Raw genomic sequence first — 115,343 nt, 5'->3', positions numbered from 1 at the left:
ACTCGTCTCCGGTCACTTCCACCGACGGAAACGCGGAGCCGAGAACTTTGACGTGGTGCTGAGAGATGACCACGGTGATCTCGCCCAGCACATTCAATTCATCGTGGATAATTTTGCCTTCGTCATCGAAGCAGTAATCATCCAACTCGAAGTGCAGAGAGGTGGAGTCGCCGGGCCTAAAGACGACATCTTCCTGTTGCAGGCTCCGAGTCGCCTTCTCGGTAAAAAACCGAATACGGTCCATGACCATCTTGCGGCTTTGACGCTCCTGCTTCTGTTGGGGGTTTTCCTGAAGGCGCTGCCGAAAGGCGTTGGCAAGGGTTACACCCGGGTCAACAGCTTCAATTTTGCACATATTTTTCTCCTTTAAAAGTTGAGTATTGTTTAGCCATCCACAGTGGGCAAAAGGGAAATGGCGCGTTCCGCATCGCCAGGGAGGATGTGCCCGTAGCGATCCAACGTCATCTTTGTGGACGCATGGCCCATGAGACGGGAAACGGCATTGGGCGCAGCTCCTTTGGACAACATGGTGGTGCAGAATAGGTGGCGAAGATCGTAGCTGATCACTTCGTCCGGAATGCCTGCTCGCCTGCACGCCTTTCGAAAGCCGTTGTGAAAACTTTTGATGGGCTTCCCATTATACTCGACAAGGAAGTCCGTTTTGGCCTTGGCCTTCATCTGACGGAGCTGCTCGAGGAACGCCGGACGGACAGGAATACTGCGCCACGATTTGGTTTTGGTCGCAAAGACGCGGATATGACTGTTCTCGAAGTCCACGTTTTTCCACTTGAGCGAAAGAAGCTCCGACTGGCCCGTTCTGACGCCGAGATTCAGACAGATGTCGATGGCCCATTGGATATGCGGAGCCGCCGCCGCATGAATCTTTTGAACGTTCTCGTAAGTCAGTGTCAGCTCTTTGGGCAGTTCTTTCGCTTTCTGCCAATTGGCGAGCGGATTCTTCTCCAGGTAGCCGTGCTTGACGCCCCACTGGAACATGACCTTGAGGTACGAGAGGTAGCGGTTCCGTGTGGTGGAGGAGCGGTTCTTGTAGTTCTTGCTGAAGAACCCCACCAAGTACGGTTGGGTAAGCTTCTCCACTGGCACCTTGGTGATATGGGGCAGAATGTTACGGTTCAGGTTGCCTGCCAACTGCTTCAGCCACTCGCCGCAGCCCGCCGCTATCCGATCATGGTACCAGAGGTTGGCCAGCTCATCGGCATAGATGCCTTCACCGCTGGAATCCGCCCCCTGAGACAACTCTTCCCCGCGCAGCTTCATCGCCTTCATGTGGTGATCGAAAGCGAAAGCCTTGTCCCTTGCCTCGTTGCCTTTGCCAAAGGACTTGTTAACCTGGTTTCCGAACTCGTCACGATAACGGACGAACCAGGAGCCCGTTTCCTTTCTCTGGTGAACACTCATATTTCCACCTCGATGGGTTTGAATTGACGTCTCCTCGGCTTTGTCTGCTCAGGCAGGAAACGAGTTGGATCAGCCATGAACTGGTCAAGGATGCTTTCCGCATAGCGGTTCATCGCCGGGCCGCACTTTGGTACGTGGTACTTCCGAGCAAGTTGCTTGAAGTGATCCACAGAGTACCCGCAATAGGTTGCGGCGCTCTTGGCGTTATGATATGGCCCCTTGACTGTTGCAGACACAGTGAAGCCATAATAACACGCTGTAATAACTTGTAAATTATCACAGATTGCTTCTACTTCACCTTCTACACCTCATATATTCGCTTCATATTCGCTTATGCTTTCCCAAACACTTACCTCTGAGTGGCGCCAAACTTTCTTTGTTTTTCTTCCAGAAAAGAGAATGGCCCCCGAAGGGGCCCTTGGTTGGAACATATTAGATGCTGTGGTGTAGGATTTCGGCCACGCATTCTTCTGTGACCCCCATGTACGCCCTGGTGATACTGGGCGAGCTGTGATTGAGCCTCTTGCAGAGCACCTCCCAGGTCGTCCCGTACTTCATGCGCTGGAACCAGCAGAACGTCTTGCGCAAGGTATGGGCTCCCAGATTGTGCTTGATCCCAACAGCCTCTCCCCAGCCTTTGACCAACCGAGTGACGCGATAGGTCGTCAGTGGGTAGTTCGCGCCCTTACGGCTGCGGAAGAGGTAGAAGTGCTCTTCAGGCTCCAAGGCCTCGTAATATTCGTCAAAGGTCTTTTTGATCTCCTTGTTGACCACGAGGTAGTTGAGCTTGCCGGTCTTGGACTCCTTCACTGGAATACTGTCGCCGACTTTGGCATAGAGCAAATCCTTCACCCGCAGTTCGTTGAGCAGCGTTTGGACGCGGAGCCCACTGTTAATGCCCATGACGAACAAGAGCTTGTCACGAGGCGTGTCATTGAGCAGCCGCTTGATGGCCTTGACCTGTCGTTCCTCTCTGATGGGCTCGACTCGCATATTGCCTCCTTGAATGTCCGTTTGCTTGTCCCGGTAGGGTAAAATCGAATGTTCAAAACGGCACTGGGAAAAGGGTTACCCCGGCTTTGCCTGTAAACAGTTCAATTCCTTTGACAAAGCATGTCGTTGCCCCAAAATGTCCGATTCTCGAGGAAATCGGACATTCCCCGGTGTAAGATTAAATATCTCTGTAAACGCGGAGAAAATGAAAGCGGATGCAATGCAAGTCGGCCGTTTACCCAAGTACAAAAAGAGAAGAAGGCACCCATAAGAGTGCCTTCTTCCCCAAAATACTCTTACAGCTTTTCTTTGATGACAACGATGAGTACTGACTTGAGTATTTTCTTGGACAATTTTGATGTCATGATTCGTATGATGGCAGTCCCTACTCGGCCTGCCATTTTAGGGATCATATGACCTCCTTTCCCGAAAGGTTTTATCCATTGCCTATTAATATCTTTATCAATCCAAGATTAATGACATCGTTTGAAAAAGAGTGACCGCGCCTGCCCTGCATTTGAGGACAGGCACGGCCTGGGTTTACGCCTCCGACTGGTCGCCAGAGGTATCAATGGATTCATCAGAGTCCATGCCGGTGGTTTCCGGCAAGTTTGTGACCCTGGTGAGGACAATGCGCTCATTGTCGATGTCCATCTCGAACTGGTCGCCGTGGGCATAGGTCGAGTCCCGAAACTCCAGCATCTTCTTGGTGAGCCTGATTTCGCCCTTGAAATTGACTTGCGGTCTCTTCAGGTTGCGGACATACAGTCCCGGAATTTCGTAGAACTGGCGATCCTCGTTAATGAGCTTGAGGACATGCTGACGGAGTGATTGCTTCGACACGACTCCGAGCGCGTCCTGAATCTCGTCAGCATTCTTGCCGTCCTGGATCATCTGCCGGAGCAGCTTTGCATCGAACTTGGACTCGAAGTGCTTCTTGCCAGCTTCCTTCTTCGCCATGATAGAACCTCCTGGTTTTTATGAGGTAATATCTGTAGGAAACAGGCTAAAAGCACGGAAAAGCTGAATGGTAGTCCGAATTGCCCCGCTGGCCTTGAATTGCTATAAATGGTGGTCGGATATGATGGGGTCCTTATCTTATTCGAGGCCCGCGATTTCTCTACCTTGGACTAAGTATGGACAGCAATCGAGCACTCGAGCTAATACAAAACGCATCTGATATCAGCGACAAGATGCGCTTGGAGATTTTCGAATTTCTGGCGCAATACTACTCCTTGGTCCCTCTACGGGGCGGGTTTCCCGCTCCTGGTGAGCCAGCCAAGCCCTTCAAAGCGCCTCTTGAAACCGGCTGGCAACGCTGGTGTGCGGAAAAGCGTCCTTTCAACCGTGCTGACTTCAAGCCAGAGCGGGCTGGTATCACCTGCGGGCCCGCCAGTGGCGTACTCGTTCTCGACATTGACAGCCTCATGGGGTTCCAGAACTGGTGCGCGAATGAAGGGTTGCCGAATGAGTTCCCGAGAACTCTTGTCATCAGGACCGGCGGCAAAGGCGAACGATACCACCTCTATTTCAACTATCCCACGGATGGTGTGAGGTACGGCAACAGGGCCATGCAGGGTGTTTTCGATGTTCGGGGCGATGGCGGCTATGTCATTTGTCCCGGATCAATCCACCCGGAAACGAGACAGCCGTATACCATTCACGACAACTCACCAGTCGCAGACGCCCCTGAATGGCTTCTGGAGTTTGTCAGGACGCGCAGGACCCCATTCCAGGTGAAAGCTTCGACAGGGCCTCTGACGGGATTCCAGGGCCTTGAAACGGCACAGCAGGAAATGGCTATGAACCAGCAACAGCCCCCTCTGGACATCAGCTCACTGCCGGTGTCCGATGAAATCAAAAGTTTGATCCAGACCGCCACGCCAAAGGGGCAACGCTCCGAGGCTTCCATGAAGGTGCTCATCGGATTGCTCAGCGCGGCGGTGCCCCTCCAGACAGTCCAGCAGGTCTACCAGCAGTTTCCTATCGGGGAAAAGGCGCGAGAGAATCAGCCGGGATGGTTGGACAGAGAAATCCAGAAAGCCCAGGAATATATCGCCCAGGTAAAATCCCAGGGGGGTACGCCAGCTAATCCTTTCGGTGCATCACCCGTCGAGGCTCCCAAGGTCACCTATCGCGCCATGAGCGCCCTGGAGGTGGCGAATGCCCAGGTGAGCTTTTCGTTCCTGATTGAGAATTTCTGGCCCAAACTCGAACCGATGCTGATCACCGGCTACGGCGGCGCTGGCAAGTCGCTCCTGACCCTTCAGATTGCGATGGACCTGATCCACCCACAGCCTCCGCTCTTCCTGGATAGCTTCAAGGTGAACGGCCAGCACAAGGTTCTCTTTGTCCAATCCGAAAACAGCATCCTCGGCATCAAGCGACGCCTCCAGATTATCCGTTCCGGTCATACAATCCCGGATGACGTCCTGGCGAACCGCATGGTTTTTCTAGGGATTGGCAGCGACATCAGGGTCACCGGCGACATGATGCGTCCAAGCTTTCGAGACGTGATCAAAGAACACATCCAGCGGTATGAGACTGACATCCTCGTTCTTGATCCGCTCATCAGTTTCCACGCGCTGAATGAAAACTCCAATGACGAGATGCGCAGGCTCCTCGATTCCGTCTCGATGTTCTGTGAGGAGAATGGCGTCACGCCTCTTCTGATCCACCATCACGCCAAAGTGTTCAGTGAGGGGGGCCCTGGCGGCGGCAGAGGAGCATCCGCCATTGGCGACTGGTCTGCCAACACCTGGGAGTTGTCCGGCAACTCTTCCAAGGGCTTTAAACTGAAACACATGAAGGCGAGGAACTTCGCACAGCAAGATGAATTGCGACTGGAGCTGGACCATCTGCGATTCAGAATAGCAACTGCACACGCCAAGCAGTCAAACGCTCAATATGTAATACAAGCTCTTTCGAATCTAAATGGTATTGCAAATTCAAAATCTGATCTTGCTAAGGAAATTCAAAAGATTGCAAAGAATCCTCAAGGGAATCCTGTTTCAGAGGCAACCGCCAGGAACTACATTGACGAAGCCGTCAAGTCCGGTGCTGTGGATGAAACTCCCGTCCAAGGCGCCAGGAATAAACAATACTCACTGAAATAATTGCAAAAACCAGACCCCACCGGCAAAATTGGGTAACGGCAACAGCGGCAATTGCCGGCAAAAGTGATCTTGCCATTAAAATTATAATTTTAACAAATAGTTACTTTCGATTTCTCACCGGCAACGGCAAAACTCTGTTGCCTAGGGTAAATGGTTGATTTTATTTGAAAGGCAACGGCAATCTGCCCTTATATATTAGGGAGGGGTTGCCTTTGCAACCCCCTCCAATATCACAATATGTCGGGGAAGGTGCAGAAAGGTTGAAGGTGTATGAATTCTAATTAAAAGCCTCTACTAGTTATAAATGATTCAAATGTTAATATTGTTCACTTGTGCATTGACTTCATGCTGACCTCTGTTGGATTTGTAACTACCTGCACCCTCTGCAATATTCATTTTGATATAGATATAATGGATGATGAAACGTTTCGCTTCCTGAAGCCGTATATTGCGGACCAGGCCCTGGTGTGTGACCAGGGTGGTCCCCGGTGAGGGCCTTTTTTAAGAGAGCAAAAGAAAGACCAGAAGTTGCAGGGTGGCTCAACCTTGGAAATGAAGAAGGGAAGAGCCCCACAGCCCTTCCCTGAAGCATAGCACTATAGTGACCTTTGGGTACTCGGCCATTCCAACTACAGCCAGATAACGGCGCTGGTGTCACAGCAAAAATTCTTCTCCTCACCGTAGACCAGGATTTTGAGCTTCGAGAGGCATTCCAGGTCGCGGTCGGCCTGGGTTGCGTCATCGACAAGATCGTCCACGTACAGCTGGTGGATTTCCGTTTCGCGGATCGCATCCACGCGATAGAATTCTTCTTTGAAGCCTGCATCCTTCAGAGCCTCGGCGCATTTAACGATTCCATTGCCGCGAGGATTGACCGGTTCGAGCCAGATGTCCTCAGGGTCAAACTCCAGCATTGTCTCCATCAGATCTCGGATGTCGGCATGCGAGGAGGCCACGCCCGGCAGGAGCGGGCAGAGCATTCCATATACCCGAAGACCGAGCTTTTTGGCCTTTCGATAAACCTCGATACGTTCCGAGATGCTCGACGCCTGAGGCTCCAGGACTTTGGCGACGTTTTCCTTGCACACTGGAGCGGTAAGACTCAGCCCCAGCATGTCGCGGCCTTTAAATTGGGCGAAGTATTCAAGGTCGTCCGCCACCCCGAGTTTTTGGTCAGCACTCGAAGAGACGCCTGCGAGTTCTCCAGAACAGCGGCGGCGCATGTGCGTCCGAGACCGTGCGCCTGGGCTTCGGGAGCGTACGGGTCGGTCATGGTTGAGAGCATCACGACGTCCTCGGGCTTCAAGCGCTTTGCCTGCTTGGCCGCCCGGAGCGGTGTGGAAGGATCTACGATGGCGACTCCGGCCTGGAGCGCGTCAAACGAACTCATCATCAGCGTCACGGACAGGCCGATGTAAGGCTCGACCTCTTCCAGGCGGAGCTTGCCGTCGGCGTCGAAATCGTCATCGGTCAGCTTGGCCTTGTAGCTCAACTCAAAGGTGTCACCGGCACTGATGCCTTGCGCGAGCACCGCGTTTTGGATGCCTTCAGAGAGGGCGCGGAGAAAGGGGCGGTAACTGATACGCAGTTGCTCTTCACGGTTCATAAGATTCTCCTGTTTAGTGTTGATTGTACCCGGATGGCTCAGCAGGCGAGCCGACCAGGAAAGTCGATTTCACGAATGGTCTGGGCCATGAGGTCGTCACCAATCTTAAGGCTGCGTCCATCAACGAACCACTTGTGCCAGCGCCAGGTACGGTCAAAGGTATGGATGATGCTTTGACGCATGTGAGGGGTGAAAACCCCGGGGTATTTTAGGCTGATGTCGTCGAATATCCTGTTGACGCGTCCATTCAGGTTGGTGGGGCTGGTAGAACGATGCAGCTCCATGACGAACTCATACTTGTCGATGATCATCGTAAAGAAGCGATCCAACTCTAGGTTGCTGAAAACGTTGACAGGGCTGAACGCCCCCGCATTGTGCAAACGAAGACCATTACGGCGGCGCTCAATTTCTTCGAGCATTATCTGGGCATGCTCCGCATTTGATGTGACCTTGCTGAGAAGTGAAGCGGGTACATCAAGCAGTGTCGGATAAACCTCCAAGTGCTCTCCGGCCAAATGGAAGAGAGGCAAGCGCTTGTTCATACGCGCTGTGTGTACGGGATTGATCGAATCGTAGCTCATCAAGATGTCAGCGATACCGTTCAGGTAGTATCGGAACAGCGCCTCCAGAAAAGCAATGTGGAAACGGTCCGGCCGGGAGTATATGCCAAGGGCGTGGAGGCGGAACTTCTCGCCGACAAAGCAGCTATCCAGGTAGGCGTTGAGAGCGTAAAAGCTCATGCCGGTAAACGGACTGTATCGGATGCCGGTCGCCTTCTTGAGGCCGACCATGCCGCCTATGGCGTGATGGCGGACAAAGCGGCGCAACTCAAGCTTGGCGTAGAGATGCTTCCAGATGGCGAATTGTTCAGCCATCTTGAAATGCCAGACGAAGTAAAATTTCTCTTGCAACGCAGGATTGCCGTCGAGCAGGATTCTCGTAGCGATGAGCGACGATTTGTTCGCATTGAAGATGCTTTCAATATTGTTAAACTTTGGATATTTCAGGCTAAAAGGGATATCCAAGGAAAAGACAAAGTCGAACCTGTCGTATTCACTTTTCAAGTAGACAATATAGCAGTCGATGAGGACGGCCAGCATGGAAGGTGCAATGTCACCTCGGATGAAAGAGTACCCACCACTGTCCGTGACGATCTTGCCAGCTACTGGACGGATGAACCTGTCAGAGAACTCCCTGATATCACAGGTGACGTTCTCAAGTGTATGCAGGCCGAATTCCCTCTGCCTCAACCCGTGGATGAGGGAATACAGGGCATAGCGGGTCTGCATGGTGATGGCGTTTTCCATGGCGATATCCATCGATGTACCGCCAGCGACGTATACGTACTTCATTGATGCTCTCCTTTAGTGGAGGGGCGTGCGCAGCCCCTCCCTTGCTAGTAACTGCCCTCGTACAGCAGCTCGTACGTGACGAGAGCCCTCACCAAATTCGAACGAGAATGGGTCTTAAGCCAAGTGCCACGGGTGTCTCGCCACAAGCTGAGGGACAGCTCCAGCTTCCCGGCAAGAGCCAGGAACTGCTGCACCGTAAAAATCGCGTCCGGCTTGCGGCCCAAGAGGCTCGGCTGGGAAGCGGCGTGTAAGGTATAGAGACGCTTGGCTCGAGTTGCGATTTGCTCCAGCTGGCCGCTGAAGCAATACAGGGACACAAGACCCTTCTTGCCAACGAAGGATTTGAGAGCTTTCGGATCGAGTTCCCTGACCTCCTCGCCCAACGGGGTCGCGTCCTTCAGGATCGGGGCAGGCATGTGAGGAGCGGCCTGAGAGGATTTGTACAGAAGACCCTCGGTGTGACCATTCGAGAACAGGATGGCACCGTCACAGTCATGCACTTCGACGGGCCTTGCCCCCACGACGGCGGATAGTTCTCGAAGCTGGGCATCGCTCGTGATGAAGTTGCCGGAGAATCCGTTGACTTTGGCAGAATCGGAGTCCGGCTTGCCGTCGTCATTACCGAGGATGTTGCTCATATCCAGTTCGACGATGAAGTTGCCGTGGCCAATGGGTTGCGCCATGCGACTATTCTCAAAACGAATGGGGTGTGGACCATGCAGCTTTACCATCTCCCGCAGCAGACGGATGAAGGCTTTGAAGCGGGCGGGCTTCATGGTGCAAATAAGGGTAGACTGCTCGGCACTCAGGCTCGCGTTGATGTCTTCGAGGATGGCTTCCATGCTGTTATCCTTTCTTTTTATGATGGTGGAGGGAGGCTCCAGAAGAGAGCCGAAGCCTCCCTGGCCCTTTGGCGCCGGTTACTCGACGGAGCGGAGCACCAGGTCCGCCCAATACCGCGTGGAATTGTCGCGTACCTGGGCGAAGCCTTTGGAGCGCAGCAGGTCGCCAAAGCGATGCAGACCGACAGACTGGATGCCGGAGGCGCTGGTCCAATCCACGTAGCTTTTAAACGCCAGGCCCACGGGGGTTTTCTCACCAGAAACGTGGACGGTACGTTCCACGAGGAATTCGCCGATGTGATCATTTGTCGCGAAGTAGGCCTCGGTGGCGTCTCGGACGACCTTGGGCGGGTTCAGGCCTTCCTTGAGCCACTGCTGGAAGCCCTTCACCGCCCAAGCCAGGACGCCCTCGGACTCGGCGTCCAGTTCGGCATCGATCTCCTCCTTGCGGCGGGAGCCGTCAAACTCGGCCAGGAACGGAACCACCTGGAGACGACGGCGGATGCCGCGGTCATTGCCCACGAAACCCGGCAGATGGTTCACAGCCATGAGGATTTTCGCCTGCGGCGTGAACTGGATAGGGTTCTCGCGCATGGCCCGAGCGGAGATTTCATCGCCACCGGTGACGGATTTGATGACCGCTTCGTCCAGGGTGTGGCCCTTGTTGGCCTCAATGGCGAAGGCGACGCGTGCGCCCTCCAGCTGGCGAAGGTCGCAGCGGATGCCATGAAAGCGGCTGTTGAGGATGGAGCCGGTGCCAAGCGTCAGGGCATACTCGGAACCGAGGATGGCCCGCATGCGAGCGAGGAAGATAGACTTGCCATTGGCCCCAGAGCCGTACAGGATCGGCAAAACCTCCTCTTGGGTGCTCCCGGAGAGGCAGTAACCGAATAGGCGTTGCAGGTAGGCCGCAAGCTCGGGGTCGCCGCAGGTGACATCCTTGATGAAACGCTCCCACCGAGGACATTTGGTCTTAGGAACCCAGCGCACCGGAGCGAGCTTGGTCACGAGCTGGTCAGGGCTGTGGGGCGCGAGCGAGCCGTCCTTGAGGTTGAGAAGGCCGTTCTCGCAGTTCAGCACGTAAGGGTCGGCGTTAAAGTCAGCCAGCTTGCAGTGAATCTCACCGAAAAGGCGCAGCAACCACAAAGCCTTGCGGATCATGCCCTTGGTTCGGGCCTTTCTCTGAAAGCTCAGCAGGTCTTCCAGCTCAACGTCAGCGCCGTGGTCCGTGACGTGGATGTCGCCGTTGTGGTACTCATGGGCGATCTTTTCGATGATGTCCTTGGCGAGCCCTTCAGCGATGTGCGGGAGACGGGAGTAACGAAAGCCATCCCATGCCAATACAGCTTGGGCATCGGTCTGGTAGCGAAGGCGCTCTTGATAGGTCTCGAAGAGACGCTTGGAAACGCCGAACTCGTCCAGACTCTGAATGACACGCTTGGCCGGAGCCTCCTGCTGGCTCTCCAGATTATTCTCGGCCTGCTGGTTGTTGACATCGGAGCCCTTCTTTGCGGGCAGAGACTGTTCCTCATTGTGGGACATGAGTGTCCTCCTTGCTTTGAAAATGATTGGATAGTGCAAGGAGGAAACTTCATTCCGGGGTAAGAAGGAGCCCGTGCCCTCCCCCCCTACAGGGGGTTAGAGAGGGATAATCGAAATTAAAATCAGAAGAGGCCTCACGTCGCATGCCATCGCGAAGCGGGCGTAAAATGGTGGACATCTAGCGACGGATTGTCACCATTGTCACATCAGGGGAAAGCTATTTGACTCAGGATGTTGAGGGGAAGCTGTTAAGGCTGTCCGTGACAAATCGGCGGAGCAAATCCGAACGGGAGAGCGACTGAAAAGTCACAATTGTCACGCAAGGTAAAATTCTGTGATATCAGCGCGTTGGTTAACCATCGCAGTGGCGGGACGTGACAAATGGTTAGCTGCTCACGACTTAGGCGTTTCCCGCCTCTTCGATGTAGGCAGTCTAATTCGTTTTGAAATTTTATACTGAGTAACAAGGGGGCACCCCTCGTGCTTGTCGCACGGGCATGCATCGAGAATCTTTTTGGTGCCTGGGCCAAATACCAGAAGGGGTGGAGCGCAGTCCCTTAATATATTCCTGGCGTTTGCTTCCTCTAATTCTTCGAGAAGGTTTTTTGTCTTGAGCAGTAGTAGCATCTGGGTGTGCAGAAGCTGGCAGCCGTGGTCCCAAGCTTTCTTGGCCGCACCAGTGATGGCGCTGTATTTTTCCGTATACTGCCTAAGCTGTACACCCTTGGAGCCAATCTTCACCATCCTATCCAGAGATTTGGTGTCCGTCGTCTGCCAGCAAATCTCCATATTCTTGAGAGCAACACCGACGGCATAGACGACATAAGCTGTTACCGCCGGGTCCGGCATACCTCTCTCATCGCTCTCCTCCAACTTGTCCAGCAGGCTGACTACGTAGAGTCGCAGCAGAGCCAAATGCGCGATGATGGGTTGCGGTATCAAATCCTTATGTTCCTTCGCAGCCAACTTCAGGATTTCAAGAAACGCCTCATGGGAAGATTTCTTCAACGTCCAGATATCCTGACCAGCCTTGGGCGGTGCCAGAAACTCAAAGCGACGAAATTTCTCCACCCGTTGCGAGGTCTTTCCATACCTCCCCTCCAGATTGCTAAAGAAATGGCCATCCATTTTGGCATAGCCATTGAGGATAGTCAGAATTTTCATTGATCTCGCCGCCGTGCAAAAGGCATCAAGCCGGGTGTAGACGTCATCAATGAAACCCTGAAGGGAAGCGTCAACCGTGTCGCCGAGGAAATCCATATAGTCTCGGGCTCGAATGGCGGCATCACTTTGCTGCTGAACCAGAAGGTTGGCTCCGGCCAGACTGTCATCTAGATCGTTGAAGCTCGCCTTCTTGTCGTCTGCCATAAGCATTCTCCTCTGCGCTTGAAATAGGTTAGCACTCCCTTCAACCGAGGCGCAAGATTGCAGCCCTCTAGCGGCCATGGTCGCTGAACTGGGGTAATGATTTCGGACATTGGCCCATATTTGCGATTTCCTGGGTTGGAACCCTTGGGCAAGCCCAACCATCAGAATTTAAAATCAAATCCCAGGAAGGGGCTGTTTTGCGCGAAGGGGATAAGCAGGAGGGGAACCGGAGCTGGATTCTGGGCCTGGATTCGGGGCTGGAACAGGATCGGGACAGGGCCTCCTTTACGGCCAAGAGACGCGAGGAGAATGCGAACTGGGCTACCCACCCCCAATCAACTGAAGAGCCATTCTGGGCAGACTGTTCGCCTGGGCCAGCATCGCCACTGCTGACTGCGTAAGAATCTGCCGTCTCACGAACTCAGTCATTTCCGTCGCCACATCGACGTCAGATATCCTTGACTCCGCAGCCTGAAGGTTCTCGGCCTGAATGGCGATGTTCGTGATGGTGTTCTCAAGGCGGTTTTGCAGTGCCCCCAGGTGTGCACGGATTTTGTCCTTGTAGACAATCGCCTCGTTTATGGCCCCCAGACTCTCCTGGGCGCGCGCCTGCGTCGCAATGCTGATTACCGGCTGGTAGATGCTGGCCCCGATGCCATTGGACGAAGGGTCTAAACCGTCATTCGTGAAATAGGTTGCGAAGAAGCCTCCGCCGCGTAGCCCCACGACATCATCGAATACTTGGCTTCCCGATGTGGTCTGGTTGATGATGAAATTTTCATCCACTGCGCGGCCATCAGAGCTGTATAGTTGCCCAACCGTTGCCCATCCACTTCCGTCGATTCCTCCTGGATCACGGTAAGCGACGAGAAAGCCGCCGCCCTCCAGTCGGGTTACCTTGGGCCAAGTTTGTGGCGGAAAGTTTTGCTCGTTGACCTGGAACTCATCATCAAGGAACGTCGAATCCGAGTTGACAATTCTCGCTCGTGCGCTGTTTGTGCCATCGCCGTTGAAACTGTTCCATGCGACGACAAACCTATCTCCATCTATTGCCGCTATATCAATGAAATTCTGCGAATCGACTTCGTTCGTGTTCACCTGGGTTTCGCCTCCCACCAAATTGCCCTGCTGGTCAACAACCTGTGTGAAGACGCCCCAACCATCACTATCAGGCGAGAACCATGCAACTGCGACGTTTCCATTGTCCAGTTGTTCGGCCCTTGAGTACCGCTGGTCCAATGCCGCTGTGGTGTTCACTCGAAATTCATCAACCAGCGTGTTTCCATTGTTGTCGTAAAACTTCCCGTAGATTCCATCATCAGAACCATCTTGGCTGTTGGAGGTCCAGGTCACGAAGTATCCGGATGAAGTCGTCGTCACATCTGACTGGTACTGGTTGTTCGCCGAGGTCGTGTTGACCTGTGCTTCTGCGATACGGACGCTCCCGTCTGCGTTGTAAATTTTGGAATAGATGCCGGTGCCGGAGCCGTCCTGGCCGCTAGAGGTCCAGGTAACGACGAATCCCCCATCATTGAGTGCGGCCACTGAGGGCTCATCCTGGTCGTTGTTCGTTTCGGAATTGACCCGGAACTCGCTGCCTACCTTCTCGCCATTCTGGTTCATAATCTGGCCGTACACGCCCCACCCGGAACCATCCTGGTTCTCCGAATTCCAAACAGCCACTATATTGCCATCCACCAGCGAAGCGAGATTCGAATCTCGCTGGTTGCCAGCTGTGGTGGTGTTCACCAGCACGTCCCCGGCAGTTCGCTCCAGGAGCATATTGGCGTCCGGTTCGAAAGAGCCGACTGCCGTACCGTCTGGATCAAACATGCTCTCGATTTTCGTGCTGTCGATGTTCACATAGTAGTAGTCTTCAGCGCTGTCGTTGCCGGTACCGAAATGGATTTTGGCAGCGCCGGTGGATTCCAAGCCGCTTCCGTCATGGGTGCCGGAAAGGTTGCCGTTCAGAAGGTGTACGCCATTGAATTCCGTGGCCTGGGAAATGCGCTGAATCTCCCTGGCCATGGCCTGGTACTCTGAGTCTATGAGGAGACGCTGGTCCTGGTTGTATGTTCCAGTTGCGGCTTGCTCAGCCAGCTCCTTCATGCGGATCAACTTCTCGTCAATCACCTGCAAAGCTCCATCCGCAGTCTGGATCATGGACACCGCGTCATTGGCGTTTCGGATTCCCTGGTTCAGGGTGACTATGTCCGCCCGCATCAACTCCCGGATCGCAAGTCCAGCCGCATCGTCAGCGGCGGTCCCAACCCGCAACCCAGATGACAAACGCCGCACGGAGGTGCTCAGGCTTCCAAAATGGTCGCCCAGGTTCCGTGAGGCATTCATTGCCATCAGGTTGTGGTTGATCGTCAGGGACATCCTTCCTAGATCCCGTGTTATAGGAAAATACTTCCCGCCCCTCCAACGGGAAGGGCTCCCAGCTCCTTAAAAAGCAATGGAAATGGGCCTTTGCGAAACTTTCGTTGCTTTATATCGTGCAAAAACTAGACCATCGTTGCTTTTTGCAAGGCTGTATCTCCACTATCATTGTCATGGAGGTGGCAATGGTCAAAGTTCAGGACGCATTTGGAAAACGATTACGGGAGATACGTCGAAGACGGGATATGACCCAGGAGCGGCTTGCCGAGTTGTCCGGATTATCTATCCAGTACATCGGAGAGATAGAGCGCGGGAAACGCAACCCGTCGCTGACGAGCATCGAAACGCTGGCCTCCGCTCTGGACATGTCCGTTGCAGACCTATTCGACCTCGAGACCTTTCAAGTCACCAATGACGAGATGAAGACCAAGCTCATCGACCAAATCAATCGGGCTGATGATGAGCAGCTCCGAATCTTGTACGCTATCTCCCGCGCCATTCTTGGGTAGTCCCCTCCGACTGATTATTCATCCCCCGGCAGGCAGATTGTAAGCACCGGTTCGCCATGGTCTCCAGGACCGATGATGGCGACGCACTTCACTGATTGCAGGACCTTCCCCGGCATCAGGAACATGCAGACGAACTGCACCCGGTCCCCGTCCAGACGGTTCTTGATGGCCGCCTGAGTCATCCAGAAAAGATCGTGCAGTCGGCCTTCAACTGATTGGCCTTCGCCTTCGAGCCCGGCTGGAGGCTCGACATATCCGTGGAAGAGATGATCGGACACGGCCACCGGCACCTTGAAGCCGGATTCCCGCGCCTGCTCGCTTACGTCGATCAGAACGCCGTCTTCGATAGCTTGCTGGCGGGTGTAGCTGTAGATTAGATTGAAACCGTCCATGTTCATACTGGACCTCCTGCTGGTTGTTGAGTTCATTAATCTCAGGAGGTTATCAAATGCGGCGTGTTGTGGTCACGGACGATTATGGCTATCGCAAGGATACGCTATGGATGCGTAAGGCGCTTTCCATTTGACCCTGGACTTCGTGTCGTCTATTGACTTGTGGTGTCCTGACCAACCATGATCTTGTCTGATCAATTGGTTAGTTCGCCGGGAGATTCCATGGAAGACAGATACCTTTCAGTAGCTGAGATTGCCCAATACCTCGGCGTCAAAGAGGATACCGTTTACAAATGGATAACGGCGAAAAGGCTTCCTGCTCACAAGGTTGGCCGGCTGTGGAAATTCAAAAAAGCCGAAGTAGACGAATGGATTCGCAAGGGTAAAGTTTAACCCTACTGGAGATACGCGTGAACGGCGCAGCGCATACTACTATCGTAAACTTCATCTGGAATATCGCCGACGATGTGCTTCGTGATGTTTATGTCCGGGGCAAGTATCGAGATGTGATACTCCCCATGACCGTCATTCGTCGCTTGGACTGCCTGTTGGAGCCCACCAAGGAAGACATCCTCAAGCAGAAGAAGCTCCTCGATGACGCGGGGATCATGAACCAAGACGCCGCGCTGCGGCAGTCCTCGAAACAGGCATTTTACAATACCTCGAAGTTCACCCTCAAAAGCCTGCTGAACACCCCAAAGCAACTGGTAGCCAACTTCAAAGACTACCTGGACGGGTTTTCACCCAACGTTCAGGAGATCATCGAGAAGTTCGACTTCAGGAACCAGCTCAAGAAGCTGGATGACGCGGACGCCCTTGGACATCTCATCGACAAGTTCGTTTCGCCTAGCATCAACCTGAGTCCCCAGCCGGTGCTGAACGGCAAGGGGGAAATCGACAAGCCCGGTCTTTCCAACCACGACATGGGCTACGTTTTCGAGGAACTCATCAGGCGGTTCAGCGAAGAGAACAACGAAGAGGCCGGAGAGCACTTCACTCCCCGGGAAGTCGTCAGCCTCATGGCGACCCTCATCTTCCATCCGGTGGCCGAAGACATCAGTTCGGGAACCTACCTCGTATACGACTGCGCCTGTGGAACGGGCGGCATGCTCACGGTCTCCGATGAAGTGCTGACAGGGCTGGCCCAGGAGCAGAACAAGGAAGTCTCCATCCATTTGTACGGGCAGGAGATAAACGCGGAAACCTACGCGATTTGCAAGGCGGACCTCCTGCTCAAGGGCGAGGGCGATGAAGCCGACAACATCAAGTTCGGCTCCACACTTTCCAGCGATTCTTTCCCCAGCACCAAATTCGACTTCATGCTCGCCAACCCTCCCTATGGGAAAAGCTGGAAGACCGACCTTGATCGGTTGTGCGGGGGCAACAAGAAGGAAATGCTCGATCCCCGGTTCGTGGTTGAGCACGGCGAGGACCCAGAGTTCCCTCTGGTGACGAGATCCAGCGATGGGCAGCTCATGTTCCTGGTGAACATGCTCTCCAAGATGAAGCACGACTCTTCCATGGGGAGCCGGGTCGCCACGATCCACAACGGCTCCAGCCTGTTCACCGGAGACGCGGGCCAGGGCGAAAGCAACATTCGGCGCTGGATTATCGAAAACGACTGGCTCGAAGCCATCATCGCCTTGCCGCTGAACATGTTCTACAACACGGGCATCGCCACCTACATCTGGGTGCTGTCCAACCGCAAGCCGGATCACCGCAAAGGCAAGGTCCAGCTAATAGATGCCACCGAGTGGTTCCGCCCCCTGCGAAAGAACCTCGGGAAGAAGAACTGCGAACTCGCGCCGGAGCATATCAAGCTCATCCTCGACACCTTCATGGACTGCAAGGACACCGAGAAATCCAAGGTGTTCCCCAACGAGGCGTTCGGCTACTGGAAGATCACGGTGGAGCGCCCCTTGCGCCTTCGCGTTGACCTCACCGAAGAGCGCCTGGAGGAGTTCAAAGCCGCCTGCGCCAAGGATAAAGAAGCCAAGTTCTGCGAGATGATCGTTTCGGAGCTGGTGGACGCCATGGGCGAAGGACCGCACATGGATTTCAACGAGTTCATGGAGGCAGTGAAATCAATCGCCAAGGAATACGACCTCAAGCTCACCGCCAAGCGTAAGAAGCTTCTCGACGGGGTGCTTGCAGCCAAGAACGAAGACGCGGCGGAAGTGGTCAAGAAGCGGCACAAGGATGGGACCATTGAATATGAGCCTGACAGCGAACTCCGCGATATAGAGCAGGTTCCGTTTCTTGAGGAAGGAGGCATTCAGGCGTTCTTCGACCGCGAAGTCCTGCCCCACGCCCCTGACGCCTGGATAGACCACGGCAAGACATTGATCGGCTACGAAGTGTCCTTCACCAGATACTTCTACAAGCCGCAGCCCTTGCGGACCCTGGACGAGATCAAGGCGGACATCTTGGCGCTTGAGCAGGAGTCCGAGGGGCTGTTGGACAAAATCATTGGGGAATCGCAATGAAAGAAGGGCTAAAAGCTGCTCGCCTGCTTATGGTATTGAGCAGCATTTCTCCCCTTTTCATCTTCTGGGCGATAAAGGGAAGCGCGAAAGTTCCTGATGAGTATTTCATCGGAATATGTGCGCTGCTCATCTTCCTCCCTAACATCTGCTTCTGGTTTCGCATCAAAAAAGCCAGAAAGCATAAGCAGTACCATCTTTTGACTATCTCTAGCTCTGAAGATCACAGAGAGCACCTTCTTGTGTATTTGTTTGCCATGTTGCTTCCTTTTTATGCGGCAGATATGGATTCATGGAGAGGTATGGCTTCGGCTCTTACAGCGGTTCTGTTCATCATCTTTTTGTTCTATCATCTCAACCTGCATTATATGAATATTATCTTCGCAGCAAAAGGATATAGAATTTTTACCGTTTTCCCTGACTCTGGAGAAGCTCTTGCTGGATATGGTCACAGTACTATTCTGATAACAAAGAGAAATAATTTGCCTCCGGGCCTCAAATTAAAAACGCTTAGGGTCAGCGACACCGTATTTCTTGAGGAGTAGCCATGGCATTCGCGTTCAATTTTGATTCCATCGACATCACTGAGTTTGGTGTTGGCTCCGACAATGGGGATGGCCGCACATTCAGTCTTGTCGCAGTTGATGAAAAGGTCCAGAAAGCCCTCCAGGAAATGGTGGAAGCAACTCGCGAACAGCTAAACAAAGCTGGCGCGAATCCCGCACAGTATGAACCGTCAGATAAGTACGCAAGCCTAGAGCATCTTATTGTTCCGTTGGACGATGACTTGGCGGAATCTCTGAAAACGCTTCACCAAACCAACAACTATCCATTTGATTGCAGCACGCTGGATACGCCCGGTGGCGTTTTCTGCTATTTTGCACGTCTTCAGGATACTGATGGGAAGCGATTGACAGGAGTAAGGAGGGCTTCGCAGTTCAAGAGCACCTTATCCAAAAAACTCCTGTCTTGGTTTGATGACTCCCTTAAAGTTGTTGAAAGAAACATATTCAGGCTGGATATGGACTTCGATTTGCTCATTGACGAGAACAACATCCATATCCTCAGACCCAGCGGTTTTGAATTCGTTGGCCAGCTGAAGGAAGCAATCCTGGCCGCAGTTCCCACAAATATCGAAGAAATCAAAAGCCAAGTCGACTTCATCGAATTTGACAGCATCCAAGAATATGCAAGCACCCATCCACGCGCAGCACGCTATTTAGCATCCATTCGCACGTTTGGGGAGGCAAATAACATCAGCAAGAATAAGCTCAAAGACGCCTGTGCTCAGCTGGGTGTTGAGATCGGGGAAGAGGAAGGCAAAATCATGGTGGATAATAAAAACATCATGGGATTCCTCGAAATCCTTGATCGTCGCCGTTATGAGATCGAGCTTGTTGATGGAGAGCCGGAACAATTCCGCGCAGCATCGCGCAGCAAGCTCACATCCTGAGTGGACTGAATAGTGAATAGCGTTCAAGAGTTCTCAGAAGGGCAAATTGAGGCCCTTGCACGGTTCCTCGGCGAGTGCGGATCAGGGACGGACATAACCCGTGTTCTCCATAATCGGGGCTTGGAAGACAACTCAGGTGAATCCACTAAATGGCGGCGCCTGTACCGAATCTTTCTTGCCTACCAACGGCAGTACAGTAGCCCAGTCAAAACGCTCGATTTCATCAAATCTTTCCTGATCCCAGCCCGCTATGTGGGGAGAGCAGAAGAGTTCGAACAGCGGCGAGATGAACTCAATGTTATCCTGGCATTCTCGGGACTTGAGTATGGGGCGGATGGGCAGTTTCGGAAGAAGAAGGCGGCAGAGACGCTTGACGAAGCCGAGAGCAGATTGCGCACGATCAAGGCCAAGTTCCAGAGCCGCAGGCTGCACCATGAGGTTCTGAAATATTGCCGGGCGGAACTTATGCAGGACAATTACTTCCACGCGGTTTTCGAGGCCTCCAAGGGGCTTGCCCAGCGGATACGTGAGCTGTCGGGAGTTGAAAAAGATGGTGCGGCGCTCGTGGACAAAGTCTTTTCAGTCGAAAGTCCAATGCTCGCCATCAACTCCCTTCAGACGGATACCGAGAAGTCCGAGCACAAGGGGTTTGCGGCCTTGCTGAAAGGATGCTTCGCCGCCGTTCGCAACCCGCTTGCTCATGAGCCAAAGATTCTCTGGTCAGGCGAGGACGATGCCGCAGATTACCTGTCGCTGATTTCACTGCTTCACAGGAAGCTGGATGACTGCGTCCAAACCGGGCTCGGGAGATGATGACATGTCGCAAACGTTGAAGCCCTATTCCTTATACAAACCGTCAGGACGTCCCTGGCTTGGGAATATCCCGGAGCATTGGGATGTGAGGCGCAATGGACGCTTGTTTCGCCAGCGCAACGAGACTGGTTTTCCCGATTTGCCCATTCTGGAAGTCTCGCTCAAGACCGGCGTTCGGGTCCGCGATTTCGAGAACTCCAAACGCAAGCAGGTGATGGGAGATAAGGGCAAATACAAGCGGGCCGCAACCGGGGATATCGCCTACAACATGATGCGCATGTGGCAAGGGGCGGTGGGCGTGGCTCCCGTGGACGGTTTGATCAGCCCCGCATATGTCGTTGCTGAGCCCTTTCCCGAGACTGACACTCACTACTTCTCGTACCTGTTCAGGACTGACGCCTACAAGAACGAGGTCAACAAGTATTCCCATGGCATCGTCTCTGACAGGAACCGCCTGTATTGGGACGAGTTCAAGCAGATACCAACTCCCTTCCCGCCGACGGAAGAGCAAGAAGCCATTGTCGGGTTTCTCAACTTCAAAAGCAGCCAAATCGCCAGATTTATCCAGGCCAAGCGCAAGCTCATCGCCCTGCTGAACGAGCAGAAGCAGGCGATCATCAATCAGGCGGTGACGCGAGGGCTTGACCCCAATGTCCGGCTTAAGCCTTCCGGCGTGCATTACCTGGGGGATATTCCCGAGCATTGGGACGTCTTGAAACTCAAGCGAATTGTCGGCTTCAATCCCTCAAAGCAGGAATCGGCTCAATACCTCCAGCGCAATGATAGCGTTGTTTTCTTGCCAATGGAGAAGGTTTCGGCGGAAGGGGCGATAGACTGTTCTGAGGTCAGACCTGTCGCAGAGCTATGGTCAGGTTTCACGTATTTCAGGAAAAATGATGTCGTTATCGCAAAGATAACCCCATGCTTTGAAAATGGGAAAGGCGCATGCCTCGATAATCTGGAGACGCCAATAGGGTTTGGTACTACAGAGTTTATCGTCATGAGACCAGGAAACCGCATCCTTCCCAAGTATCTCTACTACATAACGCGCTTTTCAAGATTTCGAATCCTTGGCGAGGAGGCCATGACGGGAGCTGCCGGACAACAAAGAGTTCCGACGGATTTCATGAAAGACTTTCTATGCGGCCTGCCAGAAAAATCGGAGCAGGCTCAAATTGTGGAACGAATTGAGGATGAACTTTCCACAGTCGAGCACCTAATTGACCGTGCCAAGACGGAAATCGACCTCATCCGAGAATACCGCACCCGCCTGATATCCGACGTAGTGACGGGCAAGCTGGACGTGCGAGGGATAGAGGTGGAAGACGTGGACGCCAGCGAAGTCCTGGACGACCTCGATTATGCCGAAGACGACACGCTTCTGGAGGAGGCTGAGGAAAATTTGAATGAGAATGATTGATTGGTGCAAGGACGCGTGGTCATTCTCAGAAGACAATGCAGGATAAATGTGACACTGTATCCCCTAACTGATTTTCCTGCCGCAACAGAATGTTGATGGAGCTACCCATGAACTACTACGGGCTGAAATCGATTGTCACTTCGCAGAAGCAGCAAGTAGACCTTGGCGTGAAATCTGACTCTTTTTTCGCATGTGCCAAGCGCCAGGAAACTTATGTTGAACCGAAGTTCGCGAAAATAGAGTTCCCCATTGAACAACCGACGATCATTCTGGTTTCAGCGGTAGGAGCTTCTGGGAAAACGAGCACAGCGCATGCCCTTTCAGTAGACACAGGCTTCCCCATCCTCGATCTCGCCAAGCATGAACCAGTTGGCGGTAGTTCTCTTGCGGGTATTCTTATCGACCATTACCCCCACAATGTTGGAGAAGTTCTCGCCGGTCTGAAAGCCGGGACATGTGGAGTCATTATCGACGGTATAGACGAAGGGCGCTCAAAGGTAACAGAGGAAGGGTTCGAAGCCTTTCTGGACAACATCATCAAGTTGACCAAAGGCGCGGAGCGCACCTCAATAGTTGTGTTTGGCAGAGGCCAGACCCTCATGAACACTTGGTGCTATCTGGAGGATAATGGTGTTGCCACAGGATTGATCCAGATTGAACCGTTCGACCTTGATCAAGCCAAGAAGTATATCGATGTCCACGTTGGGAAGCCTCAATCAGGTCAGGAAGCGAATTATGTTCAGGCTCGAGATGAAATACTCGAATCCTTGGGCGCGGCCTTCAAGGCGGCGGACGGGGAGAAGGATGAATTCATCGCTTTCCTGGGATATCCGCCAGTCCTGGACGCCATCTCGACCCTGCTCCGGCAGGAAGTCAACTACCACAGAATTTGCCAAGACCTTTCGGGTGGATCGAGCAATGACCTCGAAGTAAATCTGCTCATTCGAATTGGTGATTATCTCCTGGATCGTGAGCAGAGGGAAAAGGCGCAAGTGAACTTCGTCAACGACATCGCAGATAAAATCGGAGGAGAGCTTGGCAAATCCCTTCAGGGGAGCCTTTACAGCAGAGAGGAACAGTGCGCCAGAGTACTTGCCAAGACGCTCGGCATTCACCTGAAGCATCAGTTCATACCCGATCCGTCAATCAACCAGGAGTATGAGGACGCACTTGAAACATGGTGTTCCGAGCACCCTTTCCTCCAAGAAAACACCCTTCGGAATCCCGTGTTTTCAGCTCTATCCTTGACCAGATGCCTGCTGAGTGACAGTCAGGAGTACAAAAACATCGCCGTTCAATACGCCGATAAGAACCCATCGAGCTATCTATTGCTGTACATCATAGGGGCGCAGCATAACGGAGGCCCGATCCCCCTGGCTGCATGCAACATGCTAATGCAGTCTTGCTCGGACTTTTTGGCCCTTGATGCTGATGTCGCCATTGATCTGGAAGGTGATTCCTGGGATGACGCTCAAGCATCGAGCGAGGCCGAGCTCACAATCGTTATCGACCTAAAAAACAAGAAGAACGAGAAAAAGTATTCGTTCAAAGCCGAAACTAGCCCTCAAGACACGTTTACTCTTGGCCCTGTCCTTGTGGGGGCGAGGGTACGTCTCCCCTGCGATATCAACATACTCGGCAATAAGCGGATCGACGTTTTCGGTGATTGCTTGGTTGCGGGAAGAGAAGTGCACTTCCAAGCGCCCGAACTCACCATTTCTCGAATCAGCGTTGTCGAAGTTGACGGTCTGCCTGTACCTACAGCTCTTATGGTCGAGTCGAAAAAGGTAACGGGACGCGTTGATATACTCTCTCCCAAGGACGCTTCATTGACCCTTTTCTGCGAAAAGCACGCTCTTGAATATCCACTCGCCAAGTTTGTCTCCCAATTAACTCCTTCTCAGATGACTAGTGATTTGCAGGAAAAGTACAATCGTTTAAGAAGGATATTTGTCGATTTCCGCTCGCACTCCAAAGGAGGGTTGGCAAAGTACCGAGACAAGGTTCAGCACAGGCGTGTCGTGAAGAACGATGTGGGAAGGGCCGTTCTGAAGGCTCTCATCGATGATGGCATCCTCACACACAACCACATATTTTATTTTGTCCAACCAGCTGAATTGTCAGAGCGAATAGGCATCAACTGGGAAGACTTGAAACAAAGGAAATCTACGCCACAGTTGGAAGCATACTTGGCTAGGATATAGAGCCTTTCGCGTTTCATTGGGTGGAGGTCAGCATGGTAAATACGGATACAAGCGAAAAGGGGCTTGAAACTCTCATCACTTCTTCGCTTGTCAACGACGCTGGATATGTCGAGGGCAAGCCCGAGGACTACGACCGGGACCATGCCGTTGACCTCGCCCAATTGTTCGCATTCCTCAAGGAAACGCAGCCCGATGTCATAGAAACCCTGGGCATCGGGGAGGAAGGGACATCCCGCCAGCAATTCCTCCACCGCCTTCAGGGAGAGATAGCCAAACGCGGCGTCATCGATGTGCTGCGCAAAGGCATCAAAACCGGCCCTGCGCATATCGACTTGTTCTACGGCACGCCGACACCCGGCAACAAGAAAGCGAAAGAGCTTTTCGCGGCCAACGTCTTCAGCGTCACCCGCCAGCTTCGCTACAGCAAGGATGAAACCAAGCTGGCCCTGGACATGGGGCTATTCATCAACGGCCTTCCCATCGCCACCTTCGAGCTGAAGAACAAGCTCACAAAACAGACAGTCGCCGACGCCATTGAGCAGTACAAACGGGACCGCGACCCCAAGGAGCTGCTCTTCCAGTTCGGGCGCTGCGTGGTCCACTTTGCCCTGGATGACCACGAAGTCTGGATGTGTACTCACCTGAAAGGCACGGGTAGCTGGTTCCTCCCCTTCAACAAGGGCCACAACGACGGGGCAGGGAACCCGCCGAATCCCGAGGGGCTCGCCACGGACTACCTTTGGAAGGCGGTGCTGACCAAACCGAGCCTGACCAACATTCTGGAGAGCTATGCCCAGGTGGTGGAGGAAAAAGACAAGCAGGGGCGCAAGAAGCGCAAGCAGATATTCCCCCGTTACCACCAGCTGGATGTGGTCAGGAATCTTTTGGCAAAAGCCCAGGCGGACGGCGCGGGCCAGCGGTATCTGATTCAGCACTCCGCAGGCTCCGGCAAGTCCAACTCCATTACCTGGCTCGCGCATCAGCTGGTGGAATTGAAGCGCGAGGACAAACCCATCTTCGATTCCGTCATCTTGGTCACGGACCGCAAGGTGCTGGACAAGCAGATACGGGACAACATCAAGCAGTTCGCCCAGGTCACGGCGATTGTCGGAGCAGTAACCCAAGGGTCGGGACAGCTCCGGGAGTTCATCCTCCAGGGCAAGAAGATCATTATCTCCACGGTCCAGAAGTTCCCCTTCATCCTGGAAGAGATAGGCAACCAGCACAGGGGCAGTTCCTTCGCCATCATCATCGACGAAGCGCACTCCAGCCAGGGTGGTCGCACGGCGGCTGCCATGAACATCGCCCTATCCGAGCAGGGCGAAGAAGAGGAGGAAAGCGTCGAGGATCGCATCAACCGGATCATGGAAGCACGGAAGATGCTGCCCAACGCCAGCTACTTCGCCTTCACCGCCACGCCCAAGAACAAAACGCTGGAGATTTTCGGCATCAAGCAGGCGAATGGGAATTTCCGCCCATTTCATGGGTATACCATGAAGCAGGCGATCCAGGAGGGGTTCATCCTGGACGTGCTGCGGAACTACACCACGGTGAGCAGCTATTACCGTCTGGTCAAGACCGTGGAGGACGATCCCGAGTTTGACGCCAAGAAGGCCAAGCGCAAGTTGCGGCGCTATGTCGAATCCCATGACCACGCGATCCGTCTGAAATCGGAAATCATGGTGGACCACTTCCACGAGCAGGTCCTCGCCAAAAAGAAGATCGGCGGCAATGCCCGAGCCATGGTTGTCACCAGCGGCATCAAGAGGGCCATACAGTATAAGCTGGCTTTCGACGCCTACCTCAAGGAGAGGAACAGCCCGTACAAGGCCCTTGTCGCCTTCTCTGGTGAACATGAGCACGGCGGGCAGGACGTGACCGAAGCCACCATGAACGGTTTCCCGAGCAACCAGATTCCCGAGGTGTTCCGGGAAGACCCGTACCGCTTCCTGATCGTGGCTGACAAATTCCAGACGGGTTATGACGAACCGCTGCTCCATACCATGTACGTGGACAAACAGCTCTCGGGCGTGAAGGCGGTCCAGACCCTCTCCAGGCTCAACCGCGCCCATCCGCAGAAGCATGACACCTTCGTCCTAGACTTCATGAACGACACGGAAGGCATTGAGCGGTCATTCGGGGATTACTACCGCACGACGATCCTGAGCCAAGAAACAGACCCGGACAAGCTGCATGACCTCAAAGCGGACCTGGACGGCTATCAAGTGTACTCCGAGGCCGATGTGGACGCCCTGGTGGAATTGTATCTCTCAGGCGCTGATCGGGACAAACTGGACCCGATCCTGGACGGTTCGGTTGCCACCTACAACGCCGACCTTGACGAAGACGGGCAGGTGGATTTCAAGAGCAAGGCCAAGGCGTTTGCCCGGACGTACAGCTTCCTCGCCTCGGTGCTCCCCTATACGAACCTGGACTGGGAAAAGCTCTCCATCTTCCTGAACTTCCTCATACCGAAGCTCCCCGCCCCCAAGGAAGAGGACCTCTCCAAGGGCATCCTGGAAACCATCGACATGGACAGCTACCGTGTCGAGGTGAAGGAGCAAATCCGTATTTCACTGGCGGATGAGGATGGCGAGTTGGAGCCGGTCCCGCTCGGTGGCGGCGGCGGAAAGCCAGAGCCGGAGCTTGATTATCTGAGCAACATCGTCAAAGCCTTCAATGACCAGTTCGGAAGTATCGAGTGGAAAGACGGGGACAAAATTCGCAAGGTCATTACCGAGGAGATTCCGGCGAAGGTGGCCGCAGACAAGGCGTACCAGAACGCCAAGCAGAACGACGACAAACAAAACGCCAGAATCGAGCACGACAGGGCGCTCGGCAGGGTCATGATGGAACTCCTCGCGGATCATACTGAGCTGTTCAAGCAGTTCAGTGACAATCCCGGCTTCAAGAAGTGGCTCTCGGACACCATCTTTACGATGACGTATGAAGATGGCCCGAGAGAGCGAGTTTAGCCAAGTAAGGTGCCAATATGACGCAAGCATCACCTTATAGGGACGCTATTAGGTTATTATATATTCTAGTGAAGGGCAGTTCTCCGCTTGATGACTCCAGCGATAGTGAGTCATTTGCGGTTTTTAAGGGAGAAGCCAGGCTCCATGCACTAGATTTCTGGATGAGGTACCCAGATTATTTGGCAGAAGAACTGCTGGATAGATACGAACAGCATAACAATGTTCAAGACCTGTGGTCTGTCAAACGGATTCTCTCTGAACAAGAGCCTGAGTTGAGAAAATTTCCAATGATACGCTACAGATTTGGTGCGTACGAAAAAATTGATAACACCGTTTCAATACTAAGATCCCGCAATCTCATCTCAGTTAAGAGAAAAGTCGAAAATGGCATTCTTAAAGAAACTGATTTTCATGTCCACAAAAGCGCATTCTCTCTCGCAGATGATATTGTTAAAGAATGGATTCCATTGTCTTGGTATGCAAACCGGGCTGAGCTTGTTGCAGATGTGGCTGGTGATCGTGGCGGAACTTCGTTGAAGAATCGCCAGTATCAGCAGATGGAGTACGCAGAGACCCAATTAGGTGGGGTTATACCCTCTATTTCAGGCAGAGTCCGGGAGCGCTACGACAATCTTGTTCAGCAGCAAGTGATAGGTAGATAAGAACTGCGAGGTTCCAAGTGAGTACGAGTTGGCTGTCAGATGTTGCACAAAAGCTAGAGATTGACATTGCAGATGTCACTGAAACCGTTGCAAGGTATCAGATAAAGCCGTCTCCAGTAGTGCCAAGGACAAAACGCATAACTCTAAAGCGTATATACTTCTCCGGGACCAAAGCACACGAAGAAAATGCTGATGCTTTTGCCTTTGATTGGGACGAATTGAAGCCTGGATTATGGGGCATTCTGAGCGAAAGAAATCAAAGAGGAAAAAGCTCAATATTTGGCGTTGTTCTTTGGCTTATGCGCGGAAGGCCCCCCTCGTTTCTTCAGGAAGATGTGTTTCAGTGGATTCAGAACGCAGCCTTACGGTTTACTGTTGGCGATGTTACCTATCAGGTCTCGGTAGTTAATAATACTGAAGCCGAAGGGGATTTGAGTCGAATTGATGAACATGGTGTGGTGCACGAACTTTTTCGGTTTTCGAATAACCTTGAGTTTGAAAGTGTAATGTCCAGCTTCATGATGGGACAGCTATTCCTTGACCCCGTAGTTGTCTGGAACGGGGATGCTCCGGCAGATGGCGGTAAGAAAGTTACTCATGAATGGCCGTTTTTGTCCGGCGCGATGTTCATAGGCACTGACTACAATTCATTGTTAGGGGATAAATTTATCCCAGGTCTATCTGTTCGCTTAATGCAAATGTATCTGGGGTTGCCTTGGGTCTCAACTTTGGCGGAAGCCAAAGCCTATGAAAATAGCCTCATCAAGGAAAAGGCCGCAGCCAAACGAAAGGCGGATGAACAAAGAGAAGGTCACGAAAGCCGGGTTGAAGAGATTAAATCCAACATAAACGAGATAACGACAGAATTGAATAATATCCCTACCAGTCAACACGTCCATGATGCTCACGCCAAAGTTAGTAAAAGGTTGAGAGCTGTTTTCGATTCAATTTGGGAGGCTGAGAAGCAAGTAGAAGAGGCTCTTCGATTTGAGCAAGAAACGCAGCGGATTCACCTCTCTGATACGAAAGAGCTTCAACAGTTTGTGGACGTGCATGCGGCAGGAGCAGTATTCCGCAGGCTGGCTCCTACAATATGCCCACGATGTGAGGCAAGTATTCCAGAATCAAGACTCGAGGAAGAGCAGAAGTCTGGTGAGTGTTGCGTCTGCAACGGGCACATTATTGAGGACGAAGGGGCTGATGAGAAACGGGCTGAACTTTCGGAGCGAGTGAATGCGTCCGAAGAAGCTTTTTCCCAGGGGAAAATCCAGCTGGAAAGAGCGCAAAGAGCACTCACAGAACTTGAGGAAGAGAGGGATTCACTTCAGAAAGAACGCGAGATACTTGAAGCTAAGTTCGACTCGTATAGCGACAGAAACGAGTTGGAATATAGACTGAAAAGGGCAGAAGGCCAGCTTGAGGAAGCCCAAAGAAGTTTTGTTGACGTGGATCAAGAAGATGCCATTGACTCAAAAATCATCACACAACTCGTCAAGAGCGTTGAGGGGCGAGTAAAATCTGTGCAAACAGGTATTTTGGAAAGTGTTAGCAATAAAATTCTGGAGTACGCAAAGCGATTTGGCCTTGAGAACTATTCACAAACTCACCTCAACGGAGCTGGGCAGTTAAAAATCATAAAGGGCGGTGAGTCAACCAGCTACAGTAAAGTAACCCAAGGGGAACAGTTGCGGCTCAAAGTCGCTACCATGCTGGCCATCATCAGCGTTTCGCACACGTCTGGAGTTGGCAGGCATCCTGGAATGCTGCTCATCGACTCTCCAGGTTCTCAAGAGATTGTTGGCACTGATCTGGAAGAATTGATGTCTGGCATGAAGGAGGTGATTTCCGAGCTTCCGTTCTTGCAAGTCTTTGTTGCTTCTGTCGTATCTGATCTCATGGCAAGGCAAATTGATGAAAAGCAATGCATTTCCGCTACAGGTGACGCGTATCTTTGGTAGACAGCATGTTGGCAATTGAAAAAGATATTTGTGCAATCCTGGAATCAGGAAAAGTACCGTCCCTGGAAGACCTTGGAGGGACTGATTTAATTATTTCGAACGCAGGTTCTCTTGTTACTTCTCGCTTCTCCCCTGAAATTTTTAGAGCCATTATGATCAAATACGAGATGCTCTCACGCCATGAACAAGAATCTCTCGAAGATTTTTTGGTGAATTGCGTCGCGGACGTTTCAAATGAATTTTGTGCACAAGAGCTTGTTGACATTATCGACTATTCGCCAATGCCCTGCCATCTCGAAGATCGTTTTTACAAAGCACTTCTTTGGGTAGCAAAAGAGACATCAAGGCCCGCTATGACGCGGGCCTTCGCTTTAGATGGCAGTCTGAGACTGACAAGCAAGAAGCCTTCGAGAAGGCATTCCTTGTTCGCGATGCTTTTAGAAATTGAGGATTCAGAACAACCTGTATTCATTAAGCACTCCGCAAAAATTGCTGGAGTCGCCAACTCTCATTGGCCCACAGAAGAGATTCTTCCTCTACTGCAAAGATTTATGGCTATTGATGAGGCAAAATCAGAATCCGCGTATGAACTTGGCATGGCACACTTACGCACCGGATTTGATGCTCAAGATAAACTGTCCGCAATAGACAGCTTTACAAACGCCCTCCTTTGGTTTCAAGAATCGACAAAACATGGTGAGCAGCGCCTTGATGCAGAGCTGTATGGTCTTTCTCTTTCGATTCTCACTGAGTACTCTCAGGAGCAATTGGACAAGTCCAAACTTCTAGATAGAGCTGCAAGCCTCCAAAGGACAGCCTTTCTATACGAGGCGTGGGTTGAAAATGAAGCACTCCCTTCTTGGCTCGGGGCGCGTCGAACTGAACTCGTCAACTGGATACTTCTTGCGAAGACCTTAGAGAGGCTGGCGGAGTCTCTGGGGCAACCAAGTTGGTTTGAACCGAGGTCAGTGATTGAAGATTATTTACTCAAATCATACACCGCCAGCCGAAGCTATCTTCAAAGAACGAAGTCAGGAGGAATAGAGAGGATCATAGCGCCACAGATTGAGGCTTCTCTTATTAAAAAGGAAGGCCAGCTCAACCATCTTCGTCAATGGCTTGAGCATGTTGATCAATCAGAATGGACGGCTGTTGCTGCTGAATTGTTGACCAAACTCGATGAGGAGCATGGGAGAATCCATGCAAACCCTGCCGAGGCGACTCCCTGTGACCACAGAGGGAGAAGTGGGTTCGGAAAACTGGACCAGTAGCTAAGGTGGACATATAAGAGCCGAAGGAGGCCCTTGATGTCCAAGAAGAGAAGAAAGTTTACCGCCGAGTTCAAGACCCGCGTCGCCCTGAACGCTTTGTCCGGCGAGCACACCCTTTCCGAGATCGCCAGCAAGTATGGCGTTCATCCCAATCAGGTTTCCCAGTGGAAAAAGCAGGCCAAAGAAGGCATTGCTGCTTCCTTTTCAGGCAAGGCCCAGAAAGTCCAGCAAAGCGATGAGGCCCGGATCAAGGAACTGCACGCCAAGATCGGCCAACTCACTGTGGAGAAGGATTTTTTACAACAAGCCTTCGCCAAAATCTGAGCCATGAGCGAAGGCGGGAGATCGTCGACAAGGGCCATCCTGCGCTCAGTGTTCGGCGGCAGTGCGAAGCCCTGAAGCTGCACCGCTCAACGTATTACTATCAGCCGATCGGCGAGTCCGAGTACAATCTGACGTTGATGCAGCGCATCGACGAGTTGTTCATGGAGTTGCCGTTCTTCGGCTCCCGGCAAATGCGCAACATCCTGCGAGATGAGGGACATTTCGTCGGGCGTAATCGTGTGCGTCGGCTCATGCGCAAGATGGGGCTGATGGCGGTCTACCAAAAGCCGCGAACCAGCCAGCCACACCCGCAGCACAAGACGTATCCGTATCTGTTGCGGGGCAAGGCGATCACGAAGCCGAATCAGGTGTGGTGCGCCGACATCACGTACATTCCGATGCGGCGTGGCTTCCTGTACCTCGTGGCGATCATGGATTGGCATAGTCGAGCCGTGCTGTCATGGCGCTTGTCGAACACGATGGACGCTGACTTCTGCGTGGCAGCCCTGGAAGAGGCCATGAACCGATACGGCGTGCCGGATATCTTCAACACCGACCAAGGCTCGCAATTCACGAGCTACGAGTTCACACGGACGCTCAGACAGGCAGGAGCCAAGATCTCAATGGATGGTCGAGGCCGCTGGATGGACAACGTTATGATCGAACGCCTCTGGCGTTCGTTGAAGTATGAATGCGTGTATTTGCGGGAAATTGAGACAGGAAGCGAGCTTCGTCGCACCCTGGCCTGGTGGTTTGAGTTCTACAACAATCGCCGTCCGCACAAGACCTTTGACGGCAGGAAGCCGATGGAGATATATCAACAGTTCAAGCCAGAGGGGGTACCCCCTCTGGCTTGCCCCAGAAAGGCGGCATAGCCAACGAAACTGTCCACCTTAGTTTTGCCGCTGACTGGTCCAAAGAAGTGAACCCACTTCTGGGGTCGCCTTCCTTCACAACCACAAAGCGCCGACGCCATTAATTGAAGCCTATCAATTTTCATACATCCATAATGTAGAATACAGCTCTCCCCACGTTGAAAAAATCATTGAAGACTGCGACAGCAAACTAAAATTGGCAAATCATGATTACAAGAATGAAAAAGTAAGAGGGGTTTTTCTGCCACTTTTATTAGGGACATTGCTATTCCTCGAAAGTCGCATGAACCTAACTAGAGGCAGCCATCGTGGAGTGAGCTATCTGTTCCAAGAATCTCCTCTCCCAAGTGAAAGAGACCTTCAAGAAGACTACTTCATCTTTATGCACAGCAACCTAAGAGGGATAACTGTCGAACGCTCTGACGTAGCAGGGGGGAGGGCAGACGTTTTATTTGAAAGCAAAGGAATAAGAACTGCTTCTGAACTAAAGAAGGAAGAGATTAGTTGCTCTTTTGAAGACATTGAAAACTGTTATGCAGCTCAGGGTGTTGAATATCAAAATACTAACATCAGACTTGGAATTCTCCTTGTGCTAGATTTAACTTTGAAAAATTCAGGAGTTGGGCATATTACGAGTCAAGTCTGTCAACGGCAGTTGAAAACTGACCCACTTTTCGTTTCGGTCGGCAACTGAATTTTGACCCACCTGCCTCAGTTGTTTTTTCCGAACACGCCGGATTTGATTTTGTCTTTCAGCCGGTAGCTGTCTCCCTTGATCTGGATGACATGGGAGTGGTGCAGCAGCCGGTCGAGCATGGCTGAGGTCAGGGCCGTATTTCCGGAAAAGACGGTCTCCCATTCGCCGAAGCTTAAGTTGGAAGTCAGTATGATTGAACCTGACTCGTACCGCTTGGCCACCACCTGAAAGAAGAGGTTTGCCTGGTCGCCTGTCATCGGGAGATAGCCGACCTCATCCACAATGAGTAGGCTCGGCCCGCTGACGGAGCGTTTCATGGTCTGTGCGTAGCGGCCTTGCCGGATCGCGGTCTCCAACTGGAGAATGAGGTCTGCCGCCGTCGTGAAGCGGACCTTGAGACCGGCCTCAGCCGCACGCAGGCCAAGAGCAATTGCCAGATGCGTTTTGCCGACCCCGCTGGGGCCAAGCAGCAGAACGTTTTCCCTGCGCTTCAGGAAGGTCAGTCCGGCAAGCTCCTGGATCAGTCTCTTCGGAGCCCCTGCGGCAAAGGAAAAGTCATATCCCTCAATGGTCTTTGGTGCCGGGAATTTCGCCATACGCGTCATTACTTCACGGCTCCGCTCTTTGCGGAAGGCCTCTTCCGCCCGCAAGACCTCTTCGAGAAACTGTATGTAACTCTTCTCCTGCCTGACGGCCGCTTCCGCAAGCTGGTCATAGCAGTTCGGCACAGCGCATAGCTTGAGCTTTTCACAGACCGAAACCATTCGTTCGTGCTGGAGGCTATCCACTACGCACCTCCCTGAAGGAAGCGGTCATAAAACGCTGGGGAACGCTGAAGCATCTCGACAGGCCATGTTCCCAATTTGCCGGTGCCATCCAGAAGGCAGGCAGAGTCCTGCCGAATTGTTTTCGGCAACGGCAGAAGCGACTCTCGCTCCTCGAGGAACCGCCTGTCAGGGCGCTGCCCGGTTGTCTTGTGCTTTCTGCAGTTTGCCACCTCCCGGAGCCACTTGCCGACTTCAAGGTTGGCAGTCAGCGCGTCCAGCTTCAGACCGGAGTTGGCGAGCTTTGTCACCAGGGGCACATAAAAGCTGTTTCGCAGATAGTGGTTGAAACGCTCGACTTTGCCTTTTGTCCGAGCCCTGTACGGCCTGCAAAGCCGGGGCGTGAAGCCGTAGTCCGTCGCCAACTGCCGGAATGCGGAGTGAAAGCGATGTTTTCCGGAGCCATAGGCATCCCGCTCAACAACTACCGTTTTCATGTTGTCGTACAGCACTTCCTGGGGAATACCCTGAAAAAAGGCAAACGCATTCTCATGGCACTTGCGAAGGCTGGCAAAGGTCTCGTCCGTGACGAACTCCACATACGTAAGGCGGCTGAAGCCCAAAGTAGCCACAAAGGCAGAAAGCGGTTCCTTCCCTCTCCGAAATACGCACCAGTCAACCTGCATCTGTATGCCGGGGGCCGTCTCGAACCGATTGTCCGGCTCGGGAGCCGGAACAGGATACAGACCGCTGACATAATATCGGACAAGACGCTCGGATCCCGCATATCCCTGCTCGACAATCTCACGAAAGATAACCGTCGCAGGCAGCCTGTGTGGAGAAGCCTGCCGCACCCGTTCGTCGATGTAATCCTTGAAAGGATCGAGCTTTCCGGGCTGTTTCGTCTGACGCTCGTAAATCGGCTCGCTTGAATCGCGCAGGTATTTACGAACCGTATTGCGTGAAATTTCAAGTTCTCTGGCGATCCACCTGATCGACTTTCCCTGCCGCCGCAAAATTCGAATTTCCATGACTCCTTCCTTGGTAAGCATCGCGCCTCCTGACGGAGGGCATCAGTTCTTCCAAGGCGGGTCAATTTTCAGTTGCCGAGGTGGGTCATTTTTACATTGCCGCTGACAAAGTCAAAGTTACAGATATTCTCAGGTCAGGAGAAGTAAGCCCAAGGTCCTTGGTGATAGTTAAGGTTCCAGGAAGGCGCAAGACTCCCAGTGCGCTTTCGCGATAGTTCTTCTTCAGACTAAAAAAGCGAGGTTATACAAGTGTATCAGAAAGCAGCGTTGACAAAAAGGCTCCTCTTTGCGCTTAAAGATGGCAAACTCTTAGTGTCAAATATGTTCACAGAAGATGGCAATGGGAAGAAGGAGAGCTTATTTTCGGCGTACATACCTGAAGAAAAAGATAGAGATGCACTTTGGGATGAAATCAAGAGCAAGAAAGTAAATGGTAGAACTTGCCACGTCTTCGACAACGAAGAAGAATATATGGATTTCTTTGGAAATCTACTTAATATGTAGACTTCGCAAGAGATAAGCTGAATGGTCGGAGTAACATCTCACTTGCTCGTATTTTTTCTGGTCTCTGACCCAACGCATTTGAAAGTGGGTTTGGCGTCTCGGAGAACCTCGGTTCTCCGGTCGTAAGCTTCCCCGTCAAGAGGACAGTTGAAAAATAGAGTTTCCAGCGTTGTTGGATAAAAACTCGGAGGGTGTCAGGTCCCCGAGAGAGTCATGGGGCCGCTGTTCGTTGTATTCAATCTTCCACCAGTGGGTGATCTCCCGGACCTCATTCAGAGTCCTGAAGAGATAGAGATCAAGCACTTCGGCGCGATATGTCCGGTTGAACCGTTCAATGTACGCGTTCTGATTAGGTTCTCCGGGTTGAATATATTGGATGCTCATTCCTGCCGACTCGGCCCAGGCTACGAACTCACCGGAAAGGAATTCCGGTCCGTTGTCCGTCCTTAGCACTTGGGGAAGGCCTCGTTCCAGGCGTAGCCGTTCAAACACTCGGATTAGCCGCCTTCCGGTAATGGACGTGTCAATTTCGACGTGCAGCAGTTCGCGGTTGAAGTCGTCAATAACGTTGAAGGTTCGAAATCGTTTCCCCGCATAAAGCGAGTCGCTCATGAAGTCGGCAGACCACGTCAGATTGGGCTGGGCCGGGATCGACAGCGGCTGCTTAGTGCGTTGAGGCAATCGCTTTTTTGCCCGGCTCTTCAGGTTCAGCCGCAGCTCGCAGTAGACGCGATATACCCTCTTGTGGTTCCAGCAATGCTTGCGACGCAGTACCTTGAAGCACTTCCAGAATCCCCAGCGAGGGTGTTTGTCGAGTAACGAGTTGATCGCCTCGACGACTTCGTGATCACGGCTCCCACTTGCAGGCAACCGATAATAGGCCGTCCTGGATAAGCCCACACAGCGGCAACTGCGTAGTATGGACAGATTGTGCTCGACAGTCAGATAAGCGACCGCCTCGCGTTTCCCGGTCGGCCTTAAAGCTTTTTTTCGATCAGATCCTTCAAAGCACGGTTTTCGAGGGCCATGTCCGCATACATCCGCTTCAACTGCGCCAGCTCAGCCTCCATATCCTTCATCCGTTTCAGATCGGAAGCCTGCATGCCTCCATACTTGGATTTCCAGCTATAATAGGTGGCGTCGGAAATACCGTGGACGCGGCAGATGTCTTTGACTTTGATACCGGCTTCGCCCTCTTTGAGGATCGAGAATATCTGCGTCTCAGTGAATCGTGATTTCTTCATGAAAGTCTCCTGACGGGGATATGCCAGAAAACTCCAGTTTTGGCCTGTGTCTTCTTAGGGGAAGCTTACGAAACAACCAGAAAAGGGGCAAAGCTTATACGAAACGATGTTACCCTTCATCGATTACTTGTCCGGAATGACTGACAACTTTGCCACACATATTGCTCAGCAAATCCAAGGGCAGGCAGCCCCAGACATTAGCCGATAGTAGCTTTCGGGTGGAGGTCTTTCCAATTGCGACATCTCCATCTTGATTTGGCTCAGGACCCTAGTTTCCACCTCTTTCCTGCTGAACTGGTGTTGCTTGTTCAAGGATTCGTGCGACATTCAGCAGTTCTTGCTTGGAAACTGAGCGTCCGCCACTCTGTACACGCTGGTTGTTAATGGCGGTCAACTCCGACGGATTGTCAATCAAAGATTCAACCAGCTCCAGAGGTGTCATTTCTTGGCCGTCGCGCTGCCAAGCAAGTTCGGGGGCCAGTTGCAGCAAGCGTTCGACAGCATGCATATTGCCAGACCAACTCGCGGTGTGCATGGGGGATCGGCCATCAACGGTAATATTGGCCAGGGAGCAAGGATGATCGAGCAGAGCATCTACGCAACTCTTCACATGGGACTTTGCCGCTGAGTGCAGCGCAGTCATACCTTGCCAGTCTTGGATATCTGGATCGGCACCGGCCTTCAGCATAGCCAGAACCAACTCGGTATCCCCATCCTCCGCCGCCAACATCAAGGGGGTTTGTCCTTTGAGATCGCGGATATCCAGCTGTATTGGAACCATCTCGGCCAGTTGCTTGATAAACTGTCGCCAATGCTCCAACATGGTTTCAAACCGCTGTAGGTCAGCCGACAATTCGGGAGGAGTCATCTGTTGTAACCACGGCAGTCTTTTTCGGAAACCTGTACGCATTTTCACCAGCAACATTAAAACCGAGTTCCCTTAGACGTCAGGAAGATTTGATTTCAAATATTGCCGATTAGCCTTGATCCACTCTTTCCAGCCGACTTGGTCACCGTCTGAAAACAACTCAATCAGGCTAGCGGTCATTTTCTCAAAGATTTTCAAAGACCGAGGTCTTTCTGTCGGGACACCGGGATATGTTTTATACAGAGAATCCCAGAAGTAATCAAAAACAGCGCGCGCAACTTCTTCGATAGGAGGAATCTGTTCGTTGTCTTCCAACATCCCACCAGCAAGCATTTCACGGAAATACTTTTCGTGGTTGTTGACGATCAGCTTCTGATTCGCCAATTCCACCGCAAAACAATCTCGGGCCACTTCCCCGCGCAATGGCCCATAATTACGCTCCTGCGCTGCCTCCAGAGCCTCCTTGAACAACTTTCCGGCACCGACGAAGTCGTTACAGGCCAGCAGGTGCTTAGCCTTGTACTGCAAAAGGGCTGCCCGCCAGAGGTCATACCCTTCAGTGGACTCGGCTTCATCGAGTAAAGCCTGAACCTTGGCCCGAGTGTCTTTCGACCAATTGTGGCGTTCACCGTTCAGGTAGCTACTCAGTTCAATAAGGATGGCCGGGATTGTTTCTGCGGGCGTTAAGGCCAGCTCGCGCAATCGCTGAATGGCAGCCGTTTTTGCACGAAAACTGAGGCTCGGATTAGGAGCTACTTGGCTGATGACCCAGTAGCGGTCCTCTCCTTGCACGGCTCGCCAAGGAGATGACTTTCTCATGCGTTCGATCAGGCGCAATTTACTCTGTTCTTCGTTTAACGCTGCTTCAGCACGCTCGATATTCCGCTTTAAAATGGACACAAATGACTGCTGGTCATACCCGATGTGATCCTCGAGTTCCCCCTCTGGCCGCATTTCGTAAAAAAGGCGAGTAAGGAGGTGCGCGACCTCCAGGTTCGCGGTGTCGTGGCATGAAGGCAGAATCGAAAGAAACAGACCGAACTTGTCCCAATCCGGAAGATGAGCCTCGAACCAGCTGTTCTCGGCGTCTGCTCCCTGCTCTCGACAGTTGCGCCACGCTTCGACGGTCAGATTATAAATCAGCTTGTAGATGTTGAACAACTGCAGCAGCTTGTTATTTTGAGGGTCCGTACATTGCCGATCCACGCCGGGGCAAAGGAATTTGAGCATGCGTACGTAGCCGTCCTGCACCATGCGTGCAAGCCGCAGGCGTTGACGGATGGTGTGATTGGATGGGGCTGCATATCTTTCGGCCAGACATTCGACAAAGGTCATCTGTACATTTTCATCGACATTGCCGTCGAGAATAGCCTCAAGGCAGCCAGGCTGGGTTATCGGGATTTCCAAACGCAGCCTGTCGGCAGTCAGCCCTTTGCGTTTCACAAAGTCTAAAGCACTGGAAAACTGCTCGGCAGGCGCACTATCCTCATTGGGTAAAAAAACGCCCTTGAAGTCCAGAACCGCGTCGTCAGAAAAATATTTATTAATGGTTTCGAGTTGGGGCGTGGTCGATTTACGCCAGTTGTAAAGAGAACGGCGCAGCCCATCCTCTTCTCCATAAGTCGACTCACTGTATTCATCAGCTAATTTTTCCAGCGGCATTCCCAGTAAATCCAGTAGCCAATCCACCACCTGAGCGACGGGTAAATACAAACTCGGCTGGCCATCCGATTTACACGGCTCGGGGAGATACCAGAATCGCCCCCCCGGCATGCCCTTGTCCAGAACCTCTTCAAGGCTCCAAAAGGCCACGTAGCGTGCTAACCCTGGCACAAAAAAGTAGCCCAACAACATCCAGAGCACCTGGCGTTGGTCGGCATTGAAGGTCCATGTGTTCAACTCGACGGTTTTATAGGCATTGGCGAACTCCACAAAATTCCCAAGGGCGCTCTCCCTCGCCTGGTCATCCATGTCTAGCGCATCAAAAATGCTCCGCATTATTTCAACGGCCATGGTTTCATGTGCCGCCAGGCTATCCTGTGCGGCAGCAAACTTAAGCTTTCTTTTTGTCTGATACGGCTTACCACCCAGACTTTGATGTATTTCCAGCATAATAGCTTCAGGTAAAGGCAGGGTACTCATTGTTTTCCTCCAAGGTTGTTAACGATGAGGCTGTTCTGACAAAAAGCATTGAACCGGTCACTGAAAGACTACGTCCCCCCCTCCCCCCAACCCCGCTCTTGTGTACTGAGGAAAATAGGGAGGGGGGAGTACGCCGTTCTTCATATTCAAGAAAGCGAGCTCATGACAGGAGATGCGGACCATACCAAAAGGAGTCCGCATCATGCACAACCTCACCTCTCTGGTGCTCAACTGGCACCTCACCGAATCCTGCAACTACCGTTGTCGATATTGTTACGCCATATGGGAAGCATCGATCCGCCACCGCGAACTGATCCGCGATCCTGAGCACACGGCCGTATTTTTGCGAGAACTATATCGATTCTTTGGCCCAGGCAACAGCCTTAATCCATTGGCAAAGCGCCTTAGCTGGAACGCTGTTCGCCTGAATCTGGCCGGAGGGGAGCCCGCGCTTCACTCAAGAAGACTCCTGTCCGTTGCCAACCAAGCCCGCGGTCAAGGCTTCGAGGTTTCTCTTATAAGCAACGGCAGCCTTCTGGACCATGAACTGATGAAGCGTCTTGCGCCGCTGTTGAACTGGCTGGGAATCAGCATTGATTCGGCCGTCGCTGCAACCAATGTCGAGATTGGCCGGGTGGATCGCTGCGGACGATTGATCGACCTAAACGAATTGGTCCTCAATCTGGAAATGGCTCGGCAGTCCAACCCCGGATTGCGCATCAAAATCAACACAGTGGTCAACCGACTCAACCACGCCGAAGACCTTTATTCACTGATTCGAAACCTGTATCCGGACAAATGGAAAGTTCTACGAATGCTGCCGGTGGTGAACGAACACCTAGCCGTCACCGACGAGCAGTTCGCTGCTTTCATTGCCCGCCACAAGCCCTTTGCCAACATTCTCCGCGCCGAGAATCATCAGGACATGCGCGAGTCCTACCTCATGATTGATCCCAGCGGGCGATTCTTTCAAAACAGTCCAATAGCGGGGCAGGGGTACGCATACAGTCAGCCGATCCTTGAAGTGGGTGCTGATGCTGCTTTCGCTCAAGTACATTTTGCCCATGAGCGGTTTTCCTCGCGCTATGCCCTTGACGTAAGGGGGGAAGCGATATGAAATACTGCTCCAACAAAGATATTAACCAATTGATCCGTCGCCTCGTTTGCCAAGGCTGGCGTTTCCGTCACGGGAGCAAACACGGTCGGCTGAGCCATCCTAGTGGCCGGCCAACATTGACCGTACCGACAACACATGGAGACAAACGTGTAACCTTCCCCTAAAATAGGATCATTCAAAAGGAGAGATTTCTGTATTTTTTTTATTTCTACCAGACACCTATGTTGTCAGTTCTCATCCAGCCGGTAGTTGCGGATTTTTTCATAAAGCGTCCGGCGGTCAATACCCAAAGCCTCGGCGGTTTTTGTCCGGCTCCAGCGGTGCCTTGCGAGTTCCTGTTTTACTATCCTTCTCTCAACTTCCGCCATTCTGTTTTTCAGCGTTCCGTCGGCACAGTCCGGCAAGCTCTCCCGGGATTCTTCAAAAATCTCCGGCGGAAGTTCGCCAAGCGTGGCGTAACGCATCGCCGCGTTGCGCAGTTCTCGCACATTTCCCGGCCAGTCATAATCCATGATACGCTTAAGCAAACGACCGGACATGGGGGGTGCTTCAGGATACTCGCCCAGAAAAAAACCGAACAATAAAGGTATGTCATTTTTTCTTTCGCGCAGAGGCGGAATATGCAGCGGCAGTACATTTATACGGTAGTAAAAGTCCTGCCGCATCCTGCCTTGGCTGACAAGTTGCTGAAGATTACGGTTTGTAGCTGCCACAAGTCTGAAATCAGGCCGTTGCAGCGCGTTGCCGCCTATTGGCTGAAATCCCGCTCCTTCAATCGCCCGCAACAATTTTATCTGCACAGAAAGAGGAATTTCACCAATCTCGTCAAGAAAAAGAGTCCCCCCGTGAGCCTGAGCAAGCAGGCCGTCATGATCAGATTCTGCGCCGGAGAAGGCGCCTTTTCGATGTCCGAAGAATTCATTTTCCATCAAGTTTTCCGGGATGGCACCGCAGTTTACCGAAATAAACGGGCCTGTCGCTCTGGGGCCTGCATCATGCAACGCTTTTGCGGCCAGTTCCTTGCCTGCCCCCGATTCACCAAGGACCAGTACGCACTCGTCTGAAACTGCTGTTTTGCGTATATTGCGGATCAGCTCTGTCAATGCGGCAGACCGTCCGACCAGTCCGAACGGAAACATGGGGCTTTCTTTCGGACCGGCACCGGCTTGTAAATCGGCGGCCTGCGCCTGTTCTGCCAGTTTTGCCGGCATTATCACGCCATCAAAATGTGTGGGATTGCCGTTATGATCGCAATGCCATTTGCCCATATGCGTAACGTAAAGGTCGTCGCCTCTGTCACGGCCAAGCAAATAGGTGAACCTGCAAGGCGTTGCTTCACGGGACGTAGCCTCAAGCTGCCCGCATGCTCTTTGCCTGTCGCAAGGATGGACCAGATCGGCAAAGCTTACAGGCCTACCTGTATGCAACAACCCTGCAGGAAAACCTAACAACTCTTCACAACACCCTTCTGCGTCGAGTACAGGATACTCGGGAGCGGCTCCCAGAGTGATGCAAACTGCAGGAAACGCGCTTTCAAGCTTTCGGAAGCTGTCTGATGGTGCCTCCTTGTGTGCTCTTTCCACTGCATAGCCCAGGCATAAAGTCCCTCTGGCCTCTTTATGGCAAATACGCAGCCCGCGTACCCAGATATTTTTTCTCCCACAATCTGTCGCTAAGAGCCGGTTGCAGCCTCCGGCTGCCTGCAGCCTTCTGCGTTCCGCAGCCGTAAAAAATGACAAAACACCCGGGAAAGGGTTCTGACATTGCCCATGGTGGGCTTCGGCAGGATGCTGTTCCGGTGCGGCATGAGCACTGCCCGCGACACGCCTGTCAGAACTGTTGTAGATGGCGAACGGGGTGCCGGTCGCTGCCAACGCCGCGCCAAGCTCTCCCAGAGCGGCATCTTCCGAAGGAAACGACAAATCGTTTTCAGCAAAAATTACAAGGTAGCCGTGTATATGTATATGCGAAGGGCCGAGGCGTACTATCTGCATATGGCTGATTCCGTCAGCAAACCTTACTGCTGTCGAAACCAAAGCTGTTGCTCCGGCCTGTGTGATGAGCGAGCTGATGTCAGTGTGAAATTCCAGCGCCTCAGCAAGGCTCTGCCCCTTATGAATCTGCCGGCGTATATCGGCAGGAATATGCTGCGCTCTTTCTACTAAAAGAGGTACTCCGTTTTGATCACAAAGGCAGTACCCGACGCGGGCGGTGGTTTCGAGAGTGCGTGCCATCTGCTTATATCCTGAAAGGGGCGGTTGTTGTCCGTAATGGCGGGGTTGTCTGTCGCTATCGATATTGACATTCATTATCTAAGTCAACATCACACCCCGCGATGCCGGTTCCTGAGCAACCGTCCACAGTCCAGAATAACCTCACTTCCGGAAGGCAGCCCGTATGGGAATAAAAACTCTCAAAACAGGTTGCGCAAGTCATTCGATCGAAAAACTATAAATTCAGATCGTTATATTAAAAGTACTAAAAAGCGGGAGGAAGACTTCTCATGTTGCATAAATAGAACAAAAAAATGAGTAAGAATAACATTTTGTTTTATCAGTATAAATTTAAAAATTGCGACATGGAACACTCTTTGCTGAATATGATAATCAAAAACATTATCGCATATGAGCTGCCTCAGGCCGCTTATGTTGCAAGGAGCATCCATGAAACAGGGTCCGAAGCTATTGCCGGTAATTTTTATAGGTGACCGTGTGGCAGATGTTGCCCGCGCTCTCGGGTGTTATCCCACCGCCATGATAGGTGGACAAATACCCATGATTGAGAAGGAGTTTCCCTTTGCACGACAGCTTGAATGCGTGCTTTGCGTCATGGGCAGCAAACGCAAGATACTGCTGCATGCCTATAAAAAGATGCAGATAGAGTATGTTGTCATTGAAAACACCAAGGATTCTCCTAATCCGGCCAGCATTGCCCCTGAACTGGAGGCTCAAGGACTCAAGGTTGCCGTTCTGGATTTCACCAGAGGAATGGAGCAGGCCATTCATGACGCTGGAAGAATTTTCAACATGCCGAAAAAGGCTGAAAAAGTTGCCTCAGACTACAAAGTGTCCCTTGAACAATCGCTTGCCAACCTGCCGCAACTGGGCAAGCGCGTTGTCACTTTGCTGGGCATCAGCAATCCTCAACGGTCTGATTCTTTTCTTCTGGCCGAAACCCCCGGCGGCTACATCGACAGCGCCGTTCTGGGACCGCTGGGTTGCATCAATGCCGCAGGACCAATGTTGAGTTCCACTGAAGAAACCGTCATGGACGGTATCCAGCTTCTGCGCTCCTTTACAGGACTTGAAGAAGCCAACCCTGATGTCATTGCGCTTACAGGTGACCCTCTTGTGGGCCAGCGCGCCCTACGCTCTTTTGTTCAAAAGCATCCGGAAACTGCTGCAACAATCCCCGCCTTAAAAAAACTGGAAATTTATGCATTACCACACTGTTGCAGTGCCAATCCCATGGAATATCCCCAAGCGCTAGCTTTGTGGAAGCAGGCACTGTCCGGTTAACAATCATATTATTGATCAGTTTTTCAGGAGCAAAAGAGGATGGCTACTATCTTTGGGGGGCGATTCCGGGCCTTATGGCTTGCAGTCGCGATTGTTATTACAGGCACGGGCTTGATGCATCCTGCACATGCTGCATCCCGCAACACGGAAAATCAGCAGAATACCCACAATGCCACATCACCCGCCGCGGGGAAGGAGACTCCCCGCGAGAACACAGGGCCGGTCATCAGGCTGGATAAAATTGTCGTCAGTGCAACCCGTACAGAGCACAGCGCTTTTGAAGCTCCGGCATCGGTAGTGACGATGGACAAGGAGGCCATTGAGCGCCAGCAGGCAACCTCATTGCGTGACATCCTTGAAGGTGTGCCGAACCTTGAATTTTCAGATCCTACCAATCCGTTCATTCAGAAACCATCGCTGCGCGGACTCGAGCCCGATCAGACGATTTTCAAAATTGACGGGGCACGCCAGAACTATACTTCGCAATCCGGTATAGGGCATGCTCCCGCAGTAACCGACCCGGACATGCTGAAACAGGTAGAAGTGCTTCGTGGTCCGTCATCGGCATTACATGGCAGCGGTGGCATAGGCGGCGTGATTTCCATGCGTACTAAAGATGCGTCCGACCTGCTTGAACCAGGCAGTTCATTCGGCGGAAAGGTCAAAACAGGGTACATGTCCGCCACGCATCAAAGCATGAATTCGCTCTCTTTATACGGCCGGCATGGTATTTTTGATGTACTTGCCCACGGAGTGTACCGCGATTTCGGCGATACGCAGACAACCAATCCTTCGCCAAGCAAAGACACCAGTTACAAGACAGGCTACTCCCGCAGCAGCCTGCTCAAACTGTCCGCCTTTCCGGATGACAGCCAGTATCTTTCGCTGGCGTATTCATACAACGACGGGCGCTTTGACTCTACACGGGCACACAGCACATTTACCGAACAGGAACACAAACTTGTCGGCAACTACGAAATCGCACTGCCAGATAGCCCGTGGCTCGATCTTAAGCTGACTACACAAACAGCCTGGCGCGATAACGAGTACATGAACGATGCTCCCCGCGAGCTTAAAGACGAATACCGTTCCGTCGGCGGAAGTCTTCAAAACACTTCGCGTTTTGAACTTTTCGGAATGACCAGCAATGCTCTGACATACGGTGTGGATTACTACCGTGAAAACCAGCAGGGCACGGATTTCGGCCTTGCCGACCCTTCGCGTCCCAAGGCAAGCGCAGACGATCTCGGGCTGTTCATTCAGAACGAAATGGTATTGTTTGACCGGCTTACCCTGATTCCGGCCATGCGCTATACATCGTATTCCCGATCTTCAGATTCCGACATTGCTGAAGATCAGAGCGAAGAACGTGTAACCCCGAAGCTCACTGCAGTCGTTAAAATTGCACCATGGCTAAATGTGTTCGGCACATATGCCGAATCATATCGCCCCCCCTCGATGGATGAAATCTACTTTGCCATGGACAACACCATGCCATGGGGCACTATCCGCGTGCTGCCCAACCCCGACCTGAAGCCGGAGTCAGCTCAGACATGGGAATTCGGGGCATCGTTCGGTTTTGACAGTGTATTCGCTGATGCCGACCCGTTAAGGTTCAAGGCAGTTTACTTTCGCGAAGACATAAAAAATCTGATTGAAGCGCAGATGGTAAAAGACTTTTCGTCAGCGCCGTTTGACGAGCTGCACTACCAGAGCGTCAACGTAAGTAAAGCAGAAAGGTTCGGCTATGAACTGGAGCTTGAATACGGCATAGGTGCATTGTCTCTTGCAGCCTCTTACGGAAAAACCATCGGGCACGATAAAGAAACCCGTGAACGGGTAGGCGGCAGTCCGGAAAAGCTCAGCCTGCGGGTAGGTTACCTGCTAGCCTCATATGATCTGGACCTTTTTTGGAAGTCACGTTTTGTAAGCACGCACAAATACTATAACGTATTTGAAAACAAGGAAATGACCAGAAACCCTTACGCAGTTCACGGGGTAGGGTTTGCATGGACTCCCCGAGGTGGAAATCTTGAGGGCTTCCGCCTTGATTTTGGCGTCGATAACCTCTTTGACAGCCGTTACACAAACTCGGACGGCGCCTACGAAGTTGGCCAAAATATAAAGATGGCAGTCTCCTATAGCTTTTAGGGACCGTCAGACCGTTTGCCACATGTCCGGCTCCGCCCTGCGGAGCCGGACCCTCTGGAGTTTTTATGGAATCAGCGAACATGTCTGCACTGATGCCTGATGCCGCAGTGCGGACTGTCTGCGCGTTGCTTGTCTGCCTATGGATACTGCCCGTGCCCGGGGCTTTTGCCCGGACAGAAAACGTAATCGAAACCCACGCGCTGACCATAGCTGGCGATCCGGCAATGCCTCAGGGCTTCAGCCATTTTCATTATGTGAACCCCGATGCCCCTAAAGGAGGGACTCTGCGGTTGTATGCCACGGGCACATTTGACAGCACGAATCCTTTCACCCCCAAAGGCAAGCTGCCTGCAGGTTTCAGCTTGCTGTATGACAGTCTGACAACAGCAGCACATGACGAGCCTGATACCCAGTATTGCCTGGTGGCAGAACGTATCCGGTATCCGGAAGACCGTTCATGGATTGAGTTTGATATCAATCCGGCGGCCCGTTTTCAGGACGGCAGCCACATAACGGCAGAAGATGTTGTTTTTTCATACAATGCGACCATGAATAACATGGGAAATATTCTGCAGCGCTTTTTTTCGGATATCACGATGGCTCAGGCTGTGAACAGATTGACAGTGCGCTACGAATTTGCCCCCGGTGCCAGCCGTGAGATTCCTCTGTATATCGGCAGTCTGCCCATATACCCAAAAGCGTTCTGGCAGCATCGTGATCTAAGCAGAACAGCTCTGGAAAAAGTTGTGGGCAGCGGGCCTTATAGAATGGATTCATACAGGCAGGGGCGCGAAGTAATTTACAAAAGAGTTGATGGTTACTGGGCGGAGAATCTACCTGTATGCAAGGGACGATACAATTTTGACACGATTAGGTACGAGTACTACCGCGATGCCACCGTTGCACTGGAAGCATTCAGAGCGGGCCATTATGACATACGCGAAGAACACTCGGCCAAGAACTGGCATACATTATACAAAGGCCCTGCATTTGATCGGGGAGAAATAATATGCGAGCGGTTGCCACATGACAACGCTCTAGGAATTCAGGGTTTTTTCTTTAATACACGAAGACCTATGTTTTCAGATGTCCGTGTACGCAGGGCCATCATGCTGGCGATGGATTTTGAGTGGATCAACCGGCAATTCTTCTGGAATGAGTATATCCGCACTACCAGTTATTTTACCAACACAGATCTGGCCTGTACCGGCCTTCCTCGGGGGCGCGAGCTGGATTTGCTTGAACCCTTCCGCCACAGGCTGCCTCGGGAAGTTTTTGATACCCCGCATGTATTCCCTGTTTCCGATGCTGACGGTTTCAACCGGACAAACTTGCTAAAAGCAGCGGCCCTGCTTGATGATGCGGGGTACCGCATACAAAACGGTATCCGCGTTAATACAGCCACGGGGCGTCCTCTGCGGTTTCAGCTTCTTACAGATTCTGCATCGGTACGCCGTCTGGCGCTTCCTTTTGCCGCCAATCTTCGACGTCTGGGCATTGAGCTGAATATCTTTACGGCCGATACCCCTACCTTTGTGCGCAAATCAACAACCTTTGATTTCGATATGATTTCAACTGCATTCGGTCACGGAACATATCCCGGACGCGAACTTATATTTTACTGGCACTCCTCTACAAAAAACATGGAAGGCAGCCGCAATGTGGCGGGGGTTGATGACCCGGTTGTCGATGCGCTGATACAGACCATCATCGGGGCGAAGGACCGGGAATATCTGCAGGCCGCATGCAGAGCGCTGGACAGAGTTCTGTTGTGGGGGGAGTACGTTGTCCCTCTCGGAGCTTCGAACGTGCATCGGGTGGCTTACCGGAAAGGGCTTAAACGACCTGATGCAGGCAGGTATTCGTTTGCAGATATAAATGCCTGGTGGGATGAAAAGCAGGAAGCCTCGCAGGGGGCAGCGCAATGAGTACATATATTTTTAAAAGGCTGGCTCTGGTTATTCCGACGTTGTTCGCTATCCTGACAGTGAATTTTTTTGTTATTCAGTTATGCCCGGGGGGGCCTGTGGAGCAAATGATTGCACGTATTCAGGGAGAGGAGCGATCTGTTTTGGAACGTGCGGGCGGGTCTTCTCAGGATGAAATAAAAGTCGTGCAAAGCTCTCTGGACAACATGGGAGGATACAGACCCGGGGCCCATGCCGACCCCGAGCTGGTTGAGCGTATACGCAGATATTACGGTTTTGATAAACCGCTTTTGGAGCGGTACTGGGCCATGCTGCGCGATTTTTCCGTATTCCGCTTCGGGGAAAGCTTTTATCAGGACAAAACCATACTGGAACTGGTGAGGGAAAAAATGCCGGTTTCTGTTTCTCTCGGGTTGTGGACCACTTTGATTTCGTATGTTGTTTCTATCCCTCTCGGTATCCGCAGGGCTGTAAAAGCCGGTTTTTCATTTGACGCATGGGCCGGATTTGTTGTTGTGGCAGCCGGCGCAGTTCCCACATTCCTGTTTGCCATTCTGCTGGTCATTCTTTTTGCCGGAGGCAGCTACTGGAGCGTATTTCCTCTCAGCGGCCTGACCTCACCGGATTTTGAATCCATGTCTGCCATCGGAAAAATGGCAGACTACCTGTGGCATATGGCTCTTCCTGTTTTTTCTCTGGTCATCGGCGGCTTCGCAGGCATGACTCAGCTGACACGCAACTGCTTTCTCGATGAAATCAGAAAGCAGTATGTGGCAACGGCTCGCGCCAAAGGTCTTACAGAGCGACGGGTACTGTACGGGCATGTTTTTCGTAATGCCATGCTCATTTTCATTGCCGGTTTTCCCGGTGCTTTTCTGGGATTGTTCTTTACCGGCTCGCTGCTTGTCGAGGTGATTTTCTCTCTGGACGGGTTGGGGCTTATGGGGTTTGAAGCAACTATGCAGCGAGACTATCCGCTGATGTTTGCAACACTTTACCTGTCGACCCTTCTTGGTCTGGTAGTCAAAATTCTCAGTGACCTGACGTATGTTCTGGTCGACCCGCGAATCGATTTCCGCTCATTACAAAAATAAGAGAATACCATGTCTATATTGCAAGGCGTGAACGCCCGCCGCTGGAAAGTCTTTTGTTCTAACCGCCGCGGGTACTTTTCTTTGCTTCTTTTTTTGTTTTTTTTCGCTATCAGCCTGAGTGCGGAAGTTATTGCCAACGACCGCCCCCTGTTACTTATGTACAAGGGACAACTGTATTTTCCCGTAGTCAGCGAGTACCCGGAAACAACATTTGGCGGAGAATTTGAAACTCCGCCCGACTATCATGACCCGGCACTGCAACACCGTCTGCAGGGGAACGGCTGGATGATATGGCCTCCGGTAAAATATTCGTACAGCACTGTATCACGCTGCGCCGAAGTTCCGTTTCCCGCACCGCCTTCTGGCTCGCACTGGCTGGGCACCGATGACAGCGGACGCGATGTATTGGCCAGGCTCCTCTACGGGTTCAGGCTTTCAGTCGTTTTCGGCCTTCTGCTCGCCTCTTTCAGTTCTATCGCCGGCATTTGCTTCGGAGCAGTCTTGGGCTATCACGGCGGGTGGCTTGATATGGCCGGGCAGCGTTTTATGGAAATATGGGGCGGAATGCCGGTAACCTACCTGCTTATTATTCTGGCAAGTTTTGTAGAACCTACCTTCTGGATGCTGCTGGGAATCATGTTGCTTTTCAGCTGGATGGGGCTTGTGGACGTCGTCCGCGCCGAGTTTCTGAAAGGTCGGAAACATGATTATGTACGGTCTGCCCGCGCGCTGGGGGTTTCAAACTCCCGGATAATGTTCCGCCATATTTTGCCTAACGCACTGGTAGCCACAATATCCTTCCTGCCATTTATCCTGAACGGGTCCATAACAACGCTTACCTCTCTCGACTTTCTGGGATTCGGTATGCCTCCGGACTCTCCCGCGCTGGGAGAGCTTCTTTCGCAAGGTAAAACCAATATTCAGGCCCCATGGATCGGACTATCTGCGTTCGCAGTGCTTGGTGGCTTGCTGATGCTGTTGGTATTCATCGGAGAAGCCGCCCGCGATGCCTTTGATCCGAATTCGTAAAAATACATGATCCGGTAAACAAGCTTGTGGTTCACCGATGGACACCTTCGGACCTCGGAAGCGTATTGAGCTGCGGCTGAACCGCCGGTAACCACAGGCCTGGCGTTCATCCGGAATGGCGCGGATATGATGAAGCAGTTCTTCGTCCTGCTCCTTTCTATATCGGGGAGTTTGAACCGGAGGAGTACCACCAAGGCGTTCTGCCAAACGCCAACGCGAGACTTCCGGGGATTCGGCAACCCGCTTCATAGCGAACCGTCCTTGAAAGGCAACGGTGGACGCGGGATCAGTTTTTCTCGCGGGCCATGGATGGCGTCCCTAAGGATTTCCGCTTTCATTGTCTTCCCGCCAAGAAGCCGTTTCAGGTCCCGGATACGCTTTTTCAGGGTTTTTGCCTCAGCAGCACTCACCACGTGGTCACCGGCCTGAATGGCCGCCTTTCCGCCGCCGCTCATGAGCTTTCTCCAGCGGAAAATCTGATTCGGAGCGATGTCGTATTTGCGGGTTGCAAAAGAGACGCTCATACCGGGCAGGAAGGATTCCTCAACGACCGGGAACTGCTTGGCAATGGTCCACCGGCGACGTCGGACCACGTTCACGACCTCGAGAGTGGAACTTGAACTAGCACTCAGTCTGGGCATGCCTCTGGCTCTACCTCTTGGGTTGGCCGAGGTGTCCGGTCTGATCGGGGGCTGCTCCGGAAAATTATTTCCAAAAGGCAGTTCGATAAGCGCACTTAATTTCAAAAGTACGTTGAGAGTATTCTTAAGGACAAGTTTCAGAGCGGTTGTTCAGGGTTGGTTTTCAGGTATCTGTATCTCCTCATCGCGTTGATTTCAGCGTCTCCGGTCTGGTATTTTGCCGGAAAAGCATGTTTTTTTTACTTCAATATGACATTTTGATATGAAGGGTTGTATCCGAAGGAGGGATGCCGGTGACATACACGGGAACATGTCTGTGCGGAACCGTGGCGTTTGAGGTCGAAGGGGAGTTTGAAAAATTTTACCTGTGTCACTGCGAGCGATGCAGGAAAGACTCAGGCTCCGCGCATGCTGCCAATTTATTTTCTTCTACGGCTGAATTGCGATGGCTGGAAGGGGAAGAACATGTGCGGACATTTGATCTGGACGGACACATCAAAAGCTTCTGCAGCCGTTGCGGGTCTGCGTTACCGAATATTCAGATGGGCGGAACGCTGCTGGTGGTGCCTGCGGGCAGTCTGGACTGTGATGTTCCCATACGGCCCGATGGTCATATTTTTTATGCGGACAAGGCAAATTGGGACACGGCACTGGAAAATGTAGCTGTTTTTGACAGGCTTCCGGAAGAGCCTGACAGTTGAATGCCGGTGAAAGCCGTGCAGCGTACAGCTGCGGTGGTGACTGATCTGTCTCGATGCTTGTCGGAAGGCAGCGGCGTGCATATGACCGTGTGATGCTGAAAACAGCGTATGCCGGCCGCAGTTGTTTATGCCGCCCCGCGGCTGCACATGTACGTTGGCTGTCGTGTGCCGACTACAGGGTACCGTGGCGGGTACGTTTTTCTGCAAATTTTATTGAAGAAACGTTGACGTAAATTTACCGCAAAAGATATGGTTGCTGCCTGTGTGTACTATGTTTGTATTGTGAACAAACTGTAACGACAGGAGAAAATTCACATGAAGGTACGAGCTCAGATTCCCGGTGTGAAGAATGCCACAAATTTTAATGTGGTTGCAGACAGCAAAACGCTCGTGGGCAGCACGCTTGAAAATTTGAAGGCAGCCATTGCAGGGGAAACCGCTGCATACACGAAGTACATGACGTTTGCCAAAGCAGCCAGAGAACAGGGCTATGAACAGGCAGCCCGTCTTTTTGAAGCCACTGCGGCGGCGGAGCTGATCCATATTGATCTGGAATACACTTTGGTAGCACAAATGGATCCGGATTATGAAAAGCCCGCCGTTCAGGCTCCCGCCTCCTACTCCTGCGATCTTAATCTTATCTCCGGCGCCAACGGCGAGATATATGAAACTTCTGACATGTATCCGGCATTTATAAAAAAGGCGCAGGAAGAGGGCAATAACAAGGCCGTTGCCGTGTTTACGCGGGCAAAGCTTGCAGAAGCCGTACATGCGGAACTCTATCTTGGTGCGTACAACGATCTTGACGCCCCGGACGACGACAGGTTTCACCTGTGCCCTGTGTGCGGATACATCCACAAAGGGGAAGACTTCGAGAAGTGTCCCATCTGCTTCCGCCTCAAAGATTCTTTTACCGCATACTAGATAGTCTGTGCGACTGTTTTCCGGCCGGAAGATGCAGTGATTCTGCCGGTCTTACGGGCCGCCACGCTCCGGTTTGATTGCCGGATCAGCGTGGCGGCGCAGTATATTACAGACCTGTATGAATCTGCCGCATGGCCGTACTCCCCCCATTTCTAGGGAGCCTGAAAAGTAGAGGCTACGCTACCTTGGTCAGGCCCCCTAGAAATGGGGGGGATTACCATCTGCCGCATGGCGGTCTGATATGGCCGTCTGACATGGCCGGATATCACAGCGCGCCCGTAACACGGGCGCGCTGTGTGTTTCAGCGAAGATAAGGGCGCAATAATGAGAAAAAGCGCTCCGCCGCCGCCTGCACTGTGGAGTCATTGACAATGACGGCGCAATCTTTGCCGGTGCCGCAGTCCGCCAGCAGGCAGTTGTGCTGCAGGCGTCTGCGAATCTGCGCTTCAGTCTCGCGCCCCCGCTGTGCAAGGCGTTCTGCAATCAGACTTTCGGGTGCCGTCACAAGCACGGGATGCATGGCGGGGTACCGCAGCAGTGCGGCTTCCAGATAGCCTCGCGAACCGTTGACGACCACGGCGTGTCCCTGTGCCAGCCATCCGTCGATTTCTATGCCTATGCCGTAGTGCAGACCGTGGCTTTGCCAGTGCAGGGCAAACTGACCTGCATGACGCATGGCGTCGAATTTTTGGGGATGAAGCGGCATGTGGCGTTCACCGCCGGCTGATGCAGGCCGTGTGATGTACCGCCGTGCAAAGAGAACTCCGGCGCATTCCGTGCGGCTGCGCACGGCATCCAGCACGGTATCCTTGCCCGCGCCGGAAGGCCCCATGACATAAAACAGCGGGCCGGTCACTGTACATTCTCCTGTGTGCTGCCCAGTGCCACGCGGGCGCGTTCGGTAAACGGCGAGCTGCGGTCAGGCTGAAAGCATACGGTGACTTCGTGCACGGGCACGGCATCTGCCAGATACGCATGCAGCAATGCTTCAAGCCTGTTTTTGTATTCCGGCCGCAGGCGCGTTTCCACGGCATCGGTCAGCGTCATGTGAAAGCGGTATTCCTCAAGCACAAACGGATAGCCGAACCGGCGCAGCAGACGCTCCTGCCGTCCGGAAAGTCCTTTGCGCATGTGGCGTTCAAGGTCGTGGCGCGAAAGAGGCGCCCGCAGGTGGTCAAGCCTGCGTACACAGTCGGCGGCCAGTTTGTGCAGTGCGGGCGAAACTGCCGTGGGAGTAAGGGCCAGAAAATTGCCGAAATAGCTTACGGCAAGGCCGGAAAGGGCGAAGGGGCTGTGTTCTCGGCATATGGTTGCGGTCTCGCGCAGCAGGTCTTTTTCGGTGACTTCCGGCGCCAGTTCGAAAGGAGCCTTGAGCGTGGCGTGAAAGCCGTATTTTTTGGGTGCACCGGTCAGAGAGGCGTGCTCCGGAACGGAAAACCCGAGCGGCGGGCGGGGCGGTTTTCTGTGCGGGTCGTCGGGTGTTCTGCCCAGCCAGTCCGTGCCCAGAGCTTCCAGCCGCGAGCGGCGCGGCGGCAGGTAATAGATGGCATAACGTGCGGTCATGGTGTGTCTCCGGCGTTTATCCCTGTGCAATTCAGTCGGGCGGTTGCGGCCTGCCGTCTACAGCAGGCGGTTGCCGCCCCGCCATACCGTGCGCACCACGGGCACATCGTCCACCAGCTTCACCCGGACAATATCCGCGCGTTTGCCGGTTGCTATCTCGCCTCTGTCGTGCAGGCTGAGCAGACGAGCGGGGTTGGCCGTCACCGTGGCCAGCGCCTCATGCAGCGGTATGCCGACCTGCTGATGCAGCATGAAGGCGCCGTGCAGCAGGCTTGCAGGAACATAGTCGGAAGAAAGGATGTCCAGCAGGCCCTGTGCCGCCAGTTCGCGTGCGGATATGTTACCGGAATGTGACCCGCCGCGCACCACATTGGGAGCGCCCATGACAATACCCAGCCCCAGCTCGCGAGCTTTGGCCGCGGCTGCGGCCGTGGTGGGAAATTCCGATATGGTTATGCCTTCGCGCACGGCCTCGGCCACATGTTCTTCGGTGGTATCGTCGTGGCTGGCCACGGGTATGCCCCGTCTGTGGCACATGGCCAGAATCACGGAGCGGTTGACGGCGGCGTTGCGTTCCTGCTCGCCTTTCAGTTTTTCCACCAGTCCGGAAAACTGCTCGTCGGTCCAGTCTTCCTGTTTGTAGTATTCGCGGTACTTGGCGTAGTCGCAGAACTGCCGCTGTCCGGGAGTGTGGTCCATCAGCGAGACAAGCCGCAGGATAGCCTCATCCGCATACGGTTCAAACATTTCCATGACATAGGGGTCGCATATTTCGCAACGCAGATGCATCTGATGATCGGCCCGCAGAATATTTTTGCTGCGGGCGTCCCGTATGGCCGCCACCGACATGGACAGCAGGGTGTGCCGCATTTTGCCTTCATTCAGCTGGCCGCAGCATATGGAGTCGAGCACCGTGGTTATGCCGGAACCGACAACCTGTGTGTCGTGCGCTACCAGTGCGGCAAGCGCCGAAGGCCACAGCACGCCCGGACGGGGCTGAAACTGGGTTTCCAGATGGTCGGTGTGCATTTCAATAAGCCCGGGGATGATATAGTCGCCTTCAACGTCGCGTACCATGCTGCCGCCGCAGCTGCATCCCCCTCCGTTGCGGACGGTGCCCTCTTCCACGGCGGCAATGGTTTCGCCCCTGGTGACAACGGTGCCGTATATGGTTCCCTGCGGGGTGACCACATTGGCGTTGGTGAATATGACTTCTCCGGTCATGCCGCCATCTCCATGGTCTGCATGTCAAAAACACGGTCGGCCACGGCACCGCGCACGTCGTCATCATGAAAGATGCCTACAACGGCGGTTCCGCGTGCCTTTGCCTCATGTATCAGCTCTGTCACTATCTGCTTGTTGGCGCCGTCCAGCGATGCCGTGGGCTCGTCCAGCAGCAGCACGGGGTAGGGCACGGCAAATCCCCGTGCGATGTTCACGCGCTGCTGTTCGCCGCCGGAAAACGTGGCGGGTGCGATGTCCCACAGTCTGCGCGGAATATTCATGCGCTCCAGCAGTTCGGCTGCCTGTTTCCGGGCTTCTGCCGTATGGCCCGTCACTTCTTTGCGGGCGGCCGCCACTATATCCAGTGCGGTAACGCGCGGAATGACGCGCAGAAACTGGCTGACATAGCCTATGGTGTATTTGCGGATTTCCAGCACCTTGCGCGGCGGGGCCGGGACAATATCCACCATGGTGCCGCGGTGCAGCACGCTGATGGAGCCGGCTGTGGGTTTGTAGTTTGCATACAGCGAGCGCAGCAGGGTGGATTTGCCCGCACCGGACCGGCCGGAAAGCGCCACGCACTCTCCGGCCCGCACCTGAAGTGAAAGATTGTTGAAGACAGCGATGTGTGTTCCTCCCTGATTATGCAGGGTGAATGTTTTGCACACGTTCTGCACGTCCAGCATTACAGTCATGAATCAGTTCCTGTGAATGATGTGAAAAGGGTTGCGGGTCAGACCTGCAGGATGGAAGAAACCAGCAGCTGGGTGTAGTGGTGGTGCGGGTCGTCCAGCACCTGATCGGTCAGACCTGCCTCCACCACCTGCCCCTGACACATGACCATGAGCCGGTGTGCCAGAATGCGGGCCACTGCCAGATCATGCGTCACAATAACCACGGCCAGTCCCATGTCGGCCACCAGCCCGCGCAGCAGGTCCAGCAGGCGCGCCTGTACCGAAACATCCAGCCCGCCGGTGGGCTCATCCATAAAAACAAGCCGCGGGGCAGATACCAGATTGCGTGCTATCTGCAGCCGCTGCTGCATGCCGCCGGAAAAGGTGCGCGGCAGGTCGTCCATGCGGTTGCGGGCAATTTCCACACGGTCCAGCCACGTGGCCGACCGCTGGCGGATGTTGCCGTAGTGACGCATGCCCACGCCCATGAGCCGTTCGCCGATGTTGGCACCCGCGCTCACATTGCCCCGCAGGCCGTCGCGGGGGTTCTGGTGCACATATCCCCACTCCGTGCGCATGAGCATGCGGCGGATATGCTCCGGCGCGGCGTGCACATTGCACAGGGTGCCGTCCTTGCCGCGATAGTGCACCGAGCCGCAGGTGGGTGCCTGACGGCCGGAAATGCAGTTGAGCAGCGTGGATTTGCCGGAGCCGGATTCGCCTACAATGCCGATGATTTCGCCGGGGTAGAGATCAAAGGAGACATCAAGGCAGCCTGCGCGGTCTCCGTAATATCTGCTCAGCCCTTTGACGCTGAGAAGCGGATTTTCTTCGCAATGCGCTGCGGGAATGCCGGGTGCGGGTATATTCCGTGCGGCCGGAAAACGGCCGGAAACGCTGAGCAGATTATCCATTGTCGGCTTCCTCCTTCCGGCCGGATGCAGGCACCGGTTCACGGTGCGCAGAGGGCGCGGCCATGGCGCCGGTGTGCCCCTGCGCTCTGCGTCCGGCGCAGTAGTTGCTGTCGGAACAGACAAACATCCTGTTTCCCTGGTTATCGAGAATTATTTCATCAAGGTAGCTGTCGGATGCCCCGCACAGCCCGCATACGTCATCCCATTGCTGCACGCTGAACGGATGATCCTCGAAGTCGAGGCTGCGTACCGCGGTGTACGGCGGGATGGCGTAGATGCGCTGTTCGCGGCCTGCCCCGAACAGCTGCAGCGCCGGGCTGTTGTCCATTTTGGGGTTGTCAAACTTGGGGTTGGGCGAGGGACTGGCGATGTATCTGTCTGCCACCAGCACGGGGTAGTCGAAGCTGGTGGCAATATGACCGTGACGGGCAATATCTTCGTACAGCTTCACATGCATCACCCCGTACTCCTGATGTGCATGCATTTTGCGCGTTTCGGTTTCCCGCGGTTCCATCCAGCGCAGCGGTTCGGGAATGGGTACCTGAAAAATCAGTATCTGCCCGTCGCTGAGCGGCTGTTCGGGAATACGGTGACGGGTCTGGATGAGTGTTGCTCCGGCGGTGTCCTCCGTGGTGGCAACTCCCGTTGTGCGCCGGAAAAAGCTGCGGATGGAGACCGCGTTGGTGGTGTCGTCCGCGCCCTGATCGATAACCTTGAGGGTGTCGTCACGCCCGATGACCGACGCGGTTATCTGGATGCCGCCCGTGCCCCAGCCGTACGGCATGGGCATTTCGCGGCTGGCGAAAGGCACCTGATAACCGGGAATTGCCACGGCTTTCAATGTGGCGCGGCGCACCATGCGCTTGGTCTGTTCGTCCAGAAAGGCGAAATTGTACCCCTGCGCCGCAAGCCGGGGGCCGCCTGCTGCTGTGGTGTTGCACTGTGTCATTATGCTGCTCCTTCCAGCAGGGCGGCGCTGGCGCTGTCCTGCTGTGCCGCCTGCTGTGCCGCCTGTTCGCGCGCTTCTCTGCGGGCTTTGCTCTGCGCCCAGTTGGTGCGCAGGCGGCGCAGTATTTCCAGCTCGCTCTGAAAGTCCACATGATGCGGCAGCTTGAGGTGCTCCACAAAACCTGTGGCTTCAACATTGTCGCTGTGCATCAGCACAAATTCTTCATCCTGTGCGGGCGCGGTGATATCTTCATGCAGTTCGCGGCAGCGCAGAGCGCGGTCCACCAGCGCCATGGAAATGGCTTTGCGTTCGCCGCTGCCGAAGGTGATGCCGTATCCTCTGGTAAAGGCCGGCGGCGTGTCTTCGCTGCCGTCGTACAGCGAGACGATTTCGCTTTCGGTAACGGTGATGTCGCCTATGTTGACGGCGAAACCCAGTTCTTCGGGCACCACATGCACGGCAACGCTGCCCATGCGTATTTCGCCGGCAAAAGGATGGCCCCCGGAGCTTTTGAAGCCGCGCTGGGTGGAGTAGCCCATGGCGAGTAAAAAACCTTCGTCGGCACGGGTGAGGTTCTGCAGACGGATATCGCGTTCAGCAGGCAGTTCCAGAGGTTCGCGTGTTATGTCGCCCACATGGTGCGCGTCAGGATTTCCGGCTGCTTCCACCAGCCCGTCGCCATGCAGAAAGTCGAGTATGCGCGGTGTTTCCGCATGGGGTTCCTGCAGCGGTTCCGCCTGCAGCGGGGCAGGCGGTGCGGCGTGCCGGTTTGCCTGTCCGTCTGCCAGTGAAAAGTCGAGCAGCCGGTGTGTGTAGTCAAAGGTGGGGCCCAGCAGCTGTCCGCCGGGCATGTCTTTGAACGCTGCGGAAATCCGCCGTCTGAGCTGCATGGCTGTTGTTTCCAGCGGCAGACTGGTGCAGAGCCGCGGCAGGGTGGTGCGGTAGGCCCGCAGCAGAAAAATGGCCTCGATGGCATCGCCGCGGGCCTGTTTAAGGGCCAGTGCTGCCAGTTCCGGATCATACAGCGAGCCTTCGGTCATGACGCGGTCCACTGCCAGCCGCATCTGTTCGCGTATCTGGGCCACGCTGATTTCCGGCACTGCGGGATCGCCGCGGCGTTCTGCGGCCAGATACCGGTGTGCGCTGGCAATGGCTTTTTCGCCGCCTTTCACTGCTACATACATGTTGTCTGCCTCCGTATGCGTACCGTGCGCGGAAGGCAGAGCACTCCTTCGGGCGCGGCAAGGATGGTGTCTGTTCCCTGCGGAAACAGCGCGGCGTTGGCCTGATGCATTGTCCAGAAGGCATCGGCCAGTCCGCTTACGGAAATGTGTGCCTCTTTCTGTATGCCGGGCCCCTGCAACGTTACCGGTCCGGCTGCTGCTGCGGACTGCACCTGAATGATGAGCGTGGCTGACCTGTCGGGGTATTCCGGCGTGCCTGTGGCAAAACGGGACCAGTCCGGCACGGTGTTACTGTCTGTGATGACGGCGAATGCGGCATCTTCCGGACGGTGTGTCAGCGGACAGCCGCAGTGGAACTGCAGCCAGTGCGCCAGCGGACTTTCCGGCTGCTGCAGCCAGACGGGGGTTTCGTGGTCCAGCAGGGTCAGAGCCACTCCTGCCGCGGCGGGGCTGCATGGCGCGGGCACCTGCTGCGGCATTGCCTCGCCGCAAGGTGCGCACACGGTGCCCGGACGCGACATGGCGTTGAGCAGGGCACGGTACCACTGCTGACTGTGGTGTACCGGGTCGGCAAAGCCGGGAAGCATCTGCTGCTTGGTCATGGCTGGTCCTCCCCGCGTACCATGGTGAAAAATTCCACTCTGGTGGCCGCGGCCTGCGCCGCCTGCGTGCGGCGGGTTGCGGCTATGCGCTGCTGCAGAGGCAGTATGACCGTGCGTGTGAGCGTGCCGGTGTGTTCAGGGTCTTGCAGCAACCCGTCAAAGACCGCGGCCAGCTCGGCGTGGCGGCTGCTGCGGCCCGCCACATAGGCGTGTCCGGCAAAGCCGTTCACATCCACCGCACAGCGGGTCAGGGTCATTTCACCCATATTGAACGGAGCGCCGCTGCCGTTGGTGCGTGCCTGCACCATGGCCAGTCCGGTTTCGGGCTGCCGCAGCAGCGCATATTCTGGTCGGCGGGGCAGGCTGTTCCAGGCTGCTTCCAGCTCGGCCAGCGGGGCCCGTGCCAGTACGGACATCCAGTGCTGCCGTGTTTCTGTAGGTATCTGATCCATGTCTGTTTCCGGATGTATGCTTATGGTTGTCTAGATAACTTTATGTGTTTCTGTAACACTGCCGGCATGCTTTCATTCTGCCGCCCGTCTATGCTGCCTGTTCCGCATGGAACACAGCAAAAAGGAGACGCAAGCAATGACGCATGACACGGTACCTGTTGCGCATCGGGAACTGGAACGGGGAAACGGAGTGGCGCTGTGGCGCCAGATTCAGGCTGTGCTGGAGCATGACCTGCGCAGCGGATATGTGGCTGCAGGTGAAAAACTGCCCACGGAGCGGCAGCTGGCACAGCGTTTCGGCGTAAACCGCCATACCGTGAGGCAGGCGCTGGCTGAACTTGCCCGTAAGGAGCTTATCGTTGTGGAACAGGGACGCGGCGCGTTCGCCCGCAGGGACAAGCTTGATTACGCGCTTGCGCGGCGGGTCCGCTTCAGCGAAAACCTGCTGCGGCAGAGCCGTATTCCCAGTGAGCGGCTGCTGGGCAGCGACAAAGTGCAGGCCGGGCGCAGGGCGGCGGAAGCGCTGCAGGTGCTGCCCGCCACGATGCTGCTGCGGCTGCGCACCGTGGGTAATGCCGACGGCCGCCCCCTGTGCTGCACCACGCACTATTTTCCGTACGGGCGGTTTGCGGGTTTTGCCGCTGTCTACGGACAGCTGCATTCCGTCACTGCTGCATTCCGGGCGCTGGGGGTGGCTGATTATGTACGCACCTCCACCCGCATCACGTCCAGAATGCCCGATGCCGCAGAGGTCAGGGCGCTGGGGCTGGCGCGGCAGACTCCGGTGCTGGTGGTGGAATCGGTCAATGCCGACGGCGCCGGTACTCCCGTGGAATACGGGGTGTGCGTCTGGGCGGCCGACCGCATCCAGTTTGTCATTGATGCCGCGTAAAACGTCTGCGGCGGTACAGGCGGCTGAACTGCGCATGGTTATACAAACCTGCTGCGGATGATGCCGCACATGTAATCGATGACGGTGACCATGAGGATGACCAGAATCATCATGGTGCTTACTTCGCGGTACAGGTAGCCGTTCAGCTTGTCGAAAATCAGAAAGCCTATGCCGCCGGCACCCACAAATCCCAGAATGGTGGCGCTGCGCACGTTGGTTTCAAAGCGCAGCAGGCTGTAGCTGACAATGAGCGGCATCATCTGCGGCAGCACGGAAAAGACAATGGTCTGTACCGAGCTGGCGCCGCTGGCTTCCACGGCTTCCACCTGACCGGGTTCGATGGCTTCGATACCTTCGCTGAACACCTTGCTGAGAATGCCGAACGAGTGGATGGCAAGGGCCAGCACCCCGGCATAAGGCCCCAGACCGATGACTGCCACGAAAATGAGGGCCATGACGAATTCATTGAATCCGCGGCAGAAGTCGAGCAGCCGCCGCATGGCAAACTGGATGCTGCGGCGCAGCTTTTTGCGGGCGGGCGAACTGCCCGGCAGAATAAGACACAGCGTGTTGCGCGCCGCCAGCATGGATGCGGGAATGGCTGCCACAAAAGCCAGCAGCGTGCCCCATATGGCTATGGCAATGGTTTCAATCAGGGCGCGGCTGTACTGCATCAGGGGGCCGGTACGCATTTCCGGAGGAAAGAATCCGCCGCGCTTTTCATCCAGCACCCGTTCGTATTCTTCCTGCACTATGGCGTCGAATGCCGCAGGGTCCATCGCGGCCAGCCTTTTTTCGGCCAGTTCGTTGCCGCGTCCGGTCATTTCCGTAAAGTCCGCGGAGCCTTTGGCAGCCATTTCTTTGCGCACTTCGTCCATGGCTTCCTGATGGATGATGATGGCGGGCAGCCTGCGTGCCTGTTCCATGGCAGCCGTTCTGTCGGCATCTGAAATGCTGTGCCCGAACAGGTATTCCACGGCGTTGTTGCGTTTTTCGTACAGTTTGACGGGGTCGATGCCGCACCACACGTACGTTACGGCAAGGACTGCTGCTACAGTGAGGCTCATGAGTCCGAGAAGGACCCTCTGGGTGAGGGTCTTTCTCGGGGTGAGCTGTTCGAGGGTCAGTTCTGACATGCTCTTTTCCGGTGGATGGGCTGGTGCTATTTGGCTGCCAGTTCGTTTTTCAGGCGCTTCAGGTAGCGGATGATGTCGTAGGTGCTGTCGTCGGTGTACTGGTATCCGCCGTTCTGCAGCTTTTCGAGTCCGGCTTTGTCGGCGTTGAACATGAGCATGGCGCCGGTGAACGCTGCTTTCAGGCTCTGGGGCAGGTCGCGTCTGGCGGCCATGGGGGCACCGGGAATCAGCTCGGACCGCCACAGAATGCGGAAGTCGTCGGCGGCCACCTGTCCTTTTTCAATCATGCGGTCGAGGTCGATGTTGTTGGTGGCCGCAGCTTCGATGGCCTTGTTTTTCACTGCCAGAATGGACGCACCGTGTGATCCGGAAAACTTGACCTGCTTGAAGTAGTCTTCGGGTTTCATTTTCAGGTCGCGGGCAAAAAGCACGTTGGGCACAAGGTATCCCGACGTGGAATTGGGATCGGTGAAGGCGAAAACGCGTCCCTTGATGTCGTCAAGCTGCATCATGTCGGAATCTTTGCGCACGATGATGATGCCGGTGTATCCGGGCTGCTTTTCCTTGTTCAGTTCCATCACCAGCGCCTGTGCGCCTGCCTTTTCCGATGCTTCCACATAGCTTTTGGGTCCGAAGTACGCGAAATCGATGTGTTGGTGGGCCATGGCGGTGATGATGCCCGCATAGTCGGAAGCGCTGAAGGCTTCCACTTCGATGCCCAGAATGTTGCGGAGGTGCTCGGTAAGGGGGGCAAACCTTTTTTTTATGTCGGCGTTGCCCTCGGTGGGGATGAAGCCCACGCGGATTTTTGCGGGCCAGTTTTCGGGGGCGGAGGCGGCCATGGCGGGAATGACCATGGAAACCAGCATGACTGCAGCCACAATGCCTACGATACAACGTCGGAACATGTTTTTTCTCTCCATAGCGGTTAAAGGGGCGTAAGTAATCTGGTGCCGGGCAACGGCTACGCACAGGCGGCCAGTTCTCCGAAGGCTTCGTTGATGCGCGCGCCGTAGATATCGGTAATCAGGTCGTCGGTAAGGCAGGATGGCGGGACATCGTGTATGATTTTTCCTTTGCGCATGCCCACGATGCGTTTGCCGTACCGTGTGGCAAAGTCGATGTGGTGCAGGTTGACCAGCACGGGTATGTGCCGTGTTTCATGAATCTGCATCAGCGTGTCCATAACCACCTCCGCACTGTGCGGGTCCAGACTGGCTATGGGTTCGTCAGCCAGAAATATTTCAGGTTCCTGCGCCAGCGCCCGCGCTATGGCCACGCGCTGCTGCTGCCCGCCGGAAAGTGTGTCGGCGCGCTGAAACGCAAGATGCTCAATGCCCACCTGCTGCAGACATTCAAAGGCGAATTCTTTTTCGTTACGGCTGAAGTGGCGTACCAGCGTGCAGCAGTGGCCGATGAACGAGCTGTTGAAACGCAGCCGGCTGACCAGCACGTTTTCCAGCACCGAAAGGCGGCGCACCAGATTGAATTGCTGGAAGATCATGCCCACCTTGCCGCGAACCTGACGTATGTGACGGCCCGAGATTTTGGTTATGTCTTCGCCGAAGAGTTCCAGCGTGCCGCTGGTGGGGCGTATGAGTCTGTTTATGCAGCGCAGCAGCGAGGACTTTCCGGCACCGGAAGAGCCGATGACCGAGACGAATTCGTTGGTGTGCACCGTCAGCGACACATCGGAGACGGCCCGGGTGCCGTTGGGGTATATTTTGTTCAGCTGGTGTGCTCTGATGGCCGGTACCGGCAGCCGGGCGGCAGGTCTGGTTGTGTTGTGCATGGCGCATTCCCTTTTTCAGTCCCCTGCTGGGGCGTTTGTCATTTTCCGTTGCGGGAATACTAGGCGGCCATTGTGGAGGGTCTGTTACACGTATATGCCAGACTCTTGACCGCGGCAGAACGTGCAGACAAATCGGATACAGGTCTAAGGGGCTTTTTTTGAGCAGTTAAAACGGTGTACTATGCGCTTGTGACGGCCTGCGGGACATGACGGCGCGTGCAGGCGTGCTGCCAATGTGACAGCCGTGTGACCGGCCGGTGCGCTGCTGTCGGCGGCAGCAAGCCGCTGCCGGGTACACGGGGCAAGGTTGACACTGCTGCCGGTGCCGCATACAGACGCAGGCGCACCGCCGGGGTGGTGCTGTCCGGCGGCGCGGTCTGCGGGTACTGCCGGTTTGCAACCATGGTTTTTTGTTTTTCCAGACGCACAAGAGAGTTGTTATGAAAACGCGCAAGGACCGCCGGTTCACACAGGCCAACAAAGAGGCCGGTTTTGCTCTGGGGGCGTATGCTTTGTATTTTATCTGGTGGTATGTCTGTGCCTACGGGCTGGGTGACAGCGACCCGGAGCAGTACGGTTATGTGATGGGACTGCCGGAATGGTTTTTTTACAGTTGCATTGTGGGGTACCCGCTTATCACGCTGTTGCTGTGGGGTATTGTGAGGTTGTTTTTTCGCGAGGTGCCGCTGGATGACGGTCAGGACAGCACCGCACAGGCTGCCGGAACTGCCGGGGACACGGCGTATGGTGCCGGCGGCGGGGCGGGTGCTGTTGCAGACAAGGACGGTGGACAGCAATGAGCGCTCCGCTGATGACTGCCATTCCTGTTGTGCTGTACCTTGCCTTTTCGTTCGCGGTGGCGTTGTGGGCGCGGCGCAAGGCTGATTCGCAGGCCACATCACAGGGTGTTCTTGAGGAATATTATATCGGCGGACGCACCATGGGCGGCTTTGTGCTGGCCATGACCATCATCGCCAGCTACACCAGCGCCAGCAGCTTTGTGGGCGGGCCGGGAGTTGCCTACCGGCTGGGGCTCAGCTGGGTGCTGCTGGCCATGATTCAGGTGCCCACAACCTTTCTGACACTGGGTGTGCTGGGCAAGCGCTTTGCCATTGTGGCGCGCAGAACCGGTTCCGTGACACTGACGGATTATCTGCGGGCACGATATGCCAGCAATACAGTGGTCAATCTGTGTTCGCTGGCGCTGCTTGTTTTTTTCATGGCAGCCATGCTGGCTCAGTTCATCGGCGGGGCGCGGCTGTTTCAGGCTGTTACGGGGTATCCGTATGTGGTCGGGCTGGCGCTGTTCGGCATAACGGTGGTGCTGTACACTTCGGTGGGTGGTTTTCGTGCCGTGGTAGTTACTGATGCCGTGCAGGGTATAGTAATGGTGATTGCCGTGGTTGTGGTGCTGCTGGCCGTGGTGGACGCAGGCGGAGGCATGGCTCAGTGCGTGGCCACGCTCAAGGCTATCGATCCCGGTCTGATTACCCCTTCGGGGCCTGATAATGCGGTGCCCAAACCGTTTATTCTTTCTTTCTGGGTTCTTGTCGGCCTTGGTGTTATCGGCCTGCCGCAGACGGCGCAGCGTTGCATGGGATACAAGGACGCGCGCGCCATGCACAACGCCATGGTCATCGGGACGCTGCTCATCGGCTTCATGATTCTGTGCGCCCATCTGGCAGGCACGCTGGGACGCGCCGTGCGGCCGGACCTGCCTGCGGGTGACCTTGCCATTCCCACGCTTATTGTCGACCTGCTGCCGCCTTTCTGGGCAGGGGTGTTTATTGCCGGACCGCTGGCCGCCATCATGTCCACGGTGGATTCCATGCTGCTGCTGGCTTCCGCCGCCATCGTCAAGGATTTGTATGTGCACTACCGGCTGCAGGGCGATGCTTCAAGGCTGAAACCGGTCACGATGAAAAAAATGAGTCTTGCCAGCACCGGTGTCATCGGTGTGCTGGTTTTTCTGGCGGCCGTGGAACCGCCCGACCTGCTGGTCTGGATCAACCTGTTCGCATTCGGCGGGCTGGAGGCCGTTTTCCTGTGGCCCATTGTGCTGGGGCTATACTGGAAAAAAGCCAACGCCGCCGGAGCCGTGGCTTCCATTGTAACCGGTGTGTCCGTTTTTATCAGTCTTACGCTGCTCAAACCGGACATGGGCGGTATTCATGCCATTGTTCCCACCACACTGGCGGCGCTGGCGGCATTCATAGCAGGGGCCTGTTGCGGGCGTGCTCCCGACAGCCGGGTGGTTTCCGTGTTCTGGGACGAGCGCTGACCGGCCACACGCGGCAGAAAAGCGTAAAGTAAAGCCCCCGCAGCACACGACAAGTGTGGCGCGGGGGCTTTTTGCGTATCAAAACAGACTGGCGGTTTGTGTTTACAGCGCTATTTGCAGGAAAGCTGCTCCATTTTTATGTCACGCAGCAGCAGGTCTCTGCGCAGCCCTGAAATCTGATCCGCGAGCAGGGCCATGCAGAAAATGAACAGACCGCCCAGACCGCCCACCACTGTGGCGGTGGTTATATCCAGCCCTTGTGTGGCAAAAACGTACATCTGGTTGATGAACGTGGCAGCGAACAGTATAAGGCTGAGCGGCAGAAATACACGCAACGGTTTGAAAAGAGTGATCAGCCGCAGGATGAGCATGAGCGTGTAAAAATCGTCTCTGACCTGCTTCACGGTGCTTTTTCCGATGCGCTCATCAACTGTTACAGGAACGAACTGCACACGGCAGCCCAACTGCAGCAGACAGACAAGAGTGCTTGTGGAAAACGAAAAACCGTCGGATGTAAGCGACAGCAGGCTGAGCATGAATCTGCGGCGGAGTATGCGCAGGCCGCAGTTGATATCCGGAATTTTTCTGCCTGTGATGAAGTTTGCAGCGTGCGCCAGTACCCATTTGCCGGGCATTCTGACAAAAGGCACATGAGAACTTTTGTCTCGCTTGCCGATGAGCGCGTCCACGTCGTCGTCTTTCAGCCTGGCCGCCATGGCTTCCAGATCTGCAATGCGGTGCTGTCCGTCAGCATCCATGGAGGCAACCCACTCGGTCTTTGCCGCCAGAATACCACGCTTGATGGACGCGCCGTATCCCATGTTCACCTCGTTGGTGATGACGGTGACCGCGGAGTCGAATTCCTGCAGGGCTGCCACAGTATCGTCAGTCGAGCAGTCGTTGACAACGATGATTTCCCATGCGTTTTCTTTGGCTTTGTTGATAAGCGGCGGCAAGGACTGGCGTAAGCCGGAAGCATCGTTATATGAAGGAATAATAATGGTTATGTTGCTCATGGTGCTGCAAGTTGTTGTTTTTTGTAGTGTTTTTTAGCTTTGGTATGTAAGTGGAGATTTGCGGGTTGTCAATCAAAACTTAAAATCTGTATCGGTATGCCGTCTGCGGGCAGAGGGCTGGTTGCTTTCACGTCTTTTATCCTCTAAAGAAGGCCACTGCGCGTGTGCTGCTCCGTATGTTTTATGATGGCGCATGCGCACCGCAGCCTCCGGCTGCGCATTCAGAGAGTATATGGTCAAACATCTGTCCGGAAGCGGTATGAGTGATCGCAAAAAATGGCTGGTGCTGCTTCAGATTGCCGTGACAGCCGGGTTGCTGGCCTGGGTTTTTGCCGGTACTGACTGGCAGCCGCTGGCTGCATTGTTTAAAACCATTGATCCGGCACTGATGCTGGCCGTTTTTGTGCTGATCAACATCTGCTATCTGCTGCAGGGATGCAGACTGTTTCTGCTTCTGCCCAAAGAAAATCCCGGCGACGGGTCTGTCCGCTGCCGGGTCACTTTTTTTCCTTATCTGTATCACTTCTGGCGATCGACCTTTCACGATATTTACGTGCCGGGAAAGCTGGGCGGAGATATTGCACGCTTTGTCTATCTCCGGCGCATGGGGCTTGAAAGTTCACGTCTGGTAGTGCCTTTTCTGGCCTTCCGGCTGCAGGGGCTGGCTCTTTTGTGTTATGCCGCCCTGTTTATACTCGCCGAAGCTGTTTTTTCGTTTAACGCATGGTGGCTTGCGGCGGCAGCGCTGGCAGTTGTGCTTTGCTGCCGGTACGTTGCCGGTAAGCTGCTGATGCTGCCCGGCGTACTGCGTTTCTGTGCCCGCTTTCCTGTGCTGGATGCCGTGGTGCACAGTACCCGCGCTCTTTTGAGCGACCCTGTGCGACTTGTGCTTACTTCGCTTATCTATATTATTTTTCTTGCCGTCACAGTGCTGATATACGGACTTGCGGCGCAGGCCATGAATATCGTTCTGCCGCCGGACAAGCTGCTTACAGGAGTGCCGGTACTCATGTTTGCGGCTATGGTGCCGGTAACCATACAAGGGCGGGGGCTGACGGAATTTCTGGCCGTGGCCATATGGGGCGGCACTATATCAAATGAACAGATAGTGGCCACATGCCTGTGCATCTTTGGCTGCACTCTTGCCATGCAGCTTTTGGCGGGCCTTTTCTGGGGGGGTAATGCCCTGCACAGCCGTGGATCTGCACCTTCTTAGCAAACCGAAGGGTTATTATGTCGAACGAATTTGATTCAGACCGTTATTCCACATACTGGGCCGAGGAATGGCTTGATGTGAAGCAGTACTCGCCTATCGGGCGGCATACCCGTCGCAAGATAATGCAGCTTCTTGCCAGATGTCCCGCTCCCGACACGTTCGCCGACTTCGGTTCCGGCGAGGGCAGTCTGTTGTCCATGGTGCACGCCAAATACCCTGCTGCACGGCTTTTCGGGTGCGACTTTGCATCAGAATCCGTCAGACGCTGCCGGCAGCGGCTGCCTCAGGCAGAGATCGTGCTTAAAGACCTGACAGACCCGGAGCCACCGTTTGCCGGGCGTGTCTCTGTGGGCGTGTGTTCAGAAGTGCTTGAGCATATTGAAGATGATGCCCGTGCGCTGCACAACCTGGGCACATGGGCCGAGCATGTTATCATCACCGTGCCCGGTGGAGAGCTGGATGAGTCATCGCGGGCTGTCGGGCATCTGCGGCATTACACCAAAGACTCTCTGCGGGGGCTTGCACGCCGCGCAGGGCTTGAGGTGCTCCACCTGGAAGAATGGGGATTCCCCTTCAGCTACCCGTGGTACGCACGGGTCAGAAACAAGGCCGGTTACGGGATGATGGTCGGCAGATACAGCATGCGCAAAAAACTGCTCTGCCATGCGTTGTATCTTCTCTTTTTCGGCAATGACCTTTTTTCTTCGGGCAACAAGCTGTTCATGCTGTGCCGCGGCAGTAAAGCGTAACGGCCATGTGCGGAATAGCAGGATATTGCGGCGCCTGTGGCGTTGCTGACACCACAGAAAAGGAATGTGCCGGACGTCTTGAGGCGCTGCTGGCCGGTATTGTCCATCGCGGTCCCGATGATGCGGGCATTACCTGTGCGCATAATGTGGCCATAGGCATGCGGCGGCTTTCCATCATCGACCTTGCTGGCGGGCATCAGCCCATGTTGTCCGGAGACGGCCGCTATGCGCTGGTGTTCAACGGCGAAATATACAACTTCAGAGAACTGCGCAGCGAACTGGCGGAGGCGGGATACTCATTCGCCACGAACAGTGACAGCGAAGTACTGCTCAAGGGGTATATGGCGTGGGGCAGGGGGGTTCTTGACCGGCTTGACGGCATGTTCGCCTTTGCCGTGCATGACAGACATGCCGGTACAGTGTTCCTGGCGCGTGATCACCTGGGTATCAAGCCGCTGTATTACATCCATTTGGGCGGGGTGTTTGCTTTCTGTTCCGAACCTGCTCCGCTTCTGGAACTGCCGCAGGTCCGCCGCAGGCTTGACCACGACGCGCTGGCAGCGTTTCTGAGCTTTAAGTATGTGCCCGCACCGGATACGTTTATCAAGGATATCAAAAAGCTCGCAGCAGGCCACACGCTTGAGTATTCGCCGCGCGGCGACATGTTGCGCACGGAGCGTTACTGGCAGCTGCAGGGCCGCGAAGGCAGCAGTGATGCGGGCGAACTGGCTGAAAGACTGACCCGTGCGGTTGACAGCCAGATGGTCAGCGATGTGCCGCTGGGGGTTTTTCTGAGCGGCGGCATAGACAGCGGGCTGCTGACATGGGCCGCCGCAGGGCAGGGCGGAGAACATTTCACGGGCGGCTATACCGTAGCCTTTGACGAGACAGGCCGTAAAAAAGGCCTGTGCGCGGGCGGTTCATTTGATGAAAGCCGTCTGGCCGCCCTGAGTGCCGCGCATCTGGGTGTGCCTCTTTCCAGCACTACGCTTGCAAGTCCGGCACAGGCGACACTGGATGACTGGATACGGCGGTTTCAGGAGCCATTTGCCAATACCAGCATACCGGCCAATTTTTTGCTGTGCCAGTGGGTTGCCCGGCACGTCAAAGTCGCCCTGAACGGTTCAGGTGCCGATGAGCTTTTCGGCGGGTATGACAGGTACTACGCCGTGCATCCTCCGGCAGCCCTGCGCGCCCTGCACTGTGCGGCGCCGCTGCTGCGGCGTGTGGCGGACATGCTGCCGGTAGGGGGCGGAAAGAACTCTCTGGTGCACCGTGCCAGACGCTATCTGGCAGGCTGTGCACTTGCCCCCGCGCAAAAACATGCCGGCAGCATCAGACTGTTTACCGATACCCAGCTTGCAGCCATTGCTCCCGGTGTTGTGCCGGCGACTTTTGTACAGGATGCTTTTGCCGGTGCGCCTCAGGGCAGCCTGCTGTACAAGGCCACGTGGACAGATATGCAGACCATGCTGCCGGACGACTATCTGACTCTGGTGGACAGAACCAGCATGGCGGCTTCGCTGGAAGTACGTGTACCGTTTCTTGCCAGGGATTTTGTGCAGTACGCCTTTTCATTGCCGCCGGCCGCAAAGATTGCGGGGTGGAAAAAGAAAACCGCCCTGCGTGCGCTTGCCGCAAAGCACCTGCCCGAAGACATTGCACGCCAGCCTAAAATGGGGTTTGAATCGCCGGTGGGCCGGTGGTTCCGTGACGGGCTGGGTGAGGCACTGTGCCGGCAGCTGGCGCAAAGCCCGCTGCAGAATATTATATCGGTACGGGGGGTGCAGGCGCTGGCACAAAGCCACAGCGCCGGTCAGGTGGACGCAGCCAAGCCGCTTCTGGCTTTGTACACCCTTGTGCGCTGGATGGATATGTACAGGGTGGAACTTTAGCCATGCAGATCAGCTTCATATCACACGAATATCCCCCTGTGAGCGGCGGCGGGTCCACGGCCCTGCACGAGTATGCCTCGGGGCTTGCCGCCCGCGGTCATGCGGTGCAGGTGGTAACCGTAGGCACCGGAGCTCATGACACCGTCGACACAGAGGACGGCGTGCAGGTTGTGCGTCTGGCTGCCGGCAGAAAAAGCCTTCTGGCTCCTTCCAAGGCGGAGCTGATACGTTCCTGCGCCGCGTTACGGCTCAAGTCCATGCCGCATTTAAGACGGCATGAACCGGAAGTTCTGGTGGCTTTCTTTGCTTTCCCTGCCGGTTTTCTGGCAGCCCCGCTGGCTGCAAAGCTGAATATACCTCTGGTCGTTTCGCTGCGCGGCTCTGATGTTCCCGGATTTTCCGCAAAACGCCTCGGCGTGTTCGGTCCGCTGCTGCCGTATCTTTTCCGTCGGGCCACACGGCATGCTGCTGCTGTGGTGCCCAACGGGCGGCGGCTGGCAGACATGGCCGCACCGTATCTGCATACGGGGTCCCGGGTGCGGGTTATACCCAACGGAGTAGACACCCTGCGTTTTGCTCCGCAGGGTGCGGAGCACGGCAGCATGGGCGGCCCGTTACGGGTGCTTTTTGTGGGGCAGATGATTGCCAGAAAGCAGTGTCTGGTGCTGGCGCAGGCGCTGCATGAGGTGGCGGCGCGTGGCGTGCCCCTGCAGGTCAGTTTTGCCGGTTCCGGGCCTCTGGAGCAGGATATCCGCAGGATCGTTTCTTCTCTGGACCCTGTTGTCGGTGTGACGTTTACCGGCCATGTACCGCGCAATGCCATTGCAGACCTGTACGGCGCACATGATGTGCTGGTGCATCTGTCGCAGGCTGAAGGTGTTTCCAATGTCCTGATGGAGGCGCTGAGCAGCGGGCTGTGTCTTGTGGCCGCGGATACCGCCGCGGACGCCGCCATTGACGGAGTGCCCCGGCAGGCGCCCGCTGAAGACGGCGGTATCATACTGCTGCCCGTGGACTGCGGTCCTGCCGTTCTCGGGGCGACCCTTGCCGGACTGGCCTGCAACCGCTCACTGGTGGAGGAGCAGCAGCGCCTTGCACGCCGGACAGCTTTGAAAAACAGCTGGCAGGTCCGGGTCGGCGAGCTGGAAGACCTGCTCACCGGCAGTATTGCCGGTTGTCAGGCATCTTAGGGAACTCATGGAGACAACGATGGCTGCTTTTCTTCCTCGCCATGCCGACGGGCGGCAGGTTTTTTTTACGGGCCTGCTGATTGCTCTGGGCGCTGTGCTGTATCACTGCATTCTGGTGCAGCCCATCGACCACGGGGGCGACGCACTTTTCAAGTGGCAGGTGCACAGGCAGATGCTTGCTCTGGGCGCCATTCCGCCGCAGTTTTATGAAAATCCGGCCCATATGCTGCGCTGGGCCAGCAATCTTCCGGTTCTGGGCGTGCAATGGCTTTTTGATTCGCATCCCAGTTCGTATTTTTTGTGTCCTGTACTTATCGCGGCAGGCAATGCCGTGTGGTGTTTTGTGCTGGGGCGCAGACTGGGCGGTCAGGCTGCGGGCATTCTGACGGCGCTGGCCTTTACCGCTGCGCAGACAACACTGCACTGGGGTACGCAGTTTCTGCCCATGAGCACCGCTACATTTTTTATGCTGGGGGCGTTGTGGTTCCTGCTGCGGTGGATGGAACGGGAACACTATTCTGACCTGCTGGCGTGCAGCGTGATGTTTTTTGTTTCCTACGGCGCAAAGGTTACAGCAATCTATTATGTGCCGGCCATATGCATTCTGCTGGTGTACCATGTGCGCTCAAAGGGAAACAGCTTCAGGGACGCTGTGCCGCATGTAGGTACTTTTCTCGGAGTCCTTGTTCTGCTTTTCTGCATTGAAACAGTTCTGATAAGCAGCTTTACGTCAATTTCCGGCGGACGCTTTGCCGGCATTCTGGCAGGGCATAATCCGTCTGTATGGGACAAGGATATTTTTGCGGCACAGGATGCCAGATGGTATGATCCGCTTATCGGAATATACAGGGACTGGCGGCCCTCATCAAAATCGCTCTTGCAATACATCGGCAATTTTTTTGTGTATACGCGTCATCCGGGCAAAACCCAGAGTATTACGTATTACGCGGCATTCATTCTTTGCGTGTATGCGTTGCGGACCCGCAAAAAAATGTATTATCCGGCTGTTGCCATATATCTGTCGGGTTTTTTTGCCAGTGCCTACGCCATAGTGTCGGTTTTCCCCTTTGTGCGTCCCGAGCGGGTACTGTTCCGCTACCACACTATTTTTTACACACTCGGCCAGATGATGGTAATCAGCTTTCTGCTGCATACGCGTTTCCCTCTGATTGCCAGATATTGCAAGTGGTTTAAGGATAGTTATGTCCGGCCGCTCAGGGTCGTGCTGCTTCTGGCTTTTTTTGCCCCTCTGGCGGTTGAAGCCGTAAAATACTTTCCGGTTCCCAACAGCATCATAGCCGCTGCGGATGCGTACGACACAGTACAGCAAGCACGCGGCGAAGGGCGCGATGTATTTATTCCGGTACATAAGTGGCCGGAAAGAACAGAAAAGCTGCAATGGAAGTATGTGGCGTTTTACAGCGACCTGAAGCGGGTTCCACCTCCGTATTCTGAAGAGACTCCGCATATTGTTGTCAACGGGCAGCGTTATTTTCGTGTGGAAGAAGGTACAACCCGCGAAAATCCCATACTTCTTGATCATTACTGACCATAACTGCCGGTGACGGCTGTCTGCCGCCGCCGGTAACGGGGCATTTCCGGATACCTCATCTGTCCGGTACCGTGTACATGCTTCCCCCGGCCATCAACCGGGGGCTTTTTTTCTCTTTCTTACAGGACATTATATGAAACGGATCGCTTTTATCATGCTCTGCCTTTTGGCCCTTGGCTGCACTGCTGCGAAAAACAGGCATGACTCCGGAATGATAATAACGCCTGCAGAACTTGCAGAGATGAACGGGGCACAAGTTGAAAATGCTCTCATCAACGGACACCCTGCAAATTATTTCACGCTTGCCGCCAAGCTGTTTTCGGAAGGAAATAAGCAGGAAGGAGTGAAATGGTTTTATGTGGGTCAGATCCGCTACAGAGCGTATCTGCAGGCCAATCCTTCGTTGGACCCTTCCGGTGATCCGGCCCTGTTCTCGTCGCTGATGTATACGGTGGGAACGCCCCTGAACGGGTATATCGGCGGCGACACCGATGCATGGATGGCCACCATCGACAGTGCCGTGCAATGGCATGACGGACATCCTGACAACTTCCTTGATAAAGATAAAAATCAGGCGGTGTATGCAGCTGTCTTGTCTGGTCTGGACAGTCTGAAGCAATATATTGCCGACAATAAGGATGCCATCCGCAAGGAACGTGAGGCCAACGGTCTGGAAAACCGCTGACCGCAGGCATGCGGAAGAAGCGGCGCGCGGATAATCATGGCGGCAGGTGAAAGGCCGGGTAGTATACCGGAATAGCCGATAATTTCACCGGAACAGAGGAGAAAACCATGAAGAACCGCTGTTGTGTTGCCATTTTGGTGCTGTTATGTGTGTTTCTGGCCGGTATTGCTCCTGCAGGAGCGGATGACGGGGACATACAGCGCGTCGTGACAAGTGTGACTACGGATGACGTAAACCGCGCAGCCATGGCCATTGCCTTTACCAGAGGCATCATGCAGGAAAAACAGGTGGAAGGGATTTTGTTTTTCAATGTATATGGTGTGAATCTGGTTAATGCGGGCAAGGATTCGCCTGTGTACGGCAATGGAAAAACCGTGGCGCAGATGCTCAGAGAGTTTATGGACGCCGGCGGTGTGGTCATGGCGTGCCCCATGTGCATGCAGCATGTGGGCGGCATGACATCCGCAGATCTGATACAGGGAGTCAGCGCGGTGAAAGGCGGCGGAGTCAAGGCCGTATCCGGTCCCCGCACACTGGCGCTTTCTTACTAGCCGTATCCTCCGGTATGGGCAGGCCCCGTGTGCCGGATTATACGTTAAAACATGTCAGGTATCAGGCAGGCGGCACCTCGTGCGCCTGCCTTTTTTTATGCGGGGGAGGCCGCAGGAGTACTGTACAACCGTTGCGGCAGCCTGATTGCTGCCGAAGGGAAGTCCCCGCTGGTGCGCACAGCCTCAGGCGTGACACAGTGCCGTGCAGTGGCTGCGCGCATGGGTACGTGCCGGTAAAAGCGCACCAGATTCACCGGCGGCAGCCTTCGGCTGTCACGCCTGCAACGCTGTCTGCAGGCGGACCGCGCAGGCCTACTGTGAAGGCACGGCGGCCGTATTGCTTTCAGTAAGGTGACCGGTGCCGGGATCATCCCACCCAGAGTAGCGGAAGGCTCTTTTTTTCAGGTACTCAAGGGTGTCGTGTCCGATGTCTTTGCGGACAAGGACGAATTCGCCGGAAAAAATGACAGGTATTTCATGCGGACGGCCTTCAAGGTCCAGTCGTATGGCTTCCGCCATGGCCACACCGTTATCGTCGTTCATCCGCATCACGGTCACATCCAGTTTTCCCGTCAGCAGGGCTTGCAGCTCCGCACTGCCTCCTCCCCAGCCGTTAAGTAGTACCTTACCCTGCATGCCCGTCTGCTCCATGGCTTCTGCCGCTCCCAGCGCCGTGTCTGTGGCGCAGGCATATATCAGGTCGACATCCTGCGAAGAAAGTATGTCCAGTGTCGCCTGCCTTGCCTTTGCGCGTATGCCGTCGGTGTAATAGGTACCGGCAAGCTTCCAGTGGGGGTGAACGAATGCTTTAAAGGTGTCACCGCGCATGGTGCTGACATAGCCCTGCGAAAAGTACAGCATGGCATAGGTGCCGCCCTGCGGGCGGTTCAGCATGAAGTGGTCTGCCAGCAGCCGTGTGCCGCTGATGTGGTCGAAACCTGCATACAGCAGTGGCTGCCTGCCTTCCCAGCTGCGTAGCGGAGTCGTGATGTTCTGCAGTATTATCTTGGGTCTGCCGCGTTCAAGTACCTGCTCTATCATTTTTTTGTGCCGCCCCACATCAAGGGTGAAGACAAGATAGTCCGGGTCGGCCTGCAGTGCTTCGCGCAGTTGCTGTTCCTGCAGGCGTACATCCAGTGTGGGGCGAGAACGGAATTCAAGCAGTTCATAGCGCAGCCCCAGCTCGTCCATGCGTGCTTTGAAAGAAGCGGCGCTGCGTTGCCAGTAGTCGGAAGCCTGAACTCCCGGATGAATGAAGGCAATGCGTATGTGTGGCAGATTGCGCGTAACAGGGGTGGCACCACCGCGCACCAGTGTCTGAAAGCGCATCATGGTGCGCAGTTGAGCGGGGTGTTTTTTCTGATATTCTTCGACGGTATAATATTCTTCTGCAGAAAGCTGCGCCGCCTGAACCGTGGGGGCAACGGACAGTACAGCCAAAAAAAGCATCGGAAAAAACGCCGTTGCGTGTAGAAAAAAAGTGCTGGTGAAACGCATGAGCCATCTCCGGTGCTGCGTTGTCTGCAGTGGGCCGGCCGCCGTGAAGTCTGACCGGAATTGTTTGTAAAATATGTTTAATTACAGGATATTATATCTTGTTGCGTGGGGTTTTTGCCGAGTGAAATGGGGTACAGACCGTATTGTAGAAAGACTGTGCGGCAGGGGCCATTATAGACATCGTGTACATAGTGTTGTTATTTTCAGTATCTTTAAGTTTTTTTAAGCATGTATATTGACCGGACGTTTTTTTTCTGCTTTCTCCAAGGAAAAAACCGATGGAGGATGACATGAAGAAACTTGCTGTGACCTTGGCGCTGGTGTTGTGCCTGCCCGTGATTGCCCTTGCCGCGGACTGTACAGCTGTTTACGGCGACGGATCCACCACGCTGAAGCTGGCGACGGGAAGCCCGGGAGAGCTGGGCCTGCTGGAAGAACTGGCAGGTGCGTTCAATGCGGAGCATGACACTACGCTGTGCTGGGTGAAGGCCGGTTCCGGCAAGTCACTCAAGTTGCTTCATGAAGGCGACGTTGATCTGGTGATGGTGCACGCGCCCGCAGCAGAGAAAAAAGCCGTGCAGGAGGGCTGGGCCGGTGAACGTACGCTCATAGGCTCCAATGAATTTTATATTGTGGGGCCGGAAAATGACCCTGCAGATATCGCTTCGGCTGCTTCAGCGGCAGATGCCTATGCACGCATTGCTTCGGCACAGGCGCTTTTCTTTTCGCGTGGTGACAATTCCGGAACCCATAAAAAAGAACTGGCCATCTGGAAGCAGGCAGGAGTCGCCCCGCAGGGGGCATGGTACACCGTAACAGGTGACTTCATGCAGGCCACGCTGCTCAGAGCCGATGCCGAAAAAGGGTATTTCATGACCGATTCGTCCACATGGGTGGCCACCAAAAAAGAGGTCCATAATCTCAAGGTGCTGTTCAGGGGCGATATCTTTCTGGTGAATACCTATCACGCCCTGCTGGGAACAAAGGGGCACAATGCCGCACTGGCAGACAGCTTTATCAAGATGCTGGGCAGTGACAAAGGGCAGCAGATGGTACGTGACTACGGAAAAGATCTGTACGGCGAAGGCATGTACAATGACGCGGAATACGCTGCGCAGTATGACCATTAACAGATAATGCCGCCGCGGCGGTGACGGCGCCGGCAGTTCTGTACGGAGCAGGCGTCATTGCACGGATGCTGGCGGAAGAACGGATATCGCAGGCGGCGGTAACACAGGGTGCATCGCCGGACGCTTCAGAGCGTCCGGCGTTTTTGTTGCGCGTACATGGGCTGGCGGATTGTTACCGGCCGCATAACGGGCTGCGGGCAGCGGGAACGCATGCGCGGTGCCGTGCAGGGGCAGAACCTGCGGCCGGCGGTCTCTGCCGGCAGACCGGGATGGACGGCATCTGGTTGTGTCCGCCTGCATCCTCTGCCCGTGACGGGCGGCACATGTCAGCCCTGTTTACAAATCTTCCGCTGCCATGACGCAGTCGCCGCCCCGTGCTTTTGCCTGATACATGGCGTTGTCGGCCCTTCGGGTCAGGGAGGTCAGGTCGTCGCTGTCGCGGTAGGCCGCCACACCGGAACTGAACCCCACAGGAATGTCGGGAGCGGCGCATACTGCGGCGGATATGCGCCGTGCCAGCGCCCGGGCGCTTTCTTCATTTCCGTCCAGCAGGATGATGAATTCGTCTCCGCCCCAGCGGGCCAGAAGATCGGTGGGGCGCAGCCTGCCGCGTATGACGCGGGCCATGGATGCCAGTACTTCGTCACCGGCAAGATGCCCCAGCCTGTCGTTTACTTCCTTGAAACCGTCCAGATCGATGATCAGTATGGAGAAGGGGATTCCGTCGCGCGATGCCCTGTATGCGGCCAGGTCAAAGCGTTCCTCCAGCTCGCGGCGGTTGGCTGCTCCTGTCAGCGGGTCTGTTCTGGCAAGATGCTCTATGCGTGCCTGATATTTGTTAACCGCCAGCACGCACAGGGCCAGTATGACAAGTGTGGAGACAAAACCCATGGCCAGCGTGCGCATGAAGTTGCCTCTGGCCGTGCGCAGGGCTGTCATTTCATCCTGCACCACCAGCAGATGCCATTTGAATTCAGGGATATAGCGCGACGTAAGCAGATAATGTCTGCCGCCGGCGTCGTACTGCAGGCTGACTGCATCGCCCTGACCTGCCAGTATGTCCGGCGCAATGTCACGCAGCCCGTCCATTTCGGTTATGTAGGCTTTTTCCACCAGTGACGTGTCGGGATGTATCTGTATCAACCCGTCCTGATCGATGAGGAAGGCCTGACGCAGATACGTGCGCTGTGCTTCATCCAGCAGCTCCAGAGCCTTATCCAGCGCTATGCCTGCCCCGGTAACGCCCAGCAGCCTGCCGCGGTCGTCTTCAAGGCGGAAGTTTACAAACACGGTCATGGTGTTGCCGGCAGCCTGATTGACGTCGATATCAAGGTCGTATGGCTCTTTGTACCGTGTGAATGCGTAGAACCACACATCATGCGGGTCGCGGGGACCGATTTTTTTCAGAATGCCGTCCGGTGTGTAATAGCGGTCGGTTACCGCCGAAACGAAAAAGGTGCTTAAAAAGCCATATTCCTTTTTGATTCTGGAAAGATACCGGCGCACTGCGTCCTCATTCTGTTCGCCTCCGGTCACCCAGTCGCGCAAAAAGGTGTCGTTGGCCATGGCCGAAGACACCAGAAGGGGACGCATGAGCGCACTGTGAATTTCGGAATAAATGTTTTTGCCGGTCAGCGGCAGGGCGGAGCGGAGCAGATCGTCACGCACTGCATTGCGGGTGACAACATAGTTGATGATGCTTGTCGCCAGAAAAACGGTAATGAGAATGGCCGCCAGTGCGGAGATGAGACGTGTTTTGAGCTGCATTGTCTGTTCCGCGACGCGGAGCCGCCGTAGGGGTGCAGAGGATGATGATGCGTGTGCCTGCGCCGGAAACAGCGCCTGACAGGGGCCTGCCCGCGGCAGCGGGAAAATGTGCCGCACGAAAATATCTTAGTTGCACAGGTGCTGCGGGTCAACGCTTTGTGCAGGCAGATAAAATACCAAGCCCGCCTGTCCGGGCGGGCTCGGGGAATGTTATCAGATGGGTTCCAGCCCTTCTTTTTCCAGCAGCGGAACCGCGTATTCGATGGATACCGCATATGAAAAGCTTGTCGGCATGGGTTCTGTGCCGTCCACAACGGGAGTTGCTTCCAGCGGGTCAAACCTGCCGCTGACAATGCCTATGACGCGCAGGTCGTCCAGCCCCACCAGCGGGCCGCCTTTTGATCCGCCGTGTACTCTGCTGTCAAACAGAAACATGTTTGTTTCGTTTGTTGACCGCATTTTGGCGCAGATGACAGCCTGCTGCAGCACCTGCGTGTAAATGCACTGAAAGCCGAAAGCAAAACCCAGACTGGCAACGCCGTTGCCTTCCGAAACATTTTCGGGAACGCCGATGACATGGTCGGGCATGGTTATTTCCACAGGGTCGGTGAAGGCCAGCAGGGCCATGTCCCGTTCTTTGTCCATCCGGGCAAGCCGCACGGGAATGGCGGCCAGCGCCTCGCTGCTTACCGGATGAAACCCCGCCTCGGCAGGGGCGGGTACAACCATGAGCGTATCGTCGGGGCTGATGGCATGCGCCACGGTAAGCAGATAGCCCTGCGGGTGAATGACAAAAGCGGAAGCAAGAAAAACAAGTTGGTTTCTGCTGTCGGTTTTAAAAAGCTTCATGCAGCCGTTACGATAGCGCATATGAACATCTTGAAGCATATATGATATTCTCCGTGGTTACGGTTGTTCGGCCAGCCAGCGGGTAACCTTTTCGGGATGCGTGCGAATCCAGCGGAGCGCTTTTTCGTAGGGGAAAAGCCCTTTGTCGTCCTGAATCCACAGCATCAGCTGGCCCATGTCTTCGGGAGACCAGTAAAATGCGTCCAGCAGGCGGAATACCGCCTGATTCTCTTCGGCCAGACCCTTGCGGGTCATGGTATGTATGCTGCCGCTTTCAGAAAAAACGCCTTCAGGGTCTTCCAGAAACTCCAGATTCCAGCGTGCGAACGCCCAGTGCGGCAGCCAGCCGGTAAATACGACCCACTCCTGATGCCGTACGGCGTGCGAAAGCTCCGCCATCATGGCCACTTCGCTGCCGGACTCCAGCCTGAAGCTGTCCCTAAGCCCGTAGACATCAAGAGCCCGTTCCGCCTTTTCCATTACACCGGCATCGGGTTCTATGCCGATGATGCGGTGACGGTAACGCTGGGCATCTTTACGCAGTGCGGGTATGGATGCGGTGGTCACATACGGCCTGTTGCGCAGCCCCGTACCGGCTGTAAACCTGCCTGCCGTTACCCGCGGCACCACCAGTCCCGTGCGGGTGCCTTCCAGATTGGGGCCCAGGTCGTCCAGCATACCGGCGTATCTGGCGCGGTAGGCGGAGTGTGTGTGCGGCAGCCATGCGGAAAGCATGGCGTCCGCCTCGCCGGCGGCCACCATGCGCCACATTTCTCCGGCGCCGGCAGCCACCAGCGTGCAGGGAATCCCCAGTTTTTCCTGAATGAGCGCCTTCATCAGATTGGCACTGGCTATGGAGGACGACCATTGCGCATATGCTATGGTCACGGGTTTTTCAGCCGCGCGGACAGGGCCGGCTGCCAGAATAAGCACCGCTGCGACAAAAACGATAACTCTGCGCATGATGGTTCTCCTTGTCAGGCTGAGGAAACAGGGCTGCTACCAGAACTTGCGCCTCCCGAAGGTTCTGTCCAGTACAGGTTTGCGCTTCACCCGGAAGCGTACCTGCTGCTTGGGAATACCCAGCGTAAATTCCTGCGGGCCGGAGTATTCTTTGAGCCCTTTGTGCAGTGAATAGCACATGCCGAGCAGGATGACCGCAAAAGGCAGCCCCGTGGTGATGGTGGCTGTCTGCAGCGCCACCAGTCCGCCGCCCATCAGCAGCACCGCGGCCACAACGCCTTCGAGCAACGCCCAGAAAAGGCGTGAAAGAACAGGCGGGTTGGGGTCTCCGCCCGAAGTTATGATGTCAATGACCATGGAGCCGGAGTCGGAAGAGGTCACAAAGAAGGTTATGACCACCACGATGCCCAGAAAGCAGGTGACAGAGCTGAGCGGGAAGTTTTCCAGCATGACGAAAAGGGATACCGGCAGGTTTTCCTGCACGGCGGTGGCAATGCCGCCTGCCCCGAACATTTCGATGTTCAGTGCTGTGTTGCCGAAGATGGTGATCCACAGAAACGTGATGAACGTGGGTACCAGCATGACTCCCATGATGAATTCGCGGATGGTGCGCCCGAAAGATACCCGGGCGATGAACATGCCTACAAAAGGTGACCAGGCGATCCACCAGGCCCAGTAAAAAATGGTCCAGCCGTGCTGCCACTCGGTATGTTCATATGTCTCGTTCCATGTGGAAAGCTGCGGCAGAAACTGAATGTAATAGCCTATGTTTTCCAGTGTGGCGTTAAGGATGAAAAGCGTGGGACCGAGAAAAAGCACAAACAGCGCCAGCATGCCGGCAAGAACGATGTTGATCTCACTCAGCCGGCGGATTCCTTTGTCAAGACCCGCGACGACACTCCATGTGGCAACAGCGGTGATGGCCGCAATAAGAATGACCTGAATGCCCGTGGACTGTCCGATACCCCACAGATGGTCCAGTCCCGCATTGACCTGCTTGACTCCCAGACCCAGCGACGTGGCCACCCCGAACAGGGTTGCCACCGTGGCCATGATATCGATGGCGTTGCCCACAGGGCCGTAAATCCGCTCGCCCAGCACGGGGTAGAATGCGGTCCGGATGGAAAGGGGCAGACCTTTGTTGAATGAAAAAAAGGCCAGCGACAGGGCGACAACGCTATACACAGCCCACGGATGCAGGCCCCAGTGCAGAAACGTGATGTCCATGGCTTTGCGGGCGGCTTCCGTTGTTCCCGGTTCTGTCAGCGGATTGGCAACATAGTGGAACATGGGTTCTGCCACTCCGTAAAACAGCAGGCCGATGCCCATGCCGGCGGAAAACAGCATGGCAAACCACGCCATGGTGGAAAATTCTGGCTCGGCATCGGGACCGCCCAGTCGGATGTCTCCGTAGCGGCTGACAGTAAGCAGCAGAACAAACAGCAGTACAATGTTCATCGTGGCGATGAAGAACCAGCCCGTGTAGGTGGACATGTAGGACTGCATCGTCTGGAATACGTCGCCAAGAAAATGCTGGAAAACTAAGGTGATGCCGACGAAGAGGAAGATAAGCCCCGCGGAGCCGAAAAAGACCCACGGATGTACTTCCAGATGAAACCAACTCGGTTTCGTATCTGCTTCAGGAGTGGAGTTTTTGTTGCTTTGTTCGTTCACAGTCTCATCCTTGTGTAGGGGGCGGCCGTCCGGCACGCTCCGTTCAGCACGGAGCGCATCCTGCCCGGCGTAAACCGGAATAAGCCGGTACGTATCCCGTCACGCAGTTGCGGTTGCGAAAACGACTATCCCCCGAAATGTTTTTGGTGGTTTTTAGGCCAAAAATAATACGTCAAAGCAGGCCTGCCGTCAAAGCTGCGGCCGGATAATTGTCAAACCATCCGGGGAGGCATGACGGACCGTAAGAGAAACAATCGGGTGCAGGGCAAAAAAGCTGTGCCGTGATGCTTAGATATTGCGGATAATGAGTATGATTGCGCTTAACGCGGAAACAAGGAATACCACCGGCCGGGTGTAGCCCGCGTCGCACAGTGCCGCGGCACGGCGCGAGGCCAGATAGCCCAGTGCCACAGCGGGAGCCAGCATCAGCGCTACTGTCAGTTCGCGTTGGCCTATTTTACCCACATAGGCCAGTGCCGCCTGAGCCATGATGATGGAAATGAGACCTACAAACGCCAGCGTGCCGCGCAGCCTCGGTCCCGGCTCGTTCTGAAGAGCCAGTGCCAGCGGCGGCAGGCCGACACCGCTCACCGTGCCCATGAATCCGCCCACCAGACCGGCGGAGAGCAGAGTGGCTTTGCCCTGCGGCACCGGCAGCCCCGAAGCGCTCATGCCGACAGCAGCCAGAATGAGCGCGCTGAGCAGCAGGGCTGTTTCCCGCTGCGGCAGACTGCTGATGAGAGCTGCGGCGACAACGGTTCCTATAAGGTAACCGCCTATGGTCCCTCTGACACTGGGCATGCTTACATGTCTGCGGCCGCTATAGGCCATCAGTGCCGTGATGATGCTGACCAGCAGCACAACAGGACCGGGAAGAAACACCGGGTCGATGATGTTGAGCAGAGGGCCGATGAGCAGAGCCAGACCGAATCCGGCGACTCCCTGTGCGAAAGCGCCGAAAAACACAATGATAAACGCAAGCCCGAGGCTTGAGAGTGAAAGTCCTGTTTCAAGCATGGAATAATGAAAAAAGGCTAGATGTGAGTGTGTTGTATCCATCAGTGCCGCCCGTGCCGTGATGAGAAAGCACGGGACGCTTTTGCAGTACGGTCAAGCCGTCCGCGGTACGATGTTGCGCAGCGTGGCGGCTTCCTTCCGGTCTGCGGCAGGCGGGAAGAAGGCCGTGCCACCTTCAATGGTATGGTTGGACATGAAATGAAATGTGTCAATTCATAATTCGGCCATGCGGGGCGTAAACATGGTGAACCAGCCTGAACGGGATGAAAAACACGAAGATGCAGCATGCATTGCACGGAGCGCTGTTCTGAGTTTGCTGTTTTTGCCGTCGGTGCAGCTCGGTTTTTCTATCTGCTGGTTGAGTGTACTACGGTGCTATCCCGTCTTTTTCTGTCCGATGCACAGCCCTACGGATTCATTGATGTTGTCAAGTGAACCGGAGAGTATTGTCAGATTTTCGGACAGAAATTGAAGCGTTTCTGTCCGTTCTTTGACACCGCCCGGTGTGTCCAGTTCTGTCGCCTCACCGGAGAGAATATAATCAAAAACAAAAATGCCGCCCGGCGCCAGATGGTCCAGCAGATGTCTGGCAATGGTCAGGGGTTTGTGCAGATGTTCAAAAACAGTGGTGATGACAATGAAGTCGTAGACTTTTCCGTCCTCAAGCGGCTGATCGAATTTTTCGGGAGAGATTACCGGCATGTCGGTGACGGCGTCGTCCCGCATGTATAAATGGCGCGCATAATGGAAAGGAAAGTTGGCGATATCCGTAAGTGTCCATGATACTGGGATATGGTTATAATAGTTTTTCCATGTGCGGTAGTACGGAGCGAGTGAGCAGCCGAATTCAAGGGCGCGCATGCCCGCAGACAGGTGCCTGAAGGCTTTGTAGGCGCGTATGGGGCGCAATGCGAGCCCGTAAACGTAAGAAAATGTGGAGTATATGTTGTGCGGCTTCTGCCAGTTGGCAAGGTGCAGGTCAGGACTGTCCCATCGGTAATCCGCAGGATTCTGGACTTTCAGCCTGTATGCGTGACGCAGGGCGTGAAAATCGGCAATATAAAGGGGACGACCGTTAAGGGCATTGCGCCAGTAGTCCTCAAAGTCCGTGAACCATTTTTTTACAAAACCGCACATGACAAGCGGTTCCATGTACCGGGTCTTTTGCAGCAGTGCTGTCGTAAAAAAAGACAGCTTGTTGCGCAGAAAGGATTTTCGGACAGTGTTCTTTTTGGCCGACTTATATGCTTCATCCTGTCTGCTGTAAGCTGCAGGAAGATTTATTCTGAGGTCGTCATAGCCGTTGCCGCCCGGCAGCCAGTCCTGTTCATCTGACATGAGGTTTCCTTTACTGAAAATTGCCGGCTTGAGGCCGGAACAGCTTTACCGCCGCTGTTGCAAAAGAGGCGCAGCAGAATTTTATACTATTCTGCATTACAATATATCAAGCGGTAGTGTGTGTAAATGGTGATTGATTATGGATTGTTGAGGTTGTACGGCATACGCTGCCCCGCCGGATGCATGCAGTCTTGACCGGTCCGGTATCAGCTGAAAAGGCCCGCGTGCGGCCGCACATGCTGCCGTAAATGCCGTCGGTACCGGGAGTGCTTCCGGGCTTTTGTGATATATGACACCTGTCTGCGGCGGCGCTTGCTGCTTTTTTTTGTCGCTGCGTAGCCGCAAATGTCGAAAAGGCTATTGACGCAACTTGACGCCGCGCTGACCCCGCATGTACTGTGCGTCCACTGTGAAGGGGACGGCGCGGCAATGCGGTGCCGCGTCTCTGCCTGCCGCTACGGAAAGCAGGCCCGGCCGCGTGACGGCGCCGGGCATACCGCCGGTCAGCACCGGCGTTTTTTCGTGCGGCGGTACGCACGGCACACCGCACCGCGCAGGCGTATGCGTCTGTTTTTTCTGTGTCGTTCTCCCCTTGTTCCGTATCTGCTTTTATCCGGGGCACAAGCGGGCAGCGTGGGTGCCACGCCGCCTGTCTGCCTCCGTGCGGCCATGCCGCATGAAACAAGGGGTGTGATCAATGTTGGATTCCAGACATTCCGGCGCGGCCTGTATTGTGGCGGGCACCGCCATAGGGGCGGGCATGCTGGGGCTGCCCATGGTTATCGGTCCCATGGGCTTTCTGCCGGGAACATTGCTTATGGCCGTGGTATGGGCCATGGCGCTTTTTTCCGCGCTGCTTCTGCTTGAAGTGAATCTGAAAATAGGCGCCGGAAAAAATTTCAATAATATGGCCCGCGAAGTGCTGGGCCGCGGCGGGCAGATAGTGGCCACGGGCAGCATGGCTTTTTTGCTGTATGCGCTGCTGGTTGCCTATCTGACCGGTGTGGGCGGTCTTGTGGCACGTACCGGCGGCGCGCTGGGCATGGCCGTCACTCCGCAGGCCGGCAGTCTGCTTTTTGCAGTGGCCGGCGGTGTGGTGGTGCTTATCGGCACGGCGCTTGTGGTCAGAGTCAATAAAGCGCTTTTCTACGGTATGCTTGTGGCCATGGTTGTGGCTTTTGCCAGCCTTGTGCCGGGGGTGGATGTGGCGAACCTGACCACGGCGGCCCCCCGCGAAAAGCTGGTACTGGCCTGCCTGCCCGTGCTGTTTACGTCTTTCGGGTTTCATACGGGCATACCGAGCATCGTCCGTTTTTTGCGCAGCGATGCCCGCAGCCTGCGAAGAGTCATTCTGGTGGGTACGGCGTTGCCCGTCATCTGTTACTTTCTGTGGCTTATGGTGTCGCTGGGAGGTATGCCCGCTGCGGACATCAGCCGTATGGGCGGTAATGTGGACACGCTTGTTTCCGCCCTTGCCGGCAGTTCGGCATGGCTCGGATCGGTACTGTCCGCTTTTGCCGCTCTGGCGCTGATCACATCGTTTCTCGGGGTGGCACTGGCACTGTTTGACCTTCTGGCCGAAACATTCCGGCTTAGCGATTCTGTGCTGCACCGGGCGGTTACGGCTGTGCTGGTGTTTGCCCCGCCGGTGACTGCCGCGTTATTGTCGCCGGGCAGATTCATTCAGGCACTGGCCCATGCGGGTGCCGCGTTGACCATCCTTGCGGTGTTTCTGCCCTGTGCCATGGCATGGAAGCTGCGGCGCGACAATGTGCAGGCGTCCTATCAGGTGGCGGGCGGTACCGCCGCGCTTGTGGTGACCTCTGCTTTCGGTTTGCTGGTGGTTTCGGCAAGCTATCTGTAAGTTTCCTGCTATACCGGTCCAAGGCTCCGCGCGATGTGCGGAGCCTTTTGTTTTGCACAGTGAGCACTACCGGCTGAATTTTTCACGCGCGTTGACGTTGCGGCGCTGTCTGCTTATGTAGACTGGACATCCCCGCGGCCGCTTTGCCGGCCCGAACGCAAGACTGGTCCGTGTGACCGGGAGGTGCATTATGAAACGTCTTCTGCTTGCTCTGCTGTTGGTGCTTGTTGCGTCCTCTGCGCAGGCCGCTGTGTGGAAGGTGGATACAGATCATTCCGCCGTGCATTTCAGCATACAGCATATGATGATAGCGCAGGTGCGCGGCGCGTTTCACGACATCAGCGGTTCTGTGACGTTCGACGGCGCAGTGCCGTCCGCCTTTGACATCACTGTAGAAGTGGACAGCCTTGATACCGGCGTGGACAAACGGGACGATCATCTGGAAAGCGCCGACTTTTTCGACGAGCAGCGTTTTCCGCTGATCCGTTTTGTAAGCACGGCGGTCACTCCTTCCGGCGAGGGGTACGAGGTGACCGGCAATCTGACCCTTAAGGGAGTGACCAGACCCGTGACGTTCATGCTGGGGGGGGTGGACAGAAGCATTACCGACCCGTGGGGCAATGTGCGCAGGGGCGGGGTGGCAACATTGACCATTGACAGGCGCGATTATGACGTGCACTGGAATGCTCCGCTGGACGGCGGCGGGCTGCTCATAGGCAATGATGTTGATATCATTGTTGATTTTGAAGTGCTTGAGCCTCGCTGACGTCAGCATTCTTTTGTGAAGATATCGGGCAGCCCCCACGGGGGGCTGCTTTTTTTTGTGCCGCCGTCTGCCGGCTGCTGAAGCAGAACAGCCGCGGTATTGTAACATTCTGCGGTTATATCATGCGCGGTGTATCTGCTCCGCGCAGCGTTCTTCCGGCTGATGCTGAAATACTGTTGTCTATTTCGGGATATGTTTTTCTGTGTGCGCGCGGGCTGCGTTGCATTGCTCAGGTGTCAGGTCATGGATTGTTTTCTCTTCAGGCAGAGCCGGTCCGTTATTTATTTCCTGCACCGGATGGGCATTTTTTGCTTGCATGTATATACTTGCTTACTGTTATAACATAAGCCGCAGGCAATATGAAAATGCATGCAGTGGTCAGGTTTTCTGCCGACAGTCTGCAACTGGCGCGGTGCATGGTTGCAGATGGCACATTATGGCGGTTTCCGGCCGCCGTTTTACAGACGGGGGAGCAGTAATGCTTAAGAATCTTGGACTGACATGGAAGATCATGATCATACTGGTCGTGGTCGTTCCGGCAATGCTCGGTCTGACACTGTACATGACAGGGTCTTTTACCGAGCATATGGAGCGGACAGCCCGTGAACAGAGCCTGGAAACGGCTTACAGGTATGCGGGAAAAATTGATGCCGACATGAGTCTGGCCATGCATTCGGCCAGAACGTTTGCCCGGCTTGCGGAAAGTATGATGGGGCACGAAGGGCGCCCCACGCGTGAAGCGCTGCGTGACAGCATGGAAAACTTTCTGCGCGACCATACCAACCTGCTGGGTATGTTCGCAACGTTCGAGCCGGATGTTTTTGACGGTATGGACAGCATGTACCGCGGGGCCACATATCATAACAAGGACGGCCGGTTCGTGCCGTGGGTTCACTATGAGGGCGGCGTCATAAAGACCATTCCCAGCGTGGGGTATGATGTGGATGACGCAGACGGTGCATGGTATCATCTGCCGCGCAAAACCGGCAAAGAAATCATAATGGAGCCGTGGGCCTACGAAATAGGCGGCGAGTTTGTCATGATGGTGGACATGCTGGTACCCCTGCGCAGGAACGGGCGGTTTGCCGGTGTGGTCGGTATTGACTATCCGATGGGCACCATCAATGAATTCGTGAAAGACATTAAAATGTTCGATACCGGTTATGCTTTTCTGCTTTCCGCCACGGGCACGTACGTGGCGCACCCGCAGAACCAGCTGGTGACTGACAAGGCGAATATATTCAGCCAGCCGCAGACAGAAGCCGAGCTGCGCGCCGGTCTCAAGCGGGTGCAGCAGGGCGAGGATTTTTCCATCACCGTTGAGCGTGACGGTAAACGCCACCTGCTTACTTTTGTACCCATTTTCATAGGCCGGGCCGACACGCCGTTTATTCTGGGTCTTGACGTACCCGTGGCCGAGGTGCTGGCCGCAGCGTACGGCATGCGTAATAACGCGCTGATGATCGGCGGTGTGACGGCAGTCTTCATTCTGTTGATCATTCTGTACATATCGCGGGTTATCAGCAGACCCATTCAGGAAACCGTGCGTGCGGTGGAGGGGATAGCCTCGGGCAACCTCGGTACGCGGCTGCCTGCGGATTCGAAAGATGAAGTGGGACGCATGCAGGCTTCGGTTAATCATATGGCCGAAGAACTGGCGCGCAACATGGGTGAAATCAAGACGCAGCAGGCAGCTGCCGAAGAAAAGACGCGTGTGGCGGAACAGGCCATGCAGGATGCGCAGGAGGCCCGCAGGCAGGCGGAGGAAGCACGTCGGGAAGGCATGCTGATGGCCGCCGGCCGTCTGGAGCAGATCGTGGCGCATCTTTCCAGTGCTTCGGAAGAAATCTCGGCTCAGTCCAATGAAATACGGCATGGTTCCGAGATTCAGCGGGACCGCATAGCCTCTACGGCCACGGCCATGGAGGAAATGAATGCCACGGTGCTTGAGGTGGCCAGAAACGCCGGTGAAACAGCGGACCAGACCAATGCCTCGCGCGCCAGCGCACTGGAAGGGGCGCAGGTGGTCACAGAATCTGTGGCAGCCATGAACAGCATTAAGACCAACGCCGATGCCCTGAAGGAAAACATGGCGGCACTGGGCACGCAGGCCCAGTCCATCGGGGCCATTATGACGGTCATCGAGGATATAGCCGACCAGACCAACCTGCTGGCGCTGAACGCAGCCATCGAAGCCGCCCGTGCCGGTGACGCCGGACGGGGTTTCGCCGTGGTGGCCGACGAAGTGCGCAAGCTGGCGGAGAAAACCATGGGCGCCACCAAGGAGGTCGGCCAGTCCATCAAGGCTATTCAGCAGGCCGCGCGGCAGAATATGGAAGCCATGGAAGCCACGGTGGAACGCATCGGTCATGCCACCACGCTGTCACAGCGTTCAGGTGAGGTGCTGCATGCCATCGTCGCCGCAGTGGAACAGTCGGCCGACAGGGTGCAGAGCATTGCCACGGCAGCCGAACAGCAGTCGGCAACGTCCGAGGAGATAAACAGCGCGGTCGAGGAAATAAACCAGATAACACTGGACACCGCGCAGGCTGTGAACGAAGCGGCCATTGCCGCTGAAGAGCTGGCCCGTCAGGCACAGGAGCTCAGTGCCATCATCGACGACATGAAAAATCAGGGATAAGCCGCAGGCTGCGGTGTGATGCCGCATGGCTGTTTTGTGCAGTCCGGAACTTTGTATCCGGCGCCGCGCACGCCATGCGGCATCGGTCCTTCGGAGAAAGCGGCAGTGTGCCTGCGTGATGATGCAGGCGCGCTGCCGCTTTGTGCTGCAGATACAAACATGGAACCGGCTGAGGCTCCTGCCTCATGAACAGCCCGTCAATCGGGCCTGTTATGTCAGTGCTGCGTTGCCGCGGTCGGGTCTGATGCAAAAACGTTTCTGCGTCCTGCCGTGTATATTCATGTTTCCGGCGCACCGCCCCACAGGCCGCCTTCCGGACGGGGCATCCGGTACGGGGCATCCGGCGTCAGCCATCCGGCACGGGTCATCCGGACGGGGCATCCGGCGTACCGTGTGCTGCCCGCAGTGGAATCTGCGGGGCACGCAATGGCCGTCCTGTTTTCTGCTGCAGTCTTCCGCCAGTGCTCCCTGACAGCATTTCTGACAGCTGCGGCTTTTCCCGCGTGGTTTCGTGCTGTTGCCTGTATTCTTCTGCCCCATGTTTGCGGGCGGCAGCGTTTTGCTGCTGCCTTTTTTCATTTCTGCTTTCCCATGATGTTCATGCGACAGGGCCGGTGCACATCCGGCGAGTATCGGCAAGCGCCTGTCCTGCATGCCTGCCCGACACTCCGCCGGGGCACATGCGCCGCCTGCCCGAAAGTGGATGCCGGGCGGTGCCTGTGCGGCTTTACGGGGAGTTGCGCATCAGCGCGGGGCTGTCTTCTGTGTGCCGGTGGCTGAGAAAAAATATCAGCGAGCGGCACGCAGCTTTGCTGTATACTGACAAAACTACCTGTACTGCGCGGGTATGGCCGGCAGCTGCCGATGCAGACTGTGTGCGGTACCGGACAGAAGGTTGGGACCATTGGGCAGAAAGCGGTTTTACAGCGGAGATAACGGTATGCTGAAGCATCTTGGCTTGAAATGGAAAATAATGGTTATTCTGGTGGTGGTAGTTCCGGTGATGCTGGGGCTGACATGGTATCTGACCGGAACATTTATGAAGCTGATGGAACGGACAGCCGGTGAGCAGAGTTTTGAGCTTGCTTACCGTTATGCCAATAAAATAGATGCAGACATGAGCCTTGCCATGCATTCGGCACGGTCCGTGGCGCGGCTGACAGAGACCATGATGGGGCATGAGGGGCGTTTTACCCGCGAAGCACTGCGTGACGGCATGGAAAATTTTCTGCGGGATCATCCAAATCTGCTGGGCATCTACGCCGCCTTTGAACCCGACGCGCTGGATGGTGCCGACTCCCGTTACATGAACAGTCCGTATCATAACGGCGACGGGCGCTTTGTGCCCTGGGTGCACTATCAGGGCGGAGCCATAGTCACGGAGGCGAGCTCCGGATACGAAAATGATGATCCTGACGGTGCCTGGTACCATCTGCCGCGCAAAAAAGGCACTGAAGTGATTATGGAGCCGTGGGCGTATGATCTGGGCGGCGAAAAAGTACTGATGGTGGATATGTTGGTGCCGCTCAGAAAAAACGGGCGCTTTGCCGGGGTTATCGGTGTTGATTTTCCCATGGGCACCATTGACCGTTTTGTGCGCGAAATAACCGTGTTCGGCTCCGGGTATGGTTTTCTTATTTCCGCCGCGGGCACATATGTGGCGCATCCTCAGACGGACCTTGTTGAAAACAAAGTAAATATTTTTGAGCAAAAAGATGTATCGCCTGAACTCAGGGCCGGGCTGCGCAAGGTTCTGGAGGGCGGCGATTTTTCTCTGAAGACGGAGGAGGACGGAGCGCCGTTTCTGCTTACCTTTGTGCCAGTGTTCATAGGCAGGGCCGAAACGCCGTATATCTTCGGCATTAAAGTCCCGCTCAATGAAGTGTTGGCGGGGGCTTTCTCCATGCGCAATTATGCCCTGCTGGCCGGTTGCGGCGCCACCATACTTATTCTGCTGCTTATCCTGTATGTCGCGCGTGTTATTTCGTTGCCCATCAAGGCAACGGTGCATGCCGTGGAACAGATATCTTCGGGAGACTTTTCTGTCCGGCTGCCTGCGGATTCGAGAGATGAAGTGGGCAGAATGCAGGTGGCCGTCAATGACATGGCTGCCGAGCTTGCGCGGAACATGGATGAAATACGCCGGCAGCAGGCCGCCGCGGAAGAAAAGACCAAACAGGCTGAAGAAGCGACGCAGCAGGCGCATGAAGCCCGCAGGCAGGCGGAGCAGGCCCGCCGGGAAGGCACACTGCAGGCCGCGCGTCAGCTTGAGGAGATTGTCGCGCATCTGTCTGTGGCGTCGGAGGAAATATCTGTTCAGTCGCGCGAAATCAGACAGGGGTCTGAGGTGCAGCGCGAGCGCATAGCCTCGACAGCCACTGCCATGGAAGAAATGAACGCCACAGTGCTTGAGGTGGCAAGGAACGCGGGCGAAACCGCTGATCAGGCCAAAACTTCGCGCGATAATGCACTGGAAGGAGCCGAAGTGGTCAACCAGACCATGGAGGCCATGCAGGCCATCAAGCGCAATGCGGATGGATTGAGCCTGAATATGAACCGGCTGGGCGAACAGGCGCAGTCCATCGGTACCATTATGAACGTTATCGAAGATATAGCCGACCAGACAAACCTGCTGGCGCTGAACGCCGCCATAGAAGCCGCCCGCGCGGGCGATGCCGGACGCGGGTTTGCCGTGGTGGCGGACGAGGTGCGCAAGCTGGCGGAAAAAACCATGGGGGCCACCAAGGAAGTGGGTGACTCCATACGGGCCATCCAGCAGGCTGCCAGCCAGAACGTGCATGCCATGGAATCAACCGTGGAACATATAGATGCGGCCACCAGACTGTCTTCGCGTTCGGGTGAGGTGCTGGCGGCCATCGTAAGCGGTGTTGAACAGTCTGCGGACAGGGTGCAGAGCATCGCAACCGCCGCGGAACAGCAGTCCGCCACATCGGAAGAGATAAACCGCGCAGTTGAGGAGATTAACCAGATTACGCTGGAAACAGCGCGCGCGGTGGGAGAAGCCACGGTTGCCGCCGAAGAGCTGGCCCGTCAGGCGCAGCAGCTCAGCATGATTGTGGAAGAAATGAAAAGTCAGGAATAGACATCGTGCGGTGCGGGGCCCGTATCCGCCCGTGTTCACCCGTGTCCGCCCGTGTCCGGCACATTTTGATAGTGCAGGGCGTTTGGGGCCGGCCATTGCGGATGATACCCGGATGTCTGTACATGGTGGAAAAAGAAGCGGACGCGGTGTTACGGGTGCTGCGGCTGCAGAAAGAAAAGCCCGCACTGCGCAAGCAGTGCGGGCTTTAAGTTATCAGAGCTCGTCTTCCTGTTCCGGCACGACGACTGTCTGCCGTGATGCCTTGATCATTATTTCGGTGACGAATTTGGCGGAATTTCTGGTTGTCCAGTAGTCTGTCACATAGCGTTCGTACGATTCATCGCCCAGCGTGTATCCGTGCTGACGGGCCCAGCGGCGTATCTTTTTGTATGTCTCGGCAATGTCTTCGTGCGGGCCGATGTGGTAGCAGGCCGCCATCATGTGCCCGCCCATATCGGTGGTGTATTCATCGTGGCAGGGCATCAGGGTTTTCTGCAGTATCCTGACGGGCTGTTCTTTGTCCTTCATGCGGGCTGCATGTGAGGAAAAGTTGAGAATGACCGGCCCTGTTATTTCGTTATTCAGGCTTTCCACATAGTTGGTGAAGTCTATGTTGATGATGGCCGCCTTGATGTTGGTGTCATATGTCTGGTTCAGAAACAGATACCGCGACGGCTCAATATACTTGATGGAGACTTCCTGAATGTTGTTGTCAATGACCATCTCCGCTTCCAGAATCAGGTCATACCAGTCTTTTACAGACATGTGCTTGCGTCTGATCTCTTCCTGCTCTTTTTCCAGCTCCTGAATTTTGGAAAGAAAAGAATTGCGGATGGCGCGGTAAACGTTGGCTGTGCTGCCTTCGATAAATTCGCGCATTTCGTCGAGCTTGAAGCCCATCTGTTTGTAATATTTGATTACAGGTACAGCCAGAAGCGATTCGTGCGTATAGTAGCGATAGTTGTTGTAGTCCTGACGCTGCGAGGTGATAAGGCCGATCTTGTCATAATAGCGCAACGCCTTTTTTGAGATGTTGCAGATCTGGCTGACATCGCCGATGGAATATTTCGTCTGCTGCTTCACAGCCTGCTCTCCTTGTCAGTAGACGCTGCGCTTGTCGCATGAAATTGCACCGCACTGCAATTCCGGCAGACGGCAAGTTATAATGGTATCACTCACCGTTGTGCGCAACGTATCCGTTCAGTTGGCAAACCATAATCAGGACGGCTTCCGCATCAGTATGCTCTCGTCTATTCCCCGTGGTCAGCAGAAGCCATCTGCGGGCGGCATGTTTGCGCCCATTCTAGCACATGCGCCGTCATGTAAAAAAGGGGGCCGCCCCGTGCGGGACAGCCCCTTATGACATGCGGCAAGGGCGCGCCGATCAATCCTTGATGTAGCGGTTGATGGTGGCTGCACCTTCTTCGTGAGCGCGGAAGTACACACGCAGCTCATTGCTTTCGTCCATATCAAAGCGGGATTCTTCCAGAAGACCGTTGGCTTCTGCCGTCATCAGCGCGCTGAGAATGGAATCTTTCTTAAATGCCTTGAAGTGTCCGTACTGGTCTTTCAGGGCTTCCATAATTTCGCAGGCGCTGGCTTCCTGCACCTTGGTGACGTGCTTCAGAATAGCGTAGTTGAGCGGTTTCATCGCGTTATCCGTTCCTTTTTTTCAGCAGGTCCATGGGGTTCATCGAAATAAGGAAGATGCCGAAGACCATGACAACGGCAGCAGCCCAGGCGATGGGAGGCATGGACCAGCCGTCGTAGCCGAAAGCCACGCCCAGCACAATCCAGCAGCAGAAGGGGCCCCAGAAGGAGAATGTGCCGTTGCAGGCCATGCCCAGTGCGGCACCGCACATGGCGTTGCCCTTGTACCAGAACATGAAGGTCAGGTAGGCGCTCAGTCCGGCCAGTGCAAACCAAACCATGGCTTCGCCGTCGCCGAAGGCGGTGGCAACCATGGTCACAGGATTGACGTCGGAAATCATGCTGAAGAGGGGAACAAGAATGATGAGGTTCGAAACTCCGGAAGTGACCTGACGGATGGTGATGCCGATTTCAGGGTCGATCATGGAAGTGCCGTAACCGCATACGCAGCCTTCGATACCCCAGCACAGGGCTGCAATGAAGCCGAAAAGTATACCGGTAAGCAGGCTGGGCGGAGCTTCGGTGCCCATGCCGGTGCTGCCGATCATGGCGCTGGCGCCGAAGCAGATGGCGATACCCAGCAGCATGCGGGCGTTAAGTTCCTGCTTGAACAGGAAGCGGCCCAGAATGGCGCCGATGGCAGGGCACAGCGCGCTGATGGGCACCACGATGGAACCGGCCTGCTGCAGACCCACAACGTAGGCGGTGCTGGCCAGCGGGCCGCCGATAATGGCGGCGACAACCATCACGAAGCCGGGTCTTGTTTTGATGCAGCGCACAAAGTCGCCGAAACGGCCGCGGATACCGGCAATGCCCATGGCCCACAGAGCGCTGGAGCTGTCTGTGGTGGCCGCGCCCAGTGCAGACAGCAGATACATGACGGCAAAGGCGGAGAGGCCGGAATTTTCGCCGTACCATTCCACCCAGACGCCCTTGGACATGCCCAGCGTCATGAACGCGGTGTAAAAGCCGTAAAGCAGACCGGAAAGCAGGGCTATCATGATGCCCTTGCGCCGGAAGTCCGCAGCCAGCTTGTTTTTGGCAACCAGCGCTGCCGGGTTATTCATTACTGCAGTTTGCCCCATTTGATTCTCCTTGCACCTTGGTTGAACATTAAAAACTCCATCCTTCCGGACCCTTGCGATTGCGTGGGGATTCGCAGGGATCTCCAATTATTGGAATAGCATTCCCCTTAAGGGGAAGGTCAACGTCAAATCGTCACGTTGAGGCCGTGCCGCGTCCGGAAGGCATGGTGCAAAGACTAAACATACGAAATTCATTGACTAAAACACTGATGAAGAATTGTGAAAAAAATATCTTGTTTGTCCGAACAATCAACAAAAGGTTCCCGCGACCGGAATGTCGCCGCTTTGCGCGCAACCGGGCTGTTTTCTGTGTGGTGCCGGAGCGGGATGTACATGATTGTACCATGTTAATACCATGTAATAATTTAATTAATTTTGCCTACCGCATGCCGGAATACAGCTTGTCATGCCGCAGTGTGCAGGTGGATTGTCTGTCCTGTCCTGCAAAAGTGGCGTTACCGTTATTTCAGGCGAAGGGACTCTTTTTTTCTGATTGTTTCACACACTCATGTGCGGTGTTTCCCTGTCTGTAATCATAGAAACGCTCTATTTTGCGTGTCGTTTTCGCATGGTGGAAAAGTTTTTAAATCAATCGGTTATCTGGTGTCGTTCAGGTGCTTTACGCCACTGCCGTACCTGTGGCCGGGGGCGGGCTGCAGACACAGCGTTTACCCTGGGGGATGGCTCAAAACGGATGGGAGGATGTGTTCAGAAGGAGAAAAACGAGGCTCAGAAGGGGGAAAAAGGGTACAGATTCCGGCTTTTCACGGGCAAATGATGAATGAAAATATATTGTTATATTTTTCTCAAAGTTTTTTCCAAAAGGCGGTTGACTTTCCCCTTTGGGGGAAGGGCTAGGGTTTAGTGAATCTGGGAGAAGTAGACCGGAGGGGGTCTGCTCCGGAAAACAATTTACAGCAAAGCACGAGGTAGCAGCGTATGGGAGAATACATCCGGTACCAGGGCGAAGAGGCGCTGGGGCTTATTGAAACGCTGGGAATGGTTCCGGCCATCTACGGCGCCGACAGCATGCTCAAGGCCGCCAACGTCCAGCTTATTTCTTACGAAAACGTGGGCTCCACACTTGTGACCGTCATGGTCAAAGGTGACGTGGCCGCGGTGCAGGCTTCGGTTGACGCAGGCTCGGTGGCCGCGGCGGGCATAGGCAAGCTGACCGCGCACAATGTCATGCCCCGGCCCATCAGGCCCATCGGCGACATTGTTTCCGTGCATGCCATCACCGACGACGCACCCGCTGGCGACGGCAGCCGCCCCAGAGCCATGGGTCTCATCGAAACGTTCGGCATCGTATACGTGCTTGAAGCTGCGGATGCAATGCTCAAGACCGCAGACGTCGAGCTGATCGGCTACGAAAACGTGGCTTCGGGTTATATTTCAGTTCTGGTGCAGGGTGACGTGGCCGCCTGTCAGGCCGCCGTGGCCGCGGGCGTAAAGGCCGTGCAGGCCATGGGTACAGATGTTTACAGCTCTGTGGTCATTCCCACTCCTCATCCGGATGTGGCCAAGATTACAGCCCGTTACGCCCTTGAGAATCTGCTGCCCTAGTGGTGACGGACAACGGGCAGCAGTGCGCACGGGGCGTTCTGAATGGTCGCCGCAAGGACACAGGAAACGGCAAAGGGGTAGATGATGATTGTCGATAACGATCTGATTTCCATACAGGAAGCCAGAATTCTGGCAGAAAACGCAGGGCGCGCACAGCGGGTTCTGGCCACGTTTTCTCAGGAACAGCTGGACGAGATCGTCGAAGCCGTAGCCGAAGCCGTGGGGGCGCAGGCGCAAGCGCTTGCGGACATGGCGTACGAAGAAACCGACTACGGCAACCCGCATGACAAGGCAGTGAAAAACCGCTTTGTATGCACGCAGGTGCGTGAGCAGCTGCGCGGCATGCGGTGTGTCGGCGTCATCGGACGGGATGAGCACGCACGCACCATGGACATTGGTGTACCCGTAGGCGTCATTGCCGCGTTGTGTCCGGCGACCAGCCCCGTGTCCACAACCATCTGCAAGACGCTCATAGCCGTCAAATCAGGCAACGCCGTAGTTTTTTCCCCTCATCCGCGCGCTGCCAGAAGCATAGCCGCCGCGCTTGATATCATGATTGATGCCGCGCGGGCTCACGGTCTGCCGGAAGGATGTCTTTCATACATGTCCACGGTAACCAAAAGCGGTACCGCCGAACTGATGAACCATCCTGCCACATCGCTGGTCATGCTTTCGGGTGTGCCCGGCATGATAGGGCTTGCGCGCTGCAGCGGCAAACCCGTGATTTACGGCGGCACCGGCAACGGGCCTGCATTTGTCGAACGCTCGGCCGACATCCGCCGCGCCGTGGCCGACATCATGCTCAGCAAGACGTTCGACAACGGTATCGCGCCGTCCGCGGAACAGTCCATCGTGGTCGATTCCTGCATCGAGCGGGAAGTCAGACATGCCCTGCAGGAGTGCGGCGCATATTTCATGACGGACGAGGAGTCCCTGCGGCTGGCGGAGCTTCTTTTCTGTGCCGACGGACGCCACAAAGCCGGCATGGTTGGTGTGTCTGCCCCGGTTCTGGCGCGCAGGGCAGGCATCAGCGTGCCCGACAACGTGCGGCTGCTGGTGGCAGAACGTAAATATGTTTCCGAAGCAGATCCGTATTCAAGGGAACTGCTTTCCCCCGTCCTTGCCTATTACGTGGAGGACGACTGGATGCACGCCTGTGAAAAGTGCATCGAGCTGCTGCTCCACGAACGCAACGCTCATACTCTCGTGATCCATTCCAGTAACGAAGAGGTGATTTTGCAGTTTGCCCTGAAAAAACCTGTGGGCCGTCTGCTTGTAAACACTCCCGCCACATTCGGCGGCATGGGTGTGACCACTAATCTCTTCCCGTCCATGACGCTGGGCAGCGGGTCCGCAGGGCGCGGGATCACCGCCGACAACGTGTCGCCGATGAATCTCATCTACATACGCAAGGTCGGTTACGGCGTGCGGCAGTACACCGGCGCACAGGACGCCGCGGGATACGGTTCCCGCGTTTGCGCCGCGCAGGGCGTCATGGCCCCTCATGACAGCGATTCCAGAAAAATGCAGGCGTTGCACCGGATCCTGATGGAAGCGATCGGGGTCATGGACGGGGCAGCACACAGATGAAGGAACTTATCCGTTAAAGGGAGGATGCAAAGTGGATCTCCAGGACTTTTCACATAAGCTCGCGGAAGCGACAAAGAACCTTACTCCGGCAGAACGTGCTTCGCTGAAGAAGATTTTCGAGGGCGTATCCGCCGAGGTCTTCAGCCAGCCCGCTCCTGTATCCGCCGTGGCAACAGGTGCAGAATCCGGCATTCCCGACGGGCCTACGCCCCGTCACGTCAAGCTGAAGGAAAACTTCCTCAAGCAGGTGCCCAGCATCACCGTTCAGCGCGCTGTGGCCATCACCAAAATCGCCAAGGAAAACCCCGGTCTGCCCAAGCCGCTGCTGCGCGCCAAGACTTTCCGGTATTGCTGCGAAACCGCCCCGCTGGTCATTCAGGACCATGAGCTTATCGTGGGTTCGCCCAACGGTGCCCCGCGTGCCGGTGCGTTTTCTCCGGAAGTGGCATGGCGCTGGCTGCAGGATGAGCTGGACACCATCGGCTCACGTCCTCAGGACCCCTTCTACATTTCCGAAGAAGACAAAAAAGTGCTGCGGGAAGAGGTGTTCCCCTTCTGGCAGAACAAGTCCGTGGATGAATTCTGCGAAGGTCAGTACCGCGAAGCCGACCTGTGGGAAATGTCCGGCGAATCTTTCGTGTCCGACTGCTCCTACCATGCGGTGAACGGCGGCGGCGACTCCAACCCCGGTTACGACGTAATTCTGATGAAGAAGGGTATGCTTGATATCCAGCGTGAAGCCCGCGAAAAGCTGGAACAGCTGGATTACGCCAACCCTGAAGACATCGATAAAATCTACTTCTACAAGTCCGTCATCGAGACTGCCGAAGGCGTGATGATATACGCCAGGCGTCTGTCGGCCTATGCCGCCGAACTGGCAGCCCGGGAAACCGACCCCCGCCGCAAAGCCGAACTGCAGAAGATTTCCGAGGTCAACGCCCGTGTGCCCGCACATGCGCCTTCCAACTTCTGGGAAGCCATTCAGGCCGTGTGGACCGTGGAATCTCTGCTGGTGGTTGAAGAAAACCAGACCGGTATGTCCATCGGCCGTGTTGACCAGTACATGTACCCCTTCTACAGGGCAGACATCGATTCCGGCCGTCTGACCGAGTACGAGGCTTTTGATCTGGCCGGCTGCATGCTGGTGAAGATGTCTGAAATGATGTGGATCACCAGCGAAGGTGCTTCCAAGTTCTTTGCCGGGTACCAGCCTTTTGTGAACATGTGCGTGGGCGGCGTGACCCGTGAAGGCCACGATGCCACCAACGACCTTACCTACATGCTGATGGATGCCGTGCGTCACGTGCGTATCTACCAGCCCACGCTGGCCACCCGCGTGCACAACAAGTCTCCGCAGAAGTATCTGAAGAAGATTGTGGACGTTATCCGCTCCGGCATGGGCTTCCCCGCGGTGCATTTTGACGACGCGCACATCAAGATGATGCTGGCCAAGGGCGTGAGCATTGAAGATGCCCGCGACTACTGCCTGATGGGTTGCGTGGAACCGCAGAAATCGGGCCGTCTGTACCAGTGGACCTCCACCGGCTACACCCAGTGGCCCATCTGCATCGAACTGGTGCTCAACCACGGCGTGCCGCTGTGGTACGGCAAAAAGGTAACCCCCGACATGGGCGACCTGAGCCAGTATGACACCTACGAAAAGTTCGAAGCCGCCGTTAAGGAACAGATCCGCTGGATTACCAAAAACACCAGTGTGGCCACCGTCATTTCGCAGCGCGCTCACAGAGAGCTTGCCCCCAAGCCGCTCATGTCGCTGATGTATGAAGGCTGCATGGAATCGGGCCGCGACGTTTCTGCCGGCGGTGCCATGTACAACTTCGGCCCCGGCGTGGTCTGGAGCGGTCTTGCCACCTATGTGGACTCCATGGCCGCCATTAAAAAGCTGGTCTACGACGACAGAAAGTACACCCTCGCGCAGCTCAACGAGGCCCTGAAGGCCGACTTTGCCGGGTACGATCAGATTCTGGCCGACTGCCTTGCCGCACCCAAATACGGCAACGACGATGATTACGCCGACATGATCGCAGCCGATCTGGTGCACTTCACCGAAACCGAGCACCGCAAGTACAAAACTCTGTATTCCGTGCTCAGCCACGGTACGCTGTCCATCTCCAACAACACGCCTTTCGGCCAGCTGCTCGGCGCCTCCGCCAACGGCCGCAGAGCGTGGATGCCTCTTTCCGACGGCATCAGCCCCACACAGGGTGCGGACTACAAGGGCCCCACAGCCATCATCAAGTCCGTTTCCAAAATGGCCAACGACAACATGAACATCGGCATGGTGCACAACTTCAAGCTGATGTCCGGCCTGCTGGATACCCCCGAAGGTGAAAACGGCCTGATAACGCTCATCCGTACCGCCTGCATGCTGGGCAACGGTGAAATGCAGTTCAACTATCTTGATAACGAACTGCTGCTGGACGCCCAGAAGCATCCGGAAAAATACCGCGACCTCGTGGTGCGCGTGGCCGGATACAGCGCCTTCTTCGTGGAGCTGTGCAAGGACGTTCAGGACGAAATCATCAGCCGTACCATGCTGCATGGTTTCTAATTAAGCCATGGTAATGCCCTCGGGATTTGAGAACCGCAACACACAGAGACGACACCGTGATTGAAAGAAAAGCACTGATTTTCAACATACAGAAATACAACATGTATGACGGTCCGGGCGTGCGGACTCTGGTGTTCTTCAAGGGGTGTCCCTTGCGCTGCAAGTGGTGCTCAAATCCCGAAGGGCAACTCCGGCAGTATCAGGTTCTGTACAAGGAGAACCTGTGTGTGCACTGCGGAGCCTGTGTGCCTGTGTGCCCTGCGGGCGTGCACACTATCTCTGCCTCCACATTGCGCCACGGGTTTGCGGAAGGAGCACAGTGCATCGGCTGCCGCCGGTGCGAAGATGTCTGTCCTTCCTCTGCGCTTGCCGTGGTGGGCGAGCAGAAAACCATATCGGAACTTCTGGAAGTCATCGAAGAGGACAGGCCTTTTTATGAAACCTCCGGCGGCGGGGTGACGCTGGGTGGCGGCGAAGTGCTCATGCAGCCCGAGGCGGCCGTGAACCTGCTGGCTGCCTGCAAGCAGCACGGCATCAACACCGCCATCGAAACCTGCGGCTATGCCAAACAGGAAGTGGTCATGAAGGCTGCCCAGTATGTCGATCTCTTTCTGTACGACGTCAAACATATCGATTCCGCAAGGCATTACGAACTGACCGGCGTGCGCAACGAGCTGATTCTGAGCAACCTTACCTGGCTGCTGGAAAACAAGCACAATGTGAAAATACGGGTGCCGCTGCTGCGCGGGGTCAACGACAGTGAAGACGATCTGCGCGGACTGGTCGAGTACCTCAGACCGTATCAGGATTACAAAAATTTCAAAGGCATAGACTTGCTGCCCTACCACAAGATGGGTGTGGGCAAGTACAAGCAGCTGGGCTGGGAATACCCCATTGAGGGCAACCCCGCACTGAGCGATGCCGACCTTGAACGTGTCGAGGCCTGCATCCGCAAATATGACTTTCCGGTTTCGGTGATCCGCCACTGATGGAAACACACAGTTCACACACCTGCTGTGAACGGGGAGAATCACGTTTATGACGGCACTCGGGCTTATAGAAACAAAAGGACTGCTTGCGGCGGTGGAAGCGGCTGATGCCATGCTGAAAGCCGCTGATGTGCGCCTTTTGGAAAAGAACCTCGCAAGCGGGGGCCTTGTGACCATCACCGTGGCGGGCGAAGTGTCCGCCGTGCGGGCAGCAGTTGACGCGGGTGTATCGGCTATCAGGCGCGTCAACGCCGCCTCGCTTGTTTCAGAGCATGTCATCGCCCGTCCTGACGAAGGAGTGAGCCGCGTCGTGTCTCTGGTACCTCCGGCTGCCGTGCCGCCCGCCGCACCGCCTGTACAGGCTCCCGCGGGGGATTCCGGCGCACAGCAGCCCGTACAAGAAGCAGCGGAGGCAGAACCGCAGACCGGCTCCACCGTTGAAGAACAGACTCCGGCTGCTGTTGAAGCAAGTCCGGCGCCGGCAGCCGCCGCCCCCCGTACGGAAACGGTCCGGTACGAAATTTCGCAACTGAAGAAGATGAACGTCAGCAGGCTGCGGCAGGTTGCCCGCGGGGTGAGCGGTCTTTCCATACCCCGCGAGGCGGTCAAATCTGCGAACAAAAAAGATCTGATTGACGCGATCATCAATTCATACAGGCAGATAGAGGAGTAGTCCCATGGTAGACAAGGATTTATTGTCCATTCAGGAAGCCCGTGCGCTGGTGCGCGCCGCCCGTGTTGCTCAGGCTGAGTACGCTCAGCTGGGTCAGGAGCGCGTGGACGCCATCGTCAAGGCGATTGCCGATGCCGCCGCCGCTCAGGCAGAGCAGCTCGCCGCACTGGCAGTGGAAGAAACCGGCTTCGGCAAGGTGCAGGATAAAAAGCAGAAGAATATCCTCGCCAGTGAAAAGCTGATCGAAGCCATCAAGGATATGAAAACCATCGGCGTGCTGAACGACGACAAGGCCAGAAAGGTCGTCGAGATAGCCGTACCCATGGGGGTCATCGCAGGGATTGTTCCCTCCACCAACCCCACGTCTACGACCATCTACAAGTCCATTATTTCGCTGAAGTCCGGCAACGCCATTGTGTTTACGCCGCACCCCAGCGCAAAGAAGTGCATCGGCAGAACCGTGGAAATCATCCGCCGCGTGCTGCATGACTGCGGCGTGAGCGAAGATCTGGTGAGCGTCATGAGCGTGCCCACCATTGAAGGCAGCGGAGAACTGATGCGTCAGGCTGATCTTATTCTGGCCACCGGCGGTCCCGGCATGGTCAAGGCCGCATACAGCTCCGGCACGCCCGCTCTGGGTGTGGGCGCAGGCAACGTGCCCGCCTTCATCGAGCGTACCGCCGACATCGAAGACGCCGTGGCAAAGATTTTTGCCAGCAAGACGTTTGACAACGGCACCATCTGCGCTTCTGAGCAGTCCATCGTCACCGAAGCCGTCATCGCCGACAAAGTGCGCGCAGCGCTGGTCAGAAACGGCGGTTACTTCCTCGAAGGTGAAAAGCTGGAAAAGGTCAAGCGCGTCATGGAGCGCGGCAACGGCTCCATGAACCCCGCCATAGTGGGCCGCGACGCCCTGCACATTGCCAAACTGGCAGGCATCGAAGTTCCTGCAGGTACCCGCCTGCTTATTTCCGATGAGCCCGGCGTGGGACCCCGTTACCCCTTCTCCAAGGAAAAACTGACAGCTCTTCTCGGCTTTTACGTTGTGGAAGACTGGAAGGAAGCCTGCGAAATGTGCCACGCCCTGCTGAAAAACGGCGGCATCGGCCATTCGCTTGCCATCCATTCGCGCAATGAAGAAGTCATCCGTGAATTCGGCATGAAGAAGCCCGTTTCGCGCATGCTGGTAAATACGCCCTCAACGCAGGGTGCCGTGGGCCTTTCCACCTCGCTGTTCCCCTCGTTCACGCTGGGTTGCGGCGCTGTGGGCGGCAGCTCCACTTCCGACAACGTCACGCCGCTGAACCTGATGAACGTGCGCCGCATCGCGTACGATCTGGGCACCGTGTGCTGCCAGCCCGCCGCACCGGCAGCCTGCGCGCAGCCTGCATCGTCTGCCTCGTCCTCCATTGACGTGCAGGCCATCACGCAGCTGATCGTGGAACAACTGAAAAAAATGGCCTAAGCCCCGGCTGTGGCTTGTAACAATATATAAAAACAGACTTTTAAGGAGAATAGCATGTCCTCTTCCAACGCACTCGGTATGATTGAAACCAGAGGTCTTGTGGGCGCAGTAGAAGCAGCTGACGCCATGGTGAAGGCCGCAAACGTCACCCTGATCGGCCGTTCGCAGGTGGGCGGTGGTCTGGTGACCGTGATGGTCCGCGGCGACGTGGGCGCAGTGAAGGCTGCAACCGACGCAGGCGCAGCCGCCGCCAACAATGTGGGCGAGCTGGTAAGCGTGCACGTGATTCCCCGTCCCCACAGCGAAGTGGAAATGATTCTTCCCAAGGTGGAAGGCTAACCATTCCGGCTCACGGGTGCCCCTGCGGAGATTCTGTCCGCCGGCGGTAATCCCGTGACGTTACCGGGCTGCGGAGGAGGCATCTCCTCCGCGCCCGGCTGAAAGCGTCCTTTGTGTTTTCATAGGTGCCGCAGGCGCACCCCGGACGCACACGCACCATGCGCATAAAAAGGCTGTCCGCATGGCAAGCGGCTGACACACTTTTTACAAGACGGCCATAACAGCGGAAACCGGACAGCAGGCCCACAGCGGCCGCATCAGATGCCGGATCATATTTGTAAGCGGAGCTATCATGAACGAAAAAGCCATGCAGGAAGCCCTTGAGGGCGTTATCCGCAGCGTCATGGATCAGTTGGGGAGCCGCGGCGGTGAAGTTTCCGCCTGCGGCGTGAACACGGATGAAGAAATTCCCGTGGAGCTGTCGGCGCGCCATGCCCACCTGAGCGAAGAAGACGCCATTGCCCTGTTCGGCGGGCCGCTCACCCCTGTGCGCGAACTTTCCCAGCCGGGACAGTTTCTGTGCAAAGAGCGTGTACGGCTTATCGGTCCCAAAGGCGTCATCGACAACGTTGCGGTGCTCGGTCCTTCGCGCGGCCGTTCACAGGTAGAAGTTTCCAGGACCGACGCCCGCATTCTGGGCACATCGGCCCCTGTGCGTCAGTCCGGTGACGTGGCGGGCACTCCGGGCATCATTCTCGCTTCGCAGGACGGTATTGTGGGGCTGGAAGAAGGTCTGATCGTCGCCGCCCGGCATATTCACATGTCTACCGAAGACGCCGCCCGCTTCGGTGTGCACGACAACGATCTGGTCAGTGTCCGGCTTGAAGGCGAACGCCCCCTCATTCTGGAAGACGTGCTGGTGCGTGTCAGCGATTCGTTCAGGCTGGCCATGCATATCGACGCCGACGAAGGCAACAGCTCCGGCTGGAACAAGAGCGTCAGCGGCAGAATAGTGGGCAGAAAGTGCGGAGCGGATAATGGACTTTGCCGCCATTGATAAGCAGATAAGCGCGCTCGAGGCGTGCATAGATTCCACTGTGGAGGTCACCCCCGGCGAACAGCTGTCCGTCGGGGTCGACCTGGGTACGGCATACATCGTTGTGGTGGTGCTTAATGCCGCAGGCAGTCCTGTGGCCTGTGCCATGGAGTTTGCGCAGGTCATCAAGGACGGACTGGTGGTGGATTATGTGGGTGCCACCCGCATTGTGCGCCGGCTTGTGCAGCAGCTGGAAGAACGTCTGGGCAGGCAGCTGACCCATGCGGCTATTGCCGTGCCGCCCGGCACCGGCCACAAAGACAGCAACACCCACCGCCATGTGGTGGAAGGGGCAGGGCTGGAAGTGACTGCGATTCTGGACGAACCCACGGCGGCCAATGCTGTTCTGGGTGTGCAAAACGGAGTCATTGTGGACATCGGCGGCGGCACTACCGGACTTTCGGTCATAGAAGACGGCAAGGTCACCTATGTGGCGGATGAACCCACCGGCGGAACTCATGTTTCCCTCGTGCTGGCAGGAAGCTACCGCATCAGCTTTACCGAAGCCGAAGAACTGAAAAAAGATCAGGACCGCCAGCGCGAAATTTTGCCCGTGGTGCGTCCCGTTATTCAGAAGATGGCTTCCATTGTGAACCGCCATATCGAGGGTCGCGATATTTCGGCCATCTATCTTGTGGGCGGCACATGCTGCCTGAAAGATTTCGAGACGGTGTTTGAAAAGGAAACCGGCAGACCCGTGTACAAGCCGGCCAATCCTTTTCTTGTAACGCCGCTGGGCATAGCCCTGAACTGCAACGCGTAGGAGCACATACGTGGATGTCAACGAACTGGCAGCAGCCATAGCCCGTCAGGTACTGCAGCAACTGCGGGAAACTCCGCAGAAAACCTGTGTGATGGTGCTGGAACAGCGCGATGCGCATCTTGCCGAGATGGTCAGAGGCTATCTGGGAGAAGATGCCGACCTGCTGTTCTGCGGTGAAGACACCGCAGGCAGAACGCCGTCGCGCTACATCCTGCCGTATGTGACATGCACCGAAATGGCTGATCTGGCAGCGGGCCGCGCCCAGACGCCTGTTCAGCAGGAAGTTCTCAGACTGCTGCTGTCCGGCGTGCCGGTCGAAGCGCTGGAGTTCGAGTACAAAACCTACGCCGAAACGGCACCGGGACCGCTTTTCAGCCTGTATCAGGCATACGAGAAAACGCTGGTCTCTTACGGCCTGAGACCGTTTGCGCATAAAGCGCCTGACGCGGTGCGGCACTGGCAGAATCTTGTGACCGCCCCCGTGGTGGAACAAGCGGCACAGACAGGTGCCGCCTGCCTGTGTGTGCGCCGCGATGCAGTGATTACGCCGCTGGCGGCGGAAGCTGCAAAAAACCTGAACATCAGCATACACAGACAGCTGTGAGGGTGGTGAACATATGATTATCGGCAAGGTGATCGGCAATGTGTGGGCCACGCGCAAGGAAGACGCCCTCAACGGACTGAAGCTGATGGTGGTGCAGCGCGAAGACGCCTGCAGCCGCAGCAGCCATGAAAGTTTTGTGGCCGTGGACTGTGTGGGCGCCGGAACGGATGAGCGTGTTCTTGTGGTTACCGGCAGCTCTGCGCGCAAGGCGCTGGGCAATCCTGATGCCCCTGTGGATGCCGCCATTGTGGGTATTATCGACGAAGTGAAAATCAGACCGGAGAGCTAGAGTGGATACGCTGGGGCTGGTTGAAAGCAGAAGCATCGCCGCCGGAGTGAATCTGGCGGACGGCATGGTCAAGGTGGCGCAGGTGGAACTTGTGCGCGCCGGCACCATCTGTGCCGGCCGCTACTTTATCTGTCTCGGGGGCGACAGGCAGGCCGTGCAGACGGCTGTCAGCCATGCGGAACAGTCCGGCAGCGCGCTTGCCGGCAGCTACGTGATTTCCGGCGTGTCGCCGCAGGTGCTGGCGGTGCTTAAAAAAAGCGTGCAGCCCGGTACCCCGGGCGCGCTGGGCGTTGTGGAATGCCGCACTGTTTCCGCCGGTATTGCCGCAGCGGATGCCGCGGTCAAACGCTCCGGCATCAGTCTGCTGCGTCTTGTGACAGGGCAGGGCATCAACGGCAAATCATATTTCGTGTTCAGCGGTGATGTAGCATCTGTGCAAGAAGCCGCAGACGCTGCAAAAACAGCTTTGGGCAGGCATCTTATCGAGTCGGTGGTCATAGCCAGACCGGACGCCTCGGTCGTCAGGGCCCTAACAAGCGGTGTGAGGTAAAGAATGAAAAAGAAACTTGTAGGGGTGGAGTGCCTTAACGAGTACATCTGCCAGTCCAGCAACAAATTGTATGCAGACAGCTCGGTTATTCTGACGCCCGGCGCCAGGGATGAACTGAGCAGACGCGGTGTGACCGTGGTGTACGGCCCCCGCCCCGAATCGGGCGAAGCACCTGCCGCCTGCCCGCCCGGATGCACGTGCCCGGCCTGCACCGCCGCAAAGGCGGACAGCGGACTTGAACAGCTTCTTTTTGCCGTGGCGGCCATGCTGAAGACCGAATACGGCATAACCGACCCTGAAGAGCTGAAGAACCTCAGCTGTCAGGCACTCAGAACCATCAAAGCGAACCTTTAAGTCGTAAGGAAAACTGGAGGACATAATGATGAATGCTCTTGGTATGATAGAGACCAAAGGTCTGGTTGGCGCAGTGGAAGCTGCCGATGCCATGGTAAAGGCTGCCAATGTTGAACTGATCGGCCGCGAACAGGTGGGCGGCGGTCTGGTGACCGTGATGGTGCGCGGAGACGTGGGTGCCGTAAAGGCTGCCACCGACGCCGGTGCAGCAGCCGCAGGCCGCGTGGGCGAACTGGTCAGCGTGCACGTTATTCCCCGCCCGCACAGCGAAGTGGAACTGATTCTGCCCAAGCGTTCCAAATAGATGACCGTGGGGCGTACATGTCGGGGACTCCCGCCGCGTGTGCGCCTGTGTGAAGATGCTGGACAGAAAGAGCACCGGCACATGCAGGGCATACCCTGTCCGCCGGCCTGCCTGAACGGCATCAGCCGGGAGTAATTTTTACATGCCTGCCCGATTCCCGACCGGCAGCAGCCGGTTTTCTGACGGCCGTGACAGCATTGCTGTGGCGTCGCGGCCGTCAGAAACCGCTCCGGACCGCAAGGGCGGGCGCAACGGCGCAGCACACGGCCCGCATTGTCCGCATGGTGCGCGGACAGCCGCAGACGGCACGGCCGCAGTATGCCGCCGCAACATAATCAAATGCTCAACAATCGTATATTAAGGGGGCAAGGGTGACACAGTTCTACGGAAAAACAAAAATCTGCTATGGCGAAGATGCCCTTGAGACCCTTGAGCGCCTTCCCATCAAGCAGGCGTTCATCGTCACCGATCCGTTCATGGTGAAGACCGGTTTCATCGACAGGCTCATAAGCCATCTTGATCTGGGCGGCATCCGTCACCGCGTGTTTGACGGTGTGGAGCCGGATCCTTCGCTGGAAACAGTCACCAAAGGTACCCACCTGTACATGCAGGATCATGCCGAAGCTGTCATAGCGCTCGGCGGCGGTTCTGCCATCGACGCGGCCAAGGCCATAGCCTTTTTTGCCAGCAAGGTTGATACCTCGCGGCCGCGGCCCATTCTGGTGGCCATTCCCACCACCAGCGGCACCGGGTCTGAAGTCACGGCCATATCGGTTGTGACGGACAAGGTGAACGAGGTGAAGATTCCGCTCAATGACGAACAGCTCATTCCCGATCTGGCCATCCTTGATGCGCGGTTCACCCGTACGCTGCCGCCCTCGGTGACTTCCGTCACCGGTATGGATGTGCTGACGCATGCCATTGAAGCATATACCTCGCGCAAGGCAAACGCGTTTACGTCCATCTACGCGGAATATGCCATCAGGTATGTTTTCGAATATCTGCCCCGCGCGTACCGCTGCAGCGACGATATGGAAGCCCGTGAGAAAATGCTGCTTGCCTCCTGCATGGCAGGTATGGCCTTCAACAACAGCGGGCTGGGCATCACCCACAGCATAGCGCACAGCCTCGGCGGTATTTTTCATGTGCCGCACGGACTTGCCAATGCCGTGGTGCTGCCTTTCGTCATTCAGTTCAACAGCTTTGACGCTGCGGTGCAGTACCGCGAAATCGCACAGATGCTGTCTCTGCCTGCCGGTTCGGTGGGCGAGGGCACCCAGAGCCTTATCAAGGCCGTGCGCGAACTGAACGAATCCATGGGAATACCCAACAGAATAGGTGCTCTTAAAATAGAAGAGAGTGCTTACCGCCAGCATGCCGATGTCATCGCCAGAAACGTGCTGGACGATATATGCACCGCAGGCAATCCGAGAATGCCTTCGCGGGCCGATATCAGAATGCTGCTGGAACAGGCATGGTAGACGCGGTGCCGTAAAGGTACCGCGGGCACAGATATACGCGCGTGTAGCTGTGTGACGACCGGAATCACGCAGACCATGAAAAGGGGAAGACGATGACTGGACAGACGGTGGAGTGTATTCGATCAGCAGGGGTTGTCGGAGCCGGCGGTGCCGGTCTGCCCACCCATATCAAGGCCGATGCCTCGGTGGATACTGTTCTGGTGAACGGTGCTTCATGTGAGCCGCTGCTCATGAGCGATCCCTACCTCATGCAGGCGCATCCCGATATCGTCATCCGCGGTCTTCTGGCCGTCATGGACTGCACTGGCGCCCGTCGCGGCATCATCTGCCTGAAAGGCAAACACGCGGCAGCCATGGCTGCAGTGCGCGGGGCTGTGACTCGCGAGGGTTCCGGACGGCTTGAGGTGTTTGAGCTGCGCGACTTTTATCCTGCCGGTGACGAACATGTGCTTGTGCACGAAGTGCTGGGCAGAACCGTGCCGCAGGGGGGCATCCCGTTGCAGATAGGGGCCGTGGTGAGCAACGTGGAAACCCTGTATAATGTTGCTCTGGCCATGGAGGGCACGCCCGTCACTCACCGTTATGTGACGGTGTCGGGCGAAGTGAAAAGGCACATGGTGGTCAAGGTGCCGGTGGGCACTCTTGTTTCCGACGTGCTGACCTTTGCGGGCGGTCCCGCCATAACTGAGTATAAAGTGGTGGACGGCGGCCCGATGATGGGCCGCGTCCTGCCCCACACCGGCAGACCCGTGACCAAAACGACCAGCGGCCTGCTGGTGCTGCCGCCCGATCATACCGTTGTGGCGCGCAAGATAATGGACCCCGAAAAAGTCCGCAGGATAACCACCAGCATCTGCTGCCAGTGTTCGCACTGTACCGACCTGTGTCCGCGCAATCTGCTGGGGCACTCGCTGCATCCGCACCGGCTTATGCGCGTGCTTGAGGGCCAGATGCACGCCGGTACCGTGGCGCGCGAAGCTCTGCTGTGTTCCGAATGCGGCCTGTGTGAAAAATTTGCCTGCCCCATGATGGTTTCCCCCCGCGAGATCAACGCGCAGATCAAGCAGGTGCTGCGCCGCGAGGGAGTGCGCTGGGAAAGCACAGGCGAAGAACCGGTGCCGCATCCTTTCAGAAAAAGCAGATATGTGGCCACCGGCAGACTGCTGCGCCGCCTTGATCTGGTGCAGTACGATACACACCCCGGCTACGCAGGCGAATATACGCCGCACATGGTGCGCATACCTCTTGCCCAGCATATCGGTGCCCCGGCCGTGTGCGTGGTGGCCCCCGGAGACACTGTCAGAACGGGTGATCTTATCGGAGAAATACCCGAAAAGAGCATGGGGGCGCGCGTGCATGCCAGCATCAGCGGCAGGGTCGAGTCCGTGGAAGACGGCATGGTAACCATCAAGGCTTGTTAAGGGCAGGTGAATATTATGGATTTGCGTACTATCGGATGTGTGGAGCTGAACAGCGTTGCCATGGGCATGCATACTGCCGATGAAATGGTAAAGGCTGCTGAAGTGGAACTGGTGGTGGCCCGTCCCACCTGTCCGGGGCGGTATATAGCCATTGTGGCCGGTGATACCGGCGCGGTGAAAAGCAGTGTGGAAACAGGCTGCCGCATAGGCGGTGAAATGCTTGTTGACTCTTTTGTGCTGGCCAGTGTGCATCCCGACGTTATTCCGGCATTGGGCGGCGCACCCGAAGATGCCTCCATAAATGCACTGGGTGTCATAGAAACCTGTACCTCCGCTTCCTGTATTCTTGCCGCGGATGCCGCGGCAAAAGCCGCACAGGTTCATCTGCTCGAAATCCGCTTTGCAGCCGGACTTGCCGGCAAGGCTTTTGTGGTCATGACCGGCGATGTCAGTTCGGTGCAGGCGGCCGTAGAAGCAGGAGTGGCCGGTGTGGGCGAATCCGGTCCGGTGCTCAGCCATGTGGTCATTCCTTCTCCCAGTGAAGGGCTGAAGGCCAGAATTTTGTAATACAAGGCGGTGCCGCAGGCGGCGGGCGGGCGCATGCGCCCGGGTACCCGCCGCCTGCGTTTTTCAACCGGAGGCACGGATATGTCTGTATTCGGTAACGAGCCGAGACAAAGGGTCATTCAGGAATATGTGCCGGGCAAACAGGTGACGCTTGCCCATGTCATCGCCAGTCCTCAGCAGGGGCTGTACCTCAAGCTCGGGCTTGACGGCGAGACAGCAGGCGCTCTGGGTATTCTGACCATCACTCCCAGCGAGGGGGTTATCATCGCGGCAGATATCGCCACCAAGGCGGCCTCTGTCGAAATAGGCTTCCTTGACCGGTTCGGCGGGTCTTTGGTGCTGGTGGGCGATGTGGCCAGCGTGGAAGCTTCGCTCAAGGCTGTGCTGGGATATTTTGACGATGTGCTGCAGTACGCCGTTGTGGGACTGACAAGGTCGTAGCGCGTGTTTACGTCATGAAGAAAGTCATGCTTATCGGTGAGACCGGAGCGGGCAAAAGTTCGCTTATCCGGGCGCTGTCCGGCGGGGAATTTGTTCCCCGCAGGGGTATGGCTGTGGAATACTACGGCCGGTTTATCAACACCCCAGGCGAGTTTCTGGAAAACCGCCGGTTTTACTATGCGCTTATCACCACCGCGGCGGACTGCGACCTGCTGCTGATGGTTCAGGACGCCACACGCAGCACGTCTCTTTTTCCCCCGCGTTTCGCTCCCATCTTTAACCGCAGGGTGGTGGGTGTCATTTCTAAAAGCGATGCCTCCGAAGCCCGTTTTTCCCGTGCGGAGCAGTTTCTGCTCAGTGCGGGGGCGCGCGAGATTGTCCGCGCCAGTGTTGTTTCTCCGGACGGACTGGATGCCCTGAAAACAGTTCTCTCCTGAAAACAGCTCTGGTCTGATAACGTTCCTGTCTGAAAACGTTTCCGCCCGCCAGCATTTGCCCGCCAGAAGCTATCACCTGCCAGCAGTTTTGTCTGGCAGCGGCTTTCTTTGGCAGCAGCTTTCTTGTGGCCGCTGTTTTGCCGGAAAGCAGCAGCCCGCCGTTTCCTGCCGCCCCCATGCTGCCTGAGTGCATCCTGCATCAGGCGTTCTTTATTTTTTCTGTATAATTTTTCACCTGTTGTGTTCCGGTGCCGTTCTGTATCTGCGCGGGCGGTTATTTCCGCGCACATGGTGATTGCGGCATCAGTAGCATACTGTGCCGGTTCCGGCAGTGGCCGCGTGTGCCGCCTTGCCCGCCGCAGCAGGGCGCCCTGCAGACGTTGCGGGGCAGGATGCAGGCGTGCACGATCTTTTGCCGTGCGTATCGGGGCTGAGAGAACTTTGTCTGCCATACGCAGACACCGCAGGGCATGAGCGCGGCAACTGGATTATATCGTAAATAATGTTGCAGAAGTGAACTGTGGATTATATATCATAATAAGCATAGGTTCTGTCTGTCCGTGGTACCTGTTTTACCAAAGGAGTCTGCAGTGCTCAGAAAGTTTACTATTGCAAGCCGCATCATTTTTCTGCTGGTGTTGATGCTGGTGTTCTCTACCATCGTCGGTGGCATTTATACGTATTTTCTCTACAAAGTGCAGGACAGGTCGCTTACGGAAACAGAGGCAGTGCTGCATGAAGGGTATGAGCGGAGCATGAAGTTTGCCGTGCAGACTCTGGCCACCAACCTTGCCCATGTGGCGCAGACGGCGCGCAGCAGCGGGCAGGATCCCGTGGAAGCGATGCGTGCGGCCATAGCGCCGGTGCGTTTCGGCGGAGACGGGTATTATTTTATCTATAATACGCAGGGGTACACCGTGGCCCATCCGTTGCGGCCCGATTTTAACGGGCAGCCCGGTATGGATAAGAAAGACCAGAAAGGCAACCAGTACATCAGGCAGCTCAATGAAAAAGCCATGAGCGGCGGGGGCTTTGTCACCTACTGGTTCAACAAGCCCAATGAGCGCGAGCCCAGCCCCAAACTGGCATACGCCCAGATGATCGAAGGCACTGATCTGTGGCTTTCCACCGGTGTGTATGTGGATGATATTCAGGAGGAGCGGGAGCGCATACGGGCAACACTTGAGGCCCTGCTGGATGAGGCTCGCAATATTGCGCTGACAGTTGTCGGTGTGCTCTTTTTGCTGCTGGTACTGCCTTTTGCCATAAGCATCGTGCGCAGTATTCTGCTGCCGCTGCGCGCGGCCACAGGCAACGCACAGCAGGTAGCTGCGGGTAATCTTGATGTGGTCATTGCCGTGGAGGGCAGGGACGAAATCACCCGTCTGGAAGATGCGCTGCATACCATGCTGGCCACGCTGAACAACAACATTAAAGAAATTGAAGTGAAAAGCCGCCATGCCGAAGAGCAGGCCAGAGCGGCAGAACAGGCGGCAAAACAAGCGGATGAAGCCAGAAAGGCTGCGGAAAATGCCAAAAGCGAAGGCATGCGCGCTGCTGCTGCCAGACTGGAAACCATTATGCACCATGTGACCTCGGCGTCCGAGAGCATTTCCGGTCAGGCGGAGGAAATGCGTCAGGGGGCCGAACTGCAGGCCGAGCGCATAGCAGGCACTGCCACCGCCATGGAAGAGATGAATGCCACTGTGTTCGAGATTGCGCGCAACTC

General features: G+C 55.4%; 100 protein-coding genes and 3 pseudogenes (2 of these 103 running past the window's edge). 60 read left to right on the top strand and 43 right to left on the bottom strand.

Annotation, left to right across the window (positions count from 1 at the left end; genetic code table 11):
• From ACZ5D1_RS14760 to ACZ5D1_RS14745, 4 genes are all read right to left on the bottom strand, one after another.
• Positions 1–355: the 5' portion of a hypothetical protein gene (locus ACZ5D1_RS14760; protein WP_464555299.1), read on the bottom strand. Its footprint begins 2 nt before the window's first position; the window shows 355 of its 357 coding nt (coding positions 1–355); its start codon is at positions 353–355; its stop codon straddles the left edge of the window (only 1 of its three bases is visible, at position 1).
• 29 nt (positions 356–384) lie between these two features.
• Positions 385–1,419 (bottom strand): tyrosine-type recombinase/integrase, encoded by a 1,035-nt coding sequence (locus tag ACZ5D1_RS14755; protein WP_464555297.1) that lies wholly within the window; start codon positions 1,417–1,419, stop codon positions 385–387.
• A 432-nt stretch (positions 1,420–1,851) separates the two neighbouring features.
• On the bottom strand, positions 1,852–2,412 hold the full coding sequence (locus tag ACZ5D1_RS14750) for a tyrosine-type recombinase/integrase (protein WP_464555296.1): 561 nt from the start codon (positions 2,410–2,412) through the stop codon (positions 1,852–1,854).
• A 540-nt stretch (positions 2,413–2,952) separates the two neighbouring features.
• Positions 2,953–3,372 carry a hypothetical protein gene (locus ACZ5D1_RS14745; RefSeq protein ID WP_464555295.1) on the bottom strand — a complete coding sequence of 140 codons (420 nt, stop codon included), beginning with the start codon at positions 3,370–3,372 and terminating at the stop codon, positions 2,953–2,955.
• A gap of 176 nt (positions 3,373–3,548) precedes the next feature.
• On the opposite strand from ACZ5D1_RS14745, the gene ACZ5D1_RS14740 reads away from it, so the two are divergent.
• Positions 3,549–5,528: an AAA family ATPase gene (locus ACZ5D1_RS14740; RefSeq protein ID WP_464555294.1), complete on the top strand. Its 1,980-nt coding sequence runs from the start codon at positions 3,549–3,551 to the stop codon at positions 5,526–5,528.
• A 629-nt stretch (positions 5,529–6,157) separates the two neighbouring features.
• Here ACZ5D1_RS14740 and ACZ5D1_RS14735 read toward each other — a convergent pair.
• The 8 genes and pseudogenes from ACZ5D1_RS14735 to ACZ5D1_RS14700 all read right to left on the bottom strand — a co-directional run.
• Complete coding sequence (locus ACZ5D1_RS14735; RefSeq protein ID WP_464555292.1) at positions 6,158–6,688, bottom strand: radical SAM family protein; 531 nt, start codon at positions 6,686–6,688, stop codon at positions 6,158–6,160.
• Positions 6,631–7,134, bottom strand: a complete 504-nt coding sequence (locus ACZ5D1_RS14730) for a hypothetical protein (RefSeq protein ID WP_464555290.1) — start codon at positions 7,132–7,134, stop codon at positions 6,631–6,633. The genes ACZ5D1_RS14735 and ACZ5D1_RS14730 overlap by 58 nt, the downstream gene beginning before the upstream one ends.
• Before the next feature lie 38 nt (positions 7,135–7,172).
• Positions 7,173–8,486 carry a hypothetical protein gene (locus tag ACZ5D1_RS14725; protein ID WP_464555289.1) on the bottom strand — a complete coding sequence of 438 codons (1,314 nt, stop codon included), beginning with the start codon at positions 8,484–8,486 and terminating at the stop codon, positions 7,173–7,175.
• 44 nt (positions 8,487–8,530) lie between these two features.
• Positions 8,531–9,328 carry a hypothetical protein gene (locus ACZ5D1_RS14720; protein ID WP_464555288.1) on the bottom strand — a complete coding sequence of 266 codons (798 nt, stop codon included), beginning with the start codon at positions 9,326–9,328 and terminating at the stop codon, positions 8,531–8,533.
• Between the two features lie 78 nt (positions 9,329–9,406).
• Positions 9,407–10,870 carry a DNA primase family protein gene (locus tag ACZ5D1_RS14715; protein ID WP_464555287.1) on the bottom strand — a complete coding sequence of 488 codons (1,464 nt, stop codon included), beginning with the start codon at positions 10,868–10,870 and terminating at the stop codon, positions 9,407–9,409.
• A gap of 393 nt (positions 10,871–11,263) precedes the next feature.
• Positions 11,264–12,238, bottom strand: coding sequence for a hypothetical protein (locus ACZ5D1_RS14710; protein WP_464555285.1), 975 nt, complete (start codon positions 12,236–12,238; stop codon positions 11,264–11,266).
• Between the two features lie 321 nt (positions 12,239–12,559).
• A pseudogene (locus tag ACZ5D1_RS14705) lies at positions 12,560–12,862 on the bottom strand (flagellin); the annotation flags it as partial.
• A gap of 1,229 nt (positions 12,863–14,091) precedes the next feature.
• Positions 14,092–14,620 (bottom strand): annotated as a pseudogene (locus ACZ5D1_RS14700) (flagellin N-terminal helical domain-containing protein); the annotation flags it as partial.
• Between the two features lie 185 nt (positions 14,621–14,805).
• On the opposite strand from ACZ5D1_RS14700, the gene ACZ5D1_RS14695 reads away from it, so the two are divergent.
• Positions 14,806–15,129, top strand: a complete 324-nt coding sequence (locus ACZ5D1_RS14695; RefSeq protein ID WP_464555284.1) for a helix-turn-helix domain-containing protein — start codon at positions 14,806–14,808, stop codon at positions 15,127–15,129.
• A gap of 14 nt (positions 15,130–15,143) precedes the next feature.
• On the opposite strand, the gene ACZ5D1_RS14690 is transcribed toward ACZ5D1_RS14695, so the two are convergent.
• Entirely contained in the window at positions 15,144–15,521 is a 378-nt protein-coding gene (locus ACZ5D1_RS14690) for a DUF6573 family protein (RefSeq protein ID WP_464556559.1), read from the bottom strand.
• A 222-nt stretch (positions 15,522–15,743) separates the two neighbouring features.
• Between ACZ5D1_RS14690 and mads1 the strand changes: the two genes are divergently transcribed.
• The 13 genes from mads1 to ACZ5D1_RS14625 all read left to right on the top strand — a co-directional run bounded on the left by mads1 (position 15,744) and on the right by ACZ5D1_RS14625 (position 32,653).
• Entirely contained in the window at positions 15,744–15,914 is a 171-nt protein-coding gene (mads1, locus tag ACZ5D1_RS14685) for a methylation-associated defense system helix-turn-helix domain-containing protein MAD1 (RefSeq protein ID WP_464555282.1), read from the top strand.
• 17 nt (positions 15,915–15,931) lie between these two features.
• On the top strand, positions 15,932–18,007 hold the full coding sequence (locus tag ACZ5D1_RS14680) for a type I restriction-modification system subunit M (RefSeq protein ID WP_464555281.1): 2,076 nt from the start codon (positions 15,932–15,934) through the stop codon (positions 18,005–18,007).
• Positions 18,004–18,549 (top strand): hypothetical protein, encoded by a 546-nt coding sequence (locus tag ACZ5D1_RS14675; protein ID WP_464555280.1) that lies wholly within the window; start codon positions 18,004–18,006, stop codon positions 18,547–18,549. Before ACZ5D1_RS14680 ends, ACZ5D1_RS14675 begins: the two co-directional genes overlap by 4 nt.
• Before the next feature lie 2 nt (positions 18,550–18,551).
• A complete protein-coding gene (locus ACZ5D1_RS14670; RefSeq protein ID WP_464555278.1) occupies positions 18,552–19,457 on the top strand; it encodes a Kiwa anti-phage protein KwaB-like domain-containing protein in 906 nt (301 codons plus the stop codon).
• A 12-nt stretch (positions 19,458–19,469) separates the two neighbouring features.
• On the top strand, positions 19,470–20,270 hold the full coding sequence (locus tag ACZ5D1_RS14665) for a TIGR02391 family protein (RefSeq protein WP_464555276.1): 801 nt from the start codon (positions 19,470–19,472) through the stop codon (positions 20,268–20,270).
• Entirely contained in the window at positions 20,239–21,690 is a 1,452-nt protein-coding gene (locus ACZ5D1_RS14660; protein ID WP_464555274.1) for a hypothetical protein, read from the top strand. The genes ACZ5D1_RS14665 and ACZ5D1_RS14660 overlap by 32 nt, the downstream gene beginning before the upstream one ends.
• Before the next feature lie 107 nt (positions 21,691–21,797).
• Entirely contained in the window at positions 21,798–23,894 is a 2,097-nt protein-coding gene (locus ACZ5D1_RS14655; RefSeq protein ID WP_464555272.1) for a hypothetical protein, read from the top strand.
• 32 nt (positions 23,895–23,926) lie between these two features.
• Positions 23,927–26,869, top strand: a complete 2,943-nt coding sequence (locus tag ACZ5D1_RS14650; protein WP_464555271.1) for a type I restriction endonuclease subunit R — start codon at positions 23,927–23,929, stop codon at positions 26,867–26,869.
• 17 nt (positions 26,870–26,886) lie between these two features.
• On the top strand, positions 26,887–27,531 hold the full coding sequence (locus tag ACZ5D1_RS14645) for a hypothetical protein (protein ID WP_464555269.1): 645 nt from the start codon (positions 26,887–26,889) through the stop codon (positions 27,529–27,531).
• Positions 27,532–27,548: 17 nt separating this feature from the next.
• Positions 27,549–29,489 carry a hypothetical protein gene (locus ACZ5D1_RS14640; RefSeq protein ID WP_464555268.1) on the top strand — a complete coding sequence of 647 codons (1,941 nt, stop codon included), beginning with the start codon at positions 27,549–27,551 and terminating at the stop codon, positions 29,487–29,489.
• A 5-nt stretch (positions 29,490–29,494) separates the two neighbouring features.
• The gene (locus tag ACZ5D1_RS14635) at positions 29,495–30,760 is read left to right on the top strand and encodes a hypothetical protein (protein WP_464555267.1); all 1,266 of its coding nucleotides are present in this window, start codon (positions 29,495–29,497) and stop codon (positions 30,758–30,760) included.
• A 36-nt stretch (positions 30,761–30,796) separates the two neighbouring features.
• A protein-coding gene (locus ACZ5D1_RS14630) for an IS3 family transposase (protein WP_455697365.1) occupies positions 30,797–31,959 on the top strand; the annotation gives its coding sequence in 2 pieces (ribosomal slippage) (positions 30,797–31,072 and positions 31,075–31,959; 1,161 coding nt in all).
• A 196-nt stretch (positions 31,960–32,155) separates the two neighbouring features.
• Positions 32,156–32,653 (top strand): hypothetical protein, encoded by a 498-nt coding sequence (locus tag ACZ5D1_RS14625; RefSeq protein WP_464555265.1) that lies wholly within the window; start codon positions 32,156–32,158, stop codon positions 32,651–32,653.
• Positions 32,654–32,670: 17 nt separating this feature from the next.
• Here ACZ5D1_RS14625 and istB read toward each other — a convergent pair whose 3' ends face one another.
• A complete protein-coding gene (istB, locus tag ACZ5D1_RS14620; protein ID WP_011368689.1) occupies positions 32,671–33,444 on the bottom strand; it encodes an IS21-like element helper ATPase IstB in 774 nt (257 codons plus the stop codon).
• Positions 33,444–34,472, bottom strand: coding sequence for an IS21 family transposase (istA, locus tag ACZ5D1_RS14615; RefSeq protein WP_011368690.1), 1,029 nt, complete (start codon positions 34,470–34,472; stop codon positions 33,444–33,446). The genes istB and istA overlap by 1 nt, the downstream gene beginning before the upstream one ends.
• Before the next feature lie 228 nt (positions 34,473–34,700).
• On the opposite strand from istA, the gene ACZ5D1_RS14610 reads away from it, so the two are divergent.
• Complete coding sequence (locus ACZ5D1_RS14610) at positions 34,701–34,955, top strand: hypothetical protein (protein ID WP_464555264.1); 255 nt, start codon at positions 34,701–34,703, stop codon at positions 34,953–34,955.
• 135 nt (positions 34,956–35,090) lie between these two features.
• Here ACZ5D1_RS14610 and ACZ5D1_RS14605 read toward each other — a convergent pair.
• From ACZ5D1_RS14605 to ACZ5D1_RS14595, 3 genes are all read right to left on the bottom strand, one after another.
• Positions 35,091–36,199, bottom strand: a protein-coding gene (locus ACZ5D1_RS14605; protein ID WP_464555131.1) for an IS3 family transposase whose coding sequence is annotated in 2 segments (ribosomal slippage) — positions 35,091–35,938 and positions 35,938–36,199 — 1,110 coding nt in all. Because the reading frame shifts where the segments join, the coding sequence is not laid out codon by codon here.
• A 268-nt stretch (positions 36,200–36,467) separates the two neighbouring features.
• Entirely contained in the window at positions 36,468–37,124 is a 657-nt protein-coding gene (locus ACZ5D1_RS14600; RefSeq protein WP_464555262.1) for an ankyrin repeat domain-containing protein, read from the bottom strand.
• 15 nt (positions 37,125–37,139) lie between these two features.
• Entirely contained in the window at positions 37,140–39,209 is a 2,070-nt protein-coding gene (locus ACZ5D1_RS14595; protein ID WP_464555260.1) for a hypothetical protein, read from the bottom strand.
• Positions 39,210–39,411: 202 nt separating this feature from the next.
• On the opposite strand from ACZ5D1_RS14595, the gene ACZ5D1_RS14590 reads away from it, so the two are divergent.
• Positions 39,412–40,326, top strand: coding sequence for a viperin family antiviral radical SAM protein (locus ACZ5D1_RS14590; protein ID WP_464555259.1), 915 nt, complete (start codon positions 39,412–39,414; stop codon positions 40,324–40,326).
• 227 nt (positions 40,327–40,553) lie between these two features.
• Here ACZ5D1_RS14590 and ACZ5D1_RS14585 read toward each other — a convergent pair whose 3' ends face one another.
• Positions 40,554–41,465 carry a sigma-54 interaction domain-containing protein gene (locus ACZ5D1_RS14585; protein WP_464556558.1) on the bottom strand — a complete coding sequence of 304 codons (912 nt, stop codon included), beginning with the start codon at positions 41,463–41,465 and terminating at the stop codon, positions 40,554–40,556.
• A 630-nt stretch (positions 41,466–42,095) separates the two neighbouring features.
• Here ACZ5D1_RS14585 and ACZ5D1_RS14580 point away from each other — a divergent pair.
• The 6 genes from ACZ5D1_RS14580 (at position 42,096) to ACZ5D1_RS14555 (ending at position 50,046) form a co-directional block, all read left to right on the top strand.
• Complete coding sequence (locus ACZ5D1_RS14580; protein ID WP_464555257.1) at positions 42,096–42,491, top strand: hypothetical protein; 396 nt, start codon at positions 42,096–42,098, stop codon at positions 42,489–42,491.
• Positions 42,492–42,989: 498 nt separating this feature from the next.
• Entirely contained in the window at positions 42,990–43,844 is an 855-nt protein-coding gene (locus ACZ5D1_RS14575; RefSeq protein WP_027182264.1) for a substrate-binding domain-containing protein, read from the top strand.
• 114 nt (positions 43,845–43,958) lie between these two features.
• Complete coding sequence (locus ACZ5D1_RS14570) at positions 43,959–45,995, top strand: TonB-dependent hemoglobin/transferrin/lactoferrin family receptor (protein WP_027182265.1); 2,037 nt, start codon at positions 43,959–43,961, stop codon at positions 45,993–45,995.
• 65 nt (positions 45,996–46,060) lie between these two features.
• Positions 46,061–47,923, top strand: a complete 1,863-nt coding sequence (locus ACZ5D1_RS14565) for an extracellular solute-binding protein (protein WP_464555255.1) — start codon at positions 46,061–46,063, stop codon at positions 47,921–47,923.
• Positions 47,920–49,017, top strand: coding sequence for a microcin C ABC transporter permease YejB (locus ACZ5D1_RS14560; RefSeq protein WP_027182267.1), 1,098 nt, complete (start codon positions 47,920–47,922; stop codon positions 49,015–49,017). Before ACZ5D1_RS14565 ends, ACZ5D1_RS14560 begins: the two co-directional genes overlap by 4 nt.
• 9 nt (positions 49,018–49,026) lie before the next feature.
• The gene (locus ACZ5D1_RS14555) at positions 49,027–50,046 is read left to right on the top strand and encodes an ABC transporter permease (protein ID WP_464555253.1); all 1,020 of its coding nucleotides are present in this window, start codon (positions 49,027–49,029) and stop codon (positions 50,044–50,046) included.
• A gap of 5 nt (positions 50,047–50,051) precedes the next feature.
• Here the strand turns inward: ACZ5D1_RS14555 and ACZ5D1_RS14550 are convergent.
• Positions 50,052–50,687 (bottom strand): annotated as a pseudogene (locus ACZ5D1_RS14550) (transposase); the annotation flags it as partial.
• Between the two features lie 287 nt (positions 50,688–50,974).
• Here ACZ5D1_RS14550 and ACZ5D1_RS14545 point away from each other — a divergent pair.
• Together ACZ5D1_RS14545 and ngr are read left to right on the top strand one after the other, a co-directional pair.
• Positions 50,975–51,388, top strand: coding sequence for a GFA family protein (locus tag ACZ5D1_RS14545; RefSeq protein WP_234703590.1), 414 nt, complete (start codon positions 50,975–50,977; stop codon positions 51,386–51,388).
• Positions 51,389–51,703: 315 nt separating this feature from the next.
• Positions 51,704–52,312, top strand: coding sequence for a nigerythrin (gene ngr / locus ACZ5D1_RS14540; RefSeq protein ID WP_464555251.1), 609 nt, complete (start codon positions 51,704–51,706; stop codon positions 52,310–52,312).
• Between the two features lie 301 nt (positions 52,313–52,613).
• On the opposite strand, the gene phnN is transcribed toward ngr, so the two are convergent.
• Genes phnN through phnG form a run of 9 tightly spaced genes read right to left on the bottom strand, consistent with a single transcriptional unit; the run spans position 52,614 to position 59,874 of the window.
• On the bottom strand, positions 52,614–53,168 hold the full coding sequence (phnN, locus tag ACZ5D1_RS14535; RefSeq protein WP_464555250.1) for a phosphonate metabolism protein/1,5-bisphosphokinase (PRPP-forming) PhnN: 555 nt from the start codon (positions 53,166–53,168) through the stop codon (positions 52,614–52,616).
• Entirely contained in the window at positions 53,165–53,875 is a 711-nt protein-coding gene (locus tag ACZ5D1_RS14530) for a DUF1045 domain-containing protein (RefSeq protein WP_464555249.1), read from the bottom strand. The genes phnN and ACZ5D1_RS14530 overlap by 4 nt, the downstream gene beginning before the upstream one ends.
• Positions 53,876–53,932: 57 nt before the next feature.
• Positions 53,933–55,099 carry an alpha-D-ribose 1-methylphosphonate 5-triphosphate diphosphatase gene (locus tag ACZ5D1_RS14525; protein WP_464555247.1) on the bottom strand — a complete coding sequence of 389 codons (1,167 nt, stop codon included), beginning with the start codon at positions 55,097–55,099 and terminating at the stop codon, positions 53,933–53,935.
• Positions 55,096–55,794 carry a phosphonate C-P lyase system protein PhnL gene (gene phnL, locus ACZ5D1_RS14520; protein ID WP_011369059.1) on the bottom strand — a complete coding sequence of 233 codons (699 nt, stop codon included), beginning with the start codon at positions 55,792–55,794 and terminating at the stop codon, positions 55,096–55,098. Before phnL ends, ACZ5D1_RS14525 begins: the two co-directional genes overlap by 4 nt.
• Positions 55,795–55,832: 38 nt before the next feature.
• Positions 55,833–56,687 (bottom strand): phosphonate C-P lyase system protein PhnK, encoded by an 855-nt coding sequence (gene phnK / locus ACZ5D1_RS14515; protein WP_011369058.1) that lies wholly within the window; start codon positions 56,685–56,687, stop codon positions 55,833–55,835.
• The gene (locus ACZ5D1_RS14510; RefSeq protein ID WP_011369057.1) at positions 56,680–57,636 is read right to left on the bottom strand and encodes an alpha-D-ribose 1-methylphosphonate 5-phosphate C-P-lyase PhnJ; all 957 of its coding nucleotides are present in this window, start codon (positions 57,634–57,636) and stop codon (positions 56,680–56,682) included. The genes phnK and ACZ5D1_RS14510 overlap by 8 nt, the downstream gene beginning before the upstream one ends.
• A complete protein-coding gene (locus ACZ5D1_RS14505; RefSeq protein ID WP_011369056.1) occupies positions 57,636–58,820 on the bottom strand; it encodes a carbon-phosphorus lyase complex subunit in 1,185 nt (394 codons plus the stop codon). The genes ACZ5D1_RS14510 and ACZ5D1_RS14505 overlap by 1 nt, the downstream gene beginning before the upstream one ends.
• The gene (phnH, locus tag ACZ5D1_RS14500; RefSeq protein WP_011369055.1) at positions 58,811–59,422 is read right to left on the bottom strand and encodes a phosphonate C-P lyase system protein PhnH; all 612 of its coding nucleotides are present in this window, start codon (positions 59,420–59,422) and stop codon (positions 58,811–58,813) included. The genes ACZ5D1_RS14505 and phnH overlap by 10 nt, the downstream gene beginning before the upstream one ends.
• Positions 59,419–59,874 (bottom strand): phosphonate C-P lyase system protein PhnG, encoded by a 456-nt coding sequence (gene phnG, locus ACZ5D1_RS14495; protein ID WP_011369054.1) that lies wholly within the window; start codon positions 59,872–59,874, stop codon positions 59,419–59,421. Before phnG ends, phnH begins: the two co-directional genes overlap by 4 nt.
• A 136-nt stretch (positions 59,875–60,010) precedes the next feature.
• On the opposite strand from phnG, the gene phnF reads away from it, so the two are divergent.
• Complete coding sequence (gene phnF / locus ACZ5D1_RS14490; protein WP_011369053.1) at positions 60,011–60,766, top strand: phosphonate metabolism transcriptional regulator PhnF; 756 nt, start codon at positions 60,011–60,013, stop codon at positions 60,764–60,766.
• Positions 60,767–60,804: 38 nt separating this feature from the next.
• Here phnF and phnE read toward each other — a convergent pair whose 3' ends face one another.
• Genes phnE through phnC form a run of 3 tightly spaced genes read right to left on the bottom strand, consistent with a single transcriptional unit; the run spans position 60,805 to position 63,694 of the window.
• Entirely contained in the window at positions 60,805–61,902 is a 1,098-nt protein-coding gene (gene phnE, locus ACZ5D1_RS14485; RefSeq protein ID WP_011369052.1) for a phosphonate ABC transporter, permease protein PhnE, read from the bottom strand.
• Between the two features lie 26 nt (positions 61,903–61,928).
• Complete coding sequence (gene phnD, locus ACZ5D1_RS14480) at positions 61,929–62,810, bottom strand: phosphonate ABC transporter substrate-binding protein (RefSeq protein ID WP_011369051.1); 882 nt, start codon at positions 62,808–62,810, stop codon at positions 61,929–61,931.
• A 56-nt stretch (positions 62,811–62,866) separates the two neighbouring features.
• Positions 62,867–63,694: a phosphonate ABC transporter ATP-binding protein gene (gene phnC / locus ACZ5D1_RS14475; protein ID WP_011369050.1), complete on the bottom strand. Its 828-nt coding sequence runs from the start codon at positions 63,692–63,694 to the stop codon at positions 62,867–62,869.
• Between the two features lie 440 nt (positions 63,695–64,134).
• Here phnC and ACZ5D1_RS14470 point away from each other — a divergent pair, with 440 nt between their 5' ends.
• Both ACZ5D1_RS14470 and panF read left to right on the top strand, forming a co-directional pair.
• Positions 64,135–64,494 (top strand): YhdT family protein, encoded by a 360-nt coding sequence (locus tag ACZ5D1_RS14470; RefSeq protein ID WP_011369049.1) that lies wholly within the window; start codon positions 64,135–64,137, stop codon positions 64,492–64,494.
• Positions 64,491–65,975: a sodium/pantothenate symporter gene (gene panF / locus ACZ5D1_RS14465; protein WP_011369048.1), complete on the top strand. Its 1,485-nt coding sequence runs from the start codon at positions 64,491–64,493 to the stop codon at positions 65,973–65,975. Before ACZ5D1_RS14470 ends, panF begins: the two co-directional genes overlap by 4 nt.
• A 110-nt stretch (positions 65,976–66,085) precedes the next feature.
• Here panF and ACZ5D1_RS14460 read toward each other — a convergent pair whose 3' ends face one another.
• Positions 66,086–66,991, bottom strand: a complete 906-nt coding sequence (locus ACZ5D1_RS14460; RefSeq protein WP_011369047.1) for a glycosyltransferase family 2 protein — start codon at positions 66,989–66,991, stop codon at positions 66,086–66,088.
• A 259-nt stretch (positions 66,992–67,250) separates the two neighbouring features.
• On the opposite strand from ACZ5D1_RS14460, the gene ACZ5D1_RS14455 reads away from it, so the two are divergent.
• The 7 genes from ACZ5D1_RS14455 (at position 67,251) to ACZ5D1_RS14425 (ending at position 74,829) form a co-directional block, all read left to right on the top strand.
• Positions 67,251–68,207 carry a lysylphosphatidylglycerol synthase transmembrane domain-containing protein gene (locus ACZ5D1_RS14455; RefSeq protein ID WP_027182280.1) on the top strand — a complete coding sequence of 319 codons (957 nt, stop codon included), beginning with the start codon at positions 67,251–67,253 and terminating at the stop codon, positions 68,205–68,207.
• Between the two features lie 17 nt (positions 68,208–68,224).
• The gene (locus tag ACZ5D1_RS14450) at positions 68,225–68,956 is read left to right on the top strand and encodes a class I SAM-dependent methyltransferase (protein WP_011369045.1); all 732 of its coding nucleotides are present in this window, start codon (positions 68,225–68,227) and stop codon (positions 68,954–68,956) included.
• Positions 68,957–68,961: 5 nt separating this feature from the next.
• On the top strand, positions 68,962–70,851 hold the full coding sequence (gene asnB / locus ACZ5D1_RS14445; RefSeq protein WP_464555243.1) for an asparagine synthase (glutamine-hydrolyzing): 1,890 nt from the start codon (positions 68,962–68,964) through the stop codon (positions 70,849–70,851).
• A 2-nt stretch (positions 70,852–70,853) separates the two neighbouring features.
• On the top strand, positions 70,854–72,041 hold the full coding sequence (locus tag ACZ5D1_RS14440; RefSeq protein ID WP_027182283.1) for a glycosyltransferase family 4 protein: 1,188 nt from the start codon (positions 70,854–70,856) through the stop codon (positions 72,039–72,041).
• Positions 72,042–72,060: 19 nt separating this feature from the next.
• Complete coding sequence (locus tag ACZ5D1_RS14435; protein ID WP_464555241.1) at positions 72,061–73,590, top strand: ArnT family glycosyltransferase; 1,530 nt, start codon at positions 72,061–72,063, stop codon at positions 73,588–73,590.
• A gap of 244 nt (positions 73,591–73,834) precedes the next feature.
• Positions 73,835–74,278 (top strand): hypothetical protein, encoded by a 444-nt coding sequence (locus ACZ5D1_RS14430; RefSeq protein WP_464555239.1) that lies wholly within the window; start codon positions 73,835–73,837, stop codon positions 74,276–74,278.
• A 107-nt stretch (positions 74,279–74,385) separates the two neighbouring features.
• Entirely contained in the window at positions 74,386–74,829 is a 444-nt protein-coding gene (locus tag ACZ5D1_RS14425; RefSeq protein WP_011369040.1) for a DsrE family protein, read from the top strand.
• A 312-nt stretch (positions 74,830–75,141) separates the two neighbouring features.
• Here the strand turns inward: ACZ5D1_RS14425 and ACZ5D1_RS14420 are convergent, their stop codons facing one another.
• Positions 75,142–76,326, bottom strand: a complete 1,185-nt coding sequence (locus tag ACZ5D1_RS14420; RefSeq protein WP_464555237.1) for a substrate-binding domain-containing protein — start codon at positions 76,324–76,326, stop codon at positions 75,142–75,144.
• A 290-nt stretch (positions 76,327–76,616) separates the two neighbouring features.
• On the opposite strand from ACZ5D1_RS14420, the gene ACZ5D1_RS14415 reads away from it, so the two are divergent.
• Positions 76,617–77,456, top strand: coding sequence for an ABC transporter substrate-binding protein (locus ACZ5D1_RS14415; RefSeq protein ID WP_027182286.1), 840 nt, complete (start codon positions 76,617–76,619; stop codon positions 77,454–77,456).
• Positions 77,457–77,792: 336 nt separating this feature from the next.
• On the opposite strand, the gene ACZ5D1_RS14410 is transcribed toward ACZ5D1_RS14415, so the two are convergent.
• The 6 genes from ACZ5D1_RS14410 to ACZ5D1_RS14385 all read right to left on the bottom strand — a co-directional run bounded on the left by ACZ5D1_RS14410 (position 77,793) and on the right by ACZ5D1_RS14385 (position 85,064).
• Positions 77,793–79,223 carry a sensor domain-containing diguanylate cyclase gene (locus ACZ5D1_RS14410; protein ID WP_011369037.1) on the bottom strand — a complete coding sequence of 477 codons (1,431 nt, stop codon included), beginning with the start codon at positions 79,221–79,223 and terminating at the stop codon, positions 77,793–77,795.
• 213 nt (positions 79,224–79,436) lie between these two features.
• Positions 79,437–80,111 carry a S1 family peptidase gene (locus tag ACZ5D1_RS14405; protein WP_011369036.1) on the bottom strand — a complete coding sequence of 225 codons (675 nt, stop codon included), beginning with the start codon at positions 80,109–80,111 and terminating at the stop codon, positions 79,437–79,439.
• A gap of 18 nt (positions 80,112–80,129) precedes the next feature.
• Complete coding sequence (locus ACZ5D1_RS14400) at positions 80,130–81,035, bottom strand: glycine betaine ABC transporter substrate-binding protein (protein ID WP_011369035.1); 906 nt, start codon at positions 81,033–81,035, stop codon at positions 80,130–80,132.
• 36 nt (positions 81,036–81,071) lie between these two features.
• On the bottom strand, positions 81,072–82,709 hold the full coding sequence (locus ACZ5D1_RS14395; protein WP_011369034.1) for a BCCT family transporter: 1,638 nt from the start codon (positions 82,707–82,709) through the stop codon (positions 81,072–81,074).
• Between the two features lie 288 nt (positions 82,710–82,997).
• Positions 82,998–83,768 (bottom strand): sulfite exporter TauE/SafE family protein, encoded by a 771-nt coding sequence (locus ACZ5D1_RS14390; protein WP_011369033.1) that lies wholly within the window; start codon positions 83,766–83,768, stop codon positions 82,998–83,000.
• 333 nt (positions 83,769–84,101) lie between these two features.
• Entirely contained in the window at positions 84,102–85,064 is a 963-nt protein-coding gene (locus ACZ5D1_RS14385) for a class I SAM-dependent methyltransferase (RefSeq protein ID WP_455696818.1), read from the bottom strand.
• A 697-nt stretch (positions 85,065–85,761) separates the two neighbouring features.
• On the opposite strand from ACZ5D1_RS14385, the gene ACZ5D1_RS14380 reads away from it, so the two are divergent.
• From ACZ5D1_RS14380 to ACZ5D1_RS14365, 4 genes are all read left to right on the top strand, one after another.
• A complete protein-coding gene (locus ACZ5D1_RS14380; protein WP_273191799.1) occupies positions 85,762–86,928 on the top strand; it encodes an amino acid permease in 1,167 nt (388 codons plus the stop codon).
• 190 nt (positions 86,929–87,118) lie between these two features.
• On the top strand, positions 87,119–87,694 hold the full coding sequence (locus ACZ5D1_RS14375) for a YceI family protein (RefSeq protein WP_464555232.1): 576 nt from the start codon (positions 87,119–87,121) through the stop codon (positions 87,692–87,694).
• A 478-nt stretch (positions 87,695–88,172) separates the two neighbouring features.
• Complete coding sequence (locus tag ACZ5D1_RS14370; protein ID WP_464555230.1) at positions 88,173–90,335, top strand: methyl-accepting chemotaxis protein; 2,163 nt, start codon at positions 88,173–88,175, stop codon at positions 90,333–90,335.
• A 940-nt stretch (positions 90,336–91,275) separates the two neighbouring features.
• Positions 91,276–93,438 carry a methyl-accepting chemotaxis protein gene (locus ACZ5D1_RS14365; protein ID WP_455696821.1) on the top strand — a complete coding sequence of 721 codons (2,163 nt, stop codon included), beginning with the start codon at positions 91,276–91,278 and terminating at the stop codon, positions 93,436–93,438.
• Between the two features lie 213 nt (positions 93,439–93,651).
• Here ACZ5D1_RS14365 and ACZ5D1_RS14360 read toward each other — a convergent pair whose 3' ends face one another.
• The 3 genes from ACZ5D1_RS14360 to ACZ5D1_RS14350 all read right to left on the bottom strand — a co-directional run bounded on the left by ACZ5D1_RS14360 (position 93,652) and on the right by ACZ5D1_RS14350 (position 96,173).
• On the bottom strand, positions 93,652–94,521 hold the full coding sequence (locus ACZ5D1_RS14360; RefSeq protein WP_011369024.1) for a MerR family transcriptional regulator: 870 nt from the start codon (positions 94,519–94,521) through the stop codon (positions 93,652–93,654).
• A 301-nt stretch (positions 94,522–94,822) separates the two neighbouring features.
• The gene (locus ACZ5D1_RS14355) at positions 94,823–95,089 is read right to left on the bottom strand and encodes a hypothetical protein (protein ID WP_011369023.1); all 267 of its coding nucleotides are present in this window, start codon (positions 95,087–95,089) and stop codon (positions 94,823–94,825) included.
• Positions 95,090–95,093: 4 nt separating this feature from the next.
• Positions 95,094–96,173 carry a membrane protein gene (locus tag ACZ5D1_RS14350; RefSeq protein WP_011369022.1) on the bottom strand — a complete coding sequence of 360 codons (1,080 nt, stop codon included), beginning with the start codon at positions 96,171–96,173 and terminating at the stop codon, positions 95,094–95,096.
• Between the two features lie 939 nt (positions 96,174–97,112).
• On the opposite strand from ACZ5D1_RS14350, the gene ACZ5D1_RS14345 reads away from it, so the two are divergent.
• The 20 genes from ACZ5D1_RS14345 to ACZ5D1_RS14250 all read left to right on the top strand — a co-directional run.
• The gene (locus ACZ5D1_RS14345; protein ID WP_011369021.1) at positions 97,113–97,739 is read left to right on the top strand and encodes a BMC domain-containing protein; all 627 of its coding nucleotides are present in this window, start codon (positions 97,113–97,115) and stop codon (positions 97,737–97,739) included.
• An 81-nt stretch (positions 97,740–97,820) separates the two neighbouring features.
• The gene (locus ACZ5D1_RS14340) at positions 97,821–99,329 is read left to right on the top strand and encodes an aldehyde dehydrogenase family protein (protein ID WP_011369020.1); all 1,509 of its coding nucleotides are present in this window, start codon (positions 97,821–97,823) and stop codon (positions 99,327–99,329) included.
• Positions 99,330–99,360: 31 nt separating this feature from the next.
• A complete protein-coding gene (cutC, locus tag ACZ5D1_RS14335) occupies positions 99,361–101,901 on the top strand; it encodes a choline trimethylamine-lyase (RefSeq protein WP_011369019.1) in 2,541 nt (846 codons plus the stop codon).
• Between the two features lie 56 nt (positions 101,902–101,957).
• Entirely contained in the window at positions 101,958–102,890 is a 933-nt protein-coding gene (gene cutD, locus ACZ5D1_RS14330) for a choline TMA-lyase-activating enzyme (protein ID WP_011369018.1), read from the top strand.
• Between the two features lie 49 nt (positions 102,891–102,939).
• The gene (locus ACZ5D1_RS14325) at positions 102,940–103,563 is read left to right on the top strand and encodes a BMC domain-containing protein (RefSeq protein ID WP_011369017.1); all 624 of its coding nucleotides are present in this window, start codon (positions 102,940–102,942) and stop codon (positions 103,561–103,563) included.
• A 4-nt stretch (positions 103,564–103,567) separates the two neighbouring features.
• Complete coding sequence (locus ACZ5D1_RS14320; protein WP_011369016.1) at positions 103,568–105,028, top strand: acetaldehyde dehydrogenase (acetylating); 1,461 nt, start codon at positions 103,568–103,570, stop codon at positions 105,026–105,028.
• A 54-nt stretch (positions 105,029–105,082) separates the two neighbouring features.
• Positions 105,083–105,367, top strand: a complete 285-nt coding sequence (locus ACZ5D1_RS14315; protein WP_011369015.1) for a BMC domain-containing protein — start codon at positions 105,083–105,085, stop codon at positions 105,365–105,367.
• 292 nt (positions 105,368–105,659) lie between these two features.
• Positions 105,660–106,364 (top strand): phosphate propanoyltransferase, encoded by a 705-nt coding sequence (locus tag ACZ5D1_RS14310; RefSeq protein ID WP_464555226.1) that lies wholly within the window; start codon positions 105,660–105,662, stop codon positions 106,362–106,364.
• Positions 106,345–107,166, top strand: a complete 822-nt coding sequence (gene eutJ / locus ACZ5D1_RS14305) for an ethanolamine utilization protein EutJ (RefSeq protein WP_011369013.1) — start codon at positions 106,345–106,347, stop codon at positions 107,164–107,166. The genes ACZ5D1_RS14310 and eutJ overlap by 20 nt, the downstream gene beginning before the upstream one ends.
• Positions 107,167–107,176: 10 nt before the next feature.
• The gene (locus ACZ5D1_RS14300) at positions 107,177–107,770 is read left to right on the top strand and encodes a hypothetical protein (RefSeq protein ID WP_464555225.1); all 594 of its coding nucleotides are present in this window, start codon (positions 107,177–107,179) and stop codon (positions 107,768–107,770) included.
• A gap of 13 nt (positions 107,771–107,783) precedes the next feature.
• Positions 107,784–108,059, top strand: coding sequence for a EutN/CcmL family microcompartment protein (locus ACZ5D1_RS14295; RefSeq protein ID WP_011369011.1), 276 nt, complete (start codon positions 107,784–107,786; stop codon positions 108,057–108,059).
• A gap of 1 nt (position 108,060) precedes the next feature.
• A complete protein-coding gene (locus tag ACZ5D1_RS14290) occupies positions 108,061–108,609 on the top strand; it encodes a BMC domain-containing protein (protein ID WP_464555223.1) in 549 nt (182 codons plus the stop codon).
• A 3-nt stretch (positions 108,610–108,612) separates the two neighbouring features.
• Positions 108,613–108,963 carry a hypothetical protein gene (locus ACZ5D1_RS14285; protein ID WP_011369009.1) on the top strand — a complete coding sequence of 117 codons (351 nt, stop codon included), beginning with the start codon at positions 108,613–108,615 and terminating at the stop codon, positions 108,961–108,963.
• A 22-nt stretch (positions 108,964–108,985) separates the two neighbouring features.
• On the top strand, positions 108,986–109,267 hold the full coding sequence (gene eutM / locus ACZ5D1_RS14280) for an ethanolamine utilization microcompartment protein EutM (protein WP_027182298.1): 282 nt from the start codon (positions 108,986–108,988) through the stop codon (positions 109,265–109,267).
• A 371-nt stretch (positions 109,268–109,638) separates the two neighbouring features.
• Positions 109,639–110,748, top strand: a complete 1,110-nt coding sequence (locus ACZ5D1_RS14275) for a 1-propanol dehydrogenase PduQ (RefSeq protein WP_011369006.1) — start codon at positions 109,639–109,641, stop codon at positions 110,746–110,748.
• A gap of 92 nt (positions 110,749–110,840) precedes the next feature.
• On the top strand, positions 110,841–112,169 hold the full coding sequence (locus ACZ5D1_RS14270; RefSeq protein ID WP_464555221.1) for a 4Fe-4S dicluster domain-containing protein: 1,329 nt from the start codon (positions 110,841–110,843) through the stop codon (positions 112,167–112,169).
• A 15-nt stretch (positions 112,170–112,184) separates the two neighbouring features.
• Entirely contained in the window at positions 112,185–112,736 is a 552-nt protein-coding gene (locus tag ACZ5D1_RS14265) for a BMC domain-containing protein (RefSeq protein ID WP_011369004.1), read from the top strand.
• A gap of 81 nt (positions 112,737–112,817) precedes the next feature.
• Positions 112,818–113,177 (top strand): BMC domain-containing protein, encoded by a 360-nt coding sequence (locus tag ACZ5D1_RS14260; protein WP_011369003.1) that lies wholly within the window; start codon positions 112,818–112,820, stop codon positions 113,175–113,177.
• 14 nt (positions 113,178–113,191) lie between these two features.
• On the top strand, positions 113,192–113,614 hold the full coding sequence (locus ACZ5D1_RS14255; RefSeq protein ID WP_011369002.1) for a EutP/PduV family microcompartment system protein: 423 nt from the start codon (positions 113,192–113,194) through the stop codon (positions 113,612–113,614).
• A gap of 590 nt (positions 113,615–114,204) precedes the next feature.
• A protein-coding gene (locus ACZ5D1_RS14250) for a methyl-accepting chemotaxis protein (protein ID WP_027182303.1) crosses the window boundary here: on the top strand, positions 114,205–115,343 show its 5' portion. It continues 673 nt past the right edge of the window; 1,139 of the gene's 1,812 nt are visible here — the first part of the coding sequence; the start codon lies at positions 114,205–114,207; its stop codon lies off the right edge, out of view.

This window comes from Oleidesulfovibrio vietnamensis (assembly GCF_055388115.1).
This window is presented reverse-complemented; position numbering and strand designations above follow the sequence as displayed.

Bases quoted from the DNA above. Each gene is read 5' to 3' on its own strand.
- ACZ5D1_RS14755 (WP_464555297.1), bottom strand. From the start codon at position 1,419: ATGAGTGTTCACCAGAGAAAGGAAACGGGCTCCTGGTTCGTCCGTTAT.
- ACZ5D1_RS14750 (WP_464555296.1), bottom strand. From the start codon at position 2,412: ATGCGAGTCGAGCCCATCAGAGAGGAACGACAGGTCAAGGCCATCAAG.
- ACZ5D1_RS14745 (WP_464555295.1), bottom strand. From the start codon at position 3,372: ATGGCGAAGAAGGAAGCTGGCAAGAAGCACTTCGAGTCCAAGTTCGAT.
- ACZ5D1_RS14740 (WP_464555294.1), top strand. From the start codon at position 3,549: ATGGACAGCAATCGAGCACTCGAGCTAATACAAAACGCATCTGATATC.
- ACZ5D1_RS14730 (WP_464555290.1), bottom strand. From the start codon at position 7,134: ATGAACCGTGAAGAGCAACTGCGTATCAGTTACCGCCCCTTTCTCCGC.
- ACZ5D1_RS14725 (WP_464555289.1), bottom strand. From the start codon at position 8,486: ATGAAGTACGTATACGTCGCTGGCGGTACATCGATGGATATCGCCATG.
- ACZ5D1_RS14720 (WP_464555288.1), bottom strand. From the start codon at position 9,328: ATGGAAGCCATCCTCGAAGACATCAACGCGAGCCTGAGTGCCGAGCAG.
- ACZ5D1_RS14715 (WP_464555287.1), bottom strand. From the start codon at position 10,870: ATGTCCCACAATGAGGAACAGTCTCTGCCCGCAAAGAAGGGCTCCGAT.
- ACZ5D1_RS14710 (WP_464555285.1), bottom strand. From the start codon at position 12,238: ATGGCAGACGACAAGAAGGCGAGCTTCAACGATCTAGATGACAGTCTG.
- ACZ5D1_RS14695 (WP_464555284.1), top strand. From the start codon at position 14,806: ATGGTCAAAGTTCAGGACGCATTTGGAAAACGATTACGGGAGATACGT.
- ACZ5D1_RS14690 (WP_464556559.1), bottom strand. From the start codon at position 15,521: ATGGACGGTTTCAATCTAATCTACAGCTACACCCGCCAGCAAGCTATC.
- mads1 (WP_464555282.1), top strand. From the start codon at position 15,744: ATGGAAGACAGATACCTTTCAGTAGCTGAGATTGCCCAATACCTCGGC.
- ACZ5D1_RS14675 (WP_464555280.1), top strand. From the start codon at position 18,004: ATGAAAGAAGGGCTAAAAGCTGCTCGCCTGCTTATGGTATTGAGCAGC.
- ACZ5D1_RS14670 (WP_464555278.1), top strand. From the start codon at position 18,552: ATGGCATTCGCGTTCAATTTTGATTCCATCGACATCACTGAGTTTGGT.
- ACZ5D1_RS14660 (WP_464555274.1), top strand. From the start codon at position 20,239: ATGACTGCGTCCAAACCGGGCTCGGGAGATGATGACATGTCGCAAACG.
- ACZ5D1_RS14655 (WP_464555272.1), top strand. From the start codon at position 21,798: ATGAACTACTACGGGCTGAAATCGATTGTCACTTCGCAGAAGCAGCAA.
- ACZ5D1_RS14650 (WP_464555271.1), top strand. From the start codon at position 23,927: ATGGTAAATACGGATACAAGCGAAAAGGGGCTTGAAACTCTCATCACT.
- ACZ5D1_RS14645 (WP_464555269.1), top strand. From the start codon at position 26,887: ATGACGCAAGCATCACCTTATAGGGACGCTATTAGGTTATTATATATT.
- ACZ5D1_RS14635 (WP_464555267.1), top strand. From the start codon at position 29,495: ATGTTGGCAATTGAAAAAGATATTTGTGCAATCCTGGAATCAGGAAAA.
- istA (WP_011368690.1), bottom strand. From the start codon at position 34,472: ATGCTTACCAAGGAAGGAGTCATGGAAATTCGAATTTTGCGGCGGCAG.
- ACZ5D1_RS14600 (WP_464555262.1), bottom strand. From the start codon at position 37,124: ATGTTGCTGGTGAAAATGCGTACAGGTTTCCGAAAAAGACTGCCGTGG.
- ACZ5D1_RS14595 (WP_464555260.1), bottom strand. From the start codon at position 39,209: ATGAGTACCCTGCCTTTACCTGAAGCTATTATGCTGGAAATACATCAA.
- ACZ5D1_RS14590 (WP_464555259.1), top strand. From the start codon at position 39,412: ATGCACAACCTCACCTCTCTGGTGCTCAACTGGCACCTCACCGAATCC.
- ACZ5D1_RS14585 (WP_464556558.1), bottom strand. From the start codon at position 41,465: ATGTTTCCGTTCGGACTGGTCGGACGGTCTGCCGCATTGACAGAGCTG.
- ACZ5D1_RS14580 (WP_464555257.1), top strand. From the start codon at position 42,096: ATGGTGGGCTTCGGCAGGATGCTGTTCCGGTGCGGCATGAGCACTGCC.
- ACZ5D1_RS14575 (WP_027182264.1), top strand. From the start codon at position 42,990: ATGAAACAGGGTCCGAAGCTATTGCCGGTAATTTTTATAGGTGACCGT.
- ACZ5D1_RS14570 (WP_027182265.1), top strand. From the start codon at position 43,959: ATGCATCCTGCACATGCTGCATCCCGCAACACGGAAAATCAGCAGAAT.
- ACZ5D1_RS14565 (WP_464555255.1), top strand. From the start codon at position 46,061: ATGGAATCAGCGAACATGTCTGCACTGATGCCTGATGCCGCAGTGCGG.
- ACZ5D1_RS14560 (WP_027182267.1), top strand. From the start codon at position 47,920: ATGAGTACATATATTTTTAAAAGGCTGGCTCTGGTTATTCCGACGTTG.
- ACZ5D1_RS14555 (WP_464555253.1), top strand. From the start codon at position 49,027: ATGTCTATATTGCAAGGCGTGAACGCCCGCCGCTGGAAAGTCTTTTGT.
- ACZ5D1_RS14545 (WP_234703590.1), top strand. From the start codon at position 50,975: ATGCCGGTGACATACACGGGAACATGTCTGTGCGGAACCGTGGCGTTT.
- ngr (WP_464555251.1), top strand. From the start codon at position 51,704: ATGAAGGTACGAGCTCAGATTCCCGGTGTGAAGAATGCCACAAATTTT.
- ACZ5D1_RS14530 (WP_464555249.1), bottom strand. From the start codon at position 53,875: ATGACCGCACGTTATGCCATCTATTACCTGCCGCCGCGCCGCTCGCGG.
- ACZ5D1_RS14525 (WP_464555247.1), bottom strand. From the start codon at position 55,099: ATGACCGGAGAAGTCATATTCACCAACGCCAATGTGGTCACCCCGCAG.
- phnL (WP_011369059.1), bottom strand. From the start codon at position 55,794: ATGACTGTAATGCTGGACGTGCAGAACGTGTGCAAAACATTCACCCTG.
- phnK (WP_011369058.1), bottom strand. From the start codon at position 56,687: ATGGATAATCTGCTCAGCGTTTCCGGCCGTTTTCCGGCCGCACGGAAT.
- ACZ5D1_RS14510 (WP_011369057.1), bottom strand. From the start codon at position 57,636: ATGACACAGTGCAACACCACAGCAGCAGGCGGCCCCCGGCTTGCGGCG.
- ACZ5D1_RS14505 (WP_011369056.1), bottom strand. From the start codon at position 58,820: ATGTATGTAGCAGTGAAAGGCGGCGAAAAAGCCATTGCCAGCGCACAC.
- phnH (WP_011369055.1), bottom strand. From the start codon at position 59,422: ATGACCAAGCAGCAGATGCTTCCCGGCTTTGCCGACCCGGTACACCAC.
- phnG (WP_011369054.1), bottom strand. From the start codon at position 59,874: ATGGATCAGATACCTACAGAAACACGGCAGCACTGGATGTCCGTACTG.
- phnF (WP_011369053.1), top strand. From the start codon at position 60,011: ATGACGCATGACACGGTACCTGTTGCGCATCGGGAACTGGAACGGGGA.
- phnE (WP_011369052.1), bottom strand. From the start codon at position 61,902: ATGTCAGAACTGACCCTCGAACAGCTCACCCCGAGAAAGACCCTCACC.
- phnD (WP_011369051.1), bottom strand. From the start codon at position 62,810: ATGTTCCGACGTTGTATCGTAGGCATTGTGGCTGCAGTCATGCTGGTT.
- phnC (WP_011369050.1), bottom strand. From the start codon at position 63,694: ATGCACAACACAACCAGACCTGCCGCCCGGCTGCCGGTACCGGCCATC.
- ACZ5D1_RS14470 (WP_011369049.1), top strand. From the start codon at position 64,135: ATGAAAACGCGCAAGGACCGCCGGTTCACACAGGCCAACAAAGAGGCC.
- panF (WP_011369048.1), top strand. From the start codon at position 64,491: ATGAGCGCTCCGCTGATGACTGCCATTCCTGTTGTGCTGTACCTTGCC.
- ACZ5D1_RS14460 (WP_011369047.1), bottom strand. From the start codon at position 66,991: ATGAGCAACATAACCATTATTATTCCTTCATATAACGATGCTTCCGGC.
- ACZ5D1_RS14455 (WP_027182280.1), top strand. From the start codon at position 67,251: ATGAGTGATCGCAAAAAATGGCTGGTGCTGCTTCAGATTGCCGTGACA.
- ACZ5D1_RS14450 (WP_011369045.1), top strand. From the start codon at position 68,225: ATGTCGAACGAATTTGATTCAGACCGTTATTCCACATACTGGGCCGAG.
- asnB (WP_464555243.1), top strand. From the start codon at position 68,962: ATGTGCGGAATAGCAGGATATTGCGGCGCCTGTGGCGTTGCTGACACC.
- ACZ5D1_RS14440 (WP_027182283.1), top strand. From the start codon at position 70,854: ATGCAGATCAGCTTCATATCACACGAATATCCCCCTGTGAGCGGCGGC.
- ACZ5D1_RS14435 (WP_464555241.1), top strand. From the start codon at position 72,061: ATGGCTGCTTTTCTTCCTCGCCATGCCGACGGGCGGCAGGTTTTTTTT.
- ACZ5D1_RS14430 (WP_464555239.1), top strand. From the start codon at position 73,835: ATGAACGGGGCACAAGTTGAAAATGCTCTCATCAACGGACACCCTGCA.
- ACZ5D1_RS14425 (WP_011369040.1), top strand. From the start codon at position 74,386: ATGAAGAACCGCTGTTGTGTTGCCATTTTGGTGCTGTTATGTGTGTTT.
- ACZ5D1_RS14420 (WP_464555237.1), bottom strand. From the start codon at position 76,326: ATGCGTTTCACCAGCACTTTTTTTCTACACGCAACGGCGTTTTTTCCG.
- ACZ5D1_RS14415 (WP_027182286.1), top strand. From the start codon at position 76,617: ATGAAGAAACTTGCTGTGACCTTGGCGCTGGTGTTGTGCCTGCCCGTG.
- ACZ5D1_RS14410 (WP_011369037.1), bottom strand. From the start codon at position 79,223: ATGCAGCTCAAAACACGTCTCATCTCCGCACTGGCGGCCATTCTCATT.
- ACZ5D1_RS14405 (WP_011369036.1), bottom strand. From the start codon at position 80,111: ATGCTTCAAGATGTTCATATGCGCTATCGTAACGGCTGCATGAAGCTT.
- ACZ5D1_RS14400 (WP_011369035.1), bottom strand. From the start codon at position 81,035: ATGCGCAGAGTTATCGTTTTTGTCGCAGCGGTGCTTATTCTGGCAGCC.
- ACZ5D1_RS14390 (WP_011369033.1), bottom strand. From the start codon at position 83,768: ATGGATACAACACACTCACATCTAGCCTTTTTTCATTATTCCATGCTT.
- ACZ5D1_RS14385 (WP_455696818.1), bottom strand. From the start codon at position 85,064: ATGTCAGATGAACAGGACTGGCTGCCGGGCGGCAACGGCTATGACGAC.
- ACZ5D1_RS14380 (WP_273191799.1), top strand. From the start codon at position 85,762: ATGTTGGATTCCAGACATTCCGGCGCGGCCTGTATTGTGGCGGGCACC.
- ACZ5D1_RS14375 (WP_464555232.1), top strand. From the start codon at position 87,119: ATGAAACGTCTTCTGCTTGCTCTGCTGTTGGTGCTTGTTGCGTCCTCT.
- ACZ5D1_RS14370 (WP_464555230.1), top strand. From the start codon at position 88,173: ATGCTTAAGAATCTTGGACTGACATGGAAGATCATGATCATACTGGTC.
- ACZ5D1_RS14365 (WP_455696821.1), top strand. From the start codon at position 91,276: ATGCTGAAGCATCTTGGCTTGAAATGGAAAATAATGGTTATTCTGGTG.
- ACZ5D1_RS14355 (WP_011369023.1), bottom strand. From the start codon at position 95,089: ATGAAACCGCTCAACTACGCTATTCTGAAGCACGTCACCAAGGTGCAG.
- ACZ5D1_RS14350 (WP_011369022.1), bottom strand. From the start codon at position 96,173: ATGGGGCAAACTGCAGTAATGAATAACCCGGCAGCGCTGGTTGCCAAA.
- ACZ5D1_RS14345 (WP_011369021.1), top strand. From the start codon at position 97,113: ATGGGAGAATACATCCGGTACCAGGGCGAAGAGGCGCTGGGGCTTATT.
- ACZ5D1_RS14340 (WP_011369020.1), top strand. From the start codon at position 97,821: ATGATGATTGTCGATAACGATCTGATTTCCATACAGGAAGCCAGAATT.
- ACZ5D1_RS14325 (WP_011369017.1), top strand. From the start codon at position 102,940: ATGACGGCACTCGGGCTTATAGAAACAAAAGGACTGCTTGCGGCGGTG.
- ACZ5D1_RS14320 (WP_011369016.1), top strand. From the start codon at position 103,568: ATGGTAGACAAGGATTTATTGTCCATTCAGGAAGCCCGTGCGCTGGTG.
- ACZ5D1_RS14315 (WP_011369015.1), top strand. From the start codon at position 105,083: ATGTCCTCTTCCAACGCACTCGGTATGATTGAAACCAGAGGTCTTGTG.
- ACZ5D1_RS14310 (WP_464555226.1), top strand. From the start codon at position 105,660: ATGAACGAAAAAGCCATGCAGGAAGCCCTTGAGGGCGTTATCCGCAGC.
- eutJ (WP_011369013.1), top strand. From the start codon at position 106,345: ATGGACTTTGCCGCCATTGATAAGCAGATAAGCGCGCTCGAGGCGTGC.
- ACZ5D1_RS14295 (WP_011369011.1), top strand. From the start codon at position 107,784: ATGATTATCGGCAAGGTGATCGGCAATGTGTGGGCCACGCGCAAGGAA.
- ACZ5D1_RS14285 (WP_011369009.1), top strand. From the start codon at position 108,613: ATGAAAAAGAAACTTGTAGGGGTGGAGTGCCTTAACGAGTACATCTGC.
- ACZ5D1_RS14270 (WP_464555221.1), top strand. From the start codon at position 110,841: ATGACTGGACAGACGGTGGAGTGTATTCGATCAGCAGGGGTTGTCGGA.
- ACZ5D1_RS14265 (WP_011369004.1), top strand. From the start codon at position 112,185: ATGGATTTGCGTACTATCGGATGTGTGGAGCTGAACAGCGTTGCCATG.
- ACZ5D1_RS14260 (WP_011369003.1), top strand. From the start codon at position 112,818: ATGTCTGTATTCGGTAACGAGCCGAGACAAAGGGTCATTCAGGAATAT.
- ACZ5D1_RS14255 (WP_011369002.1), top strand. From the start codon at position 113,192: ATGAAGAAAGTCATGCTTATCGGTGAGACCGGAGCGGGCAAAAGTTCG.